The 113,623-nt window shown below is 58.0% G+C and carries 115 protein-coding genes (2 of these 115 cut by a window edge); 44 read left to right on the top strand and 71 right to left on the bottom strand.

The window, feature by feature from the left end:
* From QMP16_RS05070 to prfB, 3 genes are all read right to left on the bottom strand, one after another.
* Window positions 1-747, bottom strand: partial view of a DUF2189 domain-containing protein gene (locus tag QMP16_RS05070; RefSeq protein ID WP_282151457.1) — the 5' portion only. 36 nt of this gene lie to the left of the window's left edge; the window shows 747 of its 783 coding nt (coding positions 1-747); the start codon lies at window positions 745-747; its stop codon lies off the left edge, out of view.
* A gap of 33 nt (window positions 748-780) precedes the next feature.
* A complete protein-coding gene (locus QMP16_RS05075; RefSeq protein ID WP_282151458.1) occupies window positions 781-2,175 on the bottom strand; it encodes an amidase in 1,395 nt (464 codons plus the stop codon).
* A 190-nt stretch (window positions 2,176-2,365) separates the two neighbouring features.
* The gene (gene prfB, locus QMP16_RS05080; protein ID WP_058277539.1) at window positions 2,366-3,493 is read right to left on the bottom strand and encodes a peptide chain release factor 2; all 1,128 of its coding nucleotides are present in this window, start codon (window positions 3,491-3,493) and stop codon (window positions 2,366-2,368) included.
* Window positions 3,494-3,570: 77 nt separating this feature from the next.
* Between prfB and QMP16_RS05085 the strand changes: the two genes are divergently transcribed.
* Entirely contained in the window at window positions 3,571-4,404 is an 834-nt protein-coding gene (locus tag QMP16_RS05085; RefSeq protein WP_282151459.1) for an aminoglycoside phosphotransferase family protein, read from the top strand.
* Here QMP16_RS05085 and QMP16_RS05090 read toward each other — a convergent pair.
* The 3 genes from QMP16_RS05090 to QMP16_RS05100 form a co-directional block, all read right to left on the bottom strand.
* Window positions 4,398-6,884, bottom strand: a complete 2,487-nt coding sequence (locus QMP16_RS05090) for a penicillin-binding protein 1A (RefSeq protein ID WP_282151460.1) — start codon at window positions 6,882-6,884, stop codon at window positions 4,398-4,400. The genes QMP16_RS05085 and QMP16_RS05090 overlap by 7 nt on opposite strands.
* Window positions 6,885-6,979: 95 nt before the next feature.
* The gene (locus tag QMP16_RS05095) at window positions 6,980-8,200 is read right to left on the bottom strand and encodes an N-acetylmuramoyl-L-alanine amidase (protein WP_282151461.1); all 1,221 of its coding nucleotides are present in this window, start codon (window positions 8,198-8,200) and stop codon (window positions 6,980-6,982) included.
* 66 nt (window positions 8,201-8,266) lie between these two features.
* The gene (locus tag QMP16_RS05100; RefSeq protein ID WP_282151462.1) at window positions 8,267-9,430 is read right to left on the bottom strand and encodes a pyridoxal phosphate-dependent aminotransferase; all 1,164 of its coding nucleotides are present in this window, start codon (window positions 9,428-9,430) and stop codon (window positions 8,267-8,269) included.
* On the opposite strand from QMP16_RS05100, the gene QMP16_RS05105 reads away from it, so the two are divergent.
* From QMP16_RS05105 to QMP16_RS05115, 3 genes are all read left to right on the top strand, one after another.
* Window positions 9,429-10,811, top strand: a complete 1,383-nt coding sequence (locus QMP16_RS05105; protein WP_282151463.1) for a M48 family metalloprotease — start codon at window positions 9,429-9,431, stop codon at window positions 10,809-10,811. The genes QMP16_RS05100 and QMP16_RS05105 overlap by 2 nt on opposite strands.
* Window positions 10,808-11,566: a DsbA family protein gene (locus tag QMP16_RS05110; RefSeq protein ID WP_282151464.1), complete on the top strand. Its 759-nt coding sequence runs from the start codon at window positions 10,808-10,810 to the stop codon at window positions 11,564-11,566. Before QMP16_RS05105 ends, QMP16_RS05110 begins: the two co-directional genes overlap by 4 nt.
* 61 nt (window positions 11,567-11,627) lie before the next feature.
* Window positions 11,628-12,698, top strand: coding sequence for an agmatine deiminase family protein (locus QMP16_RS05115; protein ID WP_282151465.1), 1,071 nt, complete (start codon window positions 11,628-11,630; stop codon window positions 12,696-12,698).
* Between the two features lie 26 nt (window positions 12,699-12,724).
* On the opposite strand, the gene ispG is transcribed toward QMP16_RS05115, so the two are convergent.
* The 3 genes from ispG to hemA all read right to left on the bottom strand — a co-directional run bounded on the left by ispG (window position 12,725) and on the right by hemA (window position 16,487).
* The gene (gene ispG, locus QMP16_RS05120; protein ID WP_282151466.1) at window positions 12,725-13,846 is read right to left on the bottom strand and encodes a flavodoxin-dependent (E)-4-hydroxy-3-methylbut-2-enyl-diphosphate synthase; all 1,122 of its coding nucleotides are present in this window, start codon (window positions 13,844-13,846) and stop codon (window positions 12,725-12,727) included.
* Window positions 13,847-13,916: 70 nt separating this feature from the next.
* Window positions 13,917-15,134 carry a helix-turn-helix domain-containing protein gene (locus QMP16_RS05125; protein WP_282151467.1) on the bottom strand — a complete coding sequence of 406 codons (1,218 nt, stop codon included), beginning with the start codon at window positions 15,132-15,134 and terminating at the stop codon, window positions 13,917-13,919.
* Between the two features lie 129 nt (window positions 15,135-15,263).
* Window positions 15,264-16,487, bottom strand: coding sequence for a 5-aminolevulinate synthase (gene hemA, locus QMP16_RS05130; protein ID WP_282151468.1), 1,224 nt, complete (start codon window positions 16,485-16,487; stop codon window positions 15,264-15,266).
* A 334-nt stretch (window positions 16,488-16,821) separates the two neighbouring features.
* On the opposite strand from hemA, the gene QMP16_RS05135 reads away from it, so the two are divergent.
* Window positions 16,822-18,207, top strand: a complete 1,386-nt coding sequence (locus QMP16_RS05135) for a dipeptidase (RefSeq protein ID WP_282151469.1) — start codon at window positions 16,822-16,824, stop codon at window positions 18,205-18,207.
* A 133-nt stretch (window positions 18,208-18,340) separates the two neighbouring features.
* On the opposite strand, the gene lpdA is transcribed toward QMP16_RS05135, so the two are convergent.
* Complete coding sequence (gene lpdA, locus QMP16_RS05140) at window positions 18,341-19,735, bottom strand: dihydrolipoyl dehydrogenase (protein ID WP_282151470.1); 1,395 nt, start codon at window positions 19,733-19,735, stop codon at window positions 18,341-18,343.
* A gap of 204 nt (window positions 19,736-19,939) precedes the next feature.
* Here lpdA and QMP16_RS05145 point away from each other — a divergent pair, with 204 nt between their 5' ends.
* Window positions 19,940-20,374 carry a hypothetical protein gene (locus tag QMP16_RS05145; protein WP_282151471.1) on the top strand — a complete coding sequence of 145 codons (435 nt, stop codon included), beginning with the start codon at window positions 19,940-19,942 and terminating at the stop codon, window positions 20,372-20,374.
* Here QMP16_RS05145 and QMP16_RS05150 read toward each other — a convergent pair.
* From QMP16_RS05150 to QMP16_RS05165, 4 genes are all read right to left on the bottom strand, one after another.
* The gene (locus QMP16_RS05150) at window positions 20,371-20,949 is read right to left on the bottom strand and encodes a DUF924 family protein (protein ID WP_282151472.1); all 579 of its coding nucleotides are present in this window, start codon (window positions 20,947-20,949) and stop codon (window positions 20,371-20,373) included. The two genes, QMP16_RS05145 and QMP16_RS05150, sit on opposite strands and share 4 nt — an antisense overlap.
* Before the next feature lie 109 nt (window positions 20,950-21,058).
* Entirely contained in the window at window positions 21,059-22,330 is a 1,272-nt protein-coding gene (locus QMP16_RS05155; protein ID WP_282151473.1) for an MFS transporter, read from the bottom strand.
* A 112-nt stretch (window positions 22,331-22,442) separates the two neighbouring features.
* Window positions 22,443-23,489: a tRNA preQ1(34) S-adenosylmethionine ribosyltransferase-isomerase QueA gene (gene queA, locus QMP16_RS05160; RefSeq protein ID WP_282151474.1), complete on the bottom strand. Its 1,047-nt coding sequence runs from the start codon at window positions 23,487-23,489 to the stop codon at window positions 22,443-22,445.
* Between the two features lie 48 nt (window positions 23,490-23,537).
* Window positions 23,538-26,921 carry a DUF3971 domain-containing protein gene (locus tag QMP16_RS05165; RefSeq protein WP_282151475.1) on the bottom strand — a complete coding sequence of 1,128 codons (3,384 nt, stop codon included), beginning with the start codon at window positions 26,919-26,921 and terminating at the stop codon, window positions 23,538-23,540.
* A 68-nt stretch (window positions 26,922-26,989) separates the two neighbouring features.
* Here QMP16_RS05165 and QMP16_RS05170 point away from each other — a divergent pair, with 68 nt between their 5' ends.
* From QMP16_RS05170 to QMP16_RS05200, 7 genes are all read left to right on the top strand, one after another.
* Window positions 26,990-27,451: a peroxiredoxin gene (locus QMP16_RS05170; protein ID WP_282151476.1), complete on the top strand. Its 462-nt coding sequence runs from the start codon at window positions 26,990-26,992 to the stop codon at window positions 27,449-27,451.
* Window positions 27,452-27,536: 85 nt separating this feature from the next.
* A complete protein-coding gene (locus QMP16_RS05175) occupies window positions 27,537-28,352 on the top strand; it encodes a ferritin-like domain-containing protein (protein WP_282151582.1) in 816 nt (271 codons plus the stop codon).
* A gap of 178 nt (window positions 28,353-28,530) precedes the next feature.
* Entirely contained in the window at window positions 28,531-29,856 is a 1,326-nt protein-coding gene (locus tag QMP16_RS05180) for a DUF5930 domain-containing protein (RefSeq protein WP_282151477.1), read from the top strand.
* Window positions 29,846-30,346 carry a bactofilin family protein gene (locus tag QMP16_RS05185; RefSeq protein WP_058273990.1) on the top strand — a complete coding sequence of 167 codons (501 nt, stop codon included), beginning with the start codon at window positions 29,846-29,848 and terminating at the stop codon, window positions 30,344-30,346. Before QMP16_RS05180 ends, QMP16_RS05185 begins: the two co-directional genes overlap by 11 nt.
* Before the next feature lie 116 nt (window positions 30,347-30,462).
* Complete coding sequence (locus tag QMP16_RS05190; RefSeq protein ID WP_282151583.1) at window positions 30,463-31,272, top strand: zinc-dependent peptidase; 810 nt, start codon at window positions 30,463-30,465, stop codon at window positions 31,270-31,272.
* A gap of 123 nt (window positions 31,273-31,395) precedes the next feature.
* On the top strand, window positions 31,396-32,085 hold the full coding sequence (gene aqpZ / locus QMP16_RS05195) for an aquaporin Z (RefSeq protein WP_282151478.1): 690 nt from the start codon (window positions 31,396-31,398) through the stop codon (window positions 32,083-32,085).
* A gap of 85 nt (window positions 32,086-32,170) precedes the next feature.
* The gene (locus tag QMP16_RS05200) at window positions 32,171-33,013 is read left to right on the top strand and encodes an alpha/beta fold hydrolase (RefSeq protein ID WP_282151479.1); all 843 of its coding nucleotides are present in this window, start codon (window positions 32,171-32,173) and stop codon (window positions 33,011-33,013) included.
* Window positions 33,014-33,052: 39 nt separating this feature from the next.
* On the opposite strand, the gene QMP16_RS05205 is transcribed toward QMP16_RS05200, so the two are convergent.
* Together QMP16_RS05205 and QMP16_RS05210 are read right to left on the bottom strand one after the other, a co-directional pair.
* On the bottom strand, window positions 33,053-33,601 hold the full coding sequence (locus QMP16_RS05205) for a peptidylprolyl isomerase (protein WP_109311395.1): 549 nt from the start codon (window positions 33,599-33,601) through the stop codon (window positions 33,053-33,055).
* Window positions 33,594-34,100 (bottom strand): peptidylprolyl isomerase, encoded by a 507-nt coding sequence (locus tag QMP16_RS05210; RefSeq protein ID WP_108860369.1) that lies wholly within the window; start codon window positions 34,098-34,100, stop codon window positions 33,594-33,596. Before QMP16_RS05210 ends, QMP16_RS05205 begins: the two co-directional genes overlap by 8 nt.
* Window positions 34,101-34,236: 136 nt before the next feature.
* Between QMP16_RS05210 and QMP16_RS05215 the strand changes: the two genes are divergently transcribed.
* The 6 genes from QMP16_RS05215 to QMP16_RS05240 all read left to right on the top strand — a co-directional run bounded on the left by QMP16_RS05215 (window position 34,237) and on the right by QMP16_RS05240 (window position 40,171).
* Window positions 34,237-35,427: a phosphoglycerate kinase gene (locus tag QMP16_RS05215; RefSeq protein ID WP_282151480.1), complete on the top strand. Its 1,191-nt coding sequence runs from the start codon at window positions 34,237-34,239 to the stop codon at window positions 35,425-35,427.
* Between the two features lie 62 nt (window positions 35,428-35,489).
* A complete protein-coding gene (locus QMP16_RS05220) occupies window positions 35,490-35,834 on the top strand; it encodes a lysozyme inhibitor LprI family protein (protein WP_282151481.1) in 345 nt (114 codons plus the stop codon).
* A 163-nt stretch (window positions 35,835-35,997) separates the two neighbouring features.
* Window positions 35,998-36,297 carry an FtsB family cell division protein gene (locus QMP16_RS05225; RefSeq protein WP_058273997.1) on the top strand — a complete coding sequence of 100 codons (300 nt, stop codon included), beginning with the start codon at window positions 35,998-36,000 and terminating at the stop codon, window positions 36,295-36,297.
* A 176-nt stretch (window positions 36,298-36,473) separates the two neighbouring features.
* Window positions 36,474-37,463 carry a pyruvate dehydrogenase (acetyl-transferring) E1 component subunit alpha gene (gene pdhA, locus QMP16_RS05230; RefSeq protein ID WP_058273998.1) on the top strand — a complete coding sequence of 330 codons (990 nt, stop codon included), beginning with the start codon at window positions 36,474-36,476 and terminating at the stop codon, window positions 37,461-37,463.
* A gap of 15 nt (window positions 37,464-37,478) precedes the next feature.
* The gene (locus QMP16_RS05235) at window positions 37,479-38,846 is read left to right on the top strand and encodes a pyruvate dehydrogenase complex E1 component subunit beta (protein ID WP_282151482.1); all 1,368 of its coding nucleotides are present in this window, start codon (window positions 37,479-37,481) and stop codon (window positions 38,844-38,846) included.
* Window positions 38,847-38,860: 14 nt separating this feature from the next.
* A complete protein-coding gene (locus tag QMP16_RS05240; protein WP_282151483.1) occupies window positions 38,861-40,171 on the top strand; it encodes a pyruvate dehydrogenase complex dihydrolipoamide acetyltransferase in 1,311 nt (436 codons plus the stop codon).
* A 391-nt stretch (window positions 40,172-40,562) separates the two neighbouring features.
* Here QMP16_RS05240 and cysE read toward each other — a convergent pair whose 3' ends face one another.
* Entirely contained in the window at window positions 40,563-41,372 is an 810-nt protein-coding gene (gene cysE, locus QMP16_RS05245) for a serine O-acetyltransferase (RefSeq protein ID WP_282151484.1), read from the bottom strand.
* Window positions 41,373-41,456: 84 nt separating this feature from the next.
* Here cysE and QMP16_RS05250 point away from each other — a divergent pair, with 84 nt between their 5' ends.
* The gene (locus QMP16_RS05250; RefSeq protein WP_282151485.1) at window positions 41,457-41,795 is read left to right on the top strand and encodes a TraR/DksA family transcriptional regulator; all 339 of its coding nucleotides are present in this window, start codon (window positions 41,457-41,459) and stop codon (window positions 41,793-41,795) included.
* On the opposite strand, the gene QMP16_RS05255 is transcribed toward QMP16_RS05250, so the two are convergent.
* The 19 genes from QMP16_RS05255 to QMP16_RS05345 form a co-directional block, all read right to left on the bottom strand.
* Entirely contained in the window at window positions 41,776-42,072 is a 297-nt protein-coding gene (locus QMP16_RS05255) for a hypothetical protein (protein WP_282151486.1), read from the bottom strand. The genes QMP16_RS05250 and QMP16_RS05255 overlap by 20 nt on opposite strands.
* 7 nt (window positions 42,073-42,079) lie before the next feature.
* Entirely contained in the window at window positions 42,080-46,048 is a 3,969-nt protein-coding gene (locus tag QMP16_RS05260; RefSeq protein WP_282151487.1) for a baseplate multidomain protein megatron, read from the bottom strand.
* Window positions 46,049-46,495, bottom strand: coding sequence for an NlpC/P60 family protein (locus QMP16_RS05265; protein WP_282151488.1), 447 nt, complete (start codon window positions 46,493-46,495; stop codon window positions 46,049-46,051). It lies immediately after the preceding gene.
* Window positions 46,492-47,379 carry a DUF2163 domain-containing protein gene (locus tag QMP16_RS05270; RefSeq protein WP_282151489.1) on the bottom strand — a complete coding sequence of 296 codons (888 nt, stop codon included), beginning with the start codon at window positions 47,377-47,379 and terminating at the stop codon, window positions 46,492-46,494. Before QMP16_RS05270 ends, QMP16_RS05265 begins: the two co-directional genes overlap by 4 nt.
* Window positions 47,379-48,011, bottom strand: coding sequence for a DUF2460 domain-containing protein (locus QMP16_RS05275; RefSeq protein WP_282151490.1), 633 nt, complete (start codon window positions 48,009-48,011; stop codon window positions 47,379-47,381). Before QMP16_RS05275 ends, QMP16_RS05270 begins: the two co-directional genes overlap by 1 nt.
* Window positions 48,012-48,027: 16 nt before the next feature.
* Window positions 48,028-48,690, bottom strand: coding sequence for a phage tail tape measure protein (locus tag QMP16_RS05280; RefSeq protein ID WP_282151491.1), 663 nt, complete (start codon window positions 48,688-48,690; stop codon window positions 48,028-48,030).
* A complete protein-coding gene (locus QMP16_RS05285; RefSeq protein WP_282151492.1) occupies window positions 48,677-48,886 on the bottom strand; it encodes a rcc01693 family protein in 210 nt (69 codons plus the stop codon). The genes QMP16_RS05280 and QMP16_RS05285 overlap by 14 nt, the downstream gene beginning before the upstream one ends.
* Window positions 48,883-49,203, bottom strand: coding sequence for a gene transfer agent family protein (locus QMP16_RS05290; RefSeq protein ID WP_282151493.1), 321 nt, complete (start codon window positions 49,201-49,203; stop codon window positions 48,883-48,885). The genes QMP16_RS05285 and QMP16_RS05290 overlap by 4 nt, the downstream gene beginning before the upstream one ends.
* Window positions 49,204-49,207: 4 nt before the next feature.
* Window positions 49,208-49,621: a phage major tail protein, TP901-1 family gene (locus QMP16_RS05295; RefSeq protein WP_282120461.1), complete on the bottom strand. Its 414-nt coding sequence runs from the start codon at window positions 49,619-49,621 to the stop codon at window positions 49,208-49,210.
* Window positions 49,622-49,641: 20 nt separating this feature from the next.
* Window positions 49,642-50,055, bottom strand: a complete 414-nt coding sequence (locus QMP16_RS05300) for a DUF3168 domain-containing protein (protein WP_282151494.1) — start codon at window positions 50,053-50,055, stop codon at window positions 49,642-49,644.
* Entirely contained in the window at window positions 50,052-50,390 is a 339-nt protein-coding gene (locus tag QMP16_RS05305) for a phage head closure protein (RefSeq protein WP_282151495.1), read from the bottom strand. Before QMP16_RS05305 ends, QMP16_RS05300 begins: the two co-directional genes overlap by 4 nt.
* Window positions 50,387-50,986 (bottom strand): head-tail connector protein, encoded by a 600-nt coding sequence (locus QMP16_RS05310; protein WP_282151496.1) that lies wholly within the window; start codon window positions 50,984-50,986, stop codon window positions 50,387-50,389. Before QMP16_RS05310 ends, QMP16_RS05305 begins: the two co-directional genes overlap by 4 nt.
* A gap of 171 nt (window positions 50,987-51,157) precedes the next feature.
* Window positions 51,158-52,336, bottom strand: coding sequence for a phage major capsid protein (locus QMP16_RS05315; RefSeq protein ID WP_282151497.1), 1,179 nt, complete (start codon window positions 52,334-52,336; stop codon window positions 51,158-51,160).
* A 34-nt stretch (window positions 52,337-52,370) separates the two neighbouring features.
* The gene (locus QMP16_RS05320) at window positions 52,371-52,916 is read right to left on the bottom strand and encodes an HK97 family phage prohead protease (protein WP_282151498.1); all 546 of its coding nucleotides are present in this window, start codon (window positions 52,914-52,916) and stop codon (window positions 52,371-52,373) included.
* Between the two features lie 26 nt (window positions 52,917-52,942).
* Complete coding sequence (locus tag QMP16_RS05325) at window positions 52,943-53,161, bottom strand: GTA head formation protein, RCAP_rcc01685 family (protein ID WP_108860356.1); 219 nt, start codon at window positions 53,159-53,161, stop codon at window positions 52,943-52,945.
* The gene (locus QMP16_RS05330; protein WP_282151499.1) at window positions 53,154-54,317 is read right to left on the bottom strand and encodes a phage portal protein; all 1,164 of its coding nucleotides are present in this window, start codon (window positions 54,315-54,317) and stop codon (window positions 53,154-53,156) included. Before QMP16_RS05330 ends, QMP16_RS05325 begins: the two co-directional genes overlap by 8 nt.
* 262 nt (window positions 54,318-54,579) lie before the next feature.
* Entirely contained in the window at window positions 54,580-55,014 is a 435-nt protein-coding gene (locus QMP16_RS05335) for a hypothetical protein (RefSeq protein ID WP_282151500.1), read from the bottom strand.
* 196 nt (window positions 55,015-55,210) lie between these two features.
* The gene (locus QMP16_RS05340) at window positions 55,211-56,437 is read right to left on the bottom strand and encodes a DNA-packaging protein (protein ID WP_282151584.1); all 1,227 of its coding nucleotides are present in this window, start codon (window positions 56,435-56,437) and stop codon (window positions 55,211-55,213) included.
* Between the two features lie 642 nt (window positions 56,438-57,079).
* On the bottom strand, window positions 57,080-58,147 hold the full coding sequence (locus tag QMP16_RS05345) for a linear amide C-N hydrolase (protein WP_282151501.1): 1,068 nt from the start codon (window positions 58,145-58,147) through the stop codon (window positions 57,080-57,082).
* A 420-nt stretch (window positions 58,148-58,567) separates the two neighbouring features.
* Between QMP16_RS05345 and QMP16_RS05350 the strand changes: the two genes are divergently transcribed.
* Window positions 58,568-59,824, top strand: coding sequence for a DEAD/DEAH box helicase (locus QMP16_RS05350; RefSeq protein WP_282151502.1), 1,257 nt, complete (start codon window positions 58,568-58,570; stop codon window positions 59,822-59,824).
* 40 nt (window positions 59,825-59,864) lie between these two features.
* Here QMP16_RS05350 and mltG read toward each other — a convergent pair whose 3' ends face one another.
* The 7 genes from mltG to fabD form a co-directional block, all read right to left on the bottom strand.
* Complete coding sequence (gene mltG / locus QMP16_RS05355; protein WP_058277508.1) at window positions 59,865-61,025, bottom strand: endolytic transglycosylase MltG; 1,161 nt, start codon at window positions 61,023-61,025, stop codon at window positions 59,865-59,867.
* Complete coding sequence (gene fabF / locus QMP16_RS05360; protein WP_113789510.1) at window positions 61,026-62,291, bottom strand: beta-ketoacyl-ACP synthase II; 1,266 nt, start codon at window positions 62,289-62,291, stop codon at window positions 61,026-61,028. It lies immediately after the preceding gene.
* 192 nt (window positions 62,292-62,483) lie between these two features.
* A complete protein-coding gene (locus tag QMP16_RS05365) occupies window positions 62,484-63,227 on the bottom strand; it encodes a HisA/HisF-related TIM barrel protein (RefSeq protein WP_058274006.1) in 744 nt (247 codons plus the stop codon).
* Window positions 63,228-63,350: 123 nt separating this feature from the next.
* Complete coding sequence (locus QMP16_RS05370) at window positions 63,351-63,890, bottom strand: GNAT family N-acetyltransferase (protein WP_282151503.1); 540 nt, start codon at window positions 63,888-63,890, stop codon at window positions 63,351-63,353.
* Between the two features lie 139 nt (window positions 63,891-64,029).
* Window positions 64,030-64,263: an acyl carrier protein gene (locus QMP16_RS05375; protein WP_005982462.1), complete on the bottom strand. Its 234-nt coding sequence runs from the start codon at window positions 64,261-64,263 to the stop codon at window positions 64,030-64,032.
* Between the two features lie 209 nt (window positions 64,264-64,472).
* Window positions 64,473-65,210 (bottom strand): 3-oxoacyl-[acyl-carrier-protein] reductase, encoded by a 738-nt coding sequence (fabG, locus tag QMP16_RS05380; protein ID WP_058274008.1) that lies wholly within the window; start codon window positions 65,208-65,210, stop codon window positions 64,473-64,475.
* A gap of 42 nt (window positions 65,211-65,252) precedes the next feature.
* A complete protein-coding gene (fabD, locus tag QMP16_RS05385) occupies window positions 65,253-66,191 on the bottom strand; it encodes an ACP S-malonyltransferase (RefSeq protein WP_282151504.1) in 939 nt (312 codons plus the stop codon).
* A 161-nt stretch (window positions 66,192-66,352) separates the two neighbouring features.
* On the opposite strand from fabD, the gene QMP16_RS05390 reads away from it, so the two are divergent.
* Window positions 66,353-67,579, top strand: coding sequence for a cytochrome b/b6 domain-containing protein (locus QMP16_RS05390; protein WP_282151505.1), 1,227 nt, complete (start codon window positions 66,353-66,355; stop codon window positions 67,577-67,579).
* Between the two features lie 60 nt (window positions 67,580-67,639).
* Here the strand turns inward: QMP16_RS05390 and QMP16_RS05395 are convergent, their stop codons facing one another.
* Together QMP16_RS05395 and QMP16_RS05400 are read right to left on the bottom strand one after the other, a co-directional pair.
* Window positions 67,640-68,212: a YceI family protein gene (locus QMP16_RS05395; protein WP_282151506.1), complete on the bottom strand. Its 573-nt coding sequence runs from the start codon at window positions 68,210-68,212 to the stop codon at window positions 67,640-67,642.
* Window positions 68,213-68,340: 128 nt separating this feature from the next.
* Window positions 68,341-68,859 carry a hypothetical protein gene (locus tag QMP16_RS05400; RefSeq protein ID WP_282151507.1) on the bottom strand — a complete coding sequence of 173 codons (519 nt, stop codon included), beginning with the start codon at window positions 68,857-68,859 and terminating at the stop codon, window positions 68,341-68,343.
* Between the two features lie 284 nt (window positions 68,860-69,143).
* Between QMP16_RS05400 and rpsF the strand changes: the two genes are divergently transcribed.
* The 7 genes from rpsF to QMP16_RS05435 all read left to right on the top strand — a co-directional run bounded on the left by rpsF (window position 69,144) and on the right by QMP16_RS05435 (window position 73,488).
* Window positions 69,144-69,497, top strand: coding sequence for a 30S ribosomal protein S6 (rpsF, locus tag QMP16_RS05405; RefSeq protein WP_082637099.1), 354 nt, complete (start codon window positions 69,144-69,146; stop codon window positions 69,495-69,497).
* A gap of 27 nt (window positions 69,498-69,524) precedes the next feature.
* A complete protein-coding gene (gene rpsR / locus QMP16_RS05410; RefSeq protein ID WP_005982441.1) occupies window positions 69,525-69,752 on the top strand; it encodes a 30S ribosomal protein S18 in 228 nt (75 codons plus the stop codon).
* A gap of 12 nt (window positions 69,753-69,764) precedes the next feature.
* Window positions 69,765-70,385 (top strand): 50S ribosomal protein L9, encoded by a 621-nt coding sequence (rplI, locus tag QMP16_RS05415; RefSeq protein WP_282151508.1) that lies wholly within the window; start codon window positions 69,765-69,767, stop codon window positions 70,383-70,385.
* A 238-nt stretch (window positions 70,386-70,623) separates the two neighbouring features.
* Window positions 70,624-70,980: a hypothetical protein gene (locus tag QMP16_RS05420; RefSeq protein WP_282151509.1), complete on the top strand. Its 357-nt coding sequence runs from the start codon at window positions 70,624-70,626 to the stop codon at window positions 70,978-70,980.
* 154 nt (window positions 70,981-71,134) lie between these two features.
* Complete coding sequence (locus QMP16_RS05425) at window positions 71,135-71,623, top strand: lytic transglycosylase domain-containing protein (protein ID WP_282151510.1); 489 nt, start codon at window positions 71,135-71,137, stop codon at window positions 71,621-71,623.
* 214 nt (window positions 71,624-71,837) lie between these two features.
* Window positions 71,838-72,539: a LuxR family transcriptional regulator gene (locus tag QMP16_RS05430; RefSeq protein ID WP_058274014.1), complete on the top strand. Its 702-nt coding sequence runs from the start codon at window positions 71,838-71,840 to the stop codon at window positions 72,537-72,539.
* A 97-nt stretch (window positions 72,540-72,636) separates the two neighbouring features.
* Entirely contained in the window at window positions 72,637-73,488 is an 852-nt protein-coding gene (locus QMP16_RS05435) for an acyl-homoserine-lactone synthase (RefSeq protein ID WP_282151511.1), read from the top strand.
* A gap of 96 nt (window positions 73,489-73,584) precedes the next feature.
* On the opposite strand, the gene tig is transcribed toward QMP16_RS05435, so the two are convergent.
* From tig to QMP16_RS05450, 3 genes are all read right to left on the bottom strand, one after another.
* Window positions 73,585-74,916 carry a trigger factor gene (gene tig, locus QMP16_RS05440; RefSeq protein WP_282151585.1) on the bottom strand — a complete coding sequence of 444 codons (1,332 nt, stop codon included), beginning with the start codon at window positions 74,914-74,916 and terminating at the stop codon, window positions 73,585-73,587.
* Between the two features lie 183 nt (window positions 74,917-75,099).
* The gene (locus QMP16_RS05445; protein ID WP_282151512.1) at window positions 75,100-76,224 is read right to left on the bottom strand and encodes a porin; all 1,125 of its coding nucleotides are present in this window, start codon (window positions 76,222-76,224) and stop codon (window positions 75,100-75,102) included.
* A gap of 301 nt (window positions 76,225-76,525) precedes the next feature.
* Window positions 76,526-78,262, bottom strand: coding sequence for an NAD(P)H-hydrate dehydratase (locus QMP16_RS05450; RefSeq protein ID WP_282151513.1), 1,737 nt, complete (start codon window positions 78,260-78,262; stop codon window positions 76,526-76,528).
* Window positions 78,263-78,431: 169 nt separating this feature from the next.
* On the opposite strand from QMP16_RS05450, the gene QMP16_RS05455 reads away from it, so the two are divergent.
* From QMP16_RS05455 to QMP16_RS05475, 5 genes are all read left to right on the top strand, one after another.
* On the top strand, window positions 78,432-78,770 hold the full coding sequence (locus QMP16_RS05455; protein WP_282151514.1) for a P-II family nitrogen regulator: 339 nt from the start codon (window positions 78,432-78,434) through the stop codon (window positions 78,768-78,770).
* A gap of 33 nt (window positions 78,771-78,803) precedes the next feature.
* Window positions 78,804-80,210, top strand: coding sequence for a type I glutamate--ammonia ligase (gene glnA / locus QMP16_RS05460; RefSeq protein ID WP_058277498.1), 1,407 nt, complete (start codon window positions 78,804-78,806; stop codon window positions 80,208-80,210).
* A 99-nt stretch (window positions 80,211-80,309) separates the two neighbouring features.
* Entirely contained in the window at window positions 80,310-80,954 is a 645-nt protein-coding gene (locus QMP16_RS05465) for an MSMEG_1061 family FMN-dependent PPOX-type flavoprotein (RefSeq protein ID WP_282151515.1), read from the top strand.
* 66 nt (window positions 80,955-81,020) lie between these two features.
* A complete protein-coding gene (locus tag QMP16_RS05470) occupies window positions 81,021-81,809 on the top strand; it encodes a lytic murein transglycosylase (RefSeq protein ID WP_282151516.1) in 789 nt (262 codons plus the stop codon).
* 199 nt (window positions 81,810-82,008) lie between these two features.
* Window positions 82,009-82,920 carry a hypothetical protein gene (locus QMP16_RS05475; protein ID WP_282151517.1) on the top strand — a complete coding sequence of 304 codons (912 nt, stop codon included), beginning with the start codon at window positions 82,009-82,011 and terminating at the stop codon, window positions 82,918-82,920.
* 36 nt (window positions 82,921-82,956) lie between these two features.
* Here QMP16_RS05475 and QMP16_RS05480 read toward each other — a convergent pair whose 3' ends face one another.
* Window positions 82,957-83,700, bottom strand: coding sequence for a heme-dependent oxidative N-demethylase family protein (locus QMP16_RS05480; protein WP_282151518.1), 744 nt, complete (start codon window positions 83,698-83,700; stop codon window positions 82,957-82,959).
* A 123-nt stretch (window positions 83,701-83,823) separates the two neighbouring features.
* Here QMP16_RS05480 and dddP point away from each other — a divergent pair, with 123 nt between their 5' ends.
* A complete protein-coding gene (gene dddP, locus QMP16_RS05485) occupies window positions 83,824-85,167 on the top strand; it encodes a dimethylsulfonioproprionate lyase DddP (protein WP_282151519.1) in 1,344 nt (447 codons plus the stop codon).
* A gap of 4 nt (window positions 85,168-85,171) precedes the next feature.
* Here dddP and QMP16_RS05490 read toward each other — a convergent pair whose 3' ends face one another.
* Window positions 85,172-85,366: a hypothetical protein gene (locus QMP16_RS05490; protein WP_282151520.1), complete on the bottom strand. Its 195-nt coding sequence runs from the start codon at window positions 85,364-85,366 to the stop codon at window positions 85,172-85,174.
* A gap of 241 nt (window positions 85,367-85,607) precedes the next feature.
* Between QMP16_RS05490 and QMP16_RS05495 the strand changes: the two genes are divergently transcribed.
* Window positions 85,608-86,822, top strand: a complete 1,215-nt coding sequence (locus QMP16_RS05495) for a bifunctional alpha/beta hydrolase/OsmC family protein (protein ID WP_282151521.1) — start codon at window positions 85,608-85,610, stop codon at window positions 86,820-86,822.
* Between the two features lie 9 nt (window positions 86,823-86,831).
* Here the strand turns inward: QMP16_RS05495 and QMP16_RS05500 are convergent, their stop codons facing one another.
* The 5 genes from QMP16_RS05500 to QMP16_RS05520 all read right to left on the bottom strand — a co-directional run bounded on the left by QMP16_RS05500 (window position 86,832) and on the right by QMP16_RS05520 (window position 89,299).
* Window positions 86,832-87,182 carry a hypothetical protein gene (locus QMP16_RS05500; RefSeq protein ID WP_082649311.1) on the bottom strand — a complete coding sequence of 117 codons (351 nt, stop codon included), beginning with the start codon at window positions 87,180-87,182 and terminating at the stop codon, window positions 86,832-86,834.
* 10 nt (window positions 87,183-87,192) lie between these two features.
* Window positions 87,193-87,750 carry a hypothetical protein gene (locus QMP16_RS05505; protein ID WP_282151522.1) on the bottom strand — a complete coding sequence of 186 codons (558 nt, stop codon included), beginning with the start codon at window positions 87,748-87,750 and terminating at the stop codon, window positions 87,193-87,195.
* Window positions 87,751-87,891: 141 nt separating this feature from the next.
* Window positions 87,892-88,479, bottom strand: a complete 588-nt coding sequence (locus QMP16_RS05510; RefSeq protein ID WP_282151523.1) for a biotin transporter BioY — start codon at window positions 88,477-88,479, stop codon at window positions 87,892-87,894.
* A gap of 68 nt (window positions 88,480-88,547) precedes the next feature.
* Window positions 88,548-88,970, bottom strand: coding sequence for a DUF6314 family protein (locus QMP16_RS05515; RefSeq protein ID WP_282151524.1), 423 nt, complete (start codon window positions 88,968-88,970; stop codon window positions 88,548-88,550).
* Window positions 88,967-89,299, bottom strand: coding sequence for a hypothetical protein (locus QMP16_RS05520; RefSeq protein ID WP_282151525.1), 333 nt, complete (start codon window positions 89,297-89,299; stop codon window positions 88,967-88,969). Before QMP16_RS05520 ends, QMP16_RS05515 begins: the two co-directional genes overlap by 4 nt.
* A gap of 89 nt (window positions 89,300-89,388) precedes the next feature.
* Between QMP16_RS05520 and purB the strand changes: the two genes are divergently transcribed.
* The 4 genes from purB to QMP16_RS05540 all read left to right on the top strand — a co-directional run bounded on the left by purB (window position 89,389) and on the right by QMP16_RS05540 (window position 93,811).
* Entirely contained in the window at window positions 89,389-90,693 is a 1,305-nt protein-coding gene (purB, locus tag QMP16_RS05525; RefSeq protein ID WP_282151526.1) for an adenylosuccinate lyase, read from the top strand.
* 379 nt (window positions 90,694-91,072) lie between these two features.
* Window positions 91,073-91,612, top strand: a complete 540-nt coding sequence (locus QMP16_RS05530) for a tetratricopeptide repeat protein (RefSeq protein WP_058274031.1) — start codon at window positions 91,073-91,075, stop codon at window positions 91,610-91,612.
* A gap of 68 nt (window positions 91,613-91,680) precedes the next feature.
* A complete protein-coding gene (locus QMP16_RS05535) occupies window positions 91,681-92,772 on the top strand; it encodes a flagellar motor switch protein FliG (protein WP_282151527.1) in 1,092 nt (363 codons plus the stop codon).
* 115 nt (window positions 92,773-92,887) lie between these two features.
* Window positions 92,888-93,811: a lysophospholipid acyltransferase family protein gene (locus QMP16_RS05540; protein WP_282151528.1), complete on the top strand. Its 924-nt coding sequence runs from the start codon at window positions 92,888-92,890 to the stop codon at window positions 93,809-93,811.
* Here QMP16_RS05540 and QMP16_RS05545 read toward each other — a convergent pair whose 3' ends face one another.
* Window positions 93,812-94,513 (bottom strand): DUF1223 domain-containing protein, encoded by a 702-nt coding sequence (locus QMP16_RS05545; protein WP_282151529.1) that lies wholly within the window; start codon window positions 94,511-94,513, stop codon window positions 93,812-93,814.
* Window positions 94,514-94,744: 231 nt separating this feature from the next.
* On the opposite strand from QMP16_RS05545, the gene acnA reads away from it, so the two are divergent.
* Window positions 94,745-97,435, top strand: coding sequence for an aconitate hydratase AcnA (gene acnA, locus QMP16_RS05550; RefSeq protein ID WP_282151530.1), 2,691 nt, complete (start codon window positions 94,745-94,747; stop codon window positions 97,433-97,435).
* A 114-nt stretch (window positions 97,436-97,549) separates the two neighbouring features.
* On the opposite strand, the gene QMP16_RS05555 is transcribed toward acnA, so the two are convergent.
* The 10 genes from QMP16_RS05555 to yajC form a co-directional block, all read right to left on the bottom strand.
* Window positions 97,550-98,086 (bottom strand): DsbE family thiol:disulfide interchange protein, encoded by a 537-nt coding sequence (locus QMP16_RS05555; RefSeq protein WP_108860316.1) that lies wholly within the window; start codon window positions 98,084-98,086, stop codon window positions 97,550-97,552.
* Window positions 98,079-98,237: a heme exporter protein CcmD gene (gene ccmD / locus QMP16_RS05560; protein WP_186437450.1), complete on the bottom strand. Its 159-nt coding sequence runs from the start codon at window positions 98,235-98,237 to the stop codon at window positions 98,079-98,081. The genes QMP16_RS05555 and ccmD overlap by 8 nt, the downstream gene beginning before the upstream one ends.
* A complete protein-coding gene (locus QMP16_RS05565) occupies window positions 98,234-99,007 on the bottom strand; it encodes a heme ABC transporter permease (protein ID WP_282151531.1) in 774 nt (257 codons plus the stop codon). Before QMP16_RS05565 ends, ccmD begins: the two co-directional genes overlap by 4 nt.
* Before the next feature lie 61 nt (window positions 99,008-99,068).
* Window positions 99,069-99,725 (bottom strand): heme exporter protein CcmB, encoded by a 657-nt coding sequence (gene ccmB / locus QMP16_RS05570; protein WP_058274038.1) that lies wholly within the window; start codon window positions 99,723-99,725, stop codon window positions 99,069-99,071.
* A complete protein-coding gene (ccmA, locus tag QMP16_RS05575; RefSeq protein WP_282151532.1) occupies window positions 99,722-100,336 on the bottom strand; it encodes a heme ABC exporter ATP-binding protein CcmA in 615 nt (204 codons plus the stop codon). The genes ccmB and ccmA overlap by 4 nt, the downstream gene beginning before the upstream one ends.
* Before the next feature lie 147 nt (window positions 100,337-100,483).
* Window positions 100,484-100,837, bottom strand: a complete 354-nt coding sequence (locus QMP16_RS05580) for an Mth938-like domain-containing protein (protein WP_282151533.1) — start codon at window positions 100,835-100,837, stop codon at window positions 100,484-100,486.
* Window positions 100,824-101,594, bottom strand: coding sequence for a sulfite exporter TauE/SafE family protein (locus QMP16_RS05585; RefSeq protein ID WP_282151534.1), 771 nt, complete (start codon window positions 101,592-101,594; stop codon window positions 100,824-100,826). Before QMP16_RS05585 ends, QMP16_RS05580 begins: the two co-directional genes overlap by 14 nt.
* Window positions 101,587-102,561, bottom strand: coding sequence for a protein translocase subunit SecF (gene secF / locus QMP16_RS05590; RefSeq protein WP_058277475.1), 975 nt, complete (start codon window positions 102,559-102,561; stop codon window positions 101,587-101,589). Before secF ends, QMP16_RS05585 begins: the two co-directional genes overlap by 8 nt.
* 1 nt (window position 102,562) lies before the next feature.
* A complete protein-coding gene (gene secD / locus QMP16_RS05595) occupies window positions 102,563-104,224 on the bottom strand; it encodes a protein translocase subunit SecD (protein WP_282151535.1) in 1,662 nt (553 codons plus the stop codon).
* Window positions 104,225-104,257: 33 nt separating this feature from the next.
* Window positions 104,258-104,545, bottom strand: a complete 288-nt coding sequence (yajC, locus tag QMP16_RS05600; protein WP_058274044.1) for a preprotein translocase subunit YajC — start codon at window positions 104,543-104,545, stop codon at window positions 104,258-104,260.
* A 201-nt stretch (window positions 104,546-104,746) separates the two neighbouring features.
* Between yajC and QMP16_RS05605 the strand changes: the two genes are divergently transcribed.
* Window positions 104,747-106,411, top strand: a complete 1,665-nt coding sequence (locus QMP16_RS05605) for a mechanosensitive ion channel family protein (protein ID WP_282151536.1) — start codon at window positions 104,747-104,749, stop codon at window positions 106,409-106,411.
* Window positions 106,412-106,483: 72 nt separating this feature from the next.
* Window positions 106,484-107,776 carry a serine--tRNA ligase gene (gene serS, locus QMP16_RS05610; protein ID WP_282151537.1) on the top strand — a complete coding sequence of 431 codons (1,293 nt, stop codon included), beginning with the start codon at window positions 106,484-106,486 and terminating at the stop codon, window positions 107,774-107,776.
* Between the two features lie 54 nt (window positions 107,777-107,830).
* Here serS and QMP16_RS05615 read toward each other — a convergent pair whose 3' ends face one another.
* From QMP16_RS05615 to QMP16_RS05635, 5 genes are all read right to left on the bottom strand, one after another.
* Window positions 107,831-108,439: a helix-hairpin-helix domain-containing protein gene (locus tag QMP16_RS05615; RefSeq protein WP_282151538.1), complete on the bottom strand. Its 609-nt coding sequence runs from the start codon at window positions 108,437-108,439 to the stop codon at window positions 107,831-107,833.
* Between the two features lie 91 nt (window positions 108,440-108,530).
* Window positions 108,531-109,517, bottom strand: coding sequence for a fatty acid desaturase (locus QMP16_RS05620; protein ID WP_282151539.1), 987 nt, complete (start codon window positions 109,515-109,517; stop codon window positions 108,531-108,533).
* 163 nt (window positions 109,518-109,680) lie between these two features.
* The gene (gene der / locus QMP16_RS05625) at window positions 109,681-111,144 is read right to left on the bottom strand and encodes a ribosome biogenesis GTPase Der (RefSeq protein ID WP_282151540.1); all 1,464 of its coding nucleotides are present in this window, start codon (window positions 111,142-111,144) and stop codon (window positions 109,681-109,683) included.
* Window positions 111,145-111,192: 48 nt separating this feature from the next.
* Window positions 111,193-112,515, bottom strand: coding sequence for a PQQ-like beta-propeller repeat protein (locus QMP16_RS05630; RefSeq protein ID WP_282151541.1), 1,323 nt, complete (start codon window positions 112,513-112,515; stop codon window positions 111,193-111,195).
* Between the two features lie 42 nt (window positions 112,516-112,557).
* Window positions 112,558-113,229 (bottom strand): hypothetical protein, encoded by a 672-nt coding sequence (locus QMP16_RS05635; protein ID WP_282151542.1) that lies wholly within the window; start codon window positions 113,227-113,229, stop codon window positions 112,558-112,560.
* A gap of 225 nt (window positions 113,230-113,454) precedes the next feature.
* On the opposite strand from QMP16_RS05635, the gene QMP16_RS05640 reads away from it, so the two are divergent.
* Window positions 113,455-113,623, top strand: partial view of an efflux RND transporter periplasmic adaptor subunit gene (locus QMP16_RS05640; RefSeq protein WP_282151543.1) — the 5' portion only. Its footprint extends 1,064 nt past the window's final position; the window shows 169 of its 1,233 coding nt (coding positions 1-169); its start codon is at window positions 113,455-113,457; its stop codon lies off the right edge, out of view.

Genomic DNA, 113,623 nt, shown 5'->3' on the forward strand with positions numbered 1-113,623 from the left:
ACGATACAGGTGCCAACTGGCATGCCCCAGCAAAGGCAAGACGATCAACAGCCCCAAAAACCACGGGATCATGGCCACAAACGTCACGACGGCCACGAACACACCCCACCCCAGCATGATCTTCGGGTTCGACCGGACATAGCTGAAACTGGCGATCATCGCAGTCACGAAGTCCAGTTCTCTATCCAGCAACATCGGGATCGAAAGGACGGTGATCATGTATAGAATAAGCGCGAAAATGGCCCCCACGATGCTGCCGACGGCCAGCATAGTCAGGCCATTGGGTGTCATAAAGACCTCTAGCGAACTGGAGACGTTGGTCATGGTCGACAGCCCCATGAACAACGCAAAGATCATATGACCCAAGAAAAACCAGAACAGGAAAATCACAACGATAATCGCGCAGATGGATGGCAATTGACGACGGCTCTGCTGCAGGACAACGCCGAAAACCTCGTTGAAATCCAAAGGTTCACCCTGTTCTAGCCGGTGTGACACCTCATACAACCCTACTGCCGCAAAAGGGCCGAGCAATGGGAACCCTATGGTGGCCAACACCAGCCAGAATGACGTCTGCGTCTGCACCGTGACCCACGCCATGGCCAGGCCAGCCAACACATAGAACCCACCGAACAACAGTCCAAAAACAGGTGCTCGACGAAAATCAGCCCAGGCACGGCGCAATGCCTCGCGCAGCATTCTGGTATCCACAGGTCCCATATCCGGAACCCCAAAGGGTTTTTCCATGCTCTGTTTTTCCTCCTGTTTCCGGTGCTCTCCTCAAGCCGGTCGGTTTTGTGGCCACCCGGTCGCGTCGTGATACGCAGCTCCCATTGACAATATATCCGCATCCGCGCCGCGTGGTCCAAAGACTTGCATGCCCATCGGCAACCCGCCTGCCCCAAACCCCACCGGCACCGACAGACACGGCAAGCCAATCAAGCTGACTGGAATCATGACCTGCATCCAGCGGTGATAGGTATCCATGCTTTTACCGGCAATCTCGGTGGGATACGGAAGCTCAAGTTCAAACGGCCAGACCTGAGTAGACGGCAGGATCAACGCATCAAATCCTTCGAACAGTTCAGCCGCGCGCCGGAACCAATCCGATCGTACAACACTTGCCTGATGCACCTGCATCGCCGTCAAGGCTTGCCCCTGGTCAAGCTCCCATTGCGCCGTGTCCTTCAACTGCGCCCGCTGTTCAGACTGCGGGGCCAGACTTGCCGCCACGCTCCAGGATCGTAAGGTCGACCAGCTTTCGAATATGCGTTCCGCATCAAAGGGCGGCGCAACAGCTTCAACCTGCGCCCCCTGCTGTACGAAAACGGACAGCGCATCCTGGCACAGGTCCAAAATACCATCCTCAAACGGCATCGCCCCGCCCCAGTCGCCTAGCCAGCCGATCCGCATACCGGACAGATCGGCCGCCTGAACTGGGGACACCGCAGCATTATGCGGGGTTGCAGGATGCCGCGGGTCAGGCCCTGAAATTACGTCCAACAACACACCCAGATCTTCAGGTGTTCGGGCCATCGGACCAAGCGTGGACAGTTGGTGAAGGAATACGTCGCCCACCGGTTCGGGCGGCACACGTCCCCAACTTGGGCGAAACCCATAGACATTGTTCCAGGCCGCCGGATTGCGCAGACTGCCCATCATGTCAGAGCCATCCGCCAGCGCCACCATCCCGGTGGCCAGCGCAACCGCTGCCCCACCCGATGATCCACCACATGTCTTAGAGCGATCATATGGGTTACGTGTGGCGCCATAAACGGGATTGAACGTGTGCGAGCCCAAGCCGAACTCTGGCGTATTTGTTTTACCGATCAGGATTGCGCCGGCCGCCCGCATTCGTGCGGCTATCAGATCGTCCTGTTCGGGTACATGATCGCGATACAGCGGTGATCCCTGCGACGACACCACTCCGGCGACATTCACCAGATCTTTGACCGCGATCGGCAGCCCATGCAACGGGCCTGTCACTGGTCCCGCATCCAGCGCACGCGCCTCGGCCATCAGCGCCTCTTCATCGCGCAGCGCAACAATCGCATTCAGAGGCGGGTTGACCGCGGCAATGCGATCCAAGGTTTCACGCATCAGATCAGCGGCTAAGAGACGCCGGGCCGAAAGCGCCGCCAACAAGGCAGTTGCGGTTGTCTGACTTAAATCCATCCGGGACCCATCGCATTCAGTGTTACCAAGTCGCGATCAGCCTAGCGAGGCCGCAACCCCATTTAAACCCGTGTTTTACATATATCTTTTACCACGCACACCGCAGTGCACGGATCAGCTACATCTGGCCAAAAACATCCCGGGGGAGTCTCCGCCTGCGGAGACGGGGGCAGCGCCCCCTTGCGGCGTCTCAGCCGTCGCCTTGTGCCTCGGAGCGGCTCTTGCCCGCCACATCCATCGCAAGGGTGGCAGCCATGAACCCATCCAGGTCGCCATCCAGTACACCTTTGGTGTCGGATGTCTCATGGTTGGTGCGCAGATCCTTGACCATCTGATAGGGCTGCAAAACATAAGACCGGATCTGGTTGCCCCAGCCCGCATCACCTTTGGCCTCATGTGCCGCGTTGATGTCCGCGTTGCGACGGTCCAATTCCTGCTGATACAGGCGCGATTTCAGGGCCTTCATAGCAATATCGCGGTTCTGGTGTTGCGACTTCTCAGAACTGGTCACGACGATCCCGGTCGGAATGTGCGTAATTCGAACTGCCGAATCCGTGGTGTTCACGTGCTGACCACCCGCGCCCGAAGACCGATATGTGTCGATGCGAATTTCGGACGGGTTCACCTCAATCTCGATATTGTCGTCGACCACCGGATAGACCCAGACCGAACTGAAGGATGTGTGCCGCTTGGCTGCCGAGTCAAATGGCGAAATGCGCACCAGACGATGCACGCCGCTCTCGGATTTCAACCAACCATAGGCGTTATGGCCGGAAATCTTGTAAGCAGCGGATTTGATGCCAGCCTCTTCGCCCGCCGTCTCGGACTGCAGCTCGACAGTGTACCCCTTCTTCTCAGCCCAGCGGACATACATCCGCGCCAGCATCGAGGCCCAGTCACAGCTTTCGGTGCCACCGGCGCCCGAGTTGATTTCAAGGAAGGTGTCATTGCCGTCGGCCTCGCCATCCAGCAGCGCCTCAAGCTCCTTCTTGGCGGCCTTCGCCCCCAATTTCTGAATGGCGTCTTCGGCGTCGGTGACGACCTCTTCGTCCTCTTCCATCTCACCAAGTTCGATCAGCTCGATATTGTCGCTCAGATCGGTCTTGATGGATTCGTATGTCTCAATGGCATCCACCAACATCTGACGCTCGCGCATCAGTTTCTGCGCATTCTCAGGGTTGTCCCACAGGTTGGGATCCTCGACGCGCGCATTGAATTCCTCAAGACGATGAGGGGCGGTCTCATAGTCCATACGCTGCGCCAGCAGCTCCAGTGACTTTTCGATTTCCGCCACGGTGTTCTGGGTTTCGGCGCGCATGGTCTTGTCCCAACTTGCTCAATCAGGCCTGCGTGATAGCAAGAGGCGCGGGCCACCACAAGACGGGCGACACGGGAATGCAAAACGCGCTGAACGAGTTTCTGACCAGATGGGAATTGGAGGACGCACAGCCCGTCGCAAATACCGGGCATGCACACGTGTGGAAGGTCCGAACTTTGGACAACACGCCTGCCGCCCTCAAGATCTATCGCCGTCCAAACCGTGGCAATGAAACAGCTGGTCCGCACCTGATCCACCTGTGGCGTGACCGGGGTGCTGTGCACATACTGGCCGAGGCCCCCAACGCCGTTTTGACGGAATGGCTTGAAGGGCCATCGCTTGGGAACATCGCGCGGTCAGGCCGCCCGGATGATGCGGTACGCGGTCTGGCGACGGCAGCGGGCCGACTGCATCAAAGCCCGACCATCAACGCGACCGGGCTGAAACCGCTTCAGGAAGTCTTCGCGCCAGTTTTCGACTGCCAATTCGCAGATGACTGCCCGACCCGGCTACGGCACGACATGATGCAAGCGATCAGCATTGGCCGTCACCTTCTGGACACGCAGGATACGGTTGTTCCGCTGCACGGGGATCTGCATCATGACAACGTGATCGCAACACCCGCCGGGCCTCGGGTATTTGACGCAAAGGGGTACATCGGCGATCCCGCTTTTGAGCTGGCCAATGCCCTGCGTCATCCAAAAGGTTTGCCAGAGTGGGTTCGGCGACCTGAACAGATTGAATCCGGCCTGGCACTATACGCGACCGCCATGCGGGTTAACGAAATACGACTTGCCGAATGGGCTACCGCAAAATGTGCTCTGTCGATCTTCTGGCGCGCAGATGGCACCGTCACAAATGACCCGGAAGAAGACCTGTTGAACCTGCTCCTGCAGGCAGCGGATCAGTAAAGACCGCCGCCCTGCAGTTCACCCTGGCTGGCGTTGGGGCCAACGGTGATTGTGTTGCCAGTCGACGTGGTAACCTGACGGCCCGAGTTGGCCTCTTCGAACAAAGGCAGATCAGAGCCCATCGCAAAGCCACCGTCATAGACACGGTCGATAAAGCCGTCGACGCCATCGCGGAAGTATTCGGCCACGACATAGTCACCGGAAGCATCGGCAGGCAGGCGCGCGCCACTGAAGCGGTCGATCTTGATGAAGTGACCACCTTCGGGCACATCAAACGGACCACCGCCGTATTTCTCGACCGCTTTCTCCATGAAGCTTTGAAACACAGGTCCGCACAACGTGCCCCCATAGGCCCCTCGCCCCATTGGACGCGGCCGGTCATACCCGATATAGCAACCAGCAACGATGTTCGAGGTGAAGCCAATGAACCACGCATCCTTGGATTCGTTCGTCGTACCCGTTTTACCCGCAGTCGGCACTGGCAGATTGACGACACTGGACGCGGTCCCACGATCCACCACACCTTTCATCATCGACGTCAGCTGATACGCGGTGATCGCATCCATGACCTGAGAGCGGTTCGTCTCAATTGTGGGCGACTCGCCCGGCTCAAGCCAGGCCGAGTTACAATCCAAGCACTGACGGTCGTCGTGACGATAGATCGTCTTGCCAAACCGATCCTGAATACGGTCGACCAGAGTGGGCTCCACCCGCTCACCGCCGTTGGCGAACATCGCGTAGGCGGCGACCATCTTGTACAGCGTGGTTTCTTCCGACCCCAGCGAGTTCGCCAGGAACGCACCCATACGGTCATAGACACCAAACCGTTCCGCGTAGCCAGCGACAACCGGCATAGTCACCTCTTGCGCCAGACGAATGGTCATCAGGTTCCGTGACTGTTCGATCCCAGTACGCAGCGGCGTTGGGCCGTAGAATTTGTTCGACGAGTTCTTGGGCCGCCACAGACCTTGGGGGGTGTTCACCTCAATCGGGGCATCCACAACGATAGTTGCGGGGCTATAACCACTGTCCAGCGCAGCCGCGTAGACGAAAGGTTTGAAGCTGGAACCGGGTTGGCGCTGCGCCTGCGTGGCGCGGTTGAACACCGAATCCTGATACGAGAACCCACCCTGCATCGCCAGAACACGGCCCGAGTTCACGTCCATCGCAACAAAGCCACCCTGCACTTCAGGCACCTGACGTGCAGACCACTGGCCTTCTTCCCCGGCCATAACCAGAATGACGTCGCCACGTTTGAAGTTCGCTGCGAAATCACCTTGCATCCATTTGATATCGGAACGTGGGATGATGCCGTCGGCCGGGCCGTCCTCGATCCCCACGGTCAATTGCTGTTCACCGACGTTCATCACAACAGCCGGATACCACTGCGTCGGAAGCACAACGTCACGGGGGATTTCTATGATGGCCAACGCTTCGCGCCACTGAGTTTCGTCGGTCAGTTTTTCTTCCGCAATAACCTCACCCGTCCCGCGCCATTTCCCGCGCGAGCGGTCGTATTTTTGCAATGCGGTACGCAGGGCTTTGGCGGCCTCAAGCTGCATTTCTTCGTCGACCGAGGCGCGGACAGCAAAGCCGCCGGTAAAGAACTCACCCTCGCCGAAATCGTCGCTCAGCTGGCGGCGTATCTCGTCGGTGAAATAGTCACGCGGCGGCAACGCCGTACGGAAGCTTTCGAAATCTCCGTTCTGGACCGAGCGGAGGGGCATTTCGACTTCGACCTCATAGGTCGCCTGATCGATATACCCATTCTGGTTCATCTCGCGCAAAACATAGTCCCGACGTGCAAGCAGACGCTCTTTTTGCCGAACCGGATGATAATCCGACGGTGCCTTGGGCATCGCGGCCAATGTCGCTGCCTCATGCGGCTCCAGCTCTTGCAGGGTCTTGTTGAAATAGGTCTGTGCGGCGGCGGTCACACCATAAGAGTTCTGACCCAGAAAGATCTCGTTCATATAGAGTTCGAGGATCTGTTCCTTGTCCAGCGTATCCTCAAGCCGAGTGGCGAGGATGATTTCCTTGATTTTCCGCTCGGCGCGGCGGTCGCCGGACAGCAGGAAATTCTTCATCACCTGCTGTGTAATGGTCGATGCACCGCGAACGGTTTCGCCCTTGGACTTCACCGCCTCAACACCTGCGGCAATGATACCGCGCGGATCGTAACCCTGGTGGGTGTAGAAATTCTTGTCCTCAGCCGAGATAAACGCCTGCTTCACCAGATCTGGAATCTCTTCGGACGGCGTGAACAAACGGCGTTCCTGCGCGAACTCGTCGATCAACTGGCCTTCGCCCGAATAGATTCGGCTGATCGTGGGCGGTTTGTACTGCGCCAACGATTCATGGCTGGGCAGGTCGCGCCCATACATCCAGAAGATCGCGCCGACGACCAGCGCGGCCATGAAGATACCCAATGTCACGAGGCTGAAGATCGCCCCGAAAATCGAAAGAATGAAACGGATCACGTTACTGCCTTTTACTCGCGGTGACGCCTATATAGTGATGGCCCGGCGCAGGGTCAAAACACGATGGCCAATACTAGCCGGTTTACGTCGCAGGGTCACTGACCAATCAAGGATCTTTTGATCAGGTCGTCCTGCCGCCATTTCTTAAGACCATCGACAATGCCCTGCGCCATTCCAACGCGCCATTCCGGGTTCCTGATATTCTGCAGGTCCCGGGGACTGGATAGAAACCCAAGCTCGACCAAAACCGAAGGAATATCCGCTGCCTTGAGAACCGAGAAGGACGCTGTGCGGATCGGCCTGCTGTTCATCGGGCCGCCCTGTTGTGTCATGCCATCTGCCAACGCACGGGCCAGCGCATCAGTTCGGGGCTTGGTTTCCTGACGGGCGATATCCAGCAGGATATCGGCCACCTGGTCATCCGCACCGCTCAGATCGATCCCCGAGATCAGGTCACCGCGGTCATGACGTTCCGCCAGCTTGTCACTGGCCACATCAGATGCTTCGTCCGACAAAGTATATACTGCGGCACCATGCGCGCGCCCTTCAGACAGGATATCTGCATGCAATGAGATAAACACATCCGCACCGGCCCTATGCGCCAGCGCGATGCGCCGTTCGAGCGAGACGAATTGGTCATCAACCCGCGTCATCACCACTTCGAACCCTCCGGTCCGCAATAAATGCTCGCGAAGCTCGCGCGCGAAAGTCAGCATCAGAGTCTTTTCGTCCAATCCGTCGGCCTCGGCCCCCGGGTCAATACCGCCATGGCCGGGGTCAAGCATGACCCGCAACGCGCCTGCCCCGCCCTGGCGCGGCTGGGTCGCTGTCACTGCGGGTTCGGGCAAATCCCAACCTTGTTGACGGGGTGCGCCTGCGCCAGCGGCGAATGAATCGAAATCGGTTCCTTGGAGAAGCAGCGACAGTTGCGCGCCTCCAGCCGTTTGATCAATTTTCATTTCGGCGCGGTCGACGGCCAAGGGCGCGCCAAGTTCCAGAACCATCCGAGACCAACCGGGAACGTATGCTCCGAATTGAACACCGCTGATACGATCGGTTTGCAGAAGCGCTTCGCGGTCAAGCCCGGTCCAGTCAACCTCTTGAAAATCAAGTACCATGCGATAGGGATCTTGCAATGTGAATACGCGGTAAGGGACGCCCTGGCTGAGGCCCAGATCGACCCTCACCCCTGCGCGACCTTCGTCCACAATGCGACTGTCATCCGGCAACACGCGCGCAAGCGCGCTGAAGTCATGCGCGACGGCGGCAGTCGACAGCACCCAAAACAGCGCAATGGCGTAAATGATCCTGCTCATGGCCTCAAGTTTTCCCGAGATCGTTTGTCTAGCACTCTATCGCATCCGGGGCCCGTTGTGAACGGCTCAGGCCTGTTCCGTGATCGCACCGCGATCCGCCATAAAGCGGTGCAGGCGCTGCAGACCCTCTTCGATGTCCGCCGTCGATCGCGCGTATGAAAACCGAAGCGTCGTATGACCGCGCAGCGGGTCGAAATCCAACCCCGGCGTGACGGCTACCCCGGCCTTTTCCAACACCTCGGCCGCAAAGGCCCGGCTGTCGTCGGTCAGGTCCGAGACGTCGGCGTAGACATAAAACGCCCCATCTGGCGGCGCGATATTGGTGAAACCGGCCTTGGGCAGCCCGTCCAGCATCAATTGGCGGTTGCGGCGATAAACATCCAGATTGGCCTGCAATTCATCGTTGCAGTCCATTGCCGCCAGCGCAGCCACTTGGCTGGCGTGCGGCGCACAGATGAACATGTTCTGAGCGATCCGCTCAACCACCCTCACCTGATCCTCGGGAACCACCATCCAGCCAACACGCCAGCCGGTCATCGAGAAATACTTGGAAAACGAGTTGATCACATAGCAGTCATCCGTCAGCTCCAGCGCGGTGACGGCTTTGGCCTCATATTCCAGCCCATGGTAAATCTCATCACTGATGAACGAAGCGCCCTGCCCCTGCGCGGCGTCAATAAGCGCGCCCATCGCTTTGTGATCCAACATCGTGCCCGTGGGGTTCGCAGGCGACGCAACCATCAGGCCCTGCAGGTCGAGCCCTGCGAAATCGGATGGCACGGGTTGCAGCCGGTTTTCGGGTGCGGTGGGCAGATCGACAGGGACCAGACCTAACGCTTTTAGAATTTGCCGGTAAGACGGATAGCCCGGTGCGCCGATGCCTACGCGGTCGCCGCTATCAAACAAGGCAGTGAAAGCCAGCAGAAACCCGCCGGACGACCCCGGTGTAACCACGACGCGGTCGGGGTTGAGATCGACGTTATACCACTCACCGTACAGATGTGCGATCCGTTGCCGCAGCGCGGGCAGACCCAAAGCCACGGTATAGCCCAGCGGGCCTTGGTCCATTTCTTTGGCCAAGGCCTGAACGGCCCCCTTGGGCGCGCCCGTTCCCGGCTGGCCGACCTCCATATGGATGATGTGCCGTCCGGCCTCTTCGGCGCGGCGTGCGGCCTCCATCACGTCCATCACGATGAAGGGATCGACCCCGGATCGGGTTGAGTTTCTCATGCCCATCTCCCATGTTGCAGCCATGGCTTTTGAACGCTTATCCAGGCTGGCGTCAATCCCGGCCCTGTTGCTGATTGCAGTGACATGGTTGAGCAGTGCGTTTCAGTCCAGCGCTCAAAGCCTGATCCGCGACCCCGATATCGAGCACGGGTTGCGCGAACTGGCCTTTCCCATTCTGCGGGCCGCCGGGCTAAACACCAATCGGGTGAAAATTCTGGTCGTCAATGACAGCACATTCAACGCATTTGTCATTGATTACAACGCGATATACGTAAATTACGGGCTAATCCTGACCGTCGAAAGCCCTGAGATGCTGCAAGCCGTGATCGCCCATGAAGCGGCTCATATCGCCAACGGCCATCTGGCCAGACGGGTTGAAAATATGCGCGCAGCGCAGCGCAAAGCACAGCTGGGCACTGCGCTGGCCCTGATCGCCGCAGCCGCAGGTGGTGGCGAGGCCGCAGCGGGAATCGCCGCTGGCACATCCGCGTCTGCCCTGCGCAGTTTCCTGGGGCACACACGGGCAGAAGAGGCATCGGCCGACCGCAGTTCGGCCAGTTACCTGCGCGCGGCGGGGATCTCACCCAACGGGATGGTCGCTCTGCACCAAAAGTTTGCCGGTCAGGAGTTGTTGAACACTGCCAACCAAGACCCCTATATGCGATCCCACCCCACCAGCCGCGAACGGCTGCGCGCCGCTGAGGCGTTTGTGGGCGAGTTCAGCGATCATGCCTCACCAAACCCCAACGCCGACTACTGGTTCGCGCGGGTCAAGGGCAAGCTATCGGCCTTCCTACGCTCGCCGGGCTGGACCTTGCGCCGGTTGAAAGAGGAAAGCGCGCAGGACATCCGCCTGATGCGCGAAGCCGCCGCACATCATCAAAACCGCGATCTGGCCCGCGCAAGGGCAGCGATCGACGGCGCGCTGGAAATCCGGCCCGATGATCCGTTCTTTTATGAACTAAAAGGGCAGATTCTATTGGAAAACAGAAAATTGCCCGACGCAATTAAAGCTTATGGACAGGCGGTTGAGATGTCTCCGAATGATCCATTGATTCTGGCGGGGTACGGGCGCGCCTTGCTGGCAGATGGGCAGACGGCCGACGCCCTGAAGATGCTTGAAAAGGCGCGCGCGCGGGACTATCGCAATGCACGACTGATGCAGGATCTTGGAATGGCTTATGCCAAGGTCGGAAATAACGGCATGGCCTCGGCCGTGACCGCAGAACGCTATGCCCTGCAAGGCCGCCTGGTCGATGCAGGCATTCACGCAAAACGCGCCGTCGGGCAATTGCCCGAAGGTTCACCTGGTTGGCAACGGGCACAGGATGTGTTGATTGCCTCGGAACGAGCGAAGAAAAAGAAAAGGAACCGGAAATGATCCTCAGACATGCTGCACCCGCCCTTCTGGGGCTTTCCCTGATCACCGGCCCCGCGCAGGCCCTAGACCTGAGCACCATGAGCGATGCCGAACGCGAGCAGTTCGGTGTGCAGGTGCGCGAGTACCTTCTGGAAAACCCCGAAGTGATCATCGAAGCAATCAACATTCTTGAACAGCGCAACGCTGCTGCCGAAGCTTCCGCTGACAAGGAACTGGTCGCCGCCAATGCGGACGAGCTGTTCAACGACGGCTATAGCTGGGTTGGCGGCAACCCGGATGGCGACATCACTCTGGTCGAATTCATGGATTACCGCTGCGGCTACTGTCGCCGCGCCGTGCCGGAAGTCGCGAGCCTGTTGGCCGAAGATGGCAACATCCGCCTTGTGATCAAGGAATTCCCGATCTTGGGCGACGCCTCGGTCCTGTCTTCGCGCTTTGCGGTCGCAACCAAACATGTGGCTGGCGCTGACGCCTACAAACAGGTCCATGACGCACTGATGGAATTCGGTGGAGAGCCTTCCGAAGTCTCCCTGCGCCGGATCTCGGATGGCCTCGGCCTGGACAGCGATGCGATCATTGCGGCCATGGACAGCGAGCAGGTTACGGATGAAATCGGTCAGACCCGTGCGCTGGCGCAGCGTATGCAGATTTCGGGAACACCTTCATTTGTTCTGGGCACAGAGATGCTGCGTGGGTTCCTGCCAGCGGATCAGATGAAGCAGATTGCGGACGGTGTGCGCGCAGAACAGGGCTGATGAACAATGAGCACCTCTCGCTGAGGTGCTCTTCACCCAACAGCCTATTGGGGTTTTCACAATGAAGCGTAGGGAAGTTCTGCTGTCCGGTGGGGCGATTGGGTTAATGAGTGTCACACAGCAACCTTTTGCCCAAGCTGGTTTGGGCTATTTTGTTCCAGCGGAAGAAACACGACACCAACGCACTTTCATGCAGTGGCCGGTAAGCAGCAATGTGTATCCAGATGCCCACTTGCGTGATCTGGTGCAGCAAACGATCGCCGATATTGCCAATGCGATATCGCCATTTGAACCGGTGACGATGCTGGCTGCCGCCGAACAGCATTCGGCAGCGCGTGAAAAACTTTCAACGGAAGTTGAATTGTGGGACGTCCCAACCGAAGACCTTTGGTGCCGGGATTCCGGACCGATCTTTTTGATCTCAGACGGCGGTGACATGGCTATCCGCAAAATCCAGTTCAATGGCTGGGGTGCGAAGCAAGCACACAAACAGGATGCTCGTGTCGCTGGTCGCGTAGCCGAACGACTGGGCCTGCCACTTCTTCCCTCCGGCCTGAACGGTGAAGGTGGAGGTGTTGAGCAAGACGGACACGGCCTGCTCATTGCGCATGAAAGCTCGTGGGTGAATGACAATCGCAACCATGGCCAGTCACGCAATGAGATTGAAGCCAAGCTTTTGGCCGCCTACGGAGCAAACCGCATGATTTGGTCCGAGGGTGTTTGGGGCGAGGACATCACCGACTACCACATCGACAGTTTGGCGCGCTTTACTGGCCCGGGGCGTGTTCTGGTCAACCTTCCGGACGAACCTGATTTTCAGGACCCCTTCCAACTTGCGGCGTTGGACACGCATGACCGATTGGTCGCGGAAGGTTTACAAGTAGACGTCATTCCGGAACCAGTCAGAAAGCGGGTCAAAGATCCAGAGTTCGTAGCATCTTATGCAAACTACTATGTTTGCAATGGCGCGGTCATCATGTCCCAATTCGGTGACAAAGAAACCGACACCATCGCGCGCGATGCCCTGTCCAGACTTTACCCGGGGCGCGAAGTTGTGGCACTGAACGTCGATATTTTAGGCGAATTTGGTGGCGGTATTCACTGCGCAACGCAACAAATGCCCGCCGTCTGAATTGACCCGAGGGTCAGTGACATTAACTATTCCGCCGCCTCAGCCACGGCGTCCAGTTCCGCCGCCTTCTTCTCGACCTCTTCGACGATGTGTTCGATCATCTGATCGTTTGACATCTTGTGGCTGGCCTTACCTGCCAGATAAACCATGCCCGATCCAGCGCCGCCTCCGGTGAAACCGACATCGGTCATCAGCGCCTCACCGGGGCCGTTTACCACGCAGCCGATGATCGACAGGCTCATCGGCGTTTTGATGTGTTCCAAACGCTGTTCCAGCGCCTCGACCGTTTTGATTACGTCGAACCCCTGCCGCGCGCAGGACGGGCACGAGATGATGTTCACGCCGCGATGGCGCAGGCCCAGAGATTTCAGAATCTCGAAGCCCACCTTTACTTCTTCGACCGGGTCAGCGGACAAGCTGACGCGGATCGTGTCGCCAATGCCCATCCACAGCAAATTACCCAGCCCGATGGCCGATTTGATGGTGCCAGACACTAGTCCGCCAGCTTCGGTGATGCCAAGGTGGATCGGCGCGTCCGTGGCTTCGGCAATGCCCTGATAGGCCGCGGCCGACAGGAAAACGTCGCTGGCCTTCACACTGATCTTGAACTCGTGAAAGTCGTTGTCCTGCAGGATACGAATATGCTCCAACCCGCTTTCCACCATCGCCTCGGGGCATGGTTCGCCATATTTCTCAAGCAGGTGTTTTTCGAGGCTGCCGGCATTCACCCCGATGCGGATCGAGCAATTGTGGTCCTGCGCGGCCTTGATAACCTCTTTCACACGCTTTTCATCGCCGATATTGCCTGGGTTGATGCGCAGGCATGCGGCACCCGCCTCGGCGGCTTCGATGCCCCGACGATAGTGAAAGTGGATGTCGGCCACGATGGGAACCGGGCTTTCGCGCACGATCTCTTTCAGTGCTTTCGATGACGCCTCATCAGGGACGGATATGCGCACGATATCGGCACCAGCCTCTGCCGCGGCCTGAACCTGCTCAACGGTCCCTGCAACATCCGTTGTCAGGGTGTTCGTCATCGTCTGAACAGCAATGGGCGCGTCGCCCCCGACCGGAACATTTCCAACCATGATCTGGCGAGATTTGCGGCGATAGATGTTTCGCCACGGGCGGACGTGATTGAGGGACATGAGGACGGGTCCAAAGCTGCATGAGTTGGGTCTTAGATAGTCCGCCTACCCGGGCACCGCAATGGTCAGATCACTCAGCAGGCGTTTCAGGTACTGCTGCCTGAAGTTCGGCGACCAATTGTTTGAGGGCGCTATTCTGTTCGGCTTCCAGATCGGCAACCTCATAGCGTTCTGCGACCGCGTCCTTGGACAAAAGAACACCTTTGGTCACTGTTCCCGGCGCGCCAACAGGCCCGAAATGTTCACCATTCATCGAGAAATAAACGGAACCCGAAGCCCCTGCACGCAGTTGCGGTGGTTCTTCGGTCAGCGGAATTTCGAATGTATTGCCCTGCTCGACCGTGCCCAATGTGCCTTCGAACAGAACGCTTCCATCGGCGGCGCGAATACGCATCCATGATGGCGCAACGGCCACGATTTTCAGTGCGGTATCAACCTGTTCAACAACCTGCGGCAATGCGAGGCGTTCAACTGTGTGCACTTCGGCCACTTCGATCCGGGGCGCCTCTGGCGGGCGGAACGTACCGACAGTGCGAGGGTCCAATGTGGCAATCGGCGCGTCACGTGCCACAAGAACCGGCACATCCAGCGCCTGTGGGCGATAAAGACGATCCAGCGCCTCCGGGGTCGGTGCTGTGGATTCTGCTGCTGCTTCGGCAAGTTCTACCGGTGCGCGGGCTGCATCCAACGGGTCGAGATCGGACAGAACCACCGGGGCCTGTTCAACCGGGCTCACCTGAACCTGTTGGATTTTATTCAATACGGCCCAACCACCATAGCCAATGCCACCAATCACAGCCAGCAGGACCAGAGACGAGCCAATGGCGCGCGGCTCAATCTGGCTGACCAGAGATTCCCTGCCCGGGATGTAAGGTGTATTCGGCGAGATGAACGGATCGCGCCCCATCGGGCCCCGCGCGGGCAACCCGCCGGATGGTTTACGAACAACCGAAGCCTCGGCTGACATACCATGGGCCACTTCGAACCCGCTTTCGGCGCAGAACGTGGCAAAGGTATCATCTGGGTTCATGCCCAGATAACGTGCATAAGAACGCACATACCCGGCGATGAAGCCGGGTGTGTCAAACGCATCGGGATCAGCATCTTCGATTGCAGCTATGTAATTGGCTTTGATCCGCAGTTCGCGCTGAACATCCAGAAGAGACTTACCCATGGTCGCGCGTTCGCCGCGCATCCTGTCGCCAAGTCGCACCTCATAGTCGTCAAAGCCCTTCGGCCTGACGTCCGTGTTTTCTTCGGAGTCGCGCTGTGATCTGCGCCCAATCATCCCTGCTGCCCCATTCTGCCTTGCGCGTGTTACACGCCAACGGCGAATCGCCTACTTAACGATTCGTGCGTCTCTTTTGTTAGCGTAAGCTTAACACGCGACAAACGCATTGCACACTTTGGCGTGAGGTTATCCGGCAAGTTCGGCGCGATTTAGCGCACAATGTGACCAAAGTTCGTCCATCGCATGGATCAATCGGTTCATTTCACCCGGTCCGTGGATCGGTGACGGGGTAAAACGCAGGCGTTCCGTGCCGCGCGGCACGGTCGGGAAGTTGATCGGTTGGACGTAAATACCATGGTCATCCAGCAGCCGGTCACTCAGGATTTTGGTGTGTACCGGGTTGCCGACGATCACAGGTACGATGTGGCTGCCGTGATCGATCAACGGCAGGCCCATGCCTTTCAGGCGCAGCTTAAGCACCTTGGCCTGTGTCTGATGCTGCTCACGCAACTCTGACGCACCTTTCAGATACGCCACCGAAGCGGCCGCACCAGCGGCAACGGCCGGAGGCAGCGACGTCGTGAAGATGAAGCCTGGCGCGTAAGAGCGCACAGCGTCACACATTTTCTCGCTGGCGGCGATATAGCCCCCCATCACGCCATAGGCCTTGGCAAGAGTCCCGTTGATGATGTCGATGCGATGCGCCAGACGATCACGCTCGGTCACGCCACCACCGCGCGGGCCGTACATGCCAACCGCGTGCACCTCGTCGATGTAGGTCAGCGCGCCAAACTCATCGGCCAGATCACATATTTCTTCAATTGGGCCGAAATCGCCATCCATCGAATAGACGGACTCGAACGCGATCAGCTTAGGTGCTGCGGGATCGTCAGCCTCAAGCAGTTCACGCAGATGCGCGACGTCGTTGTGACGGAAGATGCGCTTGGCACCGCCATTGCGGCGCACGCCTTCGATCATCGAGGCATGGTTCAGTGCATCGGAATAAATGATCAGACCGGGGAAAAGCTTTGGCAACGTGCTGAGAGTCGCGTCATTCGCGATATATGCACTGGTGAACAGCAACGCTGCCTCTTTGCCGTGCAAATCCGCCAACTCAGCTTCAAGTTGCTTGTGATAGACTGTGGTGCCCGAAATGTTGCGCGTTCCGCCGGAACCTGCACCAGCAGCATCAACGGCATCATGCATAGCATTCAGAACAACCGGATTCTGACCCATACCCAAATAGTCGTTTCCACACCACACCGTGATATTCTGCTGCGAGCCGTCCGGACGCGTCCGTACTGCATGCGGGAAATGACCGTTCTGGCGTTCGATATCAATAAAGGTCCGATAACGGCCTTCGTCATGCAGCCTGGCAATCGCTGAATCGAGCTGAGCAGTATAGTCCACCAGTATCTCCTTCTGTGCCCGACATAGACGTGCAGTTTGCCGAACCCGTTATTTCCCCGGATGACGGATCAAGCCGTCCCCGCGGTTTGCTTCCCCTTGACTGTCTTGCCTAGCGGCATTGTCAGAGTCGCAACATTGATCTGTATCAATTATCCCTGTTCACGCCCCCCGACAAGTAAAGTTACGGCCATAAGACGCGAGGAAACGACGCAGGCGATAACCCAGCCACACATTCTGTTTCCGACAGTATACTGTAAATCCTGCCGATACGCACTGGACGGCGCCGCCGGTGCTGATAGGTTCCGCAGCAGTTCACGCCATTCAGGAGAAGCTCATGTCGCTAGACGCTGTTCTGAGCAAGATCGATTCCGATCTGACCACTTCCATCGACCGTTTGATGGAGTTTCTGCGCATCCCGTCGATCTCGACCGACCCCGCATACAAAGAGCAGGTCGACCAGGCCGCTGACTGGCTGGTCGCCGACCTGCAAAGCATTGGCATTGCAGCCGAAAAACGCGAAACCCCCGGCCACCCGATGGTCGTCGGCCATGTGGGCGAGAACAACGACGGGCCTCACGTTCTGTTTTACGGTCACTATGACGTGCAACCCGTTGATCCACTGGAACTTTGGGACCGAGACCCCTTTGATCCCGCTCTGGAAGACACCGAAAACGGTCAAGCTATCCGCGGCCGAGGTTCTTCAGATGATAAGGGTCAGTTGATGACCTTCGTCGAGGCTTGCCGCGCATGGAAAGCCATCCACGGCACTCTGCCCTGCCGCATCACGTTTTTCTTCGAAGGCGAAGAAGAATCCGGCTCGCCATCGCTGGTTCCGTTCCTGGAAGCCAACAAGGAAGAGTTGAAGGCCGATCTAGCACTGGTCTGCGACACCTCGATGGTCTCGCGTGGCGTGCCCTCCATCGCCTCGCAATTGCGCGGTATGCTCAAGGATGAATTCACCATCATTGGTCCCCGCATCGATCTGCATTCCGGTCACTACGGCGGCCCGGGCCTGAACCCGCTGCGTGAGTTGTCGAAGATCGTCGCCTCGTTCTACGACGACGAAACCGGTCGCGTGGCCGTTGACGGGTTTTACGAAGGTGTACACAAAGTGCCCGTAGAGCAGCTCCGCCAATGGGAAAATTGCGGTTTTGATGAGGCGGAATACCTGAGTTCTGTCGGTTACTCGCAACCGCATGGAGAAAGGGGCTATTCCACACTGGAACAGCAATGGGCACGTCCAACGCTGGAAGTGAACGGCTTGTGGGGCGGCTATAACGGTGCAGGTTCGAAAACCGTGATCCCGTCCGAAGCGCACTGCAAGATCACCTGCCGCCTGGTCGGCGACATGGACCCCGATGCCCTGCGCGACAAAGTCCGCAAACATGTCGAAGATCGCCTGTCGCCCGACGCAAAAGTTGTCTGGGACAACGATCTCGAAGGGGCTCCGGCATCAGTGATGAACCTTGATCGCCCCGAATTCGAGGCCGCGCGCGGCGCATTGTCGGATGAATGGAACCGCGAGGCTGTCTTTACCGGTATGGGGGGATCGATACCGGTGGTTGGATATTTTGATTCGGTTCTCGGACTGGACTCGATGCTCGTCGGCTATGCCAATGACGACGACGCCATCCACTCACCGAACGAAAAGTATGACGTGAAAAGTTTCCACAAGGGCATTCGTTCGTGGGCGCGCATACTGGACGCATTGAATAAATAAGATACTTGCGAGGCTCTGCCTCGCTCTCCGGGATATTTAAAGGCCAGATGAAGGAAGGATCCTTACTTCATCTGGCTAAAAATATCCCCGGGGGAGACGCCCGGCACGGATGGCGGGGGCAGAGCCCCCATCCTTACATATGGATCACGCGCCCGTAGGCATCCAACACGCTTTCGTGCATCATTTCCGACAGAGTCGGGTGTGGGAAGACAGTGTTCATCAGGTCTTCCTCGGTGGTCTCCAATTGCCGTCCCACTACGTAGCCTTGAATCAACTCAGTAACTTCCGCGCCGATCATATGTGCCCCTAGCAATTCACCTGTCTTGGCGTCGAAAATCGTTTTGATCAGGCCCTCGGGTTCACCCAACGCAATGGCTTTGCCGTTGCCGATAAACGGGAACTTGCCAACCTTGATGTCATAGCCAAGCTCTTTCGCCTTGGCTTCGGTATACCCCACCGATGCGACCTGAGGCTGACAATAGGTGCAGCCGGCGATGCTTTCGGGTTTCACTGGATGAGCGTGTTTACCGGCAATTAATTCCGCGACCATGACACCTTCATGGCTGGCTTTGTGCGCCAGCCAGGGCGCGCCTGCGATATCACCAATTGCGTAAAGTCCGTCGAAACCTGTGCGGCAGAATTCATCCGTGACGACATGGGTACGGTCAATCTTGACGCCCAAGGCCTCGAGCCCCAGGTTTTCGACATTGCCGACAATCCCTACAGCCGAGATCACGGTGTCAAAGTCGTGCTTTTCAACCTTGCCCTTAACCTCAATATGCGCGGTGACCTTACCCTTGGCGCGGTCCAGTTGCTTGACCATCGCCTTTTCCATGATGGTCATGCCCTGTTTGGTAAAGGCCTTCTTGGCCAGCGCGCTGATTTCTGCGTCCTCGACCGGCAGGACCCGGTCCATAACCTCGACCACGGTCGTGTCTGCGCCCAACGTATTATAGAAGCTGGCGAATTCGATTCCGATTGCGCCAGACCCGATCACCAACAGCTTTTTTGGCATCCGCGGCGGCTGGAGTGCGTGCTTGTAGGTCCAAACAAGATCGCCATCCGCTTCCAATCCGGGCAGTTCCCGCGCCCGCGCACCGGTGGCAAGAACGATGTTCTTGGCGGTCAGTTCCTCGGTACCCTTGTCGGTTTTGACGGTGACCTTGCCTTTTGCAGGGATCGTTGCCGCGCCCATGACGACGGTCACTTTGTTCTTTTTCAACAAATGACCGATACCGCCCGACAACTGCGCCGCAACGCCGCGTGAACGCTTGACGACCGCATCCAAATCAAAACCAATCTTGTCAGCGCTCAGGCCAAAATCCTTGGCCCGCTCCATCAAATGGAACACTTCGGACGTTCGCAGCAGCGCCTTGGTCGGGATACAGCCCCAGTTCAGACAGATACCGCCCAAATGCTCGCGTTCGACCACGGCGGTCTTCAGGCCCAGCTGAGCCGCACGGATAGCGGCCACATAACCACCGGGACCGGCGCCAATTACGATCAGATCAAAAGATTGTGCTGCCATGTTTCCCTCTCGGCGCAGGTCGATTCAGAAATTAGTTTACCATTAAACTAATTCCCTGAATGCATCAACATATTGCTCCCGCGACAAAACAGACGCAGGGTAAACTGGCGCGGTATGCGCTGTTTTCAGCCTATACCGCGCGTGAACCTATGGCTAGAAGATACGCACCACTTTGTGAAACCCAAGTCATTCGAAAGGCTTACCATGGCCAAAACACTCAAAGACCTGTTGCTTGCCCTGCTGAACGCCACGCTTATCCTGATTGCACTTTGCCTGTTTCTGGGATGGAAGCTGGCTTCGACTGTTGACGACATCACCGTCAAGTTTGCCGAGAAGGTTCAGATCGTAGCGCCCCTGAAGGAAGACGTTCAAGGGCTACGCGGTGAACTGACGGCGTTGCGCAGCGACCTGTCATCCCTTCAACTTAGCGGAACAGCGGCCGATAGCGCGACCGCCCGAAAACTGTCTGAGACTTTGGAAAAGTTGAATGGTTTGGAGAATAACCTGCAAGCTGCGCAGGCGAGAATAGCTGAGTTGACCGAGGCCCCGGACCAGTTAATCAACACTGCAATTGAAAATTCGGCCGACATTGTTGCCGACCGGATCATTGCAATCCGAGGCTGCGAGCCGGCGTCCTAGCCGGCTGTCTGCAGCTCGCGCACAGTCGCGCCGTATCCGCCCATGTCGACATAGGCGGCCTCGTGCTCGGTCATTGGCCGCGAGAGAGCGTCGTTGCGGTATGGGAACCGACCGAACTTGCGGATCACTTCGCGATGCGCCCTTGCGTGCAACAGGTTGCCGTCGTCGCCATCGGTCATGTTTTGACACATGAGGCGTACACAGCGTTCCTGGTCACACAGGTTTTCCGAATGCATCAATGGAAGATAGAAGAACTGGCGGGCCGGTTCGTCGATCTTCATGTCCCACCCTTTGTCCACCGCACATTTCGCTGCTGACAACGCCGCGCGGTCTGAGGCGAAGGCCTCAGCGCTTCCTCGGAACATGTTGCGTGAGAACTGATCCATCAGGATGATGTACGCCAATGCACCGCTGGGATAGGTCAGCCAAAGAGAGAACTTGCCTTCACTCGCAGCCTCCCATGTGTTCAGGAACCTGTCGCGGATTTCTGCATCCAATGCATCATCCTGCAGATACCAACCCTTGGGACCAACCTCATCTAACCAAAAACTCAATACATCTTCAGGACTTGCCATGCCCTTAACTCCGTCGTGTTTCCCCCCCAAGGGACTTAAATTCATTTAAGTGTGTTTTACAGAATTGTAACAGTAAATTATTGCAACACTTGCGACATAATTTCGTGTTCTAGGCAACATCTTGCGTTTCCTGCTCGGCTTCCGCGGCCTCAATGGCCACCTCCTGCGCCAATTCCATCACAACCGGGGACGCCGTTGGATAGAGCGGCGACATGGTGCCTGTTTCGTCGACCGGGATCGCCGCGCGCTGGGTCATACGGTAGAGCGCATAGCCCGCCATAACGACCAGCAGGATTGCTATGAAAAGGAAAAAGCCCGGAGGACCAAAGACCGCATCCCCCATGAGCCAACCGGTGATCAACGGGCCCGCAATGGCCCCCATGCCGTTGATAAACAAGAGCCCCCCTGACGCTGCGGCCATGTCTTCGTGTTCCAGAAAGTCATTCGCGTGCGCAATCAGCAATGAGTAAAGCGGGTTCGACATACCGCCGATCACAAAGGCCGCGCCCAGCAGGATTGGAAACGTCACCCCGAACACCAAGCCCACAAATGCCGCGCAGCTACCGACCCCTGCAACAAGCATAATCAGGAAACGTCGATCCATGCGGTCGGACATCCATCCCAATGGATACTGCAAGACCAGAGCACCGATATAGAATGCGGCAATAAAAGTCGAAATCTCGACCAATGTCAGGCCTGCGCGGGCACCGTATACCGACGCCATCCCGAACTGTGCAGAGAACACGCCGCCCAAAAGAAACATGCCAACACAGCCCAAGGGCGAATATCCGAACAATTCGCGCAGAGTCATCGGTTTGGTTGTGTCAAACGCAGGTGTCGGTGAGATCGACAGCAGAATGGGCGCAAAAGAGACCGAAACCAGAATGGAGGCGATTACAAAGGTGTCGAACCCGGCCGGGTCGCCCAAAAGAACCAAACCTTGTGCGCTGATGATGCCTGTCATCTGGAAGATCATGTAAAGAGACAGTGCCTGGCCGCGATTTTCGTTGCTGGCAGCATTGTTGAGCCAGCTTTCCGCAGTAACGTACACTCCGGAAAAACAGAACCCGATCACGACACGGCCCAAGATCCAGATCACCGGGTCGGTCATCAACGGATACATGATCATCACGGCAGAAATGAACGATGCCAGCGCCGCGAAGACCCGCACATGTCCGACACGCCGGATCATTTCGGGTGCAAGGCGTGATCCACCCAGAAAACCGACGAAATAGGCCGACATCACGAATGACATCTGAAGGGTCGAAAAACCCTCGATCTCGCCCCGGACACCAAGAATTGTCCCCTGAAGACCGTTTCCGACCATCAACAGGCCCATACCAAGCAAAAGCGCCCATGCGCTGGAAAGGACCTGAATCATTGGGGCCTCCGAAAAATCCCGACCAAGACTGTGACACCGTTTTGCAATCAAAAACGGCTTTGGTCATGCTTGTCTACGACATTGAAAAGATTCGATCCCGACAACACGTCCCTTACGGGATCAAAAGCGACGCATCGCCGTAAGAGAAGAACCGGTATTTCTGTTCAATCGCATGCGCGTACACCTTCCGCATGCGTTCCTGCCCCATCAGGGCCGACACCAGCATCAACAAGGTGGATTTCGGCAGGTGGAAATTGGTCATCAAGGCGTCGGTCACATGAAATTCGAAACCGGGATATATGAAGATATCGGTCTCACCTTCCCATGGTTCAATCTGGCCTGACCGGCTGGCGCTTTCGATCAGACGCAGCGCGGTAGTGCCCACCGAGATGACCCTGCCCCCTTCGGCTTTGGTCTCTCGGATCTCTTGCGCGGCGGCGGCGCTGACACTGCCCCATTCGGCGTGCATTTTGTGGGTCGTCACGTCCTCAACCTTGACCGGCAGAAACGTTCCTGCGCCCACATGCAGCGTGACATGAGTGACTTCGACACCGCGCGCGCCCAGCGCCTGCATCAACGCTTCATCAAAGTGCAGCGACGCCGTCGGGGCGGCAACTGCACCGGAATTGCGGGCCCAGATTGTCTGATAGTCCGTCTTGTCCTGCTCATCCGCTGGCCGCTTGGCGGCGATGTAAGGCGGCAGAGGCATTGCCCCGGCCTGTTCCAATGCAGCATCAAAATCGTCGCCCGACTGATTGAACCGCAGATAGGCTTGCCCGTCCTCAACCCGCTCCAGCGTGGCGCTCAGTTGATCCGAGAATTGAATGTCTTCGCCCAGCTTCACCTTTTTCAGCGGTTTGATCAGGGCCGCCCATGTGCCATCAGCCTGCGGGTCCAGCAATGTGGCCTCGATCGCGGCAGACACCGGTCCTTGTGCACTGTCGCGATGGCGCCGTCCGTTCAGACGCGCGGGGATGACGCGCGTGTCGTTTAGCACCAATCTGTCACCCGGCCGCAACCAGTCGGGTAGATCAAAAACATGCGCATCCGAGATCATGTCGCCATCGGCCACCAACAGGCGCGCGGATGAGCGCGGGCTGGCGGGACGTGTGGCAATCCGGTCTTCGGGTAGATGGAAGTCAAAATCACTGAGTTTCATAGCCGCGCCATACAATTCCGCATCGGAATCAGCAACAGGCCATCCGGGTCAATTGTCCCTTGGTGGAGAGCCAAAGGTCTTTTTAGGCTCATCCGGCTTTCTCGGCAGCGCATTGGGGCCATCTGACACAGTTGGGGCCGGTGCGCGCAGCAAATTGCGTAGGAACAGGGGCGCAAGGCCAGACAGCGGATTTACGGAAACCTTTGGCTTCGTAAGCGGCCCGGTCAGGCTGTAGTTGAACCCGATGACCCCCTCGCCTTTTTTTGTGAAAACACTTCCGATCGCGTTCACCAGATAGATCGGAGAGATCGCACCACGCAGGTTCAGCATGCCCGCAACCGTGTCGATCGTACCGTCGAAGGACAAGCCGATGGACGGGCCAACGGCGCTTCCACTGAGGACTTTGATTTCGGTCGGAGTGATCCGCATGCGGCTATCGATAGTCGAGAAAAAAATCCCCTGCCCGGTCATCTCGTCCAAAAGTCCAACAAGACTGATCGCGTCTAACAGTGCGGCCATTGCCGGTGCGTCGGTAATGCGTGTGTTTAAGATCTTGAGGATCACATCATAATTCCCCGGCGCGCTGACCGGTTCCAGTTGCAGATCCAAACTGCCGCCACGCGCCTGAGTGATCACACCAGCTGACCGTAGGACGGCCCCTGCGTCCTTCGACTTTATGTTCACGGCGCTACCGCTGTCGCGCGGGCTCACCTGACCGCTGACCGCCGTGCCGCCGTTTACATTTGCCGTAAAAGTGCCGTTCACCCCGCCTGTGGTTTGAAACGCGCCCCGGAACCCGGTCAGTGCAATGTCTTCGGTCACCTGCAGGCGGTCCAACAGAACATCGATCCTTGGACCGGGGCCTGACCCTCCTCCGCCACCGCCCTCGCCGAAGGTTGCGCGACCCAGATTCATGACACCGCCCTGAACGACGATATTGGGGACAGGTCCGCCGGTGTTGATCAGTTCGGCCGGCACCGCCAGCCAGTTGCCCAGATCAAACGAACTGAACCGTATCCGGTCAAAGGCACCCCCGTCCCGGAAGAAAATCGAGGCTTTAGTGCGCAGCCCCGCGACATCAAGCGTCAGATCATCCACTTTGGGCTTTTCACCCAGCGTGGCGTCCAGTGTCATCTTTCCGGTCGCACCCGTCCCTTTGCGCCAGCCAAGTTCAGGAATCGCCATTCCGACCCCGGCGAGGTCCGAGGTCGCAGAGAGTGTGACCGGTTCATCCGCGCCGATTCCCACGGTGATATCCGCTGTGCCTTTTCCAGTCAGCATGCCCGGCGGCAGCGGCACCTTCAGCTCGTTCATCAGCAACGGCGACAGTTCGATCTGGCCCGTCAGTTCGCTGCGCTGCGGGCCGTCTCCGCCAATGGGCTGGCGCCACGCGACCTGCATCGGCACTTGGCCGAATAAGCCGTAGCCGCCGATCTTCACCTCGGTCTGATTGCCGGACAGGTTCAAAAGGTCGGCGCTGACGGAATAGTCAGGCACAAGTTTGTCGCTTTGCACATTGTCGATTTCACCGGTGTAGTGGAATTCGGTGTCGTGAAACTTCAGCCCCTTTTTCAGCGGCAATGACAAAGTGCCTGACAAGCTTATGTCACCAGCCGCCAGATCGACCGGCAAGTTGGCTTTAGACATCAGGCTTAGTGGTGGTCGGTCCAGCAGCGACAAGGCGGCCTCGACGCTGCCGCTCGCCTCGATCCGTGCAATCGCCGGTGTTCCGCCCTTGGCAGTTGTATCCGGGATGATGAACGAGGTTCCCGAGGCATCCACCGCGCCACCCTGATCGGCGATGACAACCCCTTTTTCAGCCGTGACGGTAAAGCGATCTTTCAACAGGCTAAGCCGGCCCCGCCCGTCCTGGATCAGCGGCAAGGTCTTGGCAAACCTGATCTTGGCCTCATCGAACCCAAGGCCCAAATAGAGGTCCGGCTTACTGCCCGGATGCAAGCGTAGTGAAAACTCCACATCTGAAAACTGACCTTCGAACAGGTTTTCCGAAACCCATTTCCGCGGGTTCGGCGCCAGTCTTTCGGGCCAGTATCGCAACAGGTTCTCAGACCCCATCTTGTCCAGTTGCGCATCAAACGCGGCATCCCAACCGTCGGGCTGGCCGATCAACCTGCCCGTTGCGTGCAATTCGTGCAGGGCATCCGTGATCGTCAACTGCCCCAGCTGCAGCTCGAACGGCGCAAGCTTGAGTTGAAAATCCACATCCGCCCGCGCCGTTTCCAGCGATTCCGGGAACAGACCACCGGGGTAGATATCGATACTGTTCAGGGTCAGCTGTGACGTCAGGCTTTCAAGAACACCGTTTTCGACCCCGTTCAAATAGGCTTTGCCTTCGGCCTGCACGGCCCCCACGTCGGACACGACCGAGGCCTCGTTGAATACCAGAACATGACGCGCGGGATCATAGGTGAAATAAGCGCGCGCGGATTCGAACCCGATCGGGCGCGTCTCGGGTCTGGGCTGCAGGACACCCTCGCCCAGGTTCAACGTCGCAAAAAGCGGACCCAGCGCGGCCTGCCCATCGACGCTGCCCCGTAACGCGCCGGAAATCGGAGCATTGAGCACCTGCAACCAAGCCAGTGCAACGCTTTGGGTGGCAATGTCTTCCGAGGGAAGATCGGTGATCGAAACCCCAAAACTCGCCTGAGGAGTACCAAGCACGCTGGTATAGTTCGCCTCGATCGTGCTGGCATAGTCGCGCCCGGTAAGAACCGAAAACCCGGTCGCCAGCCGCATTTCATCCCCGTCCCGGATGATCGAGATATGCCCGCCATCAAACACCCAGGCCCGCCCCAGTCGCAGATCCTGATAATCCAACGTCAGCGATTCCAGATCGACCGCCCGCAATCCTGACAGAAACGGGGACAGGAACACATCATCCGATTCCTCGATAAGCTGTGCCAGCGTCGGGGCCTTTTGCACCGGGGCACTGCCTGACCCAACTGTCAGCGACAGCGCACCGTCCTCACCACGGGTCAAAGCAATCTGCGCGCCCAGCATAGTGATCCGCCGCGGTCTGATCTTACCACGCAGCAATTCGCGCATCGACAGGCGTGTCCGCAAATCCGATATCTGAGCGATCTGATGCCCCGCTGCATCGCTGATGGTCACATCCGTCAATCGGATTCGCGGGCGCCACTTATCGTTGACGATAAAGCTGGCGTCCCCAAAGGTGAATTTCAAACCGCCAAGGCTGCGTTCAAGACGCGCTTCTACTTTCTGCGTGACCCATTCCGGCGCGTGCAGCTGTTTTCCGATCAGAAAGAACCAGCCCGCACCGACCAGCAGGCACATTAAAAATAAGGTTCCAATGCTCCAGCGCGCGGCGATACGACGGCGTGACCGGCGGCGGACAGGCATCTCGGGCCGGTCGCCACTTGCGTCTTCGTGCTGAGCCAATTTTTTATCCAAGTCTTTCAACCCGCTCGCGTCGCCCTATTATGCCGGGCAGCACTTAAAATCCTTTAGCGGAGTTTCCAATGCCCGACGTGACAGACATCGCCCCTGATTTCACATTACCCCGCGACGGCGGCGGCGAAGTGACCCTTTCGGACCTGCGCGGCGGTGCCGTCGTTCTGTTTTTCTATCCCCGCGATGATACGCCGGGCTGCACCAAGGAATCCATCGGTTTCTCGGAACAACTTCAGGCCTTTGCAGATGCGGGGGCTCAAGTTTTCGGCATCTCGCGGGACAGCGTCGCCAAGCACGACAAATTTGTCGCCAAGCACAGCCTGACGACCCCGCTGTTGTCGGACGAAGAGTCTTCGGTCTGCGAAGACTATGGCGTCTGGGTTGAAAAGAACATGTACGGCAAGAAATCCATGGGAATTCAGCGCGCGACCTTTCTGATCGACGGCGAAGGCAAGATCGCCAGGGTCTGGCGCAAGGTCAAAGTCCCCGGCCATGTGGACGAGGTGCTTGAGGCCGTGCGCGCCCTGTAATCCTCTCGACCATGGCTGCCATCCGGTTTAAGAGCCGTCCACCTCAATCAGCGGAGACAACGTGGTGTCCAAAACACTGACTCAGATGGCGACCGAAGTCCTGACAACAGCGGATGGGCGGGAAAAAACTGCGCTGTCCAAGCACCATGCCGCCGCCTGGTTCGCATCGCGCAAGGGCAACGCGCCCGAGATTGAGGTGGGGACCGCAACACCGCCGCTGAGCCCTGCCCGCCCGGAAAAGCCCGAGCTGCTATCGCCGCGTGAGGTTCCAAAGCGCAAGCCCGGAACCGAGGCCGGGCGTATCGCCCTGCTTCACGCAGTCGCGCATATCGAGTTGAACGCCGTCGACCTGCACTGGGATATCATCGCGCGATTTGGCCACGTGCCGATGCCGATCGGGTTCTACGATGACTGGGTCAAATGCGCCGAGGAAGAATCGAGGCATTTTGAGATGGTCTGTGACTGTCTGGAAAGCATGGGCAGCCACTATGGCGCCCTACCCGCGCATGCTGGAATGTGGCGCGCGGCCGAAGACACCGTCGAAGACCTGATGGGACGGCTGGCGGTTGTCCCCATGGTGCTTGAGGCGCGTGGGTTGGACGTGACACCCGGCATGATCAACATATTCCGCAAGGCCAAAGCCGAGCAGGCAATTGCCGCGCTCGAGGTCATCTATGCCGAAGAAGTGGGCCACGTGGCTTATGGATCAAAATGGTTCCATTTCCTGTGCGGGCGTGAAAACGCGGATCCCAAGGATGTGTTTCATCAATTGGTGCGCCAGTATTTCCATGGCGTCCTGAAGCCCCCGTTTAACGAAGAAAAACGGGCCGAGGCCGGGCTGCCGCCGGATTTCTACTGGCCTCTGACGGAAGACTTGCCATTGCCGGGACCGACGCAATAACGGGCTTAAGTTGAAGGTATCGGCAATTTCTCGCCTAGAATCGGCGGCAAAAACCAGTAACGCAGGGTCGGTAAGTTAACAAACTTGCCCAAAACAAATTGCCGCTTTATGCACTTCGCCCAAGGGACGGCTATCACTCACGACCGATCCCGATCTTGGGGATGGAGAGGTGAGACGCGTGAGAACACGTCTGGCAATTAAATTACATTCATTGTTTGAGCGGCATTTTCCCGAACGCCGTGTCTTTCTGAAATCAGACAATGATACGCGATTCATTCGGCTAAGCTCGGAAACGCAAGTTGTCGCCGTCGCTGGCGTTGCACTGTTCGTGGGTTGGACAGCCGTTGCGACCGCGATCCTTTTGATGGACAGCATCGGGTCGGGCAACTTCCGGGAACAGGCAAAACGCGATCAGGCGACCTATCAGGAACGTCTGAATATCATGTCCGCAGAACGGGACGTGCGCGCGCAAGAGGCTCTGGCAGCTCAGGACCGGTTCAACGCAGCGCTTGAGCAGATTTCGGCCATGCAGTCGGAACTGCTGGCGTCGGAAAACCGCCGCCGCGAGCTTGAGACCGGGATTGAGGTTATCCAGACCACGCTGCGCGCCACCATGAAACAGCGCGAAGAAGCACGTACAGAACTGGTCACGCTTCAGCAGGAAGCGGGCGAAGGCGACATGTACATGGCCGCCGTTGCCAACCCCGAACAGATGAATTTTATGACCGAGGCGCTGTCCCGCACCGCCGAGGAACGCGACCAGATTGCCGCCAATGCGAAGGACGCGCTGGAACAGCGTGACGATCTTGAGTTGGAAATCCGGCTGATGCAGGAACGCAGCGACGAGATCTTCCGCCAGTTGGAAGAGGCGATGGTGATCTCGGTCGAACCACTGGACAAGATGTTCCGTCAGGCCGGCATGCCCACCGACCGCATCATCGAAGAAGTTCGCCGCGGCTATAGCGGCATGGGCGGCCCCCAAACCCCTATTTCTTTTAGCACGCGCGGTGAGGAACTGACCCCCGACGAGATCCGCGCAAATACTCTGTTGCAACAGATGGATCAGTTGAACCTGTATCGAATTGCAGCAGAGAAAGCGCCGTTTGCAAGCCCCGTCAATTCCGTCGTGCGATTCACGAGCGGTTACGGGACGCGCCGCGACCCCAAGACAGGTGGTCGCCGCATGCATAACGGCGCCGATTTCGCCGGTGCCCATGGCACCGACATTTTTGCCACCGCCGACGGTGTGGTCACCCATGCCGGCTGGCAGTCCGGGTTTGGACGGCTGGTAAAAATCAAGCACGCGTTCGGAATTGAGACACTTTATGCCCATAACACGAAGATACGCGTGAAGGTTGGTCAAAGGGTCTCGCGCGGGGATCATATTGCTGATATGGGTAGCACCGGACGGTCGACCGGCACGCACCTGCACTATGAAGTTCGCGTGAACGGAAAACCTGTTAACCCAATGACTTACATCAAGGCTGCGAGAAATGTTTTCTAAGAGCAAAATCAACGAGCCCTCGTCCACTGCACCCGAGGCGGCAAAACCCGCTGCACCGGCGACACCGGCGGCCCCTGCACCGGCAGAAAACAAGGCCAGCACCGCGCCCAAGCCCAAGCCACCGGCATCGGTTCTGTCTTCGGACCTGCACATCACGGGCAACCTGAAGACCTCGGGCGATATCCAGGTCGAAGGCACTGTCGAAGGCGACATCCGTGCGCATCTGCTGACAATCGGCGAGACCGCCACCATCAAAGGCGAAGTCACTGCCGATGACGTCGTGATCAACGGCCGCATCGTTGGCCGTGTTCGTGGCTTGAAAGTTCGCCTGACCTCGTCCGCACGTGTCGAAGGCGACATCATCCACAAGACCATTGCGATCGAAAGCGGTGCGCATTTCGAAGGATCGGTTCAGCGTCAGGACGACCCCCTGAACCCGGGCCGCAGCGGCAAGGCGGGTGCCAACCCGGCGGCCGAGGTCAAGCAGTAACGCGGACCACTTTCCAAGTTTCGAACGCCGCGGGGAAACCTGCGGCGTTTTTCATTTGGCGGGGACGATTAGGTTTTCCGGTTCCAACCGCCCGGCGCGTCCTTATAGTGGCCCACATGTTGTTCTTTTTCACTGCCTTGGCGCTTATTGCCGGTTTCCTAATGTATCGCTACTGGTCCAAGTCCCGAGCGCGCCAACAGCTATTGTCCACGCCCCTGACAGACCGCCAACGCATCCTCATCGAGCAGCAAGTGCCGTTGATCCGCCGCCTGCCCCTTGACCTGCGTGTCAAACTGGACGGCAAGGTGAATCTGTTTCTGGATCAGGTACGTTTCTTTGGTTGCGACGGGCTGGACGTAACCGAGGAGATGGAACTGGCCATCGCCGCGCAGGCCTGTCTGCTTATTGTAAACAGCGACCTCTGGTACGATCACCTGACAACGATCCTGATCTACCCGAACGCTTTTAAGTCTCGGCAGCGCCGACAGGAAGGATACGTCGTCAGTGAGAAAGAGATCGTGCGCACCGGGGAAAGCTGGGACCGTGGGCCTGTCATTTTGTCTTGGACCCACAGCAAGCTGGGCGCACTGAACGACCACGACGGGCAGAATGTCGTACTGCATGAGTTTGCCCACCAGATAGACGATCTGTCCGGTGGCACCAACGGCGTTCCGATCCTGAGCGACGGGCAAAGCTTCGCCGAATGGGAGCGTGTCTTTCTGACTGCCTATGACACCCTTGTCCGCGCCGTCGAAAGCGGGCGGCACACGGTAATCGACGCCTATGGCGCGACCGGCCATGAAGAGTTCTTTGCCGTTTCCGTCGAGGTATTCTTTGAAAAACCCCGCGACCTCAAATCCGAAGCACCAGAGGTCTATGACCAACTTGCCAAACTGTTCCGACTGGACCCGGTTACCTGGGGTTAGGCGTGTATAGGCTCCCACCGCCTCACTCCTGACCACTGCCAGTGAAATTTCCCCTTATCCAAACATTTCACAAAACATCATTTTCGAATTAGTCTTAAATTAGTGTTTTCAGGAGGATTTTTCATGTCATCAAAACTCATGGCCGAGTTCTTCGGTACGTTCTGGTTGGTTCTGGGCGGTTGCGGCAGCGCCGTTCTGGCCGCCGGGGTCGCCGATGTGGGCATCGGCTGGCTGGGCGTTGCCTTTGCCTTCGGCCTCACCGTTCTGACAATGGCCTATGCCGTTGGGCATATCTCGGGCGGCCATTTCAACCCTGCAGTCAGCCTTGGGCTGATGATCGGGGGGCGGTTTCCGGCGAAGGACCTTATCCCCTATTGGATCGCTCAGGTTGTCGGCGCAATTGCTGCGGCTGCTGTCTTGTATCTGATCGTCAGCGGCGCGCCCGGCTTTGAAAGCGTGGGTGGGTTTGCCTCGAACGGATATGGTGAGGCATCACCCGAGGGCTATTCGCTGATGTCCGCTCTGGTGATCGAGATCGTCATGACTGCTTTCTTCATCATCATCATCCTGGGTGCCACTTCCAGCGGCGCTCCTGCCGGGTTCGGCCCCATCGCCATCGGACTTGGATTGACATTGATCCACCTGATCTCGATCCCGGTGACGAACACTTCCGTGAACCCGGCCCGGTCCACAGGGGTTGCTTTGTTCGCGGACGCGCCTGCCCTTGGGCAGCTCTGGTTATTCTGGGTCGCACCCTTGATCGGTGGCGCAATCGGTGCCCTAATCTGGAAGACGATGACAACAGACGACTAAAGGCCAAGCGGGGGATTTTTTCCCCCGCTTTCCTGTTCCTAAGCTATCATCCCTGACGAGACGACGCGAAACCAGGGAGGTAGACATGCTTCGAACACTGATGGTCACTGCGATAACGTTGACCGCGACAGCGGGACTGGCACAGGATGCCTGGCTGACAATCCCCGAAACGCCCGATATGCCCGAGGCCGCGTCTAGTGGTACCGCCAGCGTGAATGGCATCGACATGTATTACGCCACCTATGGATCGGCAGAGGGCACTCCCGTCCTGTTGATCCATGGCGGTCTTGCGCATGGCGATATCTGGGCAGCACAAGTGGCTGATCTGGCCAGCGACCACAGCGTGATTGTGGCAGATACCCGAGGGCATGGCCGGTCAACCAATGACGGCAGCACCTACAGCTATGAATTGCTGGCGCAGGACTATCTGGCGCTGCTGGATCATCTGAATGTCGAACAGGTGCATCTGGTTGGATGGTCGGATGGTGCCAACATTGGCTACACGATTTCGACCACGGCACCTGACCGTCTGGCCAGCCATTTCGCCCATGCGGGCAATGTCACGCTGGATGGGATCGATCCCTCAGTCGAAACCAACGAAGTCTTCGGTTCTTACGTCGGAATAATGGCCGGGGACTATGCCGCCATGTCCCCCACCCCGGACGGGTTCGAAGCGTTTCTGGGCGGTGTCGCGGCCATGTGGGCCACGGAAAAGCCCGGCGGGCTTGAGGGGCTGCAATCGGTGACCGTGCCCACTCTGGTCGTGCAGAGCGAACATGACGAGGCCATCCTGACCGAACACTCGCAAGCGATTGCCGAGGCGATCCCTGATGCTGATCTTCTGATTTTGAAAGACGTTAGTCACTTTGCGTCGTTTCAAGACCCGGATGCATACACGCAAGCGATCAGAGGCTTCATCGACCAATGACGAAAAACCCGGCGCTGGTGCCAGCGCCGGGTTCTAGGATTATTCGGTGACGGTGACTTTTTTCATCACGTCCGGCTGGCCGATAATGGCACCGTTCTGGCCCTCACCGCGTTTGATCGCGTCAACCACGTCCATACCGTCGGTCACCTGACCAACAACCGTGTACTGGCCGTTCAGGAACGGGCCCGGTTCGAACATGATAAAGAACTGTGAGTTGGCGCTGTTGGGGTCTTGCGCCCGCGCCATGCCAACCACGCCCCGGTCGAATTCAAAATCTGAAAACTCGGCCGGAAGGTCTGCACGGTCGGAACCGCCTGTGCCGGCGCGGCGCATGTCGCCACCCAAACGGCCATGTTCCACGTCGCCGGTCTGCGCCATGAAGCCGTCAATCACGCGGTGAAACACCACGCCATCGTACTTGCCTTCATTGGCCAGAGCAGCGATCTGCTCAACATGTTTCGGAGCAATATCATCGAACAGGTCGATGGTGACAGTGCCATTGGCCCCCTCACCTTCGATCTCGACCTCAAGACCCGTGGCCAGCGCAGGGCTGGCCAACAAGGCAAAAGCGGCGGCCAGCTTATACATCAGCCGCCACCTTGACGCTAATCATGCGATCAGGGCTCGCTGGTGGCTCGCCTCGTACGATGGCGTCCACATGCTCCATTCCGTCGATGACACGGCCATAAACAGTGTACTGGCCGTTCAGGAAATGGTTGTCGCCGAAGTTGATGAAGAACTGCGAGTTCGCCGAATCCGGGTTCTGTGAGCGGGCCGCACCCAAAGTGCCACGATCATGGGGCAGCTTCGAGAACTCGGCCGGAACGTTCGGCAGAGACGATCCGCCGGTGCCCGCCATGCGCAGGTTGAACCCGTCTTCCATGTCGCCATGTTGCACGTCGCCGGTTTGCGCCATGAACCCGTCGATCACACGGTGGAAGGCCACGTTGTCATATTCGCCATTGCGCGCCAGTTCCTTCATGCGGGCGCTGTGCTGCGGTGCCACGTCAGGCAGCAGCTCAATGACGACATTGCCGCCTTTGAGTTCGACGATGATTGTGTTTTCGGGATCCTTGATCTCGGCCATGAGGCCCTCCTGTCGTTTTATCTTGCGCAAATACCTATGCGCAGGGCGCGCGAATGCCAAGTGACGCATTGACCTGAGGGCAAAATGCAGGAAAAGAACCGCCTAAGTCACTTTCACATTTGTCGAGGATTGCGCGATGGGCTGGAAAACACTGGACGACATGGACCTGAACGGCAAACGCGTGCTGGTGCGCGTGGATATCAACGTGCCAGTGGTCGACGGGGTCGTGACCGACGCCACCCGTATTGAGCGCATCGTGCCGACCGTTAAGGACATCTTGGCCGCTGGTGGCAAGCCCATCCTGCTGGCGCATTTCGGACGCCCGGGCGGAGAGCGCCGCCAGAACCTGTCGCTGAAGCAGCTTGTTCCGACGCTGGAGACGGCCTTTGGCACCAAGGTTCGGTTTGGCGATGACTGCGTGGGGATCGAGGCGGAAACCGCTGCAGCAAACCTGGGCGCTGGCGAGGTGCTTTTACTGGAAAACACGCGCTTTCACGCTGCGGAAACAAAGAACAGTCCGGAACTGGCTGCCGGCATGGCAAAAATGGGCGACGTGTACTGCAACGATGCCTTTTCGGCGGCTCACCGCGCGCATAGCTCGACCGAGGCGCTTGCCCGTCTTCTGCCCGCCTGCGCGGGCCGCCTGATGCAGCAAGAGCTGAGCGCGTTGGAAGCCGCGTTAGGCGCGCCTAAACGCCCGGTCACTGCGGTGGTCGGCGGCGCCAAGGTTTCAACCAAGCTGGACCTGTTGGGCAACCTGATCGAAAAGGTGGATTACTTGATTATTGGCGGTGGCATGGCGAACACGTTCCTCGTCGCGCAAGGCGTAAACGTCGGCAAGTCGCTGGCAGAAACGGCGATGAAAGACACCGCCGCTGAGATTCTGACCAAGGCCGAGACAACCGGCTGTCAGATTGTCCTGCCCCGCGATGTCGTGGTCGCTGAAAAGTTCGAAGCCCACGCCCCCAATCAGGTTCTACCAGCGGATCAATGCCCCGAAGACAGCATGATCCTTGACGCTGGTCCGGAAACCGTTGCGGAAATCACTGCGATTTTCGACAAGAGCCAAACCCTGATCTGGAACGGTCCGCTGGGTGCATTCGAGATCGAGCCCTTTGATGCCGCGACCAACGCAGCGGCCCTGAAAGCGGCCGAGCTGACACGGTCCGGCCAGCTTGTTTCGGTTGCAGGCGGCGGTGATACGGTCGCAGCATTGAACGCATCGGGTGCCGCAAAGGATTTCTCGTACATCTCGACGGCTGGTGGTGCGTTTCTGGAATGGATGGAAGGCAAGACCCTGCCCGGCGTTGCCGCGCTGGAACAATAACGCTCCTTTTGTCTGGTTTTCGGCGTTCATGGTACACTATCCCATAAATCGGGAGATCTGCCATGAAAGCTGTTGCCGTTATTGTCGTAGTACTTCTGCCGTCGGCCGCGTTCGCACAATCCCACTGTGACGGGCAAACTCAGCTCGATCTCAATTTCTGCGCCAAAGAGAGATGTGAGGTCGCGGATCAGGAGCTGAATCGCCTTTGGTCAGTGATCAAGCCAGCCGCCGATGCGCGTGGCGACGGGCAAGCCCTTCTGACCGAGCAACGCGCCTGGTTGAAACGCCGTGACGGAACCTGTGATCCCGAGCTTGACAGCGATGGCAGCGCAGCACAGATGTTCTATTGGGCCTGCATGGAAGAACAAACTCTGAAACGCAATCAAGAGCTTGCAGCCCGGCAATAATGTGGTTGCCCCCAGCGCCGAACCATTGGGTAAATTTATTTCTTCACCGATCATCAAAAAGTGCGAATCAAGGGATTCACAAGCCGAATCACCTGTGACATAGTGCAGGCAGATGTCCGAAAAGGGCACGTTTAGAGGCAGACTTCATACGGCGGTAAACAGAGTGTCCCGTTCCCATCGGCCCGGTTTGGGCGCAGTTGCATTTTTCATGGTGGCTTTCACGTTAGGTGTTTATTTCACCTTTGCCGCCGTGCAGGGCGACTATGGCCTGTTCCGACGGGTCGAGATTGCAGCGGAACGGGACGCCCTGTCGCGTGACTTGGCCAAACTTGATGCCGAGATCACGGAAATGGAAAACCTGACGCGCCGCCTGTCGGACAATTACCTGGATCTGGATCTTTTGGATCAGCAGGCACGGTCCGTGCTGGGCATGATCCGCTCGGATGAGATCGTCATCCGCTGACCCGGCGGCCGGGTTTTCGTCGACAAATCCATTGGTTTTTACGTACCAGTTTATGTATCCAGACACGCCCCGGTTGTCCCTACGCTGCGTCACATTTCTGCTCGCCAGAAAGCAGGAAATGCTTTATGAAATAGTTTAACGCTAAACTATCTTGCCGAGAGGGGGAGATCGCCACAATGGCCGCGCGAAAAACCACAAAGAAACCAAATGTTTCTGCGGAAGAACTTACCGAATACTACCGTGAAATGCTGTTGATCCGCCGATTCGAGGAAAAGGCCGGTCAGCTCTATGGCATGGGTCTGATTGGCGGTTTCTGCCACCTCTATATCGGCCAAGAGGCCGTTGTTGTCGGCCTTGAGGCTGCGACCGAAGAAGGTGACAAGCGTATTACCTCATACCGCGACCACGGCCATATGCTGGCCTGTGGCATGGATCCGGGAGGCGTGATGGCCGAACTGACCGGGCGCATTGGCGGTCTGTCCAAAGGCAAGGGCGGCTCAATGCACATGTTCTCGAAAGAGAAGCATTTCTATGGCGGCCACGGCATCGTTGGCGCACAGGTGCCGCTGGGTGCCGGTCTGGCCTTTGCGGACAAGTACAAGGGCAATGGTCGCGTGACCTTCACCTATTTCGGTGACGGCGCCGCGAACCAGGGCCAGGTCTATGAGACCTTCAACATGGCCGCCCTTTGGGATCTGCCGGTGGTGTTCGTGATCGAGAACAACCAATACGCCATGGGTACGGCGCAGGCGCGCTCGACCTCGACCAAAGATATCTACCACCGCGGCGAAGCATTCGGCATCCCCGGTGAAATCGTCAACGGCATGGATGTACTGGCTGTCAAAGCCGCTGGGGAAAAGGCTGTCGCGCACTGTCGTGCGGGCAAAGGCCCCTATATTCTTGAGATCAAGACCTACCGCTACCGCGGCCACTCGATGTCCGATCCGGCCAAGTACCGCACCCGCGAAGAAGTTCAAAAGGTTCGTGAGCAAAGCGACCCGATCGAACATGTGCGCGAGCTGCTGCTGACCGGCAAACACGCGACCGAGGATGATCTGAAGGCGATCGACAAAGAGATCAAAGAGATCGTCAATCAAGCCGCCGAATTCTCGAAAGAAAGCCCCGAGCCTTCCGTCGAAGAGCTCTGGACCGACATTTACGCCTGAGAGGACGACTAAGACATGGCAACCGAAATTCTCATGCCCGCCCTTTCGCCCACAATGGAAGAGGGCACATTGGCCAAGTGGCTGATCAAGGAAGGCGACACCGTATCCAGCGGCGACATCATGGCCGAGATCGAAACCGACAAGGCGACAATGGAGTTCGAAGCCGTCGATGAAGGCATCGTCGGCAAGATCCTGATCGCCGAAGGCACCGAAGGGGTAAAAGTGAACACTCCTATCGCGGTGCTGGTTGAAGAAGGCGAAGACGCCTCCGCCATTCCCGCAGCTGCACCTGCGGCGGTGGCCCAGGCGGCCCCTGCGGCAGCAGAGACCGCTGCCCCTGCTGCAACTGCACCTGCCGCACCTAAGGTGGATCTTTCCCCGGACTGGCCAGCAGATGCGCCGATGAAACAGCAGACCGTGCGTGAAGCTTTGCGCGATGCGATGGCCGAAGAAATGCGTGGTGACGAGGACGTCTACCTGATGGGCGAAGAAGTCGCCGAGTATCAGGGCGCCTACAAAATCAGCCAGGGCATGCTGGACGAGTTCGGCAGCAAGCGCGTGATCGACACCCCGATTACCGAACACGGTTTTGCCGGCATCGCCGTCGGATCCGCTATGGCCGGACTGAAACCGATTGTCGAGTTCATGACCTTCAACTTCGCCATGCAGGCGATTGACCAGATCATCAACTCGGCAGCCAAGACGCTGTACATGTCCGGTGGTCAGATGGGTTGTCCTATCGTGTTCCGTGGCCCCAACGGTGCCGCTGCTCGCGTCGGCGCGCAGCACAGCCAGGATTACGCAGCGTGGTATATGCAAATACCGGGCCTGAAAGTGGTGATGCCCTATTCCGCAGCCGATGCAAAAGGTCTGTTGAAGTCGGCGATCCGCGATCCGAACCCGGTTGTGTTCTTAGAAAACGAAATCCTTTACGGTCGTTCTTTCGACATGCCGCAGGTGGACGATCTGACCGTCCCGCTGGGCAAGGCGCGTATCTGGCGCGAAGGCACGGATGTGACCATCGTCAGCTTTGGTATCGGCATGCAATATGCGCTTGAGGCCGCCGACAAGCTGGCCGAGGACGGAATCAGTGCCGAGGTGATCGACCTGCGCACCATTCGGCCAATGGACACAGGCGCGATTATCAACTCGGTGATGAAGACCAACCGTCTGGTGACCGTCGAAGAAGGCTGGCCGCAGGGCTCGGTTGGCGGCTACATCTCGTCCGTGGTGATGCAGGAAGCGTTCGATTACCTCGACGCGCCGGTCATCAACTGCACCGGTAAGGATGTTCCGATGCCATACGCCGCGAACCTGGAAAAACTGGCCCTGATCACAACCGAAGAAGTGATCGCCGCCGTCAAACAAGTGACCTACCGGTAAGGAGCGACAGACAGATGCCTACAGAAATTCTGATGCCCGCCCTGTCACCGACCATGGAGGAAGGCACCCTTGCCAAATGGCTGGTCAAGGAAGGCGATACCGTCTCGTCCGGCGACCTACTGGCGGAGATTGAAACCGACAAAGCCACGATGGAATTCGAGGCCGTCGACGAAGGCACAATCGGCAAGATCCTGATCCCCGAAGGCACCGAAGGGGTCAAAGTAAATACCGCGATCGCGGTGCTGCTGGAAGACGGCGAAAGCGCGGATGACATTGCCGCAGCCCCTGCCGCTGCGCCGGCGGCTGCTCCTGCTGCTGCCGCGAGCAACGAGGCTGCCGTGCCAGCGGCACCCGAGGCGCCCGCCCCTGCTCCGGCTGCTCCGGCCAAGGCGGATGGCGGTCGCATCTTTGCATCTCCGCTGGCCCGTCGTATCGCGGCCCAGAAGGGCCTGGATCTGGCGCAGATTGCTGGTTCTGGCCCACATGGGCGGATCGTGAAAGCAGATGTCGAAGGCGCAACTGCAACTGCCCCGGCTCCGGCTGCCGCATCCGCACCCGCGGCTGCTGCACCGGCAGCCGCCGCAGCTCCGGCCGGTCCGTCCGCGGATGCTGTTGCCCGGATGTACGAAGGTCGCGACTACGAAGAGATCAAGCTTGACGGGATGCGCAAGACCATCGCTGCCCGCCTGTCCGAGGCCAAGCAGACGATCCCGCATTTCTACCTGCGCCGCGATATCAAGCTGGACGCGTTGCTCAAGTTCCGCAGCCAGCTGAATAAGCAGCTGGAAGGCCGTGGCGTAAAGTTGAGCGTCAACGACTTCATTATCAAGGCCGTCGCCAACGCGCTGCAACAGGTTCCCGCCTGCAACGCTGTCTGGGCCGGTGACCGGGTTCTGCAGCTTAAACCCTCGGACGTGGCGGTCGCGGTTGCTATCGAAGGCGGGTTGTTTACTCCGGTCCTGCAGGACGCGGACACCAAGTCGCTGTCCGCGCTCTCGGCTGAAATGAAGGACCTCGCCGGTCGTGCGCGTGAGCGAAAGCTCGCCCCGCATGAATACCAGGGGGGCACCTTCGCGGTCTCGAACCTAGGCATGTTCGGTATCGACAACTTCGACGCCATCGTGAACCCGCCGCATGCGGGCATCTTGGCAGTGGGAACCGGGCTGAAAAAACCGGTTGTCGGCGATGACGGTGAACTGACAGTAGCTACTGTTATGTCGGTCACAATGTCCGTCGATCACCGTGTCATTGACGGTGCGCTTGGTGCCCAGTTGCTGCAAGCCATTGTGGACAACCTGGAAAACCCGATGGTCATGCTGGCCTAAAGAAAAATTAGGGTCGCGCCGATACCAGACCGTCGCGGCCCAACCAGATCACAACTGTCATGTGAGCGCTTGTGATCACCGCGCGTGTTGCGCCGGTACCTACCCTCAACCACCTTGTCTGAATGAAAATCACGGACACAGGTGCCCTATGACTTCTACCTTTTCTGTAAACTGTTTGCTGGTTGCAGCCCTTGTGTTTGGTATGCCGACGGTTGCGGCGGCTAAGCCCAATACCTATCCGGGTGAACATTCCGCCTTTAGTTCTGATCCAGCCGAAACGGCCAAACGAGAAGCTGAACGCGCGAAAAGGAAAGAAGAACGAAAAAAGCGGCGTGAAGAACGGCGTCGCAAGCGATTGATCGAAAAGAACAATCACTTGAACTGACTTGAGTTACTGGTCTTTGCCCAGCATGTGATCCATCGAGATCGAGGGTTGATCGCACCCGGCCTCTCCGACGATCTTGGCCGGTATTCCGGCCACGGTTTTACACGCAGGCACTTCCTGCAGCACTACCGAGCCTGCAGCAATACGGCTGCAATGCCCAACTACGATATTGCCCAGAACCTTGGCACCTGCCCCGATCAGCACGCCATCGCCAATCGTGGGATGGCGCTGTTCTTCTTCCTTACCGGTCCCGCCAAGGGTCACCGAATGCAACATAGAGACGTTGTTGCCAACGATCGCCGTTTCACCAATCACGATCGAATGCGCGTGGTCGATCATGATACCTTTCCCGATCTTTGCCGCAGGGTGGATATCAATCCCGAAGATCTCGGACGAGCGCATCTGAAAGAAATACGCCAGATCATAACGCCCCTTGCGCCACAACCAGTGCCCCACACGATAGGCTTGCATCGCCTGATACCCTTTGAAGTAAAGGATTGGTTGCAACAGGCGGTGGCAGGCCGGGTCGCGTTCGTAGACTGCCATCAAATCCGCGCGCGCAGCTTCCAGCAGTGCAGGGTCGTCGGCATAGGCTTCGTCCACGATCTCGCGCAGCACCATCATCGACATTTCGTTCGAGCACAGCTTGGCCGCAATCCGGTAGGACAGCGCCCGTTCCAGGCTGCGGTGGTGCAAGATACAGGCGTGAACCAGCCCACCCATCAAAGGCTCGATCTCAACTGCAGACTGAGCTTCGGCGGTGATGCGATCCCAAACAGGGTCGACGGGGGTCACGTGGCTGCGCGTTTCGAACATGGCTTTTCATCCTTTGCTGCGCCTAGAATGCCATTTAGTTGTAAAATCACCAAACGCAAACCCGTGATCTGCAGGGCAACGAAAATGAATGAAACCCAGTTGGAGGATTTCGAAGCCCGTATCCGCGCGCGATTGGACGAATTGGCCGCGCATTCTGCGCTTGGAACCGAGGCACAGGCAATTGTTGAACTGGACCAACAGGCAGTCGGGCGGCTCAGCCGGATGGACGCCCTGCAAAATCAGGCGATGGCCAAGGCTCAGCAAGCGAATCGGGATATCGAAACACGCCGATTGTCAGTGGCCCTGACCCGGATCATAGATGGTGAATTCGGGTATTGCGAGGATTGCGGCGAAGAGATTCCGGTTGGTCGTCTGAACCTTGATCCAGCGGCCAGCAAGTGCGTCAGCTGCGCATCCGGGTAACGCGGAATTGAACCAGGCATCGCAGAACCATCTCAAAACACTGGCAATATTGCAAATCGTCGAAGCTTGGCTCGTTGGCCAATGGCCGGGTTCGGGCCGCTGCCATCAATGAGCCATTGCCAAACAGCGGGTGTAGCCGGCCTGTATGGCCGACATAGATGTCGGCCAGTTCAGCTTCGTTGAACATTCTGGTGCACAGGCGTTCCCGGTCGGAAGGCGGTGCGTTTAGCAACACCCGCGCCGCGGCACTTACATCGCCGTGCAAAACGGGACGCATACGTGCCTTACCCAACCAGAAGACGTGCGGCGGGACCCGGCCCGTAGCTGGCTGAGATCTGTGCCACATCAACCTCGTAAGCGCCGGTTACGCCATCTACGGCTTTCATCGTTGATGGGTATGTCCAGCGCGGCTCTGACGTAACCTGTTCGCGTATCACTGACCCGTTGATCTTGATTTTCACCAGATAGGATTCAGTCTCTTCCCCCAGCGGCACGTCAAATCCATCCCAGCCATCGCCGTCCAGCCGGGTTCGACGGATCCACGAAATTTCGTCACCCGCTCCGATTTTCGCCAATTTGACATGCGCCGGAGCATATGGCCGAAGTCCGTTGCCGTCAAAAGCGTGAACCTCGTGTAGGAAAGAAGGATCGTCGTAGGCACGCGTTCCCGGCCCGATGCGATAATGTTTCGCCACCCGCCTTTCAGACCGCAACAGCCCGGTTTGGAAAACTCTTTCATCCAACAAGACAAAAGTTGAACCTTCAGGCCAGGTGTCAGGCATGACACTGTCCGTCCCCAATTGCCCGCGCAGGCGCCCTGAAAGGGCGTAGGTCCCCTGACCCACAAGTTCGGCGCTGGCGAACTGGAACAGTTCCCAGTTGCCGGGCGTTCCGTCCCCTATTGCGGCCAGATTGGCCCCATTCAACAAAGCGTCGCGCGGGCGCGATTCCAGCAAGCCATCGACCAGCCTGATACGCAGCGGCGCACCGTCGTCCCAAACCCCGACGCTGGCGCGCTGCAAAGGCGATTGAGTAAACCCGATGACGGCCTGCGCCGAGATAACCTCTTGCAAGGTATAATCCTCATCATTCACGGCCGAATACACTGCGGGGCTGCCAGGCCAGGGGTCGGCGGACACAGCCAGGTAAGGCGCATGCGGCACCTCTGAGCCGGTTATCAGCGGCAGATCCATGAACACTGGCAGAACCGGAACCGGGGCAACAAAGGGCTTGGTCGAGACTGGGTCATCAAGCAGGTCAGACGGCGCGTATATTCCTGGTTCGATCCGAACAGCATCTGCCAATTGCATCTCGGCTTGTTCCAGTCGATCGATCCTGAAACGCGCACCCTGCCCGCTCTCATCCAGGCTGACGACATCCCCCGCGCCGATGTGCCCCAACGAAGGCGGCAGCGCAAAGCGCACGGTTTCGCGGGACACCCGCGCCTCGCTTAGCCACCGTTCCGCCGTCTGGCGACCTTCGGCCCGTGTCATGGACAGGGGCATCTCGTTGACGGACACCGAATGGGTCCGCGTGTCGGGCAGAACGGCCTCTTCCGCGACGATGTCATGATCCCCATCCGATTGAACAAAGCGCAAGCGCACCCGGCCCGTCATTTCAGCCTCGGCTTCGCGGCGATGTTCGATACCGGCCTCAATATCAGTGCTGAGCGCCAGATGCTCCTGATCCAGCGTGATCGTGCGTTGCCCATTGCGCATCTGAAACCGCAATACACCATCCCGCTCGATTGCATCGAAACCATAGCGCAGCATCAGCGGCTGCAAGGCGGATCGCGCGTCCGAGACCTGTTCGATAGCATAGCCGCGCACCACACCATAAAGGCGCGACGTGTCGATGTCGGTCACGCCAGCCCCGTGACAAATCTCGGTCACCACCGATGCCAGCGTGCGCGACCCCGACCGCCCGTTCAACCAATGCCCTCGCGCGTAGTTCTCACCATCACTCCACTGGCTTTGCAGGTTCGGGAAGGTTGGATATGGTCGCGCATCCCAGGCCCAGACATAGGCATTGGACAGATCAATCATGCGGCCGCCGTAAGTATTGGAAACCGGGTTATTTTTTGCCTCGGACCAATAGCCCAAAATCGCCTTGAGATATTGCACCTGAATGAAATCATCCCGCAAACTGTTGGAATAGCGCGGCAGCTTGGATTCTGAGGATTTCGGGTCCAGGAACTTGTTCGGCTGATTGGTGCCTTTGTCGATAGCCGCACAACCCAGTTCCGTGAACCAGATCGGCTTGGACCGAGGCACCCATGCGGTCCGATTGGCTTGACGCACGCCTCCGATCCGTTCGTGATGCGGTTGCGACCACCAGTTGCGTATATCCTTATATCGCCAGATCCAGGCCTCATCATGCGCCTGATCTTCGATCGCAGACCGGATCTGCGCTTTGGATTCCTCGGTCGAGGCGTAGTACCAGTCGTACCCTTCCCCACCTTCAACATTGCCGCGCAGGTAGTCCAGATCATAGATCGCATCTACGCCCGCTTTGGCGTCGGCGTGATCTTCTCCGTCCCGCCAGTCAGACAGGGGCATGTAGTTGTCGATACCAACGAAGTCGATATTGTCATCGGCCCAAAGCGGATCCAGATGAAAGTACCGGTCGCTGCCAGCATCGACGGGTTTGTAACCGAAATACTCGCTCCAGTCGGCCGCATAGCCGATTTTGGTGTTCGGCCCGAGGATTTTGCGCACTTCAGCCGCGAGGATTTGCATCTGCGCCACCGCAGGAAACCCGGTCGCGCCCCTGATTTGCGTCAGGCCGCGCATCTCGGATGCGATGCAGAACGACGCCACTCCACCAGCTGCCTTGCAGAGCGCCGCATAGTGCAAAATAAAACGGAACAAACCCCATTCCTGCGGGCCGGTATAGGTGACGGTGCCATCGCCGACGACAAAGTTGCTTGCGCGGGCCTGGCCAAAGAACTGCGCAACCTGCGCATCGGCGCCGGCAGTCATATCCGGGGACCCGTTGCGGCCTGGTGCCTCGCTCAGCGTGATCCGCCCTCGCCACGGCAGGTGCGGTTGATCGGTGGCATCGGACCAGGGATCGGGCAGACCGTTGCCGCGCAACTGATCCATCAGGATGAAGGGATAGAACATCACCCGCTTACCGGATGAGTTCAGATGCCGGATCGCTTCGATTACGGACGCATCCGCCGGTGTCGCCCCATAGACAGGTCTATCGTTTTCGATCTGAACAATCTGGGCAGCCGCCCGGGATACGCCTGATACGCTCCACGGCATGTTCTCGCCATCAAACTCTTTGTGCAGGACCTTTGGCTGCACCTTGCAATGACCGCACCGCAGATCGTCGCCAAACCAGGACACGACGAGCGACACCGCATCGCAGGCGGGCAATTCAGCATTCAGCGCGTGGGTCGAGGTGATCAGATCGGAAACGCCCGAAGCCGAATGCACGTTCGCAGCCCAGCTTTGCCCCTGCCCTTTGGAATAGTTCACCTGCCTGCTGGCCAAAGAATACTCGCCCGTACCCGGGATCATCGCCACGCCGCGCACGATCCGGGAAACAGCACCGGGCGTGTCTGGCAGCCCCGGCTGTTCCTGTCGGACAACTTCAAAGGAAAACTGCGGGACGCGGTTGCCGAATGCAGCAAGCTGTAGGTCCTCGATCACCACATATGCGGTGCCCCGGTACGCAGGGACCTGTCCGGTGCCCTCGATCGCCTCGATCAACGGGTCAGGCAATTGATTGTCGGTGCCCTTGTACAGGCGCACATTCAGCCCGGCGCGCTCAAGCTCTTCACCATCGGCCCAGATACGCGAGATGTCAGAGATCTGCCCAGCGCCCACGGCAATCGCCAGCGAGATCGAATAGCTGTAGGTATGCGTGGTCGTGGTTGTTGTGGCCGAACTTGGCCGCCGCGACCCTTTTCCGCCCCGCGTGGATTGCGTTGTCGTGCTGGTGCTGCGGGTTTCCAGAAAGTCCGACGCCCAGATGATCTGCCCACCGACACGCATACGTCCGAACACGGTAGTGACCGAAGCCCCCTCTCCGGTTTCGGTCAGGCGGAAACGATCCAGACGCCCGGTTTCGACAACCTCGCTGCCGCCACCCATCACAGATTGACTCATCAACCGCTGGTCGATGACCCGCCCCAACGTTGCGCCGACAGCCCGGCCAATAATTGCCGTGGAAAGACCCGCGACAGTGCCACCGATCGAGCCGCCAAGAGCAGCGCCTGCTGCGGAAAGTACAATCGTAGCCATTTACTTGACCTCCAGCGGGAATGCGAAACAGGCGACAACCCGGCGACGCCAAGGGTCGCTCAGGGCGTTTTCCACAACGCCGTGCCCGGAATATGCGTGAATGAACCGCGGGACCGCGCCGGTTTCGCTGACAACACCCACATGTTTGGCGACGCCGCCATCGCGCATGCGGAACAGCAAAACGTCGCCTGCTGCCAGTTCCGAGGGTCGCTTTGATGTCAAATTCCGGCGGGCCGCATCCCACATGCGTTCATCCCCCTGCGGCTCTGACCAGTCCATGCTGTAGCTCGGCACGGACTCCGGCTCAGCTCCGTACAGCGCGCGCCAGATTCCGCGTAGCAATCCCAAACAATCCGCCCCCGCGCCCCTGACGGACGCCTGATGCACATACGGCGTGCCTAGCCATCGGCGCGCTTCTGCAACTATATCCTGCCGGTCTATTGTCATCGTCTGCTGCCCCCTTTATTCGGTTTGTCTTTCTTAGGAACAGCCATCACCCAATCCTCGCCCGGCAAGTCCGGAAAACCTTGAAAATTTATGAGGTTGTTGAATTTTCTTCGACAGGTTTCCATGCGTTTGTCGCACCCGGCGGTCAGCCGGACGCGATCACCGACTGTCAGCCCTCCACTGATCCCCGTCCATAAGGTGACATATCGCCCCCCCGGAATACGCTCATCCAGTTTCACCGACGCCCAAAGACCCGAGGCCGTGCCGGAAATCACATCCAGACGGCCACGTTCGAACCATCCCATATCCGGCGCGTCCGCACCTTTCAGCTGCAGCACACTGCCCGCCGACAGGCTGACGATCTCAGCCTCTGCCTGAAAATCAGGTGCTGCCGCGTTGAATCGGCAAGCGTCGTCGCCCAGCACTGCGGTGCAGGGCTTTTGATAAATCCGTCCCAATGGCCGGTTCAGCAGATCCGTCAGCCCTCGCAGCTCAGCATGAAACGCACCGCCGCCGCGACGCATTTCCCCGATCGAACCACGAAACTGTAGAGTTCTTTGTTCAGGGTCTGACCAGTTCACCAACCAAGCCCGGACCTGAGCACCGTCAAACCGACCCGCCTCAATGTCCTCTTCCCTGATTGCCGCATCAGACAGCGCGCCCATCGCCTCAGAGTTATCAATCGAAAGCCCGGTTGCCTGTTCGATCGCCGCAGCGGTCAGGCCAGAGCTTGCTTTGAATGTCAGCCCGTCAAAGCGCAACTCCATATCATGATCGGTAAACCCATAGACCTGCCCATCCGAGCGCATGATGGTCCAGCATCGACAGGTCGTGGTCATCCCGCTTTGCAGATGCGCCTGCAATCCTTGTGCATTACCACCCATCAGACCCGCACCTCGACCACCGGAACGTTGGGTACGTCGCCTGCCTGAAAGCTGGCCACGCTGGTCTGAATCTTGTCGGTGTCGAACCGAACAGGCACGTCAAACTCGAATCCGGCCGTTATTTCCACATCTTGCGGCGGCGCGTTCGTAAACGTGACCCGACCCCGCGCCAGATCCACCTCGAAATCCACGCCTTCGCGCATTTCGTCCTGTTCAAGACCAAGTTTGACAGTCCCGAGAACTGGTTTGAGAATTGGACGGACGTATTTGAACCCGCCAGAGATGTAGGTTTTCAACAACTGGAACTCGGTCATCTTGCCGTCGCCACGTGCAATGACCTGATCGGCATAGTCTACCTCAGCCGTTGCTACGCCCGACTTGAAGTCAGACCAATCTTTCCAACGAAATCCGAACATCTGCCCCTGCCGCGCCTCGAAGAACGAAATCAGCGCTTCGATATCGTCAAGCGAGCGCATCCCAAGCCCGGCATCATAGCGTCGTCTTGAATGGGCCCAGGGCGTGTTGCGTTCTTCAAACCCGTTGGCCAGCGTCACGATATCTGTGCGCCGCTCGGGGCCGCCAACCGAACCAAAGCTCAGGCTGGCGGGAAATCTCACCTCGTGGAAATTCATGACCTGCTCCCTCAAGTTACCTGTTGCGATTGCCGCGCCCCAGCGCGCGGCTCATCTGCGCCGCAATCTGGCTTTGACTGCGACGGAACCCCTGCACGTCCGGCGTGGTGATGTTCATCACGACATTGACGGCACGCCCACCGCCCGATGTGCGCACCCCAAGCTTACCGTCCCACCCGCGCGCCAAAGGCATGATCGCCTCGGGGCCGGCTTCCCCCATCAACCCGGTTCCACCGCGCATGGGAAATGTGGTTGGGCCGCTGACAACGCCACCATTGGCGAAAGGCATCACCCGGCCTTGCGAAAAACTGCCACCGTCGGCAAATGGCAAAAGCCCCTGCACCAGACCGCCAACGGTTCCGGCCAGCATCCCACCAAAATGATCCGTCACCGGCTTGATCGCCGCCGAATACGCTGTGCGGATCATTGAGTTCTTCAATACGTCCAGCGCATCGGACAGGTTCATCCCATCCAGCACCACGCCATCGAAGGCTTTGCGCAACCCGCTGGACATGCCGCGTTCCAGCGTCGCGACATCCTTGCCGGTTTCCTCAAACGCCGCGCTGATCCGTTTCATCTGGCCGTCAAAAGCAGCCGCCATAGATGCCGCGTCGCCCAGCGAGTCACCCAGCGCATCGCCGCGTTCCTGCAGGTCATCAAACCCGTCACGATCCGTCATCACGCTCTCCTTGTGTTTTGTCCGGATAGGCCTTCAGCAATGCATCCAGGCCAGCCCGGTTCATCGCCGGTATCCCTGCGCCCTGCCCCAGCATCAGTTGCAATTCAGCCGGGGTCAGTCGCCAGAACTGATCCGGCGTCAGACGCAGACCGACAAGCGCGGCCCGCATCAAGGCGGGCCAGTTGAACCCGCTCATGCCTGATCCGGCACCATGAAGGCCCGCGCCAACAACTCGGCTGCCGCACGCGCAGCTGCCATCGGGCCACCCTCGATTTCGGCGCTCAGCAGATCGGCGCGGTTGACGTTGCCGCCACCGCCGCGCAACCCGGCCACGATAAGAGCCAATACGTCACCACTGGAATAGGCTCCGCTTTCGAACCGTTGCACCAGTTCCACCAGCGAACCGGTATCCAGCTCTTGTTCCAATTCCGCCAAAGCGCCCAGCGTCAGCTTGAGCACCCGCCGTTCTCCATCGATGGTCAAAGCCACCTCGCCCGTCCACGGATTGGCCATCGACTTACAGCGCCGTAAAGCTCAGCGCGCCTGCGCTGGCCAAACTCATCTCATAGGTCGCCTCGCCATTGTGTGAGCCCGCATATTCGACACCTGTGACCTGAAACGGCCCGTCGACAATGCCGAAATCGGGGATGATGACCTGAAAATCCGGTGTTTCGCCGTCAAAGAACAATTGCCGCGCGCGTTCATCAGTCCCGGCGTCCTTGAATACGCCTGAACCGGATATCGACGCCGATTTGACCCCGGCACCCGATAGAAGTTCGCGCCAGCCTCCCTGGCTTTCCAGGCTGGTGACATCCACGCTTTCCGCGTTGAAGCTGACGCGCGTGGCGCGCAACCCCGCGATAGTTTCGAACAGACCGCTGCCGTTCATATCCACTTTGACCAACAGGTCCTTGCCGTTCTGGGCACCCATATGTTCTCTCCGTTGATTGGTTAGTCATCTTCCACGCGCGCGCGGAATTTCAGGTCGATCTGGCGGATTGCTCCCCCGGTCCCGGTCCGCCGGGCCGAAGCGCGCTCGAACCACAGGCCCACCAGACGCCCGCGATTAAGGCTGGGCATGGCACCGTCCAGCGCGTCACACACGGCACCGGCCAGGGTCTTGGCCGCCCCGAACCCTGCAGCTTTAGACACGACCGAAACCGTGAACCGGTGCACCGCACCCCCACCCGATCGGTCAGAAGCATCCCGAACTTCCTCTGGCCCCAGGGCTACGTAAGTCTGCGGTACTGCACCGACGGGAACCGCGTCATAAATCGCGCCTCCTGACAGATCGTTTACTCGGGTGTCACCGGACAGCTGCTGGAAAACCGCTGCTTGCAGGGCGGCCGAAACGCCATAGCTCATGCTGCCACCTCCTCATCCGCGAAACAGACCAGGTACTGGCCGCGCGGATCACGCTCAGCGACAGCGCGGATGACAAAACGACGTGCGCCCTCTGCAAAGCGCTGATCCGGCGATGGCCGCATGGTCGAACCTGTGGGCGCACCCCGGACCACGATGCGATAGCCGACCCGCGATATCGGGACGCCAGCCACCTGCCGCTCGGACCCGCTGCGCGCGGTCACCTCGGCCCATACCGTGCCCAGCGGCACCCAGGTTTCGGTGTATCCGCCTGACCCATCGGCCACGCGCACCGGCACCTCCAGCAGCAGCTTTCTGTTCAACCGCGGCGCTTTCATTGTACGACCCCTGCACCAAACCGAACCGTGCGATAGCGTTGGATCAGACTGGTGACACCAAATGGCATGCACCCGGCACCCAGCGCCGTCTCATCGCGGTATTCGTAGTAATGCGCGGCCAGCAGCAGCACCGCCTGCCCCAGATCGGCGAGCAACCCGCCCCAATCCATTGCCATCCCAGCGGCAAAGTCGATTCTGACAGAACCACCCTTTGGCATCTTCGGCATCAGTGCGCCAACGGGGCGTAACCTGGGGCGCTGAGCATCTTTTTCCAACCGGTATCTATCCGGGGTGACGACAGTCTCTGCACCTTCTGCATCTGCCAGCGTCACACTCTTGACGTCGGTGACCGGAGCCACCGGCAGCACCTCTCCCGACTGGTCTCGCCAGACGGTCAGGCTCCAGGAAAAATCGCGCTCGATCAGAACCTTGCCAGTGCGCGCTTCGATTGCCGCAACGGCTGCGCGCAGAAATCCTTTCAGCACATCGTCCTGTACGCTGTCTTCGGCAAAGCCTGTGCCCAACCGCAGATGCGCCTTGAACTGATCCACCGGCAGCGCCGCATCCGCGATGGCGGTTTCCTCGATCAACATCATCCATTTACTCCGCAATCTCGGACCCCTCCGGGGGCCTAACTCAGGAAAATGACGGGCACGCGCCGCCCCACGTTGCTCGGACGGAGGGGAGCAGCTAGACAACGCAGGGGATCTCACCCCGGCCCGCGCCCGCGCCCGAGGGGCCAATTACCCCCCCGGATCCATCACCGCTTAGGCGGTGCCGAATTTCACCAGCTTGATCGCGGCAAAGTCACTCACGTCACCGCCGACGCGCTTGGTCGCGTAGAACAGAACGTGTGGCTTGGCACTGAACGGATCGCGCAAGACGCGCAGATCAGGGCGCTCGGCAATGGTGTAGCCGGCCTGGAAGTCACCAAATGCGATCGAGAAGCTATCGGTGCCCGCGTCCGGCATATCCTCGGCAATCAGCACCGGGTATCCCATCAGGCGCGCAACCTCACCGGCAGCCAGACCGTCAGACCAGAGGAAGCGACCATCGCTGTCTTTCAGCTTGCGGATCACACCGGCGGTTTTTGAATTCATCACGAAGGTGCCATAGACGCGGTACTGCGCACCCAGCGCATAGACCACATCGACAATCGCATCCGCATCGACACCACCGTCAATGCCGGTCGGGACATAGCCCAGATTGCCCCAGGTCCAGACATCATTGTCGACCTTGGCGTGGTTCAGAATGCCGTTGGGTTTGTCCGCGCCATCGCCCGAGATGAACGCCACCGCTTCGGCACGGGCAAACTTGTCAGCAATACGACCGGCCAGCCATCCCTCGACATCAAACGCGCTGTCATCCAGCAAACGTTGCGACGCCTTGGGCAGCGCGCTCAGCTCGTGCAGGGCAATCGAGATGCGATCAATCGACGGGGTCGCTGTCTCGGTGGCCGCCGAACTTTCATCCGCCCAGCCCGCGCCCACGTCGGTGTGGTCGATCAACACGTCGAACGAGTTTGCCTCGACATTCACCACCGACGCGATCGAACGGATCGAGGCCGTGGATTTCAGCACCGACTTGATCATCTCGGCGGTTTGCGGATCGACCAGATAGCCGCCATCGCTGTTAACGGCGCTGGACAGCGATTTGGCTTCCATATCAAGGCCACGCAGGCCGTCATCGTCACCGCATCGCACATAGGCGTCGAAAGCCTTCTGATGCGGCGCGCCGTCTTCGATTGATGCCGCAAGATGCGGGCGCGCCGCGATGATTGATTTACGATCCAGCATGGTCAGTCGCTCTTCTGTCTGTTGCAGTTTGGTTTTAACTTCAGCCTTCAGGCCCTTGAATTCGTTCACGAAGCCAGTCATCGCCTGCTTCACCTCCTGAACCAGGGGCACACTCTCTCCGGTCAAGGCCGGGGTCTCGGTCTTGCTCATCAGAACTTCCTTGTTTGGGTGGGATTGAGGCGCGCTAGGTTCGCGCCAGCTCCTGCCGGGCATGATCAAACACCTCGGCAATACTGCGCAGGGTGTCCTCGGCATCTGGGGTCGTCCCCTTTGCCGCCACCCGCGCACTGGGCAGCATCGGAAAAGTCACAAGCGACACCTCCCACAGCTCCAGTTCGGTCAGGACCCGATGGCCCTTTTCATTTTTCACGGCCCGCTTGGTGCGATAGCCAATCGATAGCCCGTCAATGGCCCCGGCCCGGATCAATTCCGCGGCTTCACGGCCTTTCTGCGTGCTTTCCAACATACGTCCCTTGACCCAAAGCCCGCGCTCATCCTCGCGCACGTCGTCCCAGACACCGATGGGCTGCGCCGGGTCGTGCTGCCACAGCATCTTGACCCGCTGACCAGCCGCTTTCAGCCCGGCCAACGACCTGCGGTATGCGCCTTTCTGCACCACATCGCTCCCTTGATCGACTTGCCCAAACAGGCTGGCATAGCCCTCGATCACCGCGTCTTCGGTCACCGACAATCCATCGCTAAACCGCGCAAACTTGTGCTCCAAATCCATGAACACCTCCTCATAAGCCTCTGAATTCATGGCGACACCACCAGAATCGACTGAAACGCCTGCGCCAGGATCACCGCAACGACCCCATAGACCGTCAGCCACAGCCGTTTCTCCAGCCGCTCCATCATCTCTTCGATCTGATCCAGCCGCCTGCATAGATGCGCGTGCTGGATCTCGGCCACCCGTTCATGCGCAGCCAGACGCAGGCCCGGCGCACAGTCAAACGGCGGATACCCCTCAGCCATCTGCGCGCTCCGGCAGCCCCAGCATCACGCGTTTCTCGGCATCAGTCAGGAACTCGGCGCCGTTGACCCGCGCCCATTGCGCATCCCGCTCCGCCGACAGCGCCGGCACCTGATCCAGGTCGGGTTTCAACACCAGTTCTTCGCCAGTAAAGCCCACCAGCCATTCCGACACCGCCGCCGCCACCCGCGTCACCAGGGGCAGAACGGTCAGGCGGTAAAACGCCCGGTTGGCCTCCTGATAGTTCGAATAGGTCGCGTCGCCTTGAATTCCCAGCAACATCGGCGGGACCCCAAAGGCTAGCGCGATCTCGCGGGCGGCGGCTTCCTTGGTCTTTTGAAACTCCATGTCAGAGGGTGAGAAACCCATCGGCTTCCAATCCAGCCCCCCTTCCAGAACCATCGGACGCCCGGCATTGCGCGCCCCGCGATAGTTTTGTTCAATCTCATCGGACAGGCGGCGGAACTGATCCTCAGCCATCACCCCATGGCCATCGCCGCCCTTCCACACCAGCGCCCCCGAAGGCCGCGCAGCATTGTCCAGCAGAGATTTCGACCACCGCGACGCGCTGTTATGCACATCAATCGCCATCGCCGCAGCTTGCATCGGCGAGAACCCATAGTGATCGTCTTGGGGGTGGAATGACTTGATATGACAGATCGCATCAGCCGGGAAACGATGCGTCTTGCCGCCCGCCGTATAGTCATACGCCTTGGGCCATCCATCCGCCCCCGGCACCACGCTCATCCGGTCCGAGCGCAGGATGTGCAGTTCAACCGGCAATCCATCCTCGGCCTGTGCCGCCTCGACATAGGCGTTCCCCGACAGCAACAACTGCCCAAACAAGGCCTCCATCAACTCCGCCCGCCCCTGCGCCGCATTCGGACGGCGCATCAGGGATATGATCGGATGCACGTCATAGCGCTGCGCCTGATCCTGCAGCACCAGAGGCAGTGCCGCCGCCGCCTCGGCGATCAACTTGACCGAGCGGAACCCCACCGGGTTCCCCGAAAACCCAGTCCTCGTCAGCGACACCGCGTCCCTGGGGCTCCACGCCACGCGCCCGCCCGTCTGCCACGCCACCACAGGCCCCGCCGCGCTCGCTTTCGCCTCTGGCGCTGCCTCAGCCGATCCACGACGCAAGAAATCGAATACCATCTGTGCTCCTTTCTGCCGCCACTCTGCCCGGCTTGTTGAAAGGAGTTATGACGGAAAGAAGTTTAGGGCTTGGGAATGGGGCGTACGGAGGGTGGGCAACAGCAATTTCTTAGCTTGTAAATTTCGAGGGCCGTGCACATCCGAAATATGAAACTCGTCTACCAGCTATGAAACTGGGTTGCGCATCAAAGAGAATCAAACAGCACACCGAAGCATTCGGTCATAAGCCGGTTGCCCACCCCAACATCTTGCAGTCAGGTGCTTAGTAGCGATGAGGCTGTCTTACCTTGAAGTAATGATTGATGGCGAACACGGCAAAGCCGAATGAAATCAGACTGGAAACAGCAAATAACGGAGACAAGGACAATCCAGAATTTGAGAATGCTGCATACGTTTTGGTGATTGCCAATATGACCCCAAGGCCACCCAAGACCATTATCCAAGGGATTACTTTTCCCACGAGGAGACTATCAAAATAAGAGTAAATTCCGATGATCACACAGGCCCAGGCTGCATATTCCAGTATGGGAGCGAGTGTCCAATAAGCATCTTTGGTTGGGTTCGAAACATCAAACAAAGTGTAGACTAGAAAAAGGTCCACGACCCTGATGGCGATCCCTGCCGTGAAAGCCGCCAAGACCCAGACGCAAATATACTTTGCAATTGATGGTTTTTTCTGAACGGGTGACTCGGTCACTTGCTTACCTCTTCAAAAATATTAGTTATCTGTGCTCGTTAACTTAGCTTTGGACCGGTAACAAACTCTCAAATGCACCACAATTGATCCTGTTGAGTTTCTGCAACTTTTACGGTATCTTATCTGCGATTTTTCTTACTTAGAGTGCGGAGTTACTGCACTTGCAGCTATCTTTTTGATCACTAATGAACATCTTTCACAAAGCCCTTACCCTCGGCCTTCTAAACACCCCCGCAGGCCCCACAACCAACTCATGCAACGCCCAGACCAGCGCGTCGACGCGGTCGGGCGAGCCCTGCCCCTCGAACCCCCGTGCGGTCATCTGGCACATCTGCTCCTCCAGCGCGTCCAGCCCCATCACATGGCTGACCCGCCCCTGCTCGTACAACGCTGCCACAGGTTCAGCTCGCGCCACCTTGCCGCGAGACGCCCGCACGGCGCGAAAAGGGACCAGAGGGTCCACCTGCCGCACGACCTCTTCCACCAGTTGCCCGCCCTGATTGACCTCAGCGACCAGCCGTTCACCCCCGAACTCATCCATCGCATCAATCGCTGCCTGTGCCCAGCCCGCCGGGCCAACACCCTGCACTGTCCGGTCGGCCAGCACATAGGCGCGCCACTCCTCGGGCGGCCCTTGCACTTGTGCGCCGACCACCACGATCCCACAAGCATCCGCATTCGAACCCGCCGTCACCGCCGGGTCCAGCGCCACCACTATACGGTCCAACTCTGGTACATTCTCAACTCGCGCTGCATCCAGCATGGACCCGGTCCACAACGCCCCCTCGGCATCCGACAGCAGCACGCCGTCCAACTCTTGCCGCCCCAGCCGTGTGCCCGCATAGCGCGCCCGCACCTCGGCCAGAAACGATGCCGCCAGATTGGCCCTGTTCGCCTCGGTCGGCGCATGGGTCTGCACGGTGGAGGGCGACGCCAGCAATTCCTTCAAAACCTTCACATTGCGTGGTGTGGTCGTCACACAGACCCGAGGCCGCTCCCCCAAGCGCAGCGCAAATTGCAGCATATCCCAGGTCTCGTCCGCCTTCTTCCACTTAGCCAACTCATCCACCCAGGCCGCATCGAACTGAGGCCCCCTCAGCCCTTCGGGATCATGCGCCGAAAACGCCTGCGCCTCGGCCCCGTTGGGCCAGACCAGTTTCCGTTCGGACGCCTTCCAGACAGGTCGCCGATCCGGCGGCGAACACTGTAAAATCCCGCTATCGCCAAAGATCATCACATCGCGCACCTGATCAAAGGTCTCACCCACCAACGCCACACGACGCGCCTCGCCGCGATCCAAGGGCAAAGACCCCTCGACCACCTGTCGCACCCATTCGGCCCCGGCCCGCGTCTTACCAGCCCCACGCCCCCCCATGATCACCCAAGACCGCCAGTCGCCTTCCGGCGGCAACTGATGCGGCAGCGCCCAGAACTCGAACAGGAAAGGGAGGGCGCACAGCCCCCCCTCCCCGATCTCACTCAGAAATCTGTCCCGAACCGCAGCAGGCGCGGAGGCGAGCCAGCCTGCACCCAATCTCAAATCGAGCGCGCTCAAGGTCGAGCGCATACCCCCCTTGGGCAATTCCGGCTTGTTTGTGATGTTGTTCGACAAAGCTTGTCTCCACTTTCTGACAACTTCGGATCAGCCCCTCTAACTGCCCGAGTTGCTTGGCTGAACCAGCAAGATCTGCATCCTCCCCGGCACCGATCTGTTTGCGCAGTTCTTCCGCTGCTTGGCGCAGATCGCGAATGGATCTCTCAAGCGACTGCAACAAATCAGCCGTCTGGGACATCCGCTCTTCCGGGGTAATCAAAGTCATGTGTGCCTGTGACCTCATGCGTAAGTGATCTCCGCACGAGAGAAACGAAAAACGGCCACCGGGTCGCCCCGGGGCCGTCGCCCACCTCTTCTAGCATGACACAACTTATACGCGAGAAAGCCCGCAAAGTCAATGCTTTGCGCAACAACGGCGCAACGGGTAACGTGCGCTGATAGTTAAGAGACCTTTACTGATAGAGCCATGTGGCAGACGGGCGTCAGTGGTTGAGCTCCGTGATTACAACGTTACGTATCGCCAAGAAAAAGAAATGGCTCGGAAGGTTCAAAGCTGGCCGAAACCTCGCCCGCAAGGATGGGCTTTTCGCCAAGTTCCAGTTTCAGGGTAGAAGCCCCATCGGAGAGATCAAGGTTTTCGATATCCACCCAAAACAATGTTGGGCTGAACACGCTCTCATAGTAGTAACGACCCAGCTCATGATCAGCGACCGTACGCCAGGTTGTTGATGCGATGTTTGGGCGCTCCGGGTCCGTCACACCAAATGGTACGGAAATTGATCGCACAAGAGAGAACACCGCTGCCGTCGCATCGTTTTTGTCTTCGAACGAGGGAACGGCATTCAGATTCCAACTCAACCGCGCAAACCGGTCGGAAGACCGATGGGTTCCGGGCAAAAATGAAAGACCATTAACTTCACCCCAATAAGTGGTGATTGCGAGTTGTTCGTCAAAAGTAGGAGAGTTCGTCATGACAGTAAATTCGCGGCCGTGGTGGATAACCAACTCGCCATCGAGATACTCGAATATTGCACTGTCACCAGACGCATCAGATAGCGCAATATGCCCTCCGGCCTCATGTCCGCTAGGCAACATCGGCGCTACAATCACGAAAGGCTCTTGCTCCATAGCTGCAACGGCCTCTTCAACTGTTGCAAAGTTGTCCAGAAAATACTGCAACCACCCTCCGACAGAAAGGAGAGGTTTGTCTCCGGCATTTTCCGTCCCGTAATCCGCTTCGGCAAGATAGAGAGCATTGCCGACCAGCCCGCCATCATTCATGCCGTCAACAGTTGCTCCGTCATAGATCGTTGCCACGACAGACCCGTATTTGGACGTCCATTCGATCGAATTTTCTCCGGCACCACCGTCACGGTCCATGCCCTGCGGGAAGGCCCAAATGTCTGTTGAAGTATCTTCGAACCAGTCAAGCGTCCTCCCCGTGAGGAAGGATCCGTCTGCCGTTTCATAGACGATCCGAGAGCATGCGATTGCTGAAGAAGCGGCTAGAACCACGGTCAGAGTGGTAGCTACAAGTGTTTTAGCGCACATTTCTGGAATCCTTTTTTGGTCATACACAAAAAGTCATCTCCCAAAAGGATCGGGTATTTTCCGATGTTATGAAAGCCAAGAAGCACCTCGGGATTTTCAAAGCCCAGCCGGACAAGGTTTTTCTATTTGAACAATCCGTTCCCTGACGGCCGCGGCAAGTACATGTTCCCACTTCGCAGTTCATGCCTTGACAATTGTTAGCAAAACTAGCATGTGCCACCTTAAGACAGCGCTGACGCGTGAGCATTGACGGTCGCAGCAGACCCCACAGCGCATCACTACATCTCCTAGTTCCCATTCACGCAGGGTTCTTGACGCGACGCCAGATGGCGCAGGGTTCGCCTGCACGTCCCGAGGTTTAGCGGAAACCCTGCCGGTCACGCGCTGCGTGGCCAGACACGTCTTGTCCGTACGGCTATCGCCTTGCGGATTACAAAGGATAGTTATTTGTTCGACTTCGACATGCTGGGCCTTGCACCAGCCCTCAACGATGCACTGAAACGTGCCAATTTCTCACAACCGACCCCTATTCAGAACCAGGCCATCCCGCTGGCGCTGAACGGTCACGATATCCTGGGCCTGGCGCAGACCGGCACCGGAAAGACGCTGGCTTTCGGTCTGCCGCTGATCGACCACTTGTTGGCGCAGTCCGGCAAACCCGCGCCCAAAACCGCCAAGGCGCTGATCCTTGCCCCCACGCGCGAACTGGTCAACCAGATCGCGGATAGCCTGCGCAACCTGACCGACAAGACCAAGCTGCGCGTGGCCACCGTGGTCGGTGGCCAGTCGATCGGCAGACAGATTTCGTTCCTGTCGCGCGGCACCGACATTCTGGTCGCCACGCCCGGGCGTTTGATCGACCTGATGGAACGCGGTGCCGTTGACCTCGGCTCGGTACGACACCTTGTACTGGACGAGGCCGACCAGATGTTGGACATGGGCTTTATCCACGCCCTGCGCAAAATCGCACCCAAGCTGGGCACGCCGCGTCAAACCATGCTGTTTTCGGCCACTATGCCGAAGCAGATGGAGGAACTCAGCCAATCCTATCTGACCAACCCGCAGCGGGTGCAGGTCTCGCCTCCAGGTAAAGCGGCTGACAAGATCACGCAGTCTGTGCATTTCGTCGACAGGGCCGGCAAACCGCGGAAACTGCGCGAAATTCTGTCCGCTGACATGGAAGCTCTGACCTTGGTATTTTCTCGTACCAAACACGGTGCCGAGAAACTGATGAAAGGCCTTGTGGCCGATGGTTTCAACGCGGCTTCGATTCACGGTAACAAAAGCCAGGGACAGCGCGACCGCGCGATCAAGGCGTTCCGGGCCGGAGAGATCAACGTATTGGTCGCGACCGACGTGGCCGCGCGTGGCATCGACATTCCCGGTGTTGCCTATGTGATCAACTATGACCTGCCCGAAGTGCCCGACAACTATGTCCACCGCATCGGGCGCACAGCCCGTGCTGGTCGCGAAGGTGAAGCTATCGCCTTCTGCTCACCGGACGAGGTGGACCAGCTGCGCCAGATTCAGAAGCTGATGAAGATCGAAATTCCGGTCGCCAGCGGCACCATGCCAGAATTTTCCGAGCCTAAGAAAACTCGCAATCGCGGAGGCTTCCGGGGGCGTAAACCGCAGGGGGCAAATTCGACATCGAAGCCCACTTCCTCGAAGCGTCGTCGACCACGCGGACGTCCCGCCGCATAACAACAAGAAAAAGGCCGCGTTTTTCGACGCGGCCTTTTTCTTAGTTGCTCGAGCTGTTTCTCTCTGCCTCAATCTCTCGCCACTTGGCGACGTTCCGATTGTGCTCCTGCAAGGTTTCCGCAAACGCGTGCCCCCCGGTGCCATCCGCAACAAAGAAGACAAAGTTGGTCTCTTCCGGTGCAACGGCAGCCTCAAGGCTGGCCAAACCTGGGTTGGCAATGGGTGTCGGCGGCAAACCGTCTATCACATAAGTATTCCAAGGTGTTGCACGGCGCAGTTCACTGCGACGCAGCCCGCGCCCCAGCGTGCCTTGACCCTTGGTGACGCCATAGATGACCGTCGGATCTGTCTGCAGCTTCATGCCCTGCTCAAGCCGGTTCACGAAGACGCTTGCGACCTGCCCGCGTTCATTGGGAACACCGGTTTCCTTTTCGATGATCGACGCAAGGATCAGCATTTCCTCTGGGCTGCTGATGGGAAGGTCGCCTTGGCGGTTCTCCCACACTGCGTTGATGCGCAATTGTTGCTTGTCTTGCATCGCCTGCAGAACGGCCGTCCGGTCATCACCTGGTGCCAAATCATAACTGTCAGGCGCCAACATCCCTTCGGCCGGGATCTCGGCAATCTCACCTGTCAGCGGTTCAATCGCCTGCAAACCTTGCGCCACCTGCCAAGAGGTCACGCCCTCGGCTACAGACACACGGTAACGGGTATCGGCCTCTTCACGCTTTTGCCCGTATTCGGCAGGGATTTCTTCGTCGGTCACATCAAACGAAGCGATTTCGACAAACTCCAGCGTTGCCGGGTCCAACTCGCGAACCCGGGTCTGGATGCGCGTGACACCGATACGGTATTCAATCTCAGACCCGCAGGTGCTGGCACCGCTGCTGGTGATCTCATCGATGATCTGCTCCATCGACGCGCCTTCGCGCACCAGAAAGCTACCGGCCTTCAGCTGCTGCGATTTATCTGTGTAGTCCGCAGCCATGCGAAAGATCATGGCGCTGCTGATGGCTCCGTCATCTTCAAGCTCTTGGCTGACACGGGTCATATTCGACCCGCTTCTGACTTGCAGGCACATGGCGGATTCCAGCGGACCCTCGGCCTTGTATTGCGACTGCCCCCACACAACCAGCCCGCCCATCAGGAACAAGCCTACAATCAGCAGAGTCAGAGCGTTCGAAGCAAGAGCCCGCAACATTTAGCTGACCTTTCCGAAGATCACGCTGGCATTGGTGCCGCCAAAGCCGAACGAATTCGACAACGCCACATTGATCTCACGCTCACGCTTGGCGTTGGGTGCCAGATCAATCGGAGTTTCAACGGCGGGGTTATCCAAATTGATCGTCGGCGGGGCCACTTGATCCCGGATCGCCAGGATCGAAAAGATCGCCTCAATCGCGCCAGCCGCACCCAACAGGTGACCGGTGGCTGATTTGGTCGAGGTCATGGTGGCTTTGCTGGCGTGATCCCCCAACAGGCGCTCTACCGCGCCCAGTTCGATCGTATCCGCCATGGTCGATGTACCATGCGCGTTGATATAGTCCAGATCAGAAGGCTCCAACCCAGCGCTGCGCAATGCGGCTTTCATGGAACGCTCAGCGCCATCACCATCCTCGGACGGCGCGGTGATGTGATAAGCGTCGCCGGACATGCCATAGCCCAGCACTTCGGCATAGATCTTCGCACCGCGCGCCTTGGCGTGCTCATATTCTTCCAGAACCACAATGCCTGCGCCCTCGCCCATGACAAAGCCGTCACGGTCCACGTCATATGGGCGGCTGGCTTTCTTCGGATCGTCGGCATATTTGGTCGACAGCGCCTTGCACGCGTTAAAGCCAGCGATACCGATCTCGCAGATGCAGCCTTCGCCGCCACCAGCAACCATGACTTCCGCGTCGCCTGCGCGAATGATGCGGCTGGCGTCGCCGATTGCATGCGCACCTGTCGAACAAGCCGTCACGACCGAGTGGTTGGGGCCCTTGAACCCGTGGCGGATCGAAACCTGACCGGACGCCAGATTGATCAGTGCGCCTGGGATAAAGAACGGCGATACACGGCGCGGACCTTTGTCGCGGATTAGGTTCGCCGTTTCAGCAATAGAGCCCAGCCCGCCAATACCCGATCCGATCAGGACACCTGTACGCAGGCGGTCCTCTTCATCCTCGGGCAGCCAGTTTGCATCCTGACAAGCCATGTCAGCGGCAGCGATCGAATACAGGATAAAGTCTTCGATCTTGCGCTGCTCTTTTGGCGGCAACCAATCGTTGGGGTTGAATGTCCCGTCAGTTCCATCGCCGCGCGGAACTTCGCAGGCATAGGTCGTGGTGACACCGCTTGCTTCGGCATCAAATTTCGTGATCGGGCCCGCGCCGGATTCCCCATCCAGCAGCCGTGACCAAGATTTCTCGACCCCGCTGGCCAAAGGAGTGACCAATCCCAGACCGGTTACAACGACTCTGCGCATGAAATGCCTCTTGCCTGCTTCCTATTTGAGAACCGCTCATACCCCGGCCCGGGGTCCGGGGGCAAGAGCAACGGCACATTCCCACCCGGCACCATTTCGCCGGATGGTCCGTCTGTGCAGGATGTACCAAAACAAATTGCCCCGGCCTTTTCAGGGAATTGAAAGGCCGGGGCAATGACGTGCAAGACAGGACTACTGGAATTCAGCGACCGGCTCGTGGGCCTGCTCGGCCACGTTAAGCGCGTCTGCCAAGTCAATCGTCTTGCGGAACAAAGCCCGCCCAACCAATGCGCCCGAGATGTTGTGCACATAGGCCAGACGTGAGATGTCATCCGATGTCCGAACGACACCGCTTGCAATAACCGGCGTGCGCGACAGTTGTGCAAGACCCGAGATCAGACCCAGCTGCGCGTCGACGTCTTCGATGTCGCTGTCGATATCGGTCACCAGAATCGCCGCGAACGGCGTGCCCTCGAACGCTTGAATAAACGCCTCAGGCGTAAACGCACTCTGACTGCGCCAGCCTTCGGTCATCACCTGACCTTGCCAGACGTCCACAGCCAGAACGATCTGGTCCGGATAAAGCTTGGCCAGTTCCTTGACCAGATTCGGATCCCAGGCGGCAAGCGTACCAATCACCACCCGTCCCGCGCCTTTGTCGATCCAGTATTCGACCTGTTCTCGCGTCCGCATACCGCCGGCCAGCTGCACCGACATCTCGGACGTGCGGATGATTTCCTCGACCAATTCGGCGTTGGTGTCGCGGCCTTCGATCGCATCGAAATCCGTCAGGTGCATCCACATGGCACCGGCTGCAGACCAGCTGCGTGCCGTGTCCGCCGGATTCACATGCCAGATCATCGCGTCGTCCAGACGGCCCTTGTCCAGTGTGACACACCGGCCGTTCTGCAATTCCATCGTGGGGTAAATCCTCATGAGCATTCTCCTCCGCTCAATCGCTCTGCAATTCCAGAGTACCATACACGCGGAAGATCGGTCCGTTATTACCAGGATCGGCAAACTACGGCCGGTTTGCGGCATTCGGGAAGTCTCAAATTGTCAGTGGCGCGGCGGCGGTCCGTTGCGACGCATAAGCGTGACGTCGCTGCCGTTGAACGCACATTCGCGCATCGGGGCATAGCCCAGCTTGCCTGCCAGATTGCGCGAGGCCGAGTTCGCCGAATTCACCATCGCGACCAACGGACCGGGCATGATCCGGTCAAACCAATCATGCGCGGCCTGCGCGGCCTCTAACCCCAATCCCTGTCCCTGCGCCTCGGGGACCAGGATCCATCCGGCCTCGGGGAAACTGTCGAAATCCTCGCCAATCGAACGGTTACCGTAAAAGAACCCCGCCTGACCGACCATCTGGCGATTCGACTGCTGGACCACGGCCCATTGCCCGAAACCGGCCATTTGCCAGTGCCCGGCATTTCGAAGGAATGAATCCCACGCCTCTCCGCGCGACCGCGGCTTGCCGCCGATATGTCGCACGATGCATGGGTTGCGCCAAATCTCGGCGAACCGGTTGAAATCTTCTGGCCGCATGGCGCACAGCGTCAAACGGGCCGTATTGATCATAGGGGTGGATCGTATCATGCCCTGCCCGCTTTGAATTATGTGCCTCGGGCAAAAGGTTGCGAACGAATACGGCACCTTGCAAGGCAGAATTGAACAAGGCACAAAAAAACGGCGCCTCCGTTGCCCGGAAGCGCCGCTTTTTGATTATTTCGAAGCTTTAGGAAGCTTCTGAGATGAATTTGACGGCGTCGCCAAATGTCTGGATGGTTTCGGCTGCGTCATCGGGGATTTCGATGCCGAACTCTTCTTCGAAGGCCATAACCAACTCAACAGTGTCCAGGCTGTCTGCGCCCAGATCGTCGATGAAGGACGCGTTTTCGGTCACTTTGTCTTCTTCAACACCCAGGTGCTCAACAACGATCTTTTTAACGCGATCTGCGACGTCGCTCATGTCTATTCCTCATTCCGTTTTCAGGGCCTAGTGCCCGGTTCTGCCCTTGCCCGCTCAGGCTGGCTTTGATTTGCCCGGTGCGGGCGGTTGGGTCCCGGATGACCGGGAAAGTAGAAGGCCGACCATTTGGTCGACCCCAGCATTTATGCGCCGCCTATAGCATAGACAACGCGCGAGGCAAACGCTTTCGCACCTGCCCCTGTCCGCGCTCACAACATGGCCATACCGCCGTTAACATGCAAGGTGGTTCCGGTAACATATCCAGCTTCGGGGCTGGCAAGATACAGAACAGCCGCCGCAATTTCCGACGCATCGCCCATACGACCGGCGGGAACCTGCCCCAAAATGCCCGATTTCTGATCGTCGGTCAGCTTGTCGGTCATGGCTGTGGTGATAAAGCCCGGCGCAACCGCGTTTGCCGTGATACCGCGGCTGGCAACCTCATAGGCCAGGGATTTGGTCATGCCGACCATACCGGCCTTGGACGCTGCATAGTTTGCCTGACCGGGGTTCCCGGTGGCACCGACGACGGACGAGATGTTGATGATCCGTCCCCAGCGCGCCTTCATCATACCCCGCAGCACGCCTTTGCACAGCTTGGCGGTCGAGGTCATGTTCACGTCGATCACGCTCTGCCATTCGTCATCCGACATGCGCATGAACAGGTTGTCCCGAGTAATCCCAGCGTTGTTGACCAAGATATCAACCGACCCCATCGCCTCGGCAGCTTGCTTCGGCAGCGCGGAAACAGCTTCGCCGTCGCTCAGGTTACATGGCAAGACATGCGCCCGCTCACCCAGTTCGGCGGCCAATGCCTCGAGCGGTTCCACGCGCGTGCCGGACAATGCAACCGTGGCCCCCGCACCGTGTAGGACGCGCGCAATCTCGCCGCCAATCCCACCGGACGCACCGGTGATCAACGCATTCTTACCTGTCAAATCAAACATTCGATCTTCCCTTTGCAGCGCAACTTGCGTCGCACGTTGTTCTTATGATTCGCTCTTAACCACATTCTGCACGTCGTCCGGCGTGCCAACAGCCTTACCGGCAATCGCGCGGTCGATCTTGCGGATCATGCCCGACAACGCCTTGCCTGCGCCGATCTCCCATGTCTCGGTCACGCCTTGCGCCGCCATATACAGCACGCTTTCGCGCCAGCGCACAGAACCGGTTATCTGCTCGACCAGCAACTGACGGATCAGGTCCGGATCGCCAACAGCCTCTGCGCGCACATTTGCAACCAGCGGAACCGCGGGGGCCTTGATTTCAACCGCGGCCAGCGCCTCGGCCATCACATCTGCGGCGGGTTGCATCAGCGCACAATGGAACGGGGCGCTCACGGGCAACATCACAGCGCGCTTGGCACCTTTTTCTTTGGCAATCTCGGCAGCACGTTCCACCGCGGCCTTCGCACCCGACACAACCACCTGTGTAGGGTCGTTGTCATTCGCCGCCTGACAAACCTCGCCCTGCGCAGCCTCTTCTGCGACGGCACGCACCGCTTCAAGGTCCAGCCCCAGAATTGCGGCCATTGCGCCGTCACCAACGGGAACCGCGCTTTGCATTGCTTGACCACGTGTCCGCAACAAACGCGCCGTATCCGCAATCGACAGCGCACCAGCTGCCGCAAGCGCTGAGTATTCCCCCAGCGAATGCCCAGCTACAAATGCAGCGTCCGTGACCGCAACACCTTCGGCCTCCAACGCGCGCATCGCGGCCATCGAGGTTGCCATCAGCGCCGGCTGTGCGTTCTGCGTCAGCGTCAGGTCGGCAATATCACCTTCCCAGATCAGGTTGCTCAGCTTTTCACCAAGCGCTTCATCGACCTCGTCGAAAACTGCCTTTGCAGCCGGATAGGCCTCGGCCAGTGCTTTGCCCATACCGATGGTTTGGGCGCCCTGCCCCGGAAAAACGAACGCGCGTGTCATTGCAACCTCTTGGATGACGTTAGGTTGCGATGGGGTGTAAACCGAGTGAACGAGCGGCACAAGCTCTGCATCCTGACACGCATTCTGTGCGTCAGAGGCTATTGTGTCGGCCCGCGCTGCATTTAGGGTGGCCATAGCAAACAGATCGGAGTCGTGAACCAATGCCCATTGCCAACACCACCCAAAGCTACGGGGGCGTTTCAAAAACTTTCCACTGGCTGACGGCCTTGCTCATTCTGACGGCGCTTCCGATTGGATGGTTTGCGAACGAACTGGCCCACGCAATTGAGGACCCGAATATTCCGACAACGCCGGAAGACTTACAAAAGGCGGCCCAGCTGTTCTCGCTGCACAAAACTATCGGTGTCACGGTCTTTTTCGTGGCGCTTGCCCGTATCTTGTGGGCGATCAGCCAACCCAAGCCTGGGTTGCTCAATGCTGAAAACAAGCCCGAGGCATTTGCTGCGGAAACCGTCCACTGGCTGTTGTATGGCTCGCTGGTTCTGGTTCCTCTGACAGGCTGGATTCACCATGCGGCCACCGAAGGGTTTGCACCGATCCTCTGGCCGTTCGGGCAGAACCTGCCGTTTGTGCCCAAATCCCCCGCATTGGCCGAAGCAAGCGGCGGGTTACACTTCGTCCTGATGCTTGTGCTGGTGGGTGCGCTGGTTTTGCATATCGTTGGCGCGCTCAAGCACCACGTGATCGACAAAGACAGCACATTGCGCCGCATGCTGCCCGGACGGGTGGAATTGCCGGAACCACCAACGCAATGGCACTCACCTGCCCCCGTCGTAGCAGCAGTCGTGATCTGGGCTGTTGCTCTTAGCATCGGGTGGTTCGACGGAGCCTACTCGGCACATCCGACCGGTGATAATGCATCTGCCGAACTGGAGGCCGTCCAATCCGACTGGCAGGTGCAGGAAGGCACTTTGGCAATCACGATCACCCAGTTGGGCAGCCCCGTCAGCGGCCCGTTTTCCGACTGGACTGCAGCAATCACATTCGACGAACCAGCAGAACCGGGACCGGCCGGCGAAGTTGATGTAACAATCGCCATCGGCTCATTGACCATTGGCACCGTAACACAGCAGGCCATGGGATCGGACTTCTTTGACAGCGCTCAGTTCCCGACCGCAAATTTCAACGCCGAACTGTTTAAGACCGATCTGGCCTATGAGGCGCGCGGAACTCTGACCATCCGGGACAGGACCTTGGACGTCGTCCTGCCGTTCGAGTTGGACCTGCAGGAAGGCACAGCGAAGATGCAGGGAGAGTTGGATCTGAACCGTCTGGATTACGACGTCGGTACGACACAACCAACCGAGGACTCGCTGGCCTTTGCCGTCAAAGTTGCGGTTGAACTGACCGCCACCCAAGCCGAATAAAGAAAAAACCGCCGAGGCCTGACGGGTCCCGGCGGTCTCTTTTTTGCACGTAAGGCAGGCTTACTCGGCCTTTTGCGCCTCTACCGAAATACGAACCTCAACCTCATCGCTTACAAACGGTGCGAACTGGCCCAGGTCGAATTCGCTTCGGACCAGTGTGGTGGTGGCATCAAAACCGGCCCAGGGCTTGCCCGCCATCGGATGCTCGCCAACCTGGTTCAGCTTGGCGTCCAGAACGACCGACTTGGTCACGCCGTTCATGGTCAGATCACCGGTGATGTTCGCGGTGTTGTCGCCGGTGACTTCGATACCGGTCGAGGTGAACGAAATCAGGTCACCCTCGGCGACGCCAAAGAAGTCTTCGGTCATGAAGTGATCTTCGCGCGGCTTCCAGCCGGTGATCATTTCGACCACTGGCATCGACACGCTCACGCTGGAATCTGCCGGGTTTTCCTGATCGAAAATGATCTCGCCTTCAAAGCCCGAGAACATGCCATAGGTGGTCGAGAAACCAAGGTGGTTATAGTTGAAGACAACCTGGCTGTGGCTGGGGTCCAGAACGTATTTCTCGGCGCTGGCAAACGCCGAGGTCGCCGATACGGCCAGTGCAGCAGCAAGAAGGGTGGATTTCATGACTATCTCCAAAAATGTTGTGAGTGCAAACCAGTTGGAATGCTCAACAACAAAAATGTGCCGCCCAAGGGCGGCACACAAGACTTATTCTCTAACAATTTCTGTTCCTAAATGAACAGAAGTGAAAATCAGGCGAAGATCGTTACACTTCCGCTCAATTGGCCCTTCAGCGCTCGGCCAACATCCGCTGATTGCAGCGGCAATTTCATCAGCAGGCTGCCGTCCACGTCATAGAGTTCGACCTGATCATCATCGAACCGTGCTCCACCCAGGGTGTCATAGCTGCGGCGCAGTACCGTCTGAGGACGTCCGTTTTCATTCTTTTGCAGCACACGTACTTCGCGGCGGATCGGATCAAAATAGGCATCGGGGCGCGCATCGAGCACCTGAATGGTCAGCAGGCTGACACCGATCAGTAGGAACGTCAGCGACGCGGCCAGCTTGATCGGCCAAACCTCGGTTGCCATCACCGCGCCCGGCATCAGCCACATGGAAAACGCCACAATGATCAAAAATGCCCCCGCGACGCGTGCCAGAATAGTGCGTGCCCTCCAATTCGGCGCAAATGCGATAAGAATTGGAACCGATTGATCATAAGTCGTGCTGGTCGCAGACTTCTCGATGGTATTCGTGTTCATCGCGGTCATTTCTCTGTACCTTAGTTCACGTTGCCGTCTTTGGTTCGGTCTGTCCGGTTAGTTCCCGGTATGCAAAACAACTTTGAGCCGAAAAGCGTCAGGAATTGGGCAGCGCAAAGGAAATAGCGCGACTTCACCAAGGCATGTGTGACAGCCCTTGCCCCCCGACGCGAATGGTGTATATGGGGCCATCCTTCGCAAGAGTTATGAATCGCGCAGCCTCTCGTGGCAGGGTCGCGAAGGACGAACCGGCCCCGCCTTTGAAATGCGCCTTGATAGAAACAGGAGTGCACATGCCACTGTATGAGCATGTAATGATCGCGCGTCAGGACCTGTCCAACGCGCAGGCAGAAAGCCTCGTCGAACATTTCGGCACCGTTCTGGCTGACAACGGCGGCAACGTCGTCGAAAGCGAGTACTGGGGCGTCAAGACGATGGCCTACAAGATCAACAAGAACCGCAAGGGTCACTATTCCTTCCTGAAGACCGACGCCCCCGCTGGCGCGGTTCAGGAAATGGAGCGCCTGATGCGCCTGCATGACGACGTTATGCGCGTTCTGACCATCAAGGTCGACGAGCACAACGAGGGCCCTTCGGTCCAGATGCAGAAGCGCGACGAGCGCGAAGGCCGCCGCGAGCGCCGCTGATCAACGCCTGACGAAAGGACATATACCATGGCCGCAAAACCATTTTTCCGCCGCCGCAAGGTCTGCCCGTTCTCGGGCGATAACGCGCCGAAGATCGATTACAAAGACACCCGTCTGCTGCAGCGCTACATCTCTGAGCGTGGCAAGATCGTTCCCTCGCGCATCACTGCCGTTTCGGCGAAAAAGCAGCGTGAACTGGCCCGTGCTATCAAGCGCGCCCGCTTCCTCGCCCTGCTGCCCTACGCTGTGAAGTAAGGAGAGACTGAAATGCAAGTTATCCTGCTGGAACGCGTTGCGAAACTGGGTCAGATGGGCGACGTCGTCGACGTCAAGCCTGGCTACGCCCGCAACTTTCTGCTGCCGCAAGGCAAAGCGCTGAGCGCTTCGAACGCCAACATCGCGTCGTTCGAATCCCAAAAAGCGCAGCTTGAGGCGCGCAACCTGGAAACCAAGAAAGAAGCTGAAGCTCTGGCTGAAAAGCTGGATGGTCAGCAGTTCATCGTGATCCGCTCGGCATCGGATGCTGGTGCTCTGTACGGATCGGTCACCCCGCGTGACGCCGCAGATGCCGCAACCGAGGCTGGTTTCACCGTCGACAAAAAGCAGATTGCTCTGATCGCTCCGATCAAAGAGTTGGGCCTGCACTCGTTGGCGGTCAAGCTGCACCCCGAGGTCGAAGTCAAGATCCAAATGAACGTTGCCCGTTCGCAAGAAGAAGCCGAACTGCAGGCTTCGGGCAAGTCGATCCAGGAACTGGCTGCCGAAGAAGAGGCCGCCGCTGAATTCGAAATCGCCGAACTGTTCGACGATATCGGTTCCGCAGCTTCTGACGATGACGATCTGGTTGCCGAAGAGGCCCCGGCTGAAGAAGACGAAGCCAAAGCCTGATCCGGCTGCTTTTGAAAGATTGATTGGCCGCGCCGAAAGGCGCGGCCTTTTTTTGTGTTCGACCCTCAGGCCGTGACAAAGAGCGACGTCCGGCACGATCATGAATTTGGATGGAAATTGTGCTATCCTACGGTCACGCGGCCCCTGCCGCCCCAGCCGTATTTATTGAAGTTCATTTTATTAGCAAATTGCGTGATCGCGCATCTGGGCGGACCGCGATCCGGCAGGAGAAACCACCATGGCATCCTTGTGCGACTACATCGTTGTGAACGACGGCTCATTCTCTTTAAACTCCGGAGAAAGCCAAACCTTCAGCGACCCGATCCCTTCCAACCTGATCATCGGAACCAACCGTGCGAAACCGATCCTTGCCTTCAAAGCCTGGGCAACGCCGTCCGGAGGGGCTTTCCAGATCGAGATAAACGATACCTTTATCTATGGCCCAACCATGTCGGGCGGCGACATTCGCGGATTATGGGAGACCTTCCCAGGAACCGTCCTGAACCCGGGGATCAACAACACCGTTCAGTTTCGCGCGACAGAGAACAAGATCTGGTTTGCCGATATCATTCTGTGGTTCCAGGTCGATATGTGACAACCCGCCAATCCGACCTGACCAATACGGAACACTTTGGCACCGGGTTGTGACGCAACGAGACCCAGCATAAATCAGCGCGCGGGCTGGCTGTCTGCTTGCGGTTGCGTTCGGCGGGACTATCATGCGACCAACCCCCATCCGGAGACTACACATGCCCCACTACACGCGCCGCGCTCTACTTGTTGCATTACTCGGCGCACCTGCCTTGGCTGCCTGCGGCGGTTTGGATGGCAAGCAGAGCTCTCGCAATGCCCCTTTTGATCCACCGCTATACCCCAACGAGACCCCTGAATTGCGCGCATCAATCAACAAGTGGGCTGACCATTATGAATTGCCACGCGAGCTGTTGCACAAGCTCGCCATAAGGGAAAGCACGCACCGGCCATGGGCCGTCAACAGCCCCTATTACGGGTTACTGCAGATCCTGCCTGCGACAGCGCGATCCATGGGGTACAAAGGTAACGCTAAGGGTTTGTTGGATGCAGACACCAATCTGGAGTTTGCCGGAAAATACCTGCGTGGGGCGTGGCTCTTGTCAGATGGCGACCAGAAGCGGGCTATCTTCCTTTATGCCAAAGGTTACTACCCCGAGGCGAAGGCCGCCGGGATGCTGGTTGAAACGGGCCTAAGGTCAGAGTGACGTTGGGTAAGGATATTGCTTGTCATTAGCGTAAAGGTTGCAATAATGACTTATGCAATCGCTAAGGTATTCTGTTGCCATAACCACGCATTATGCTTAAGCGATATGTATAATTAGCTTGCGTCAGGCACCACAGTTGACGCAACGTATTCGGTGAAATGGACAGATTTGGCATGTCTTTGGGGAAAGATTTGCCGCCGCAAAGGTTGGACAGGTGAAACTTATAGACTTGGCCGCGATCGACCACGAGGAAAAGTCGGCAGCCGACATAATTAATGCTGTCTGCGATGAATTGGGTTTCGACTACGCGTCTTATGCCACTTTTAACCCTGTAAAGGGTGACGTTCAGGGATACGCCAACTACCCGGACGAATGGAAGATTCACTATGGCAGCCAAGGCTTCCACCATTTCGACCCGACCTTGTATCAATCTGCGCTCAGCATTGCTCCGGTGGACTGGGGCAGATTTAATCACGACGAAAAATTCCATTCAGTTTTTCGGGATGCGCATGATTTTGGTATTACTTCCCGTGGCTTAACCGTTCCGGTACGTGGCCCATACGGGGAATGTGGCCTGCTGAATGTGACCCGAAATTGCTCGGATTCCGAGTGGGCAAAGCTGAAGAAACATGTGATGGGGGACCTGCAGATGGCCGCAGTTACAGCGCATGATACCGTGATGCAGTCTGGCCTGCTGGCCAAAGCGCTGTATTTACCAGCCCTTTCGACGCGAGAGAAAGAGATCCTGCAGTGGGTTGCGGATGGAAAATCACAGCAGGACATCGGCGATATCCTGTCAATTTCACACCGAACCGTCGAAGTTCACATGCGGTCTGGCCGTGAAAAAATGGGTGCGTTGACAACACCGCAAGCCATTGGAAGAGCTATTGGATTGGGCCTAATTGCCCCAGGATAATCAAAAAAGATCAAAAAATACGGGAAACCCCCAATAGTCTTAGCTCAAATCTTAGTTAACGTCATCCTTACGGTAACCAGACTGTAGGGGGATGGAAATGATCATCGTAATTGATGGTATCAACCAGAATAAGTTTAAGCATGTCTTGGACGAGATGTACAAACTGCGCGCGCGCGTTTTCGGCGATCGCCTTGGTTGGGATGTAAATATCGTTGATGGGCGCGAACGCGACCATTTTGACGACCTTCATCCAGCACATGTAGTTAGCATCGACGACGAGGGGGACGTTGTCGGGTGCATGAGACTACTGCAAACGACCGGGCCACACATGCTGTCCGACGTTTTTCATTCAATCCTGGACGGCGAACCGCCGATCCGCAGCGCGCAGGTCTGGGAAGCAACCCGGTTTTGCGTCGATACCAAAAAGCTTGGTCGGGGACGTGGGGAAAACTCGGTATCCTATGTCACCAGCGAGATCATGATCGGCTCGTTCGAATATGCCAAGATGGCCGGCGTATTGGACTCGATTGCCGTGATTGACCCTGTGATGAACCGCGTCCTGCAACGGTCCGGCAACGCGCCTTACGACTATCTTGGAACTGCCAAGCCAATGGGCAAGGTTGTGGCCATGGCCGCCCTTATGGACTGTTCGGATGAACGGATTTCGGGTGTTCGGGACTATGCAGGCATTGAACACGATGTCTTCCTGACCGAAGAACAGGCGCTGGAGCTGTTTGAAGGCGCAAAGGCCAAGCAAAGTGCCGCAAACTACGACCACCAGCCGCTGACTCAGTTGGAAAAGTATTTTGTCGAACAGATGAGTTCGGCAACATCGAAAACCGAAGTCGAGTCTGTCCTGAAGCTGATCGAGGCGCTTTCAGACCGCTTTACGCCAGAGCAGAAGACCGCTCTGTTAAGAACCCCCCGTGCTTTTGCTCATGAGGCCTGACCCCCTCACCTCATAGGTTAAAGCCACCCAAGCGGAGCCGTCTTTTTTCAGACGGCTCCGTATTTTTTTACGCCCATGGGGATGGGCGAACGAGGATTACTCCTCGTCCAGTGCCTCAACGGCTTTCTGCAGATCGTCTTTGCTGACTTCTTTGTCCGCGACCTGAGCCAGTTCAAAGACGTAGTCGATGACTTTGTCTTCGAAGATCGGCGCGCGCAGCTGTTGCTGCATCTGAGCGTTCTGCTGCACGAACTCAAAGAACTGACGTTCCTGACCCGGGTACTGACGTGCCTGGTTCATGATCGCCTGGGTCATCTCGGAATCAGTGACCTCAACCTCGGCCTTCTGGCCCAGTTCAGCCAACAGCAGGCCCAGACGCACGCGGCGTTCGGCCAGCTTGTTGTGCTCGTCTGTGGGCTCGATCTCGGCGTGGTCGTGACCTTCCACTTCCGGGTTTTCCTCGTGCCACAGCTGATGTGCGATCTGCTTGGCTTCGGCTTCAACCAGCGACGGCGGCAGGTCGAACGATACCTTCTCGTCCAGCGCGTCCAGCAGGCCACGCTTCATAACCGCGCGCGATGCACCGGAATATTCCGCTTCCAGACGCTCGGCGATTTGACCTTTCAGCGCGGCCAGATCTTCTGCGCCGAACTTGGTTGCCAGCTCATCGTTTACTTCTGCAGCAACGGGTTCCTTCACCTCTTTGATGGTGCAAGTGAATACGGCGTCTTTGCCGGCCAGATGCTCTGCGCCGTATTCCTCGGGGAAGGAAACGTTGACGTCTTTGACTTCTTCGGCCTTCACGCCAACCAGCTGCTCTTCGAAGCCGGGGATGAAGCTGTTGGAACCCAGAACCAGCGGATAGTCTTCAGCCGAACCGCCTTCGAATTCTTCGCCGTCAACCTTGCCAACAAAGTCGATCACAACCTGATCGCCGTCCTTGGCTTTAGAACCCTTGCGGCGCGCTTTGAAGTCCTGCGCGGTTTCGGCCAGGCTGTTCAGCGCTTCTTCGATGGCTGCGTCATCCGCTTTTACAACCAGCTTTTCCAGCTCGACCGATTTCAGGTCAACTTCGGGGATCGCAGGCAGTGCCTCATAGGACATTGCGACCTCGACGTCGTCGCCTTCTTTCCAGTCTTCGTTGGTCATTTTGACCTCGGGCTGAAGTGCAGGACGCTCGCCGCTGTCTTCAAAATGCTGGTTCATCGCACCATCGATGCTTTCCTGCATCGCTTCGCCCAACAGGCGCTGACCGAACTGCTTTTTCAGCAGTGCCATCGGCACTTTGCCTTTGCGGAAACCCTTCATTTCGACTTCCGGCTGCGCTTCGACCAGTTTCTCGTTAACTTTGTCGTCCAGCTCGGCCGCGGATACGATGATATTGTAGCCGCGTTTCAGACCTTCGTTCAGCGTCTCGGTAACCTGCATTATGGTAGTCCCCATAGGATTCGGGGCGCGCAAAACGGCGCGCCGGGCAAATTTGACGCCTTCTATTTGCCCAGCCGCTTACGTGCAAGAGGCAATGGCCAGATCAGCCTTGTTTTGCCACCGATTTGAACAAAAAAACGCCCCGGTCAGACCGGGGCGCCCTAGGTTTACGGGGAAACGTTGTCAGAACTTCCAGAGCGCACCCAGCACCCAGGCTTCGTTCTTGTCAAAGTCGACCGTGTCGTCGAAATCGTGGTTACGGTATTTCAGGTAGGCGTCTGTGTTGATCGCGTCGATCCGCTGAACAACGGCAATACCCCAGGACTTGGTGCTGGACCCCTGATTTTCAAAATCGGAACCGTCGAAATAGTCGATACCAACGCCGGTTTTACCCCAGGACACCCAATCCCCTTCATAAGCAAGTTTAGTGTACCAATAGTCCGGGTCGCTGGCGCCGGTAGAGGTATCGTCCCGCGTGCCGAGGGCTGCGGTAAAGCTGAACCCGCTGGGCAACAGGACCGACGCGGACCCAATGGTATCCTTGCGTTCGCCGGGTTGGCCGTCGAAATCCCTTACTGCGTAGGCAAGGCTCGCTGCGAACTCGACACCGTTGGTGAAGGTGTTCCGGTACTTGACCGCGAGATCGTAATAATCGTCGTCGTCGCTACTGGACAGGATGTTCTGACCATAAGCAATCGCCGCTGAGAAGCCGTTGAAATCTGGTGTGTCATACCGCACCCTGCCCCGACGCGCGCCATCAAAGTTGCTGGCCGAGTCGCCAACGGTGATGCCACTCAGGATACCGTCTGCTCCCCGGTAGAAAAACGCGCCGTTTTCATCGTTCGTAAAAGAATACAAAGCCGTCCCGACGTAGGACAAATCAGTCTCGGCAGCTCCGTCCGAGGCCATACTGCCCTGACCGGCGGAGAACTTGCCGTATCCACCCTTGAGTGAGAAATCGGCGTGGCGGATATCTTCCCGGCTCCAACCGTTAGTGTTGGTACCATCCTGGTTGGCTGTCCCGGTACTTGGCAGACCCAGACCGGTTTCAAACCGGAACATGAACTCATTGCTGCCATAGGGTTGCATGACGCGCAAACCTACGCGGCTGTTGGACAGGTCATTGTCCAGCAACCGGGTCTCGGTCTCCTGGCCGTCATCGACCGATACGATCACCGGATCGAGCTGACCGTACAGCACCACATAACCGCCGCTGTTATTTTCGTACTTCAATTCAGCGGCAGCAGGGATCGCCGTGGTCATCGCCAGAACAGCGGCAACCGATGGGAGTTTCAAATTCACTGTCATTTTATTCACCTTGAACGTTTCGTTTGTGGGAACCATCAAAAGAAAAACCGATGTGGCAGCCCACTCCGCAAGGAACCGAGTTAGTCGCGTTTAGGATTTCTGCCTTACGGCTCAAATCGGCAGAAAGTAAATTTTAATCATATCAAAGATTTGGCTACCAAGGCTTCGTAGGCAGGAAAATCTGGGTACAAGTCTGCCACTCTGTCTGATGTCTTTCAAAAGGAATGACATGCACTGATGCGTATACGTGCGGCTATTTCTTGCCGAACGCTGAAAAAAGCGGCTAATTTCCGCCCATGCGTCATTTAGCCAAACTCTGAAAAACCGCAGGTAATTGCTCGGGTAAATCCTCGGCAATCAACCCGGGGCCGAAATGGCGCGCACATTCCACATGCAGCCAGGCCGCCGTTTCCGCAGCCTGCATCGGAGCGAACCCACGCGCCAGCAACCCGGTGATAAACCCGGCAAGCACATCGCCAGAGCCAGCCGTCGCCAACCACGGTGCCGAACGCTCATAATGGGCCGAATTGATCGCGCAGCGCCCATCCGGCGCGGCAATCACCGTGTCCGACCCCTTGAACAGAACGACGCACCCTGCCCGCTTGGCCGCCTCACGCGTTGCGTCGACCTTGGAATAGGCCGGGCCTTTGGTTGGAACCGCCTTGAGCTTTTCAGATATGTCAGGGAACAGCCGTGCGAACTCTCCACCATGCGGTGTGAGAACGCAATTATCGTGCAATTGGTCAAACAGAGCCGCAGGGTCGTCCGCAAACGCGGTCAAAGCGTCGGCATCCAAAACCGTCGCCCGATTTGCCGCCAGAGCAACCGGCACCAGATCCCGCGCACGCTCCAATCTCAGACCAGGGCCAAAGCAAAGGGCATTCAGCCGTTCATCGTCGAGAACATCGGACAACCCGTCGCCACCCTCAACCCGTTGCAACATGATGGCCGTAACCTGTGCCGCAACCTCTGTCTGCGCCGCCGGCGGAACCCCCAATGTCACCAACCCGGCCCCAATCCGCAAAGCACCGCGCGCTGCCAATCGCGCCGCGCCGGTCCTGCCCGAACCGCCTGATAAGATGAAGGCGTGGCCATGGGAATACTTGTGTTGCCATTTGAATTTGGGCATTCGATAGAGCGGCAAACCACCCCATGTTCGCTCGTCCTTCACGCGGCCAGGTGCCTCGGCAAGGGTTAGAAAAGCAGGTCGGCTCGCCCTGCGAAAAGGCTTGGGGCCTAATGTGAACGCACTGTCGTATGGTTCACCGTTAAAGCGGCAACGCTGCGTGGAAATACCGATGTCTTTAACAACGAGCTTGCCACACAAATCCGGCCCTTGCGCCAGAAAATGCCCGGGCTTTGGGCTATCGAAACACACGGTCAACCAAGCAAAACGGTCATGCAAAGCGCGCGCGCCGCCCGCAGTAGCAACCTTGTTTCGCATCTCTGCGGGCAAACCGTCCAGAAACTCGCGAGGCCATAGGTTCAATGGCTCTTGATGCAACACCCGCCCGCTGTCCAAACACAAGCCGGATGGGGCATCTATGCTGACCAGGCGGTCGGTGTAATCGTCCCCATTCATACCAGAAAGATGCCGAACGACCTTGAACAGTTCACCGTCCAAGCCGCGTTTCAGTCCCGTCCCAAACAGAGCGTCAACGTAAAGATCGGCAAAACCACCCTTGCGCATGTCCTTTTCAGTCAGCGGAACAACCTCCCCCAACTCCTGCCACCGATCATAGTTCATTTGCGCATCTGCTGGCAGCTTGTCGGCGTCCCCATACAGAAAAACCTCGACTTCCCAGCCCCACTCTTTCAACAGGCGCGCGACGACAAACCCATCACCGCCATTGTTGCCGGGGCCACACAAAACCACAGCACGCCCCGAAGTTTTCGCCAACTCCGGCCATTCCTCAAAAATCGCCTCGACAACCCCGCGACCGGCGTGCTCCATCAGTTCCAGACCGGTCACCTGACCGGACTCAATCGCCGCTGTTTCAATTGCTCGCATCTGCGCCGCTGTCAGCAATTCCGTCATCTCAAATCCTCTGGCGATTCAGTTTCGCTTACTTTTTGTGCAAGTTGATCAAAAATTGACCCGACGCCCATTTTCTCAGCGCCCGGCTCGGGCCGATATCGCTATCACATTGCCGCCCGAATTTAGACGTGGTCAGTGCCAAACTGACAAGAGTTAACAGGAGCCCGGAATGAAGAAGATCGAAGCGATCATCAAGCCGTTCAAACTCGATGAGGTTAAAGAGGCGCTGCAGGATGTCGGCGTCCAGGGTCTCAGCGTGATCGAGGTTAAGGGCTTTGGCCGTCAAAAGGGCCATACCGAACTGTATCGCGGCGCGGAGTACGTCGTCGATTTCCTGCCCAAGGTGAAGGTCGAGGTTGTGCTGGACGACGATCAGGTCGACGCAGCCATTGATGCCATCGTCTCGGCAGCGAAAACCGACAAGATCGGCGACGGCAAGATCTTTGTCTCGCCCGTTGAACAAGCCATTCGCATCCGGACCGGGGAAACCGGCCCGGAAGCGCTGTAACAGAACAAACTCAAAGCAGAGGAATATTAAGTTATGAGCAAGGACGCAGTTCTTCAGCTGATCAAAGACGAGGACGCCGAGTACGTCGACGTTCGCTTCACTGATCCCCGCGGCAAGCTTCAGCACGTCACGCTGATGGCCGACCAAGTTGACGAGGACTTCCTGGAAGAAGGCTTCATGTTCGACGGTTCGTCCATCGCGGGCTGGAAGTCGATCGAAGCATCCGACATGAAATTGATGGTCGACACCAACAGCGCATATGTCGATCCGTTCTACGCGGAAAAAACCATCTGTGTGCACTGCTCGGTTGTTGAGCCCGACACCGGCGAAGCCTATGAGCGTGACCCGCGCGGCACCGCTCAGAAAGCCGAAGCCTATCTGAAAGCATCGGGTATCGGTGATGTGGCCTATATGGGCCCAGAAGCGGAATTCTTCTTGTTCGACGACGTCCGTTTCTCCAACAGCATCAACAAGGTATCTTACGAAGTTGATGCGACCGACGCGTCGTGGAACACTGACACCGAATACGAGATGGGCAACATGGGCCATCGTCCGGGCGTCAAGGGCGGCTACTTCCCGGTGAACCCGATCGACGAAGCGCAGGACCTGCGTTCAGAAATGCTGTCGACCATGAAGCGTCTGGGCATGAAGGTCGACAAGCACCACCACGAAGTTGCCTCGTGCCAGCACGAGCTGGGTCTGATCTTCGACAGCCTGACCAAACAGGCGGACGAGCTGCAGAAGTACAAGTACATCATCCACAATGTTGCGCACGCCTACGGTAAATCGGCCACGTTCATGCCGAAACCGATCGCAGGTGACAACGGTACCGGCATGCACGTGAACATGTCGATCTGGAAAGACGGCAAACCACTGTTCGCAGGCGACAAATACGCCGATCTGTCGGATGAAGCCCTGTACTTCATCGGCGGCATCCTGAAGCACGCCAAAACGCTGAACGCCTTCACCAACCCGGCGACCAACAGCTACAAGCGTCTGATCCCGGGCTTTGAGGCCCCAGTTCTGCGCGCCTATTCGGCCCGTAACCGTTCGGGTTGCGTCCGTATTCCGTGGACCGAAAGCCCGAAAGCCAAGCGCGTTGAGGCTCGTTTCCCCGATCCAGCGGCGAACCCCTACTTGGCATTTGCCGCTTTGCTGATGGCTGGTCTGGACGGCATCAAGAACAAGATCGATCCGGGCGAAGCCATGGACAAGAACCTGTACGATCTGCCTGCCGAAGAACTGGCCGACATCCCGACCGTCTGCGGCAGCTTGCGCGAAGCTCTGGAAGCTCTGGCATCGGATCACGACTTCCTGCTGCAGGGCGACGTGTTCACCAAGGACCAGATCGACGGCTACATCGCACTGAAGATGGAAGAAGTCGAAACCTACGAGCACACCCCGCACCCGGTTGAATACGGCATGTACTACAGCTGCTGATCCGATTTGCGGTTTAAAATTCAAGGGCGTCCACTCGGGCGCCCTTGTTTCGTTTGGTACGATCTCTCACACTCGACCCACCCGGTTAGGAGAGATCGCATGTCATCAGACGCCCCCTTTTCTCAATTCACAGACTTCGTGACTTCGAGCGATGAACTGGAGCGCATAACCGGAGCGCCCCTGCCCCAGATCATCGCCAAAGAGCTGTCCGGGCTGGACCAGATGTGCCGCGACTTTATTGCTAAATCCACATTCTGCCTGATCGCATCAGCCAATCCAGGTGGTCATCTGGACATCTCGCCCCGAGGTGATCCAGAAGGGTTCGTAAGTGTGTTGTCCGACACACTGATCGCAATCCCTGATCGACCCGGCAACAAGCGCGTGGATACGTTCCACAATATTTTGCTGGACCCACGTGTCAGCCTGATTTTCTTCGTGCCGGGCAAGATGGAAACTCTGCGCCTTCGTGGCACTGCCCGTTTATGCAAAGACCGCGACTTGCTGGATAGCATGGCAATAAACAACCGCTCGCCGAAACTGGCCTTGGTCATTCACGTCGAGACAGTGTTCGCACACTGCCCCAAATGTGTGATCCGCGCGAACCTGTGGCGACCGGAGGAATGGCCGGATTCCTCGGACCTGCCCAATATGAACGCGATGATGGTCAAACACGCCAAAATCGACAAAACACCAGATGAGTGGTTTGAAAGTTTGAAAGGTACCGGAGAGCTGGACCTGTACTAACGTCTTTTCGTGCAGAGAAATGCAGCGTACTCTTTTCCTGACAATGCAATTTTCCGGGTTTCCCTGATGCTTCGCTTCGCTCTCTTGTTCGCCCTATCCCTTCCCGCCCTTGCTTCCGCGGCACCTTGCGGCAACACCAGCAGCGGCTTTGAGACATGGAAGAAGGACTTTGCCAAACAGGCGAAACGCGCGGGTGTCAAAAAGAAAGGATTGCAGGCACTGGCCCAATCCCAATACGCCACGCGAACCATAGCCGCGGACCGCAATCAAAAGAGCTTTAAATACTCGTTAGTCAAATTCATGCGCGTACGCGGGGCAGACACCATCGTGGCGCAGGGGCGCAAACGCAAAGCGCGCAACCCGCAATTCTATGCAGCACTCGAACGCCAATACGGCGTACCGGCCGGGGTACTGATCGCCATTCACGGCATGGAAACCGGATTCGGAAACTTCATGGGCGACAGTCAGGTTGTTTCCGCAATCACAACACTGGCCTATGACTGCCGCAGATCCGAGTTTTTTATTCCTCACGCGATCGGAGCGCTGAAGTTGGTCGATCAAGGCAGCATTACGACAGCGACAAAAGGGGCAAAACATGGCGAACTTGGGCACACCCAGTTCCTGCCGGGCAATGCCATGCAATACGGGGTTGATGCCACCGGCGACGGTCAGGTCGACTTTTACAATATGACCGATGCATTGGCCTCAACCGCCAATTTTCTGCGTAAGAAGGGCTGGAAACCCGGTCGGGGATATCAACAGGGTCAGCCAAACTTTGCTGTCATTCAAAAGTGGAATGCCGCCTCGGTTTACCAACAGTCCATTGCAATTATGGCTGCCCGAATCGACGGTTGAAGCTGGCTTGGGATTCCGGCAGTCACACCCGATTTCGGCCACATTGTCGCCACAGACGTCAAAAGGCCCTTAAAATGCCTAGGTTTCCATAGCGTAATCAATCCGCGCGATTTCTCATTTTTTTCCATTTTTGCCCAAATCTGCCCCAGATCGCTTGCTAGATTGTTTCCAAACACAGGATGCGACAAAGGACAGCGCAGTGACTCCGAAGCACAGCTATCACGGTGGTCTGCAATTCGACGGTAAGACCGAAGACGCGATTGAGCGGTTCAGCGACATCGTTGCCAAGACCCTTGCGGACTATGGTCACCTGGTCGAGCGCAAGTCTCTGCAGAACGGCAGCGAAGCCAGCATTGTGTCCAGTCAGTATCTGGTGCGCCTGACGCTGGATACTAAGGTCGCCGAAACCGAAGACCGGTTCGAGCGCCTCAACCGCGCCGCCGGTCTGAAGACAATCCAGAGACCCATCGTAACCCTGCCGAATAACCGGCTGACGATCACTGTGACCCCGGTTTCCCCCCTATTGGATGACAGCGAAGTTTCCGAGCTGATGCTGGTCGTGATCCTTTACAGAATGGTTGACGTCTGCGCGACCCAGCGGGTCGAATGGCTGTCGCCCAACACCGTTCTGACCATCGAACAATTCATGAGCGCATTTGACACACTGGCCCCAAGCAGGCCGCGTGACAGAAAACAGATTTTCGAGGCAGTGACAGGCCCGTTTGCCGGACTGAATGTTACTGACGCAGAAGACCTGGATGAGCCAGAAAAAAAGGCGCTGCCCCCAGTAGCCCGGCCAATCCAGCTGTCAGATGAGCAGTTGCTCAGCATCGCTTTTCGGACAGAACCTATCGAGCAGCCTACCGATCGGGACGACACGCCCCCCCTCGTCCACGAGCAACCCAGCGATATCCTCCGACTGACCAGTTGGGGATTGACGGGTGCCGTGGCAAGCGTGTCCGTCCCGATTGCGGCCTCTTTGGCCGCTGTGAACCTGATAAGGGGCGAAGACTTCCGCCTGAACACTCAGGTGCTGGTGTATTCGGTCGCGATCTCCGCTCTCAGCACAAGCGGGGCACTTGCGGGCGCTGCCAGCGCGCTGGGCATGTAGCCTGGTATGAAATGACCCTCCTTGGAGGCCCCGCCATCAGGCGGGGTTTTCCATTTTTGGCACCTGCTCTGCCGCCAGAACATATGTATGGATCGAAAAAACCACAGCCTGCGTCTCAGGCAGTCGCAACAGCGTCTGCCGCTCACTCCGCAGGAACCGGGCGTGCCCTGGCTCCTGTGCGGCCCGCCGGTCGTATGCACTGCGGGGTTGATGCAGCTCGGTGTCCTCATACCACAGCGCATTGAATCGCCACAGAGGGCGTCCCGGTTGTATCCCGTCAAACAACCGCTGAACCCGCCGGGCGATGTCGGCGTTGTAGCTGTCAACAGGCAGATGGATGTCGATCAGAGGCCGCATGAATTTCTCGGACAAGCGCCAACTGGCAGGAAAACACAGGATGGCACCGGTCAGAACATGTTCATCCCCCTGCTTTTGCAGGATGCAGAAATCTTCCTGCACCAATCGGCACAGCGTATCCAATGGCTGATCCAGATCGATCGTATCACTTGCCCCGTCCGGGCGAGCGACGTGATCTGTGCACTCGGGATAAACTTGGTTCAGGACAAGATTCAACAACTCCTGCGCAGCGGGTTTAGCACCTGCATCCATCGCCAGAACATCCGAACGATGACCGACCAACAGGTCCTCGCGTCTTTGCATCTGGGCGGCGAACGCATCATCGCGGTGCAACCAGTTGTCCATGCTTGCTGGCTGAATGCCTGGCAAAGAGCGCTTGTTCAGCGGGTCATACGGAATTGAAGTCTGAAGAATGGTCGTCATGAATTTGACGTATCATCAGAATTTCCACTTGTCGGTCAAAAAGCGACGAACGCACCGTCGCAAACCTTCAAGACGTCGGGAGATTGATTCTTCACGCTCAAAGAACAGGCAGGGAGACCCACCATGAACCGACACTACCGCGACAGCCGCAAGATCGACCCGACCAAAGGTGCGACTCTTGGTGATGGTACCCCGAATGAAAACGACCGGATCGAAATTGGCCCTACACAGCTTGCGTTTTCAGAATGGGAAAAGGCCGGCCTTGCCCTGCCCGATCTGGCCCGGATGCGCGAACACCGGTGGAAACGACTGACTCAAGCCATTGTCGATCGCGGTTATGGCGGGCTGCTGATGTTCGACCCGCTGAACATTCGTTATGCCACCGACAGCACCAACATGCAGCTGTGGAACACGCACAATCCGTTCCGCGCGGTGTTGCTGTGCGCTGACGGCTACATGGTGATTTGGGACTATAAGAACTCTCCGTTCCTTTCCACGTTCAACCCACTGGTGCGCGAGCAACGATCCGGCGCCGACCTGTTCTACTTTGACCGGGGCGACAAGGTAGATGTGGCAGCGGACGTGTTTTCAAACGAGGTGCGCGTCCTGATCGACGAACATGGTGGCGGCAACAAGCGCCTCGGCGTGGACAAGATCATGCTGCACGGCCTGCGCGCGCTTGAGGCGCAGGGATTCGAAATAATGGAAGGCGAAGAGGCTACGGAAAAGACCCGCGCCATAAAAGGCCCGGACGAAATCCTAGCCATGCGCTGCGCCAATCACGCCTGCGAAACCGCTGTGGCGGAAATGGAAAAATTCGCGCGCGCCAATGTGGGAGACGGCAAAACCTCGGAAGACGACATTTGGGCGGTTCTGCACGCAGAAAACATCAGGCGCGGCGGCGAATGGATCGAAACCCGTCTGCTGGCTTCGGGTCAGCGCACCAATCCTTGGTTTCAGGAATGCGGTCCCCGGATCACCCAACAGAATGAGATCATCGCCTTTGATACCGACCTGATCGGATCCTACGGCATCTGCATCGACATCTCGCGCACATGGTGGATCGGCGACGAAAAACCGCGGCCCGACATGGTGTACGCCATGCAGCACGCGCATGAGCATATCATGACCAATATGGAGATGCTGAAGCCCGGCGTGATGATTCCGGAACTGACGGCCAATGCTCACAAGTTGGACGACAAGTTTCTGGCGCAGAAATACGGCTGCCTGATGCACGGCGTCGGCTTGTGCGATGAGTGGCCTCTGGTTGCTTATCCGGACAAGGCAGTGGCGGGCTCTTACGACTACGCGCTCGAACCCGGCATGGTCCTGTGTGTCGAGGCTGCCGTTGGAGAGGTTGGCGGAGATTTCTCGATCAAGCTGGAGGATCAGGTTCTGATCACCGAAGACGGATATGAGAACCTGACCACCTATCCCTTTGATTCACAGCTCATGGGCCTGAGCTAACGTTTCAGTTCGACCAATGTGACCGCCTGACATTTCCGTGCCAGTCTTCGGACACGGGATCAGCAACCTGCGCCTCAGTAGATGCCACCGGCGGCAGGGTTTGACCAAGCGCAAATCCGATCACCCCAGCCAGAGCAATCACGGTCAGTATATCCGGGCGTAGAACCACGCCCCTTGGATCCATTGCAGTATGTGCCATTTGAACCTCCTGGGCTGCACGTTTGCGATGGTCGTAAGATGGGGAGGTGACGTAAATTAGTAAAACGAATATTTTTTAGAATATACTTCACAAAATTTGATTCTTTAGGTTCACAGGGCGGACAAAGGATTGCGCTCAATCTGTTCGCTTCACTCACCTTCCCGTGACGCTTCTTACAATGGGGTTGAGCGGCCAGTAGGAAGCACACACTATTGGTCATCCCGACGAACAAGGAACTGTCATGCCCACCGAACGCATTACCTTTGCCGGTCACGACGGCAACCAATTGGCCGCGCGCCTGGATTTGCCGGACGGGCCGGTCTTGGCCACGGCGCTATTTGCGCATTGTTTCACCTGTTCCAAAGACATCCCTGCCGCGCGCAGGATTGCGGCCCGACTAGCGGCGATGGGCATCGCCGTTCTGCGATTTGATTTCACCGGGCTGGGTCATTCCGGCGGGGAATTTGCCAACACAACCTTTACCTCCAATGTCGAAGACCTGATCGCGGCCTCGCATTATCTGGCTGGCCGCAACATGGCTCCGGCATTGCTCATCGGCCATTCGCTGGGTGGTGCCGCTGTGTTGCGCGCCCGTGCTGGCATTCCCAGCGTCAAGGCCGTGGTCACGCTGGGCGCACCCGCGGATCCGAGCCACGTCGCCCACCACTTTGAAGCCGCATTGCCTGAGATCACGCAGGCTGGATCAGCGGACGTGATGTTGGGCGGGCGTCCTTTCCGCATCGGCAAGGCCTTTGTGGATGATATTTCCGAAGCGGCCCTGATACCGGCCATCGCAGACCTGAAGGCCGCTTTGCTGATCTTGCATGCGCCTCGGGACGAGACCGTAAGCATCGACAATGCCAGCACAATCTTCCTGGCCGCCAAACATCCCAAGAGCTTTGTGACCCTCGACGATGCCGATCACTTGATTACCCGCGCATCCGATGCGGAATACGCGGCAGACGTGATCACCGCGTGGGTAACGCGCTACGTCAAGCTCTGCCCGCCTGCGCCACCACCGGGTGCGCCCGAAGGTGTTGTTCGCGTGACCGAAGCTGATCCGGAAGGGTTCCTGCAGGACATTCAGTCCGGCCCACGCCACCACGCCGTTGCGGACGAGCCCGCCTCATACGGCGGCACCGACCGAGGTATGTCTCCCTATGGATTCGTGTCGTCTGGTCTTGGGGCTTGCACATCAATGACTATCCGCATGTACGCGCGGCGCAAGCGGTGGCCGCTGAAATCCGTTTCAGTCGATGTGTGCCACAACAAGGTGCATGCGCAGGACGCGGGGCTGGCCAACGAAGGAAAAGTCGATCAGTTCCGCCGCAAGATCCGCCTTGAAGGTCCGCTGACGGCCGAGCAACGCGCGCGATTGCTGGAAATCGCGGACAAATGCCCGGTCCACAGAACCTTGGAAGGGTCAGCCCAGATCACGACGGAATTACTGGACTGACCCGCTAGCTCAGCGCCGCCCTGCGGGGCGGTGAATGGGAGGCCGAGCCGCCGGAGGCCGTGCGACCGGTGGTCGTGGCCGGTTCGGCGGTCGGGACACTGGCGGTCTGTTCGGTGGCTTAGCGATTGGCGGAACAGGACGCGCAGGTGGGCGGCCATCGGGCGGTCTGGGTCGATCCGGTCGGTCGATGTCTATATCTACATCCACGTCGTGATAGTAGTCGTTCCACAACATCGAGTCGTAGAAGGGGTCATACCCGTATCCCACTCCGACTGTGACGCCGTCACAGGCCGAAAGCGTCAGCGTGGCAGCACCCAATCCAAGGGCAAGGGTTGCGCGTTTGATCAATTTGCGTGTCATGTGCGCCTCCTCACTGCAGGGACCGGAACGACGCGAACACGGCGTTCAGATCGTCCACATAAGCCGGATCAGCACCATCACGCAGGATCGCCACGGCAATGGCCACGCGCCCCTTCGGCAAGTCAATCACGGAAACTGTGAAGTTCACACCACGCCCTTCGCGACTGCCGGTCCCGCGAATGACACGCGCGGGCAACCCGCCAATGCGCGTCGTGGTGGTCTCGGACACAGTTGGATCCTTGACTAGAAACCTGTCGATATCCTCAAGATACCGAAGACCGCCCTCGATCGAGGCCACACCCGCAGGCGACACAAAGCCCATCCAAACATTATCGTCCGTGACTGGCCGCATCCCCATGACCCGGGCCACGGCACGTGCATCGCCCAGCTCGGTATCTTCAATTTCGCGCGGGCCACCGGTGCGCAGCGCCCAGAAATCGGGTACAGAAAAGCCGAATAGCGCGCGCCCGTTGTCCGTATAAGTGACAGGAGTGTCGGCGGATGCCGTCCCGACGCTCAGCAAAAGCGAAGCGCAAACAGCGAGTGCCGAAGCTAATTGAATACGCATATCTCAATAACCTGATGATTTCATTGAGTGCAGATTGGCCTGTAGTGGCCCCTTTTGTCCAGCATCCCGATCTGCGGGTACAAAAAAACCGCGCCGGGGTATCTCCGGGCGCGGCTTCGTCAGATTTGGATTGGTTGGCAATTACGAGCGTGCGTCGCCCACCAGTTTCCACAGGCCAGGGATCAGCAGTGCAGCCAGCACCAGCTTGATCGCGTCGCCCACCAAGAAGGGTGTCAGACCCCACTGCAGGATCGGCTGGTCCCATCCGTACAGCTGACCCAGCCACAGCAGACCGGGCACGTAGATCACGAAATTTGCCAGAACCAGAGCCAACGCCATCTTGCCGAACGAACGGTCCCAGCCGCGCGCGGCCAGTGCGCCCAGCAGAACGGTTGCCAGAAGGTAGCCAACCAGATAGCCGCCGGTGCCGCCCATCATGTAGGTCAGACCGAATTTTTCGGCCGAAGAGCCCGCGAACACGTCGAAGCCCAGCGCGCCGATCAGCAGGTAACCCAGCATGGTGACCAGACCCAGACGCGTGCCATAGGCGGTGCCGATAGTCAGCACGGCAAAGGTGCCCATTGTGATCGGGACAGGCCACATCGGAACCTTGATCTTGGCAGCAATTGCCAGCGCAAGAATACCTAGTGCCACCAGCACAACTTGCTTGACGCGCAGCGCGGTGCCTTCGCGCGGGCCAATCGCATTGGCCAGTACATTCGCATTCATTCTTATGTCTCCACCTATTTTCAACTGCAGAAATGCCCGCTTAGAGCTTTGACTGCAACATGATTACGCTATCTTAACCGATATTCGGTGCTCATTTCGTAAGATTTTCTGGGTCCCGAGACGATCCAGCGCACTGACCAGACTGGCCAGGCCGAAAAATCGTAGACAGCATCGTAGCTGTCGGGCGGGCAATCGTGGTGGTCAGACGCATGTGCCTGGCCCAAGGCCAGCCGGTGAAAATAGCGGCCGTCGTCAAAATGTATGGCAATCGCCTCACCCGCCGCGTGCCACAGGTACCTGCGCGTGCCTTTCATCTCGGCTTGCCCCGGCACACGCAGCGTGACTTCTTCGTCGTATATCAAGCCGTCCTCGGTCGGGCTCAGGACCGTGTGACCATGGGCCTGCACCACCTGCCCCGCCTGCATATCCAGAATGGTCCGGGTCAGGCTCCAATGGCCTTCGAAATCCGACAGTCTGCGCGGCAGGCTCATTCGGCGAGTGTCCCGTCGGTCGTGGCAACGTTATCATCCACGAACCGGATCACTTTGCCGCTTTGTTGGACCTCATAGCAGGCCCAAAAATCCGAAGGCGGCCAGACCGAGCAATAACGATCCTCGCGCACCGCCCACCGCCCGGCGCTGGGCCCGCCCGAGAAGTATTGCGTCAGCATCGTATCATCGAAGGTCTGCCAGATACCTTCCCCGTAATCGAGCTTCTGTTCGGTCAATACCGACAGTATTTCATCCCCCGTCAGCGTTCTGAACTCCTCTGCCACCAGAAAACCGGGCCAAAGGGCCAAAATCAGGGCAAACCGTCTCATATTCGCACTCGCGCCTTGTTCCTTTGTCTGCGCGGGTTTAAACCCCGCCGCAACGCCTCCTGCCAAATCACAATAAGGTGCCGCTGCCAATGATTCCACGCTATTCCCGCCCCGATATGGTCGCCATCTGGTCGCCCGAATCCAAGTTTCGCATCTGGTACGAGATCGAGGCACATGCCTGCGACGCCATGGCGGACCTGGGTGTGATCCCGCGCGAGAATGCCGAGGCTGTCTGGAAAGCCAAAGACGTGGAATTCGACGTGGCTCGCATCGACGAAATCGAAGCGGTTACCAAGCACGACGTCATCGCCTTCCTGACCCATTTGTCCGAACATGTCGGCAGCGAAGAGGCGCGTTTTGTCCATCAGGGCATGACCAGCTCGGACGTACTCGACACTTGTTTCAACGTGCAACTGACCCGCGCCGCCGACCTGCTGATCGCAGATCTCGAAGGTCTGCTGGCTGCCCTGAAACGCCGCGCAATCGAACACAAGGACACGGTCCGCATCGGCCGCAGCCACGGTATCCACGCAGAGCCAACCACCATGGGCCTGACCTTCGCGCGTTTCTACGCCGAGATGGACCGCAACCTTTCCCGCATGCGCGACGCCCGCGCTGAAATCGCCACAGGCGCGATCAGCGGTGCGGTCGGCACATTCGCCAATATTGACCCGCGTGTGGAAGAGCATGTCTGTGACCAGTTGGGTCTGGTGCCCGAGCCGATTAGCACTCAGGTCATCCCGCGCGACCGTCATGCCGCCTTCTTTGCCACGCTGGGCGTCATCGCCAGCAGCATCGAGAACGTCGCCATCGAAATCCGCCACATGCAGCGCACCGAGGTGTTGGAGGGGGCCGAGTTCTTCTCGATGGGGCAGAAAGGCTCCTCGGCCATGCCACACAAGAAAAACCCGGTCCTGACCGAGAACCTGACCGGGTTGGCCCGCATGGTGCGCGCGGCAGTGATCCCGGCTATGGAAAACGTGGCGCTCTGGCACGAGCGCGATATCTCGCATTCCTCAGTCGAACGCATGATCGGGCCGGATGCCACGATCACACTGGATTTTGCACTGTCGCGGCTGACAGGTGTGATCGACAAGATGCTGATCTTCCCCGAGAACATGCTTGAGAACATGAACAAGTTCCCTGGCTTGGTAATGAGCCAGCGGGTTCTGCTGGCGTTGACCCAAGCAGGTGTCAGCCGCGAAGATGCCTATGCCATGGTGCAGCGCAACGCGCTGAAAGTCTGGGAACACCGCACCGATTTCAAAGAGGAACTGCTGGCTGACGCGGACGTCACCGCCGCGCTGAGCCCTGAAGAAATCGAAGAGAAATTCGATCTCGGCTATCATACCAAACACGTTGATACGATCTTCGCCCGCGTGTTCGGAGAATAAACCACGATTGATCAATTGGTTCTCAGGGCCCGGTTCGCACAACGCGATCCGGGCCCTGCTCTTTTGCCAGACAGGCCAAAACAGGCTATGATGCCCGCGTATGTCCGGACAGGAGAAACACGATGATCCGCACTTTGATTTGCGCTTTGGCCCTTAGTTGTTCAGCCTCCGTTGCCTTGGCCTGTAGTGGCCATTCCAAGCAAACCCAGTCCTGCGCGCCGGGCACGTTTTGGGATGCAGAAGCCCAAACCTGCGCCAAAATTGTGAATAGCTGAGAAAAAATCTTCCTATTCGTGAATAAACGCGAGCCTTCGGTTGTTAGCTTTTGAGAGAAACGCACTATGCTTTCTGTAAGTAGCCCAGACAACGGAGTAGGAAAATGCGCCTAGTACTCGCTTCAGCCATCGCCCTTCAGGCCTTTGCATTCGCGCCGGTCGCGATCGCCGCTGGCGGTGACAGCAGCCCGCCAAAACCGACCAACACGACTAAGAAGTGTTTCTTCGGTCGGGTCTATGACAAAGACGCCGGACGGTGCGTGAAGCCGGACAAGACCAACTTTACCGAAGAAGAGCTGTATGACGCCGTGCGCGAACTGGCCTATGACGGACAGTTCGAAAATGCACAGGACATCCTGCGCATCATGGATCAGGATGATGATCGCGTGTTGACCTACTGGGGTTTCACCTACCGCAAAATGGGTGAACTTGATCTGGCGAATGCCTTCTATTCTAACGCCATTGAGGCAAATCCCGACAACATACTGGCGCGCAGCTATATGGGTCAGGGCTTTGTCACCGAGGGCAAAACCGATCTTGCCATCGCACAGTGGCGCGAGATCAAGGCGCGCGGCGGTGAAGGCACCTGGGCCGAGGCATCCCTGCGCGAGGCGATCCGCACCGGGCTGACTTACAACTACTAAACTTCAGCCTTTCTTTACCCGACTCTCCGTAATCTGCCTGTGGAACAGAAACTTGGCACCACAGGCAGATGCAGGACACAAACTCTTTGGTTCAACTGGCACCGGGGACATCAACACCCACAGCCGACGCCCAGAACGACGCGCCCCGCGTCGTCCCCAAGGCGCTGAGCAGCCGACAAAAAGCCGCCGTCGTTGTGCGCCTTTTGTTGAATGAGGGCGCGGATATACCTCTGGAAGAACTTCCCGATGCGTTGCAGGAAAAGCTGACCCATCAGCTCGGGCAAATGCGTCTGGTGGATCGCGTCACGCTCGCGTCCGTCGCACATGAATTTGCCGAAGCGCTGGATAGTGTCGGCCTGTCTTTTCCACATGGGTTGGCTGGTGCTCTGGACGCGGTCAGCGACCGGATAGCGCCTGCAGCAGCAGCTCGGTTGCGGAAGGAAGCCGGGGTGCGCCAGATCGGCGATCCGTGGCAACGGCTGCGCGAAATCCCGACAGAAGATTTGGCCACCATCGCTCTGGCCGAAAGCACTGAAATTGCAGCGGTCATGTTGTCCAAGCTGGAAACTGCGAATGCCGCGCAACTTCTGGGTCACCTGCCCGGCCCGGTCGCGCGGCGCATCACCTATGCCGTGTCCAAAACGGCCAACATCACGCCCGAGGCGGTTGAACGGATTGGCTGGTCGCTGGCGGCGCAACTTGATCGACGCCCGGCCACGGCCTTTTCGGATGGCCCCGGAGCGCGGGTCGGTGCGATTCTGAACCAATCAGCCGCAGCGACGCGCGACGGGCTTTTGACGGCCCTAGATGAAGAAGACACCGACTTTGCAGCTTTGGTGCGCCAATCGATATTCACCTTCGCCCATATCCCGGCGCGCATCCTGCCCCGGGACGTGCCTGCGATTCTGCGTGGATTGGATCAGGCTGATCTCGTCACCGCCTTGGCTGGCGCCACGGCCGAGAATGACAAAGCCGCGGTCGATTTCCTGCTATCCAACATGTCGACGCGTATGGCGGATAACCTGCGCGAGGAAATCACCGAACGCGGCAAGGTGAAACTGGCAGAAGCCGAAGAAGCGATGACACTTGTCATCGGCTCAATTCGAACACTGGTCGACGAAGGCGCAATAGCGTTGATCGAAGAGGATAGCGAAGAGTGACGGGCAAGCCCGATCCGGCAAGACAAAGCATGGCTTTGTTTTGCAACGCTTGTGGTTGCGGTTTCCGCCTTGTATGTCTTGCCCGGCAAATCGCAACAGCCGGTGAGACCTATTCATGCCCGTCGAAAAGTCGGAACTAAGCCGCACAGAGCTTAGAAAATACTACATCACTGGATTGTTCATGAAGGGCGTCATCGGGACCTTGCGGTTGCTGCCCTATGAAACACGCCTGGCCACCATGGGCGCAATCGCACGTGGGCTTTCACCGTTGATCGGCTTTACCAAACGCGTGCGCAGCAACTTGAGATTGACCCGCCCTGACCTGTCAGAGGCCGAGGTCAACAGAATTTGCAGCGCTGTTCCGGACAATGCCGGTCGCGCGATTATGGAGCATTTTTCGCCCGAAGGATTCACCGAACGTCAGCGCACGGCAAAGGTAACCGGATCGGGTGTTGCCGCATTTGACTCTGCCGTCGCCGAAGGGCGGCCCATTATGATGATTACCGCGCATTTTGGTCACTATCTGGCAGCGCGCATCGCCCTGCAGGAACGCAGCGGTCAACCGATTGGATGCCTCTATCGCCGCATGGCGAACCCTTATTTCAACGACATGTATGTCGAGGCGTTCCATAAGACCGGCTCGCCGATGTTCGAGCAAGGCCGTCGCGGAATGGTCGAGATGGTGCGTTCGCTCAAGAAAAGTGGGATCATCGCGATCGTATCCGATCTGCACGCCCATGGCGGTGAAGAGCTGACATTCTTTGGCAAGCCCGCCGTGACCTCAGTCCTGAATGCAGAACTGGCAATGAAATACAACGCCGTCCTGATCCCATGCTATGCGGTGCGGCAACCTAACGGCGTGGACTTTGAAATCGTGCTACACGACCCGGTGCCGCATACAGATCCGAAGACCATGACCCAGTTCACCAATGACGATCTTGAGGCCATGGTGAGACAGCATATGGGTCAGTGGTTTTGGATCCACCGGCGCTGGAAAGCCTGGAACGGTTTGGGCGTGCAACCCGAGGACATGCCCTGATTATTTGACCCGCGCGGCCGCCACGATCGGGCCGTGCCCTGCCCTTTGCACCAGCACAACTGCCGGAAAACCTGCGTCGACGGTTACCGAAAACGCCTGAGGCGCGACGCCGTCCCATTGACCTGCCATATACCAGGCCTCGACAACATTGGCATAGTCCAGATCGTGGCCAGCCAACTCTCCGCGTCGGATCGAGGCATGGCGCACCGGTGAATACTGGATGACCCGGATGTCATAGGTTTCTCCGGCCGGCAATTCGACCGGCGTCACATCCACCGATACATCATCGCCCGAGCGCACGGCCGTCACGGACGCTTGCGGGGCGACCTTGAGATGCGCATTGATCAAGCGATCCAGTTCCCGCGATTGCGCTCCGACAACATCCTGCTGCCCATTCACCACCATCTGAGGCGTATAGATCATCGACCGTCCCCCTTCTCGCGCATAAGTGCGCTGGCGCAGAGTGTGGTCCGGGTCGGCATATTCGTCCTTCCACCCGATGTAGTCCCAGTAATCCACATGCAGTGCCAGGCCGATCACATCGTCGCGTTTGGCCAAATCATGCATGATCCGATCGGCAGGCGGACAGGACGAACAGCCCTGAGATGTGAACAACTCAACCACAACCGGATCGCCCTCTGCCAGGGCTGCTGTAGAGAGGAACAAGGAAACTAGCGCTGTTGCGCGAATGGATCTGAACATTACGGGTCTCGGGCCTTTGGCTGGATGTATCCACCGGTTTAAACGCAAGCCCGTTCAACCTCCAATCAACGTTTCTTGAGACATGCGACCATCGTTACCCTTAAATTTTGTGTGCAATGGTATACATAACTCGACAAGCTCATCACCTTGGTCCTTGAACCAAAGGCTTTCGTGATGCAGATAACTATTAGCGAATCCCGGGATCTAAGTCATTTCAGAGGGAGGCCACAGATGCCCATCAAAGTCGGACAAGATACCGCCAAAACACGCCGCAACCTTAGCGTGAATGGCAAATCCATTTCATATTACTCGATCCCTGCCGCGCAAGAGGCTGGTCTGGGTGATTTTTCCAAGCTTCCCGCCGCGCTCAAAGTGGTTCTGGAAAACATGCTGCGGTTCGAGGACGATGGCTTTTCCGTCGCGATCGACGATATCAAAGCCTTTGGCGAATGGGCGCGCAATGGCGGCAAGAACCCGCGCGAGATTGCGTATCGCCCTGCCCGCGTGTTGATGCAGGACTTTACCGGCGTTCCGGCTGTTGTTGACCTGGCCGCGATGCGCGATGGCATCAAGGGGCTGGGCGGCGATGCGCAGAAGATCAACCCGCTGAACCCGGTTGATCTGGTCATCGACCACTCGGTCATGATTGACGAGTTTGGCAACCCGCGCGCGTTCCAGATGAACGTGGATCGCGAATATGAACGCAACATGGAGCGTTACCAGTTCCTCAAATGGGGGCAGTCGGCCTTTAACAACTTCCGTGTTGTTCCCCCCGGAACCGGCATCTGCCATCAGGTGAACCTTGAATATCTGGCCCAGACCGTCTGGACCGACACCGACCAGAACGGCGACGAAGTCGCCTACCCCGACACGCTAGTTGGTACCGACAGCCACACCACGATGGTCAACGGCATGGCCGTTCTGGGCTGGGGTGTCGGCGGGATTGAGGCCGAGGCCGCGATGCTGGGCCAGCCGATCTCGATGCTGATCCCTGAGGTTGTAGGTTTTGAGCTGACCGGCGCGATGCTCGAAGGCACCACTGGCACTGACCTTGTTCTGAAAGTCGTCGAGATGCTGCGCGCGAAGGGCGTGGTGGGCAAATTCGTCGAGTTCTACGGGAGCGGTCTGGATCGTCTGCCGCTGGCTGACCGCGCAACGATTGCCAACATGGCCCCCGAGTATGGCGCGACCTGCGGTTTCTTCCCAATTGACGGCGAGACCCTGCGCTATATGCGTAACACCGGCCGGGATGAGAATCGTCTGGCACTTGTCGAAGCTTATGCCAAGGAAAACGGCCTTTGGCGTGATGAGAACTACGCGCCCATCTACACCGACACTCTGACGCTGGACATGGGCACGATCGTTCCCGCCATCTCCGGCCCGAAACGCCCTCAGGACTATGTTGCGCTGACCGACGCCAAGGCGGCATTTACCAAGGAAATGGCCGAAACCTTTAAGCGCCCGATGGGCAAGCAGGTCGTGGTCAAGGGCGAAAACTACGGCATGGAATCGGGCAAGGTCGTGATCGCCTCGATCACATCCTGCACCAACACTTCGAACCCTTACGTGATGATCGGGGCCGGTCTGGTTGCAAAAAAGGCGCATGAGCTGGGCCTGAACCGACAGCCCTGGGTCAAAACTTCGCTGGCCCCCGGCTCGCAGGTTGTGTCTGAATACCTTGAGGCGGCTGGCCTGCAGCAACATCTGGATGCCATCGGGTTCAACCTGGTTGGTTATGGCTGCACCACATGCATCGGCAACTCTGGCCCGATTCAGAGGGAGATCAGTGAAGCAATTGCCGAGGGTGATCTGGTCGCCACGTCCGTTCTGTCCGGCAACCGCAACTTTGAAGGCCGGATTTCGCCGGACGTGCGGGCCAACTACCTGGCCTCGCCACCGCTGGTTGTAGTCTATGCGTTGGCTGGCACCATGGATATCGACCTGACATCCGAGCCGATTGGGCAGGACAAGGACGGCAACGACGTCTTCATGAAGGACATCTGGCCAACCCAAAGCGAAATTGCCGAGCTGGTGCAGGAAACTGTCACCCGCGAAGCGTTCCAGTCGAAATATGCGGATGTCTTCAAAGGCGATGAGAAATGGCAAAGCGTCGAGGTTCCGCAACAGGAAACCTATGACTGGCCGCCGACTTCGACCTATATCCAGAACCCTCCCTATTTTCAGGGAATGGGTACCGAGCCGGGCACGATCTCAAATATCGAAGGGGCCAAGGTGTTGGCGGTTCTTGGGGACATGGTCACGACCGACCACATCTCACCCGCAGGGTCTTTTGCAAGCACTTCACCTGCCGGTCAGTACCTGATCGAACGTCAGGTGCAGCCACGCGAGTTCAACTCCTACGGTTCCCGCCGCGGCAACCACGAGGTCATGATGCGTGGCACATTCGCCAACATCCGCATCAAGAATGAGATGCTGGACGGCGTCGAAGGCGGCTATACCAAAGGTCCTGACGGCGAAAAGGCTTCGATCTACGACGCATCAATGGCCTACCAGGAACTAGGCCTTCCGCTGGTCGTCTTTGGTGGCGAGCAATACGGCGCCGGCTCATCCCGGGACTGGGCTGCCAAGGGCACTGCCCTGCTGGGCGTCAAAGCCGTGATCGCCGAAAGCTTTGAGCGTATCCACCGGTCTAACCTGGTTGGCATGGGCGTGATCCCGTTCGAGTTCACCGGAGGCGATACCCGCAAGACATTGGGCCTGACAGGAGACGAAACCGTCTCGATCCACGGCTTGGATTCGGTCGAGCCGCTGCAAGAGGTGCCCTGCACCATCATCTTCGGCGACGGGACCGAGAAAACGATCACGCTGAAATGCCGGATCGATACCGCGCCCGAGATCGAATACATCGAAAACGGTGGCGTGCTGCAATACGTATTGCGGAACCTTGCCAAGGAAACTTAAAACAACAAAGCCCCGGCCAATGCGCCGGGGCTTTTTCTTGGGTGCCAGCATAACTAGCAGAAATAAGAAATAGAGCGCGTGCAGCAGGCACGCTCCGCATGGCAACGGATCACATCACTGGCCAGCTTTTTCCAATGCCGGGCGGATCCTGCTTTCGATGACGCGCTGCGTAATCGGACCGGCAAAGCGCAGGATGATTGTGCCCTCTCCGTCGATTACATAAGTTTCCGGAACACCGTAAAGACCCCAGTCCAGCGCCATGCGCCCTTGTTCATCCCGTCCGATGGCCTCATATGGGTCGCCCAGTTCGGTCAGAAAACCTTCGGCATTGGCCAACTGATCCTTGTAGTTGATGCCATAGACCGGGATGCCCTCTTCGGACAGCGCCTCAAGGTTGGGATGCTCGGCCCGGCAGGGCGCACACCAGCTGGCCCAATAGTTGACCAGCTTGACCTCACCATCACGCAGGGTGTCATCGTCGAACAACGTTTTGCCCGGAAACTCGGTCAGAACGACAGGTGGCGCGGGCTGCCCTTCGCGTGCAGATGGCAAGGCATCGGGGTCATCCCGGAACATGCCAATGCCGGCCAAAACGGCAAAAGCGCCGAAGATCAACGGCGGCGCAACCATCAGGGGTGAGATTTTAGCCATTGCGTGACATCCTGTGTTCGAGCTTTTCCATTTCCGCCCGGACTTTGCGCCCACGCATTACGCTGAGAACGACCAGTGCAATCAGCAACCCCAGCGAGGCCGCATAGGACCACAGGACCGCGTCGGCATATTTTCCAAGATCAGGGATCATCCGTTTAGCCTTTCTCGCGCCAGCAGCGCCTTGATCCGTCGCGCCCGGATTTCTGTTCCTGTGCGATACAGAACCAACGCAATGAACAGCAGCACAAATCCGATGATACATAACAGCAGCGGATAGAAAAAAATGTTGCTGACTTTTTCTTCGGTATCCGCGCCGGTGACGGCTGCGGCGCGCATCACGGATGCCCCCTGATGCAGGCCCTGGTTCCAGAAGTTCACCGCATAGCGGCTGAGCAAGGCAAAAACCGAACCCACCAGACACAGGACCGAGGTCAGATCGGCGGCTGTATCGGAATCCTCGATCGCTTCCCACAGGGCCACGTAGCCCAAATAGAACAGGAACAGGATCAGAAACGCGGTCAGGCGCGGATCCCAGGCCCACCATGTGCCCCACATCGGTTGCCCCCAAATCGCGCCGGTTGCCAGGGCGATCAAGGTCATCACGATACCGACCGGCGCAGCCGCCCGGGCGGCCAACGCGCTGACATGATGACGGCGCACCAGCCAGACCAAAGATGTGGCAAGCATCATCAGCCAGCAATTGATCGCCATCAGCGCCGCAGGCACATGCAGGTAGATGATCTTGACGGTCGAGCCCTGTTTGTAGTCATCCGGCGTGAAGAAAAAGCCCCAGATCAGCCCGACGACCAGACACACAAAAGAAGTCATCCAGAAGAACGGTAGGACCCGCTCGCTGGTCGCGAGGAATTTGCGCGGGTTGGCGTATTCCCAGAGGGTATTGGCTTTGGCTGCGATAGACATGGGCTCTATTTAGTCCGACTCGTGTTTGTTCTCAATTGACATCAGTCAAACTGCGACCGTGTCACCGAAGGTTGATCCGCAGCACGGCTGCACTGGCAAAAGGCAACAGAGCAATCGTGGCCGCCGTGATCCCTGCCAGCATCAACAACGGTGTCTGCGTTTCCATCCCCGTGGCGCCGCGGCGCGCGACCTCAGCCCCGAAGATTAGCGTGGGAACATACAGCGGCAAAACAAGCAATGACAACAACAGCCCGCCGCGTTTCAGGCCGACAGTCAGAGCTGCGCCGAAGGTCCCGATCACACTCATGGCCGGGGTGCCGACCAAAAGTGAGATCACCAGCCAGAAAAAGCCTGGCACCGGCAAGTTCAGTAGCACACCCAGAAACGGCGCGGCCAGAACCAGTGGCAAACCCGTTGTTATCCAGTGGGCCAGCGCCTTGATCGACACAACCGCCTCAAGCGGCAAGGGCGCGGTGGCCAACAGGTCAAGCGACCCGTCTTCCCAATCCAACGCAAGCAAACGATCAAGCGATAACAAGCAGGCCAAAAGCGCGCCCAGCCAAAGCACACCCGGCGCAATGGTCGACAGCAGCGAAGATTGCGGGCCGACTGAGAACGGCACAAGAACGGTCACAATCAGAAAGAATGCAAGGCCAAGGCCAAACCCCCCGCCCGCGCGGAAGGCCAGTTTCAGGTCGCGCAGCAGCAGGGCGATCACAGGAAGCCTCCGTCAAAGTCGTCGATGGGTTTTGGTTTGGCTTTGTTGGGACCCACATCCAGAACCGCGCCGTCCAGACCAAGGTCGATATGGGTCGCGATCAGGGCGGAACCGCCCTGCCTCAGATGGGCACGAACGGTATCGGCGAACATCTGGACGGCGCTTTTGTCCAGTGACACCGTCGGTTCGTCCAGCATCCAGATCGGCCGCCCTGTGACCAGAATCCGGGCCAGTCCAAGGCGGCGTTTCTGACCGGCGGACAGATTTCCCGCATGGCGGTCCGACAGCTCGTTCAAAGCAAAGGCATCCAATGCCGGATGGATGTCATCTGTCCCAAAGACCGAGGCCCAGAAGGTCAGGTTTTCCACAACCGTCAACGTTGGCTTCAACCCGTCAGAATGCGAGGCGTAGGCAATTTGATCCTCGGCCCCGTCAATGGTTCCGCTCAATGCCGGCTGCAACCCCGCCAGTGTACGTAGTAAAGTTGTTTTGCCAATCCCGTTTGGCCCACGCAGGATCAGTGCTTGCCCGGGTCGAAGCGAGAAGTTCAGCCCCTCGAGCACGGGGATGCCCCCGCGGGTGATGGCAAGATCGGTTACGGTCAGTGTCATACGGTCCCGCTTATCTTATTGCGCAAAGGGGCAAAAGGCGGGATTTGCCGCAGGGCAATGCCCGAGCCGCTTTCGGATAAGCATGAAAATGAGGGGCCAGCCCCTCGCGCTCCCCGGGATATTTTTGGCCAGATGAAACGGATCCCGTCAGGTGGGAAGCAAAGCCAGCGCGATGCGGCGGCCTTCGGAGAGCAGTACATTGTAGGTACGGCAAGCTGCAGGAGAGTTCATGATCTCAACGCCTATGCCCACCTGCTCGAGCGCCGCTCGAAGGTCAGAGGGGATGTGGGCCAGATCTGCGCCCGTTCCGATCAACAGGACATCCACATGCCCAGCCAGTGCAAGCAAAGAGGATTGATCGTCGTATCCGCCCCAACCGGTGGTGCCCGATGGACCGGTCAGAACCGCCCCTTCGTGGACCTGGCCACCAATACGGAAAAAGCCGGGCCCGTAGCCATCGACCGGTGTTGCGTTGTTATATGTGATCTCATTCAACCGCATGGATATCTTCTATGCCCCAAAGCGGCAGGCCCGACAAGGCGGCCAGCGCGATGACAACGTAGGCGGCGGTGCGGTAGAGCTTTTCCTTTTCCGGGTTGAACAGCCAGCCGCCCAGCCAATTGCCCAAAAGGTTCGGAACCGACAAAGCCAGCCCCAGAACAACACTGTCGAAAGTCACGCGCCCCATGGCAGACAGAAAGCCAAAAATAAGAAAGTCGAAGCCGAAAAGGAACAGCAGGATCGTAGCCCGAATGACTTCTACCGGCAGCGGACGGGACATGTAGAACAGGATCACCGCCGGTCCAGGCAATCCAGCGACGCCGCCGAGAAACCCCGCAGCGCCACCGATGGCTGTCACCATCGCGCGTCGCACGCGGCCTTGGTAGCGTAATCCAAGGATCAGGATTGCGAGCATGAACAAGGCCAGGAAGCTGACCGCGTATCGGAACACCTCGGGCTCGACCTGCGTGAGGACCCACAAGCCAACAGGCAGGATCAAAGCGCAGCCAAGCAGCAACCGTGCCAGGTCGCCGCGGTCTACGGCGCGCCACGCCCGCCGCAGGTTGGGGAGTGGCCCGAAGATATCCATGATCGTCAGTCCGATCAGCGCCCCAAACGGGCCGAGGAACGGAGTGGCCAGAGGCAGAAAAATCAGCGCGGTACCAAAGCCGGAAAACCCGCGTACGATGCCGCCTAGCGTCGCTGCAAAAAAGATAACGGCCAGCCCCGTGGGGGACTGGCCGAGAATATCAGGCATCCACATTTGCGAACTGGTTGCCCGCGTTGTTGGACGGCTTCGACCAGTCGCGCTTGACGCCCAGCCACAGCAGGATGGTCGAGGCCACAAAGACCGAGGAATACGTCCCTACGATCACGCCCCAGATCATCGCGAAAACAAAGCCGCGGATCACGTCCCCGCCCAGCACATAAAGCGAGATCAGAGCCAATAGGGTGGTAACCGAGGTCATCACCGTCCGGCTAAGCGTTTCGTTGATCGAGATGTTCAGAACCTCTTTGAGGTCCTTCTTCTTGTACTTCCGCAGGTTCTCGCGGACGCGGTCAAAGACGACCACGGTGTCGTTCAGCGAATACCCTACGATGGTCAACAATGCGGCGATGATGGCCAGATCGAACCGGATTTGCAGTTCCGAGAATATGCCGATGGTGAGGATTACGTCGTGAACCAATGCGGCCACCGCGCCCAAGGCGAACTGCCATTCGAAACGCAGCCAGATGTAGACCAGCACCGCCCCGATCGCCAATACCACCGCGATAACGGCAGTTTGGATCAGCTCACCCGAGACTTTAGGACCGACGGATTCAACGCTTTCAAATGGCAATTTGAGGCCGGGATCAGCAGCAGCAAGCACCTCGCCGACCTGAGTGATCACGTCGGATGTAACAGCCTCGGCGTCTTCTTGAGCCTGGATACGGATCATCGCTACATTCTCATCCGGTCCAAAGTTTGGATCAAAGATCTCTGTGATTGTCACATCCCCCAATTCCAACGGGGCAAGGGCGTCACGATAGACTCCGACATCAATCTCTTGGGTGCTTTGCGTCCGGATCGTTGTGCCACCGCGGAAGTCGATGCCGAAGTTCAGCCCCTGAAGCATGAAGGACGTGAACGCCACGATCATCATCAAGGCCGAGATACCCAGCCAGATTTTCCATCGGCTGAAGAAATCGAACGAGGTATTCTGGGGTACGAGTTTCAGTCTCATGTCAAACCTCGATCGTTTTCGGGCGGCGGCGTTCAAACCAGATCACGATCATCAGGCGCGTCACGAAGATCGCGGTGAAGACCGAGGTCAGAATGCCCAAACCCAGCGTGATGGCAAAACCCCGCACCGGACCGCTGCCCATGGCAAACAGGATAACAGCGGTGATGAACGTGGTCACGTTTGCGTCCAGTATGGCCGACAACGCCTTTTCATAACCCAGTTCGATCGCGCGCGCCGGGCCTCTGGCGGATTTCAGTTCTTCGCGGATACGCTCAAAGATCAACACGTTGGCATCCACCGCCATACCGACCGTCAACACGATACCGGCGATACCGGGCAGTGTCAGAGTGGCTCCGATCAAGGACAACAGGCCAAACAGCAAGCCGACGTTGATGATCAGGGCAATGTTGGCAAAGAGACCAAACAAACCATAACTGAGCGCCATAAAGGCAAGCACCGCGACAAAGGCCACGATGGTTGCGACCTTGCCCGCGTCGATGCTGTCCTGCCCCAGTTCGGGGCCGATGGTACGCTCTTCGAGGAATTCCAGCCCGGCTGGCAACGCGCCTGCGCGCAACAGAACAGCCAGATTGGTGCTTTCTTCGACGGTGAAGTTGCCGGTGATGATGCCCGAACCGCCGGGAATGTGGCTTTGAATGACAGGGGCCGAGATGACCTCATCATCAAGAATGATTGCGAACGGCTGGCCGATATTTTCCAGCGTATAGTCGCCGAACTTGCGCGCCCCAGATGTGTTAAACCGGAAGCTGACCGCTGGGCGACCGTTCTGGTCGAAGGCTGGCTGCGCGTCCACCAGCTCTTCGCCGGTGACGACTGGGGCTGACTCGACTGTGTAAAACAAACCGGTTTCGTCGATGGAGGGGAGGACCTGTTCGCCAATCCCCGGTACTGCGTCCGGGTTGGTACCCCGCCCCACAACGGGATTGAATGTCAGCTGAGCGGTGGTGCCGATGATCTCTTTTAGCTCACCAGCACTGCCGATACCCGGCACCTGTATCAGGATACGATCCGCACCCTGCCGTTGGATCGTGGGTTCACGCGTTCCGACCTCGTCAATACGTCGGCGCACAATCTCAAGCGACTGGCGCACAGTGCGGTCGTCTGTGGCAAGTTTTTCCGCCTCGGACAGTTGAACGACGATTGTGTCGCCCTCAGCCCGTGCCTCGATATCGGTAGCGCCTACACCGGTCAGGGTTTGCACCTGACGGGCCAGGCCGCGCGCAACTTCAAGCGCACGGGACATGCCCTCGGGCTGGCTGATGCGCACCCGAATCTCGTCCGGGGCCGACTCTTGCTTGCGGATGGTGCCTACAGTGGCGCGCTCATCCCGCAGCGCATCGCGAATTTCGGGCCACATGGCCTCCATTCGGGATTCGTACACATCGCCGACCTGAACTTCGGCCAACAGATGCGCACCACCGCGCAGATCAAGGCCCAGATTGACCAGCGATGACGGCAACCAGTTCGGCCATTGCGCCGCCTCAGCCTGCATTTCGGGAGTGTCGATGCCAAGCTCAATTGCGGCCTTGGCATCGTTGGATTGCTCGACGCGCGTATAAAACGCATTCGGCAGGGCAAGGATCAGACCGATCACGCAGACCAGCCAGATCAGAACCCGCTTCCAGGTATCAATTTGCAGCATTACCCTGCCTTTTCAAGGAATTATGGGGCGAAGTTACTTCGCTGGTTCAGTCTTGTTCAGAACCTGCGCAATGGTCGACTTGACCACACGAACCTTCACACCCTCGGCGATTTCAACTTCGATCTCGTTGTCGCCTTCCTTGACCTTGGACACCTTGCCGATCATTCCACCTTGGGTGACGACCTGATCGCCGCGACGCACGGCCTCGACCATCGCCTGATGCTGCTTCATCTTTTTTTGCTGCGGACGGATCAGCAGAAAATACATGATCGCGAAGATCAGGATCAGCGGGAGAAACTGGGCGATTGCGCCACCTTCCATGGGATATTCCTTTGTTTTGGTGCTGCGGAGATACTCCGCAAATTTGGCGGGAACCTATGCTCTGAATTGCGCCTTTGCAAGCGAAGGCAACGCTGTACACCGCCCTGACCCGGCCACAGTGCACAAAGAACAAGCCAGGCGTTGCAGATATGTCCTAGGCACCTCGCTGAAAGCGGGTATAGTTCGGGTTAAGGGGGACATATGGCAAGGCAATTCAAGCCCTTCCTTTTGCTGGTTTATTTTCTGATAACCCTGGCGTCCAGCCTGTGGTTTTCGGACCTCGTACTGGCACAGGAAACACCAACAGAGCCCCCTGCTTCTGACGGGGAGGACTCGGACAGTTTCGTGGCGCCGGTCATCGTGGACGGGGACGTATTGTTCCAGGTTCGGGGATCTAGTGCCCTGCCCGCGCCAGAGCGGGCGGAAGATGTTCAGGACAAGATCATCGAAATCGCCGAAGCCTCGGACGCGCTGACGGTTGAGGTGACTTACGAAGAGACCGAGTTCGGCATCTGGACTCTGGCCGATGGCGAAAGAATCTCGATCGTCACCGAAGCCGATGCCGAGTTGGATCAGATGGAGCTGAGCGTTCTAAGCGTTTTGCACGGGAACGCGATCAAACAATCCATCGAAGACTACCGCGCCAACCGCACCGATCGGGCACGCGTAACCGGTGCAATTGAGGCAGTGGCGTGGACTATTGGTTTTGTGGCGTTTGTGGTGGCAATCCTGTGGGTGCACCGTCGGATTCGACGGAAGACATTAAAGTTTGTCTCACTTCACTTCAAGGACGTGGAAACTGCCACAGCCAAAAGCGTTCAGGCCGAAGCGATCGCCGCGCTGGTACGATATGGGCTGAACTTCGTTCTGCTTATCATCTTCTTTCTTGGCTTTTATTACTACCTCTCGTTTGTTCTGCTGGCTTTCGCCGAAACCCGCTATTTTGCGCAGCTATTGCTGACCTATCTGACCGAGCCGGTACTGCTGATCTTCAAAGGTATTATCAGTTACATCCCCAATTTGATCATGCTGGGCCTGATTTCTTGGGTGGCGCTGTACGTCATCAAGGGGATGCGGGTGTTCTTCGACGCGGTCGAAGCGGGTTCCTTCGACATGGGCGATTTCGAAAAGCACTGGGTCAGCCCAACCTTCAACATTGCCCGTGTTGTGGTGATCATGATCGCATTGGTCTTTGCCGTTCCCTACATCCCCGGATCGGATTCGGCGGCGTTCCAGGGGTTGACGATCCTGGTGGGTGCCATGCTGTCGCTGGGTGCAAATTCTGTCGTCTCAAACATGCTGGCTGGCCTGTTTGTGATCTACCGCCGATCGACCTCGATCGGGGACCGAATTCAGATCGGCGACCACATCGGCGATGTGGTTCAGATCAAACTGATGGAGACACATCTGAAATCCATTAAGAACGAACTGATCTCGATCCCCAATGCGCAACTGATGAATTCGGATGTGGTGAACTTCTCGAAGAAAACAGACGGCAGCGGACTGCTGCTGCACACAACGGTTGGCATCGGTTACGAAGAGCCGCCCGAGAAGGTCGAGGCGATGCTGATCGAGGCCGCCAACCGCACCAAGGGGATCAAGTCCAAGCCGGAACCATTTGTTTTGTGGACAGCATTGGCCGATTACGCGATCAATTATCAAATCAACGGGTATTCGACACGCGGCAGTATTATTCCAAAGATTAAATCGGACCTGCATCGCAACATCGTGGCCGTGTTCAATGAAAACAGTGTGCAGATCATGACGCCCTCTTACATGGCTGATCCACCTGATCCCAAGATCCCAACCGAACATTGGGATGGCCATCTGGCGCATGAAAAACACGAGGATACCGATAAGTCGTAACCGGCGCTACACCCCGCCTTTCAGATGGTGCATAAGCGGTTTCAGTGATTCACGCATTTAAGGATCTGAACCATGCACGACATCCGCGCCATTCGCGAAAACCCCGCCGCCTTCGACGCCGCACTTGCGCGCCGTGGGGACGCGCCGGTGTCGTCAGATTTGCTGAGACTGGACGAAAGCCGCCGGGCCAAGATTCAGTCCGCAGAAACGGCACAAGCCGAACAGAACAAGGCCAGCAAAGAAGTCGGTGCCGCCAAGGCACGCGGCGACGAGGCTGAATTTCAACGCCTGCGCGCGCTGGTCGCCGAGAAAAAGGCCGAAATTGCCCGGATGCAGACCGAGGCCAAGGATCTGGACGCGCTGCTGACTGATCAGTTGATCCGCATCCCGAACCTGCCAGCCGAGGACGCGCCAGAAGGTGCGGACGAGAACGACAATGTCGAGGTCAACCGCTGGGGCACTCCGCGTGAGTTGGATTCTGCGCCCAAAGAGCACTTCGAAATCGAGGCCGTTCAGAGCGGTATGGATTTTGAAACGGCGGCAAAGTTGTCCGGCTCGCGCTTTGTCCTGTTGTCCGGCGGCGTTGCCCGCGTTCACCGCGCACTGGCGCAGTTCATGCTGGACACGCACATCAACGAAAACGAACTGACCGAGGTGAATGCTCCGGTTCTGGTTCTGTCCGAGATGATGCAGGGCACAGGCCAATTGCCGAAGTTTGGCGAAGACAGCTATCAGACCCGCGAAGGCTGGTGGCTGATCCCGACGTCCGAGGTGTCGCTGACCAATATCGTCAACGACACGATGATTGAAGAAAACTATCTGCCCCGCCGCTACACCGCTCATTCCTTGTGCTTCCGGTCTGAGGCCGGATCGGCTGGCAGGGACACGCGCGGCATGTTGCGCCAGCACCAGTTCGAAAAGGTCGAAATGGTCTCGGTCACCCATCCCGACAAGTCGGATGATGAGCAAAAACGCATGCTACGCTGTGCCGAGGGAATTCTGGAAAAGCTGGGCATCCCCTATCGAACAGTGATCTTGTGCACAGGCGACATGGGTTTTGGCGCGCGCCGAACCTTTGACATCGAAGCATGGCTACCGGGTCAGGATACGTATCGCGAGATTAGCTCAGTCTCGACTTGTGGTGATTTTCAGGCGCGCCGGATGAACGCGCGCTTCCGTCCCGAGGCTGGGGGCAAACCGGAATACGTTCACACGCTGAACGGATCGGGCCTGGCTGTTGGGCGCTGCCTGATCGCCGTGCTGGAAAACGGCCAGAATGCAGACGGCACCGTCACCCTGCCCGAGGTTCTGGCCCCCTATTTGGGTGGCAAACTGACGCTGCAGCTGGACGGCACGCTGGCATAAGAAAACCGGCGACCAACAGGGCGCCGGTTCAAGAAGCTGCAAGGCGGAGAAGGCTTACTTCTTCGCCTTTTTCTTATCCTTCTTCTTGTCTTTTTTCTTATCTTTCTTCTTGTCCGTCTTGTCGGCCTTTTTCTTTTTATCTTTCTTCTTATCCTTCTTCGTCTTGGCCTTCACCTTGTCCTTGGCTTTCGAGAAGACGGCTTCCATCTCCTGAAGCTTTTTAGCGGCCTTGTCAGCCTTGGCTTTGGCCTTGGCCTTCTTTTTTGCCTTGGCTTCTGCCAGTTCGGCTGCGGCCTTTTCCTCAGCCGCTTTGCGCGCAGCCTCTTCCGCCCGCTTCTCGGCAGCGGCGGCGGCGATCGTCTTGCGTGGCGCTGCTCGGCGCGCTGCAGGCTTTTTGGCAGGCGCGCGGCGCGTACTTGTTTTCGCCGCAGGGCGTTTGGCGGCTGGTTTCGCCGCGGCGGGTTTGGCGGCTGGCGGTTTCTCTGCAATCGCCTCTTTCGCGGCGGCAATCAAGACGGCTGCGCGGGCTTTGCCGATACGAGGAACTTTGACCAGTGCAGCGGGGGTTGCCTTGGCAACGGCTTCAGCGGTTTTGAAACCGTTGGCGGTAAGTGACTTTCCTAGCCCCTCTCCAACGCCTTTTATTGCGGTCACTGCGGTCATTCTTTGTCCTTTCCGATTTTCCCTGCGTTATCTTATGTATTCCAGATACACGTTCTCACAAGCCAGTGCCCAGAGATGCAGGTCATTTGTGTCAACTACTGTGTGCAAGGTTACCGGATTGGTCCTTTCCGGGAAACGGCACTAGCCGCTTGGCGTCTTCGTCCCACAGTTTCAGGTTCAAAGCGGCAACAGCCTCGGGGAATTTGATCCGGCGGGGCGTGAATTCGGGCGGTAGGTTATAGTGGCATGCACGCAACCGATAAGACGGAATGCGCGCATTAAAATGATGGATGTCGTGCAGCGTGATGCAGGCAACCGCATTGTCGAACCACCACCCGAAATCCAGCGCTGATGATCCCTGCAGCGCGGCCAGTTGCGGGTCCAGATCCGGACGACGATCCCAGTACGTGTCTTCGAAATTGTGCTGCAGATAGACCAGAAACACACCCAGCATCCCGCCCAAAAGCGAAAATACCAACCAGACCAGAATACCTGTGGTGCCAGCTATCAGGTAAAGAAGGCCAAGAAAGACGAAGATCGACAAGTTGTGCAGCAATACACCCTTCACGCCAAACCGAACGGTGTTCTTGGGCCACCGATAGCGGATGAAATACGTGAACAGCGCCCCGGCCGGAACCAGGATGAAGGGATTTCGGTAGAGCCTGTAATACAGGCGCGCTTTCCAATCCGCCTTGTTCCATTCCCGCACGGTCATCGTATGGATTTCGCCCGTCTCACGGTGCTCGAGATTGCCGATACCGGCGTGGTGCAGGCTGTGATTCTGTTTCATCACCTCGAAGGGCGCAAAGGTGAACGGCGAAAGCCCGTGCCCCGCCCACTCGTTTTGGCGACGTGTCTCAAACAGCGAGTGATGCCCGCAATCGTGCTGAAGCACGTACAGGCGCACCGCCGAAAAGGCAAAAACGACCCCGGCCGGGATCATAACATACCAGCGATCCACATAGATGATCGCCAGCGCCAGCGATGTGAAGTACATCGCGAAGGTTCCAAAATAGCTCAGCGCGGCCAATTTGTTGTCCTGAACCGCGTATTGCCGAGTGTATTCCCTCAGATCCATCCAGCCGCTCCTCACGTTGGTCAGGTCCAATGGTTGCCAAAAACTGGTGCGGAAGCTCCGCGTGAAATTACGCGCACAAAAAACAGATGCACGCCAGTGAATGCTAGCGCGGGGAAATGGGGCTGTCACGCCCCTCAGCCGAAAATGCTGAAAATTGGCGCAGTTACGCGCGGCCCTTGAGATGTTTGGCCAAGGCGCCCGCGTTTTTCTTACGGCGTCCCTTGTACGGGTTCTTGTCCCCCTGTCCTCGCAAAGTCAGGCGGATCGGAGTACCGGGCATGTCAAAAGATTCGCGCAGACCGTTGACCAGATACCGGGTGTAACTGGCTGGCATCTTGTCAGGGTGCGAACACATGACGACAAAGCCCGGCGGGCGGGTTTTGACCTGAGTCATATACCGCAGCTTGATCCGGCGACCCTGCGGGGCTGGCGGCGGGTGCTGTTCCAACATGGCCGTCAGCCAGCGGTTCAGCGCGGCCGTCGGCACACGGCGGTTCCAGATGTCATGGGCCCGCAGAATCGCGGCGCGCAGGCGCTCTAGCCCCCGGCCCGTCTTTGCCGACACCGTCACCAGCGGAGCGCCACGCAATTGCGGCAGCAAACGCTCGAACGACTCTTTCAGATCTCGCAGCTTTTCCTGTTTGTCTTCTTCGATGTCCCATTTGTTGATGGCGACAACAACGGCGCGACCCTCACGCTCGGCCAGATCGGCAATACGCAGGTCCTGCTGTTCGAAGGGGATGGCAGCGTCCAGCAGAACCACCACCACTTCAGCGAATTTCACGGCGCGCAGACCATCCGAGACTGAAAGCTTTTCAAGCTTTTCCTGAACTTTGGCTTTTTTACGCATACCGGCAGTATCAAAGATACGCATCGGCGTGCTGTCCCCGTCCGGGTCGGCCCAATCGATCCGCAGACTGATGGCATCGCGCGTAATACCAGCCTCTGGCCCGGTCAGCAGGCGGTCTTCGCCAATGATCTTGTTGATCAATGTGGATTTACCGGCATTCGGGCGGCCAACAACTGCCACCTGCAACGGCTTTTCAGCGCTGATCAGGGGCGTCTCGCCCTCGCCGTCCTCATCCAGTTCAATATCGGTTTCCGGTGCATCCTCGACCGCCTGTTCTTCGGCGGCATCGGCCAATGGCATAAGCTGGGAATAAAGATCAGTCATCCCCTCGCCATGTTCGCCCGACAGGCGCACCGGCTCACCCAGACCAAGGTTATAGGCTTCAAGCACACCCGCATCCGCTGCGTTTCCTTCGGCTTTGTTGGCCGCAAGGATCACGTGTTTGGAACGTTTGCGCAGAATCTCGGCAAACAATTCGTCGGTCGGCGTGACCCCGACGCGCGCGTCAATCATGAACAGACAGACATCTGCCATGTCCACCGCACGCTCAGTCAGGCGGCGCATGCGGCCTTCAAGGCTGTCGTCGGTTGCGTCCTCAAGCCCCGCAGTGTCGATCACGGTAAAGCGCAGATCCCCCAGACGCCCTTGTCCTTCGCGCAGGTCGCGCGTCACGCCGGGCTGGTCGTCGACCAAAGCCAGACGTTTGCCCACAAGGCGATTGAACAGGGTGGATTTGCCCACATTCGGGCGCCCCACGATGGCGAGGGTCAGCGACATGATACTCAACTTTCAAGACTCAGACGCGCCCTTTAGCGCATCTTGTGGTCAACGGAAAGCGTGCAAATCACCTTTGGTCGACACGACGTACAGTGTTTGACCCGCCACAACCGGTGCCGTGGTCGCGCCACCTGGCACTTCGACATGGTTCACCAGTGCTCCGTCAACAGGGCTGAAGAACCGAACATAGCCATCGTTCGAGGCGATGACGATGCGCCCACCCGCGATGATCGGACCATAATGCGCGTAGACCGCCCCACGGCGTCCCGGCTTATCCTTGACAAAACCCGGCAGGTCCTGCGCCCAGACAATCGCTCCGGTCGCAGCGTCCAGCCGCACCAGTTGGCTGCGATCACTGATCAGGAAAATACTGTTGCCAGCGGCCCAGACCGTATCGACGGCCCCTTCGTCTGCGGTCCATATCCGTTCCCCAGAATTGGCGTCAAACGCGACTGTGCGCCCAGAATGGTTGCCGATATAAATCTTATCGCCCGCAACCATTGGTCCACCGGTTACATCGACGATCTGCGCCGCCGCACGTCCGCGACGTCCCCCGGCCACTGACGCGTTCCAGCGGCGAATACCCCCCCGACGGAACGTCGCTGCGACATCACCCGAGCCAAAGGCGAACACGGAAAAATCTGATGCAATCACTGGTGCCGGCGCACCCAGAACGTTTCCAACGCTTGGGGTGCCCTGAATTTGCCAGGCAATACGGCCGTCCTTGGTGTTGACCGCCCAGCCAGTTTCGTCACCAGCCACCAGATACAGCAGGCCGTTGCTGACCAAAGGCGCGCCGCTGCCGGTCGCGTTCAACCTTTTTTGCCAACGAACTGCACCGGTTTTGGCATCCAGCGCTGTCAGGCGACCATAACCGGAAGACACATAAAGCACACCGTTGTCATAGGCCATGCCACCACCCGTGGCATCCGAGTCGCCATCACTTGGTGGAATAAGATCGGTGTTCCAAACAACCTGCCCTTGCGGCGACACTGCAGACACCGTTGCGCCGGCATCAAGCGTATAGATCAACCCGCTCGCAACCACGGGATCAGCCGTGATCCGCTGTTTGCGCGAGTCACCCTGACCGATTGATGCGGACCAGATGCGCTGCGGCGTTGCGCGCAACTGTGCATTGGTCGTCCGGAACGCGGCCGTGCCCGGGCTTTGCGGCCAGCTCGCGTTGGCCCTTTGCGCCGGCAGGCTGATCGGTTTTGAGCCCCGGGTTTCCACCGTTTCGGTATCGGCAGTGGGCCGGATATCTTCTCGCGGCCCCGGCAAGATAACCTCGGGTTCCCGGCAGGCGGCGACCAGGGTCAATGAAAGGGCTGCCATCGGCAATCCAATACGGGAGAATAGACTTGCTACCATGATGTTCCGAACTCGCCTGTAAGTTTTCCTGCCGCCACCGGATCAGCCCTGCCGGGCGATCAACGGCTCTGGTTCGCCACCCAGCGCTACAATCAACTGAGCCGCACGCTGTTGCTGATCCACGCCAACTTCTGCGTCCTGACGCAAGGCCTGAAGCCGCGTGATGGCCGCGTCAACATTGCCCTCGGATACATCAATCAGGGCCAACTGTTCTTCGGCCAGCAACCGTAGCGGCGCACCCGGTGCGGCCAGCGCTTCGAACTGAAGACGGCGATCGGCTGCGGGCAGAGTGTCGCTCTGCAGCAGCAGCGCCTTGAAAGCCGCGATCGCGCGGTAGATTTCCGGCAGATCCCCTTGGGACGCAATGGCGTTCAGGCTGGCGACCGCATCCTGTTCCGATCCGGCCTCAAACTGAGAGGCCGACAACAGCATGTTAAGAACCGCATCCCCACCCGGAGATTGTGTTTCGACGGCGGCAAGACTGGCGGCACGGTCTTCCGACTGATTCTGTGCCAGCGCTGCCAGGATTGAATCACCTAAATCCTGCGCCTGACTGGTAGCGCGCGACTTGCGGACTTCATTGAACGCAGCACCGCCCACGATCAGGACAACCACAAGCACACCAACCCAACCCCATCTGCGCAATAGCAAGAACAGGCGGTCCCGGCGCACCTCTTCGGTCACCTCATCAATAAAACTGTCGACGTCGCTCATCCCTGCCCTCCGGGGCTGCATCCTTGGTGTATGGCGCCATGTCATACCCCGGCGCAATCGCCAAGCCAAGAGCCCGATTTTTTACAATCCCGCCGGTGGCCTGCCCTCTTGTAGAAAAAAATAAACCGAACTATTCAGTTTAGTGTGGAAACGATACATAATCGTCCCCACTTTCTAGCATGACCGCAAAAAATATGTGGCGCAGAATTCTGGGAGTAGTCCTGCATGCGATTGATTTCATTAGTAAACGCCGCTTTGGTTATTGTTGTTTTGTTTTTTTTGGTTTTCGAACGGGACAGCCTGTTCTCTTTCGCCGGGCGCGCGGAAGCCGAGGCCAGCCCTGAGGTTGCCAGCGAATCTGGCGAAGTCGCGGACGTGGATCAGGCGACGATTG

The sequence above is a fragment of the Ruegeria atlantica genome, assembly GCF_947495585.1.
GTDB classification, from domain to species: domain Bacteria; phylum Pseudomonadota; class Alphaproteobacteria; order Rhodobacterales; family Rhodobacteraceae; genus Ruegeria; species Ruegeria atlantica_G.

Excerpts from the sequence above, each read along its gene's own strand:
- QMP16_RS05545 (WP_282151529.1), bottom strand. The coding sequence starts at position 94,513 with ATGTTCAGATCCATTCGCGCAACAGCGCTAGTTTCCTTGTTCCTCTCT.
- QMP16_RS05565 (WP_282151531.1), bottom strand. The coding sequence starts at position 99,007 with ATGTCTATCGCAGCCAAAGCCAATACCCTCTGGGAATACGCCAACCCG.
- QMP16_RS05425 (WP_282151510.1), top strand. The coding sequence starts at position 71,135 with ATGCCCCACTACACGCGCCGCGCTCTACTTGTTGCATTACTCGGCGCA.
- QMP16_RS05215 (WP_282151480.1), top strand. The coding sequence starts at position 34,237 with ATGGGCTGGAAAACACTGGACGACATGGACCTGAACGGCAAACGCGTG.
- QMP16_RS05290 (WP_282151493.1), bottom strand. The coding sequence starts at position 49,203 with ATGGCCAATCCGTGGACGGGCGAGGTGGCTTTGACCATCGATGGAGAA.
- QMP16_RS05310 (WP_282151496.1), bottom strand. The coding sequence starts at position 50,986 with ATGATGTTGATCGAGGAAACCGCCATCGCGGATGCGGCGCTGCCGGTG.
- mltG (WP_058277508.1), bottom strand. The coding sequence starts at position 61,025 with ATGTTGCGGGCTCTTGCTTCGAACGCTCTGACTCTGCTGATTGTAGGC.
- QMP16_RS05390 (WP_282151505.1), top strand. The coding sequence starts at position 66,353 with ATGCCCATTGCCAACACCACCCAAAGCTACGGGGGCGTTTCAAAAACT.
- QMP16_RS05105 (WP_282151463.1), top strand. The coding sequence starts at position 9,429 with ATGCCCATCTCCCATGTTGCAGCCATGGCTTTTGAACGCTTATCCAGG.
- fabF (WP_113789510.1), bottom strand. The coding sequence starts at position 62,291 with ATGCGCAGAGTCGTTGTAACCGGTCTGGGATTGGTCACTCCTTTGGCC.
- QMP16_RS05370 (WP_282151503.1), bottom strand. The coding sequence starts at position 63,890 with ATGATACGATCCACCCCTATGATCAATACGGCCCGTTTGACGCTGTGC.
- QMP16_RS05275 (WP_282151490.1), bottom strand. The coding sequence starts at position 48,011 with ATGAATTTCCACGAGGTGAGATTTCCCGCCAGCCTGAGCTTTGGTTCG.
- QMP16_RS05365 (WP_058274006.1), bottom strand. The coding sequence starts at position 63,227 with ATGAGGATTTACCCCACGATGGAATTGCAGAACGGCCGGTGTGTCACA.
- QMP16_RS05505 (WP_282151522.1), bottom strand. The coding sequence starts at position 87,750 with ATGCGTATTCAATTAGCTTCGGCACTCGCTGTTTGCGCTTCGCTTTTG.
- cysE (WP_282151484.1), bottom strand. The coding sequence starts at position 41,372 with ATGTTCGAAACGCGCAGCCACGTGACCCCCGTCGACCCTGTTTGGGAT.
- QMP16_RS05190 (WP_282151583.1), top strand. The coding sequence starts at position 30,463 with ATGTTGTTCTTTTTCACTGCCTTGGCGCTTATTGCCGGTTTCCTAATG.
- QMP16_RS05300 (WP_282151494.1), bottom strand. The coding sequence starts at position 50,055 with ATGAGCTATGGCGTTTCGGCCGCCCTGCAAGCAGCGGTTTTCCAGCAG.
- yajC (WP_058274044.1), bottom strand. The coding sequence starts at position 104,545 with ATGGAAGGTGGCGCAATCGCCCAGTTTCTCCCGCTGATCCTGATCTTC.
- QMP16_RS05605 (WP_282151536.1), top strand. The coding sequence starts at position 104,747 with ATGGCAAGGCAATTCAAGCCCTTCCTTTTGCTGGTTTATTTTCTGATA.
- QMP16_RS05420 (WP_282151509.1), top strand. The coding sequence starts at position 70,624 with ATGGCATCCTTGTGCGACTACATCGTTGTGAACGACGGCTCATTCTCT.
- QMP16_RS05250 (WP_282151485.1), top strand. The coding sequence starts at position 41,457 with ATGAATGAAACCCAGTTGGAGGATTTCGAAGCCCGTATCCGCGCGCGA.
- QMP16_RS05515 (WP_282151524.1), bottom strand. The coding sequence starts at position 88,970 with ATGAGCCTGCCGCGCAGACTGTCGGATTTCGAAGGCCATTGGAGCCTG.
- QMP16_RS05500 (WP_082649311.1), bottom strand. The coding sequence starts at position 87,182 with ATGACACGCAAATTGATCAAACGCGCAACCCTTGCCCTTGGATTGGGT.
- QMP16_RS05400 (WP_282151507.1), bottom strand. The coding sequence starts at position 68,859 with ATGACCGCGATGAACACGAATACCATCGAGAAGTCTGCGACCAGCACG.
- QMP16_RS05220 (WP_282151481.1), top strand. The coding sequence starts at position 35,490 with ATGAAAGCTGTTGCCGTTATTGTCGTAGTACTTCTGCCGTCGGCCGCG.
- QMP16_RS05185 (WP_058273990.1), top strand. The coding sequence starts at position 29,846 with ATGTTTTCTAAGAGCAAAATCAACGAGCCCTCGTCCACTGCACCCGAG.
- QMP16_RS05135 (WP_282151469.1), top strand. The coding sequence starts at position 16,822 with ATGTCGCTAGACGCTGTTCTGAGCAAGATCGATTCCGATCTGACCACT.
- QMP16_RS05445 (WP_282151512.1), bottom strand. The coding sequence starts at position 76,224 with ATGACAGTGAATTTGAAACTCCCATCGGTTGCCGCTGTTCTGGCGATG.
- QMP16_RS05100 (WP_282151462.1), bottom strand. The coding sequence starts at position 9,430 with ATGAGAAACTCAACCCGATCCGGGGTCGATCCCTTCATCGTGATGGAC.
- QMP16_RS05395 (WP_282151506.1), bottom strand. The coding sequence starts at position 68,212 with ATGAAATCCACCCTTCTTGCTGCTGCACTGGCCGTATCGGCGACCTCG.
- QMP16_RS05450 (WP_282151513.1), bottom strand. The coding sequence starts at position 78,262 with ATGACGGAATTGCTGACAGCGGCGCAGATGCGAGCAATTGAAACAGCG.
- tig (WP_282151585.1), bottom strand. The coding sequence starts at position 74,916 with ATGCAGGTTACCGAGACGCTGAACGAAGGTCTGAAACGCGGCTACAAT.
- QMP16_RS05270 (WP_282151489.1), bottom strand. The coding sequence starts at position 47,379 with ATGGGTGGTAATGCACAAGGATTGCAGGCGCATCTGCAAAGCGGGATG.
- QMP16_RS05495 (WP_282151521.1), top strand. The coding sequence starts at position 85,608 with ATGCCCACCGAACGCATTACCTTTGCCGGTCACGACGGCAACCAATTG.
- QMP16_RS05305 (WP_282151495.1), bottom strand. The coding sequence starts at position 50,390 with ATGAAAGCGCCGCGGTTGAACAGAAAGCTGCTGCTGGAGGTGCCGGTG.
- QMP16_RS05540 (WP_282151528.1), top strand. The coding sequence starts at position 92,888 with ATGCCCGTCGAAAAGTCGGAACTAAGCCGCACAGAGCTTAGAAAATAC.
- QMP16_RS05435 (WP_282151511.1), top strand. The coding sequence starts at position 72,637 with ATGATCATCGTAATTGATGGTATCAACCAGAATAAGTTTAAGCATGTC.
- QMP16_RS05630 (WP_282151541.1), bottom strand. The coding sequence starts at position 112,515 with ATGGTAGCAAGTCTATTCTCCCGTATTGGATTGCCGATGGCAGCCCTT.
- ispG (WP_282151466.1), bottom strand. The coding sequence starts at position 13,846 with ATGTCCCTCAATCACGTCCGCCCGTGGCGAAACATCTATCGCCGCAAA.
- secF (WP_058277475.1), bottom strand. The coding sequence starts at position 102,561 with ATGAGACTGAAACTCGTACCCCAGAATACCTCGTTCGATTTCTTCAGC.
- QMP16_RS05280 (WP_282151491.1), bottom strand. The coding sequence starts at position 48,690 with ATGACGGATCGTGACGGGTTTGATGACCTGCAGGAACGCGGCGATGCG.
- QMP16_RS05115 (WP_282151465.1), top strand. The coding sequence starts at position 11,628 with ATGAAGCGTAGGGAAGTTCTGCTGTCCGGTGGGGCGATTGGGTTAATG.
- QMP16_RS05470 (WP_282151516.1), top strand. The coding sequence starts at position 81,021 with ATGCTTCGCTTCGCTCTCTTGTTCGCCCTATCCCTTCCCGCCCTTGCT.
- QMP16_RS05530 (WP_058274031.1), top strand. The coding sequence starts at position 91,073 with ATGCGCCTAGTACTCGCTTCAGCCATCGCCCTTCAGGCCTTTGCATTC.
- QMP16_RS05330 (WP_282151499.1), bottom strand. The coding sequence starts at position 54,317 with ATGGTATTCGATTTCTTGCGTCGTGGATCGGCTGAGGCAGCGCCAGAG.
- QMP16_RS05205 (WP_109311395.1), bottom strand. The coding sequence starts at position 33,601 with ATGTATAAGCTGGCCGCCGCTTTTGCCTTGTTGGCCAGCCCTGCGCTG.
- QMP16_RS05235 (WP_282151482.1), top strand. The coding sequence starts at position 37,479 with ATGGCAACCGAAATTCTCATGCCCGCCCTTTCGCCCACAATGGAAGAG.
- pdhA (WP_058273998.1), top strand. The coding sequence starts at position 36,474 with ATGGCCGCGCGAAAAACCACAAAGAAACCAAATGTTTCTGCGGAAGAA.
- QMP16_RS05635 (WP_282151542.1), bottom strand. The coding sequence starts at position 113,229 with ATGAGCGACGTCGACAGTTTTATTGATGAGGTGACCGAAGAGGTGCGC.
- QMP16_RS05315 (WP_282151497.1), bottom strand. The coding sequence starts at position 52,336 with ATGAGCAAGACCGAGACCCCGGCCTTGACCGGAGAGAGTGTGCCCCTG.
- lpdA (WP_282151470.1), bottom strand. The coding sequence starts at position 19,735 with ATGGCAGCACAATCTTTTGATCTGATCGTAATTGGCGCCGGTCCCGGT.
- QMP16_RS05260 (WP_282151487.1), bottom strand. The coding sequence starts at position 46,048 with ATGGCTACGATTGTACTTTCCGCAGCAGGCGCTGCTCTTGGCGGCTCG.
- rplI (WP_282151508.1), top strand. The coding sequence starts at position 69,765 with ATGCAAGTTATCCTGCTGGAACGCGTTGCGAAACTGGGTCAGATGGGC.
- dddP (WP_282151519.1), top strand. The coding sequence starts at position 83,824 with ATGAACCGACACTACCGCGACAGCCGCAAGATCGACCCGACCAAAGGT.
- QMP16_RS05585 (WP_282151534.1), bottom strand. The coding sequence starts at position 101,594 with ATGCCTGATATTCTCGGCCAGTCCCCCACGGGGCTGGCCGTTATCTTT.
- serS (WP_282151537.1), top strand. The coding sequence starts at position 106,484 with ATGCACGACATCCGCGCCATTCGCGAAAACCCCGCCGCCTTCGACGCC.
- QMP16_RS05320 (WP_282151498.1), bottom strand. The coding sequence starts at position 52,916 with ATGGATTTGGAGCACAAGTTTGCGCGGTTTAGCGATGGATTGTCGGTG.
- QMP16_RS05535 (WP_282151527.1), top strand. The coding sequence starts at position 91,681 with ATGCAGGACACAAACTCTTTGGTTCAACTGGCACCGGGGACATCAACA.
- QMP16_RS05580 (WP_282151533.1), bottom strand. The coding sequence starts at position 100,837 with ATGCGGTTGAATGAGATCACATATAACAACGCAACACCGGTCGATGGC.
- QMP16_RS05170 (WP_282151476.1), top strand. The coding sequence starts at position 26,990 with ATGCCCGACGTGACAGACATCGCCCCTGATTTCACATTACCCCGCGAC.
- fabG (WP_058274008.1), bottom strand. The coding sequence starts at position 65,210 with ATGTTTGATTTGACAGGTAAGAATGCGTTGATCACCGGTGCGTCCGGT.
- QMP16_RS05200 (WP_282151479.1), top strand. The coding sequence starts at position 32,171 with ATGCTTCGAACACTGATGGTCACTGCGATAACGTTGACCGCGACAGCG.
- QMP16_RS05480 (WP_282151518.1), bottom strand. The coding sequence starts at position 83,700 with ATGACGACCATTCTTCAGACTTCAATTCCGTATGACCCGCTGAACAAG.
- rpsR (WP_005982441.1), top strand. The coding sequence starts at position 69,525 with ATGGCCGCAAAACCATTTTTCCGCCGCCGCAAGGTCTGCCCGTTCTCG.
- ccmD (WP_186437450.1), bottom strand. The coding sequence starts at position 98,237 with ATGATCCCTGATCTTGGAAAATATGCCGACGCGGTCCTGTGGTCCTAT.
- QMP16_RS05490 (WP_282151520.1), bottom strand. The coding sequence starts at position 85,366 with ATGGCACATACTGCAATGGATCCAAGGGGCGTGGTTCTACGCCCGGAT.
- QMP16_RS05145 (WP_282151471.1), top strand. The coding sequence starts at position 19,940 with ATGGCCAAAACACTCAAAGACCTGTTGCTTGCCCTGCTGAACGCCACG.
- QMP16_RS05265 (WP_282151488.1), bottom strand. The coding sequence starts at position 46,495 with ATGACAATAGACCGGCAGGATATAGTTGCAGAAGCGCGCCGATGGCTA.
- QMP16_RS05150 (WP_282151472.1), bottom strand. The coding sequence starts at position 20,949 with ATGGCAAGTCCTGAAGATGTATTGAGTTTTTGGTTAGATGAGGTTGGT.
- QMP16_RS05620 (WP_282151539.1), bottom strand. The coding sequence starts at position 109,517 with ATGGATCTGAGGGAATACACTCGGCAATACGCGGTTCAGGACAACAAA.
- QMP16_RS05075 (WP_282151458.1), bottom strand. The coding sequence starts at position 2,175 with ATGGATTTAAGTCAGACAACCGCAACTGCCTTGTTGGCGGCGCTTTCG.
- QMP16_RS05375 (WP_005982462.1), bottom strand. The coding sequence starts at position 64,263 with ATGAGCGACGTCGCAGATCGCGTTAAAAAGATCGTTGTTGAGCACCTG.
- queA (WP_282151474.1), bottom strand. The coding sequence starts at position 23,489 with ATGAAACTCAGTGATTTTGACTTCCATCTACCCGAAGACCGGATTGCC.
- QMP16_RS05615 (WP_282151538.1), bottom strand. The coding sequence starts at position 108,439 with ATGACCGCAGTGACCGCAATAAAAGGCGTTGGAGAGGGGCTAGGAAAG.
- QMP16_RS05465 (WP_282151515.1), top strand. The coding sequence starts at position 80,310 with ATGTCATCAGACGCCCCCTTTTCTCAATTCACAGACTTCGTGACTTCG.
- QMP16_RS05520 (WP_282151525.1), bottom strand. The coding sequence starts at position 89,299 with ATGAGACGGTTTGCCCTGATTTTGGCCCTTTGGCCCGGTTTTCTGGTG.
- glnA (WP_058277498.1), top strand. The coding sequence starts at position 78,804 with ATGAGCAAGGACGCAGTTCTTCAGCTGATCAAAGACGAGGACGCCGAG.
- QMP16_RS05155 (WP_282151473.1), bottom strand. The coding sequence starts at position 22,330 with ATGATTCAGGTCCTTTCCAGCGCATGGGCGCTTTTGCTTGGTATGGGC.
- QMP16_RS05510 (WP_282151523.1), bottom strand. The coding sequence starts at position 88,479 with ATGAATGCGAATGTACTGGCCAATGCGATTGGCCCGCGCGAAGGCACC.
- QMP16_RS05285 (WP_282151492.1), bottom strand. The coding sequence starts at position 48,886 with ATGAGCGGGTTCAACTGGCCCGCCTTGATGCGGGCCGCGCTTGTCGGT.
- acnA (WP_282151530.1), top strand. The coding sequence starts at position 94,745 with ATGCCCATCAAAGTCGGACAAGATACCGCCAAAACACGCCGCAACCTT.
- QMP16_RS05325 (WP_108860356.1), bottom strand. The coding sequence starts at position 53,161 with ATGGCTGAGGGGTATCCGCCGTTTGACTGTGCGCCGGGCCTGCGTCTG.
- secD (WP_282151535.1), bottom strand. The coding sequence starts at position 104,224 with ATGCTGCAAATTGATACCTGGAAGCGGGTTCTGATCTGGCTGGTCTGC.
- QMP16_RS05555 (WP_108860316.1), bottom strand. The coding sequence starts at position 98,086 with ATGGCTAAAATCTCACCCCTGATGGTTGCGCCGCCGTTGATCTTCGGC.
- prfB (WP_058277539.1), bottom strand. The coding sequence starts at position 3,493 with ATGCGCGCCGAAACCCAGAACACCGTGGCGGAAATCGAAAAGTCACTG.
- ccmA (WP_282151532.1), bottom strand. The coding sequence starts at position 100,336 with ATGACACTGACCGTAACCGATCTTGCCATCACCCGCGGGGGCATCCCC.
- rpsF (WP_082637099.1), top strand. The coding sequence starts at position 69,144 with ATGCCACTGTATGAGCATGTAATGATCGCGCGTCAGGACCTGTCCAAC.
- QMP16_RS05125 (WP_282151467.1), bottom strand. The coding sequence starts at position 15,134 with ATGATTGGGCGCAGATCACAGCGCGACTCCGAAGAAAACACGGACGTC.
- QMP16_RS05295 (WP_282120461.1), bottom strand. The coding sequence starts at position 49,621 with ATGGGTGCCCAGAACGGCAAGGACCTGTTGGTCAAAGTGGATATGAAC.
- QMP16_RS05210 (WP_108860369.1), bottom strand. The coding sequence starts at position 34,100 with ATGGCCGAGATCAAGGATCCCGAAAACACAATCATCGTCGAACTCAAA.
- QMP16_RS05110 (WP_282151464.1), top strand. The coding sequence starts at position 10,808 with ATGATCCTCAGACATGCTGCACCCGCCCTTCTGGGGCTTTCCCTGATC.
- purB (WP_282151526.1), top strand. The coding sequence starts at position 89,389 with ATGATTCCACGCTATTCCCGCCCCGATATGGTCGCCATCTGGTCGCCC.
- QMP16_RS05085 (WP_282151459.1), top strand. The coding sequence starts at position 3,571 with ATGCAAAACGCGCTGAACGAGTTTCTGACCAGATGGGAATTGGAGGAC.
- QMP16_RS05455 (WP_282151514.1), top strand. The coding sequence starts at position 78,432 with ATGAAGAAGATCGAAGCGATCATCAAGCCGTTCAAACTCGATGAGGTT.
- fabD (WP_282151504.1), bottom strand. The coding sequence starts at position 66,191 with ATGACACGCGCGTTCGTTTTTCCGGGGCAGGGCGCCCAAACCATCGGT.
- QMP16_RS05255 (WP_282151486.1), bottom strand. The coding sequence starts at position 42,072 with ATGCGTCCCGTTTTGCACGGCGATGTAAGTGCCGCGGCGCGGGTGTTG.
- der (WP_282151540.1), bottom strand. The coding sequence starts at position 111,144 with ATGTCGCTGACCCTCGCCATCGTGGGGCGCCCGAATGTGGGCAAATCC.
- QMP16_RS05095 (WP_282151461.1), bottom strand. The coding sequence starts at position 8,200 with ATGAGCAGGATCATTTACGCCATTGCGCTGTTTTGGGTGCTGTCGACT.
- QMP16_RS05175 (WP_282151582.1), top strand. The coding sequence starts at position 27,537 with ATGGCGACCGAAGTCCTGACAACAGCGGATGGGCGGGAAAAAACTGCG.
- QMP16_RS05240 (WP_282151483.1), top strand. The coding sequence starts at position 38,861 with ATGCCTACAGAAATTCTGATGCCCGCCCTGTCACCGACCATGGAGGAA.
- aqpZ (WP_282151478.1), top strand. The coding sequence starts at position 31,396 with ATGTCATCAAAACTCATGGCCGAGTTCTTCGGTACGTTCTGGTTGGTT.